Origin of the sequence: Arthrobacter sp. efr-133-TYG-120 (assembly GCF_030209785.1) — a bacterium.
Taxonomy (GTDB): Bacteria; Actinomycetota; Actinomycetes; order Actinomycetales; family Micrococcaceae; genus Arthrobacter.
Genome location: NZ_JARVRI010000016.1, coordinates 1 through 105,142 on the forward strand (window position 1 = coordinate 1; position 105,142 = coordinate 105,142).

99 protein-coding genes are annotated in these 105,142 nt (G+C 63.8%); 49 read left to right on the top strand and 50 right to left on the bottom strand.

What is annotated here, in order from left to right; genetic code table 11:
• Positions 1 to 100: 100 nt before the first annotated feature.
• The 5 genes from QRN51_RS10945 to QRN51_RS10965 all read right to left on the bottom strand — a co-directional run bounded on the left by QRN51_RS10945 (position 101) and on the right by QRN51_RS10965 (position 4,336).
• Positions 101 to 1,015: an ABC transporter substrate-binding protein gene (locus tag QRN51_RS10945; RefSeq protein ID WP_059389394.1), complete on the bottom strand. Its 915-nt coding sequence runs from the start codon at positions 1,013 to 1,015 to the stop codon at positions 101 to 103.
• A 114-nt stretch (positions 1,016 to 1,129) separates the two neighbouring features.
• Positions 1,130 to 1,858, bottom strand: a complete 729-nt coding sequence (locus QRN51_RS10950) for an ABC transporter permease (RefSeq protein WP_284989877.1) — start codon at positions 1,856 to 1,858, stop codon at positions 1,130 to 1,132.
• Positions 1,855 to 2,505 (bottom strand): ABC transporter permease, encoded by a 651-nt coding sequence (locus tag QRN51_RS10955; protein ID WP_059389395.1) that lies wholly within the window; start codon positions 2,503 to 2,505, stop codon positions 1,855 to 1,857. The genes QRN51_RS10950 and QRN51_RS10955 overlap by 4 nt, the downstream gene beginning before the upstream one ends.
• Complete coding sequence (locus QRN51_RS10960; RefSeq protein ID WP_284989879.1) at positions 2,502 to 3,608, bottom strand: ABC transporter ATP-binding protein; 1,107 nt, start codon at positions 3,606 to 3,608, stop codon at positions 2,502 to 2,504. The genes QRN51_RS10955 and QRN51_RS10960 overlap by 4 nt, the downstream gene beginning before the upstream one ends.
• A complete protein-coding gene (locus QRN51_RS10965; RefSeq protein ID WP_284989880.1) occupies positions 3,605 to 4,336 on the bottom strand; it encodes an IclR family transcriptional regulator in 732 nt (243 codons plus the stop codon). Before QRN51_RS10965 ends, QRN51_RS10960 begins: the two co-directional genes overlap by 4 nt.
• Before the next feature lie 202 nt (positions 4,337 to 4,538).
• Here QRN51_RS10965 and QRN51_RS10970 point away from each other — a divergent pair, with 202 nt between their 5' ends.
• Both QRN51_RS10970 and QRN51_RS10975 read left to right on the top strand, forming a co-directional pair.
• On the top strand, positions 4,539 to 5,738 hold the full coding sequence (locus tag QRN51_RS10970; protein ID WP_284989881.1) for an allantoate amidohydrolase: 1,200 nt from the start codon (positions 4,539 to 4,541) through the stop codon (positions 5,736 to 5,738).
• Positions 5,735 to 7,093, top strand: coding sequence for a formimidoylglutamate deiminase (locus tag QRN51_RS10975; protein ID WP_502870857.1), 1,359 nt, complete (start codon positions 5,735 to 5,737; stop codon positions 7,091 to 7,093). The genes QRN51_RS10970 and QRN51_RS10975 overlap by 4 nt, the downstream gene beginning before the upstream one ends.
• 225 nt (positions 7,094 to 7,318) lie before the next feature.
• Here QRN51_RS10975 and QRN51_RS10980 read toward each other — a convergent pair whose 3' ends face one another.
• The 3 genes from QRN51_RS10980 to QRN51_RS10990 all read right to left on the bottom strand — a co-directional run bounded on the left by QRN51_RS10980 (position 7,319) and on the right by QRN51_RS10990 (position 9,142).
• Positions 7,319 to 7,552 carry a phosphoheptose isomerase family protein gene (locus QRN51_RS10980; RefSeq protein WP_284989882.1) on the bottom strand — a complete coding sequence of 78 codons (234 nt, stop codon included), beginning with the start codon at positions 7,550 to 7,552 and terminating at the stop codon, positions 7,319 to 7,321.
• 139 nt (positions 7,553 to 7,691) lie between these two features.
• Positions 7,692 to 8,165, bottom strand: coding sequence for a sensor histidine kinase (locus QRN51_RS10985; RefSeq protein WP_059389398.1), 474 nt, complete (start codon positions 8,163 to 8,165; stop codon positions 7,692 to 7,694).
• Between the two features lie 140 nt (positions 8,166 to 8,305).
• A complete protein-coding gene (locus tag QRN51_RS10990) occupies positions 8,306 to 9,142 on the bottom strand; it encodes an alpha/beta fold hydrolase (protein WP_284989883.1) in 837 nt (278 codons plus the stop codon).
• A gap of 174 nt (positions 9,143 to 9,316) precedes the next feature.
• On the opposite strand from QRN51_RS10990, the gene QRN51_RS10995 reads away from it, so the two are divergent.
• The 6 genes from QRN51_RS10995 to QRN51_RS11020 all read left to right on the top strand — a co-directional run bounded on the left by QRN51_RS10995 (position 9,317) and on the right by QRN51_RS11020 (position 15,912).
• Entirely contained in the window at positions 9,317 to 10,357 is a 1,041-nt protein-coding gene (locus QRN51_RS10995; protein ID WP_284989884.1) for an LLM class flavin-dependent oxidoreductase, read from the top strand.
• Positions 10,358 to 10,544: 187 nt separating this feature from the next.
• Positions 10,545 to 12,278 (top strand): ABC transporter ATP-binding protein, encoded by a 1,734-nt coding sequence (locus QRN51_RS11000; protein WP_284989963.1) that lies wholly within the window; start codon positions 10,545 to 10,547, stop codon positions 12,276 to 12,278.
• Positions 12,275 to 14,245, top strand: coding sequence for an ABC transporter ATP-binding protein (locus tag QRN51_RS11005; protein WP_284989886.1), 1,971 nt, complete (start codon positions 12,275 to 12,277; stop codon positions 14,243 to 14,245). The genes QRN51_RS11000 and QRN51_RS11005 overlap by 4 nt, the downstream gene beginning before the upstream one ends.
• A gap of 5 nt (positions 14,246 to 14,250) precedes the next feature.
• Positions 14,251 to 15,012: a formylglycine-generating enzyme family protein gene (locus QRN51_RS11010; protein WP_284989964.1), complete on the top strand. Its 762-nt coding sequence runs from the start codon at positions 14,251 to 14,253 to the stop codon at positions 15,010 to 15,012.
• 56 nt (positions 15,013 to 15,068) lie between these two features.
• The gene (locus tag QRN51_RS11015) at positions 15,069 to 15,401 is read left to right on the top strand and encodes an ArsR/SmtB family transcription factor (RefSeq protein WP_059389400.1); all 333 of its coding nucleotides are present in this window, start codon (positions 15,069 to 15,071) and stop codon (positions 15,399 to 15,401) included.
• 13 nt (positions 15,402 to 15,414) lie between these two features.
• Positions 15,415 to 15,912 (top strand): SRPBCC family protein, encoded by a 498-nt coding sequence (locus QRN51_RS11020; protein WP_284989888.1) that lies wholly within the window; start codon positions 15,415 to 15,417, stop codon positions 15,910 to 15,912.
• 87 nt (positions 15,913 to 15,999) lie between these two features.
• On the opposite strand, the gene QRN51_RS11025 is transcribed toward QRN51_RS11020, so the two are convergent.
• From QRN51_RS11025 to QRN51_RS11090, 14 genes are all read right to left on the bottom strand, one after another.
• Complete coding sequence (locus tag QRN51_RS11025; RefSeq protein WP_284989890.1) at positions 16,000 to 16,212, bottom strand: hypothetical protein; 213 nt, start codon at positions 16,210 to 16,212, stop codon at positions 16,000 to 16,002.
• Between the two features lie 148 nt (positions 16,213 to 16,360).
• A complete protein-coding gene (locus QRN51_RS11030; protein ID WP_284989892.1) occupies positions 16,361 to 17,248 on the bottom strand; it encodes an N-acetylglucosamine kinase in 888 nt (295 codons plus the stop codon).
• A gap of 2 nt (positions 17,249 to 17,250) precedes the next feature.
• The gene (locus tag QRN51_RS11035; protein WP_284989894.1) at positions 17,251 to 18,330 is read right to left on the bottom strand and encodes a glycoside hydrolase family 130 protein; all 1,080 of its coding nucleotides are present in this window, start codon (positions 18,328 to 18,330) and stop codon (positions 17,251 to 17,253) included.
• Between the two features lie 24 nt (positions 18,331 to 18,354).
• Entirely contained in the window at positions 18,355 to 20,439 is a 2,085-nt protein-coding gene (locus tag QRN51_RS11040) for a hypothetical protein (protein ID WP_284989895.1), read from the bottom strand.
• Between the two features lie 55 nt (positions 20,440 to 20,494).
• Positions 20,495 to 21,577, bottom strand: a complete 1,083-nt coding sequence (locus QRN51_RS11045) for a glycoside hydrolase family 130 protein (protein ID WP_059389407.1) — start codon at positions 21,575 to 21,577, stop codon at positions 20,495 to 20,497.
• A 5-nt stretch (positions 21,578 to 21,582) separates the two neighbouring features.
• Positions 21,583 to 22,338 carry a carbohydrate ABC transporter permease gene (locus QRN51_RS11050; protein ID WP_253257461.1) on the bottom strand — a complete coding sequence of 252 codons (756 nt, stop codon included), beginning with the start codon at positions 22,336 to 22,338 and terminating at the stop codon, positions 21,583 to 21,585.
• 229 nt (positions 22,339 to 22,567) lie between these two features.
• Complete coding sequence (locus tag QRN51_RS11055) at positions 22,568 to 23,530, bottom strand: carbohydrate ABC transporter permease (RefSeq protein WP_059389408.1); 963 nt, start codon at positions 23,528 to 23,530, stop codon at positions 22,568 to 22,570.
• 13 nt (positions 23,531 to 23,543) lie between these two features.
• The gene (locus QRN51_RS11060; RefSeq protein WP_059389409.1) at positions 23,544 to 24,854 is read right to left on the bottom strand and encodes an extracellular solute-binding protein; all 1,311 of its coding nucleotides are present in this window, start codon (positions 24,852 to 24,854) and stop codon (positions 23,544 to 23,546) included.
• Positions 24,855 to 24,962: 108 nt separating this feature from the next.
• Positions 24,963 to 25,988: a LacI family DNA-binding transcriptional regulator gene (locus QRN51_RS11065; RefSeq protein WP_284989900.1), complete on the bottom strand. Its 1,026-nt coding sequence runs from the start codon at positions 25,986 to 25,988 to the stop codon at positions 24,963 to 24,965.
• Positions 25,989 to 26,201: 213 nt separating this feature from the next.
• Positions 26,202 to 26,981, bottom strand: coding sequence for a type 1 glutamine amidotransferase domain-containing protein (locus QRN51_RS11070; protein WP_284989902.1), 780 nt, complete (start codon positions 26,979 to 26,981; stop codon positions 26,202 to 26,204).
• Between the two features lie 151 nt (positions 26,982 to 27,132).
• Positions 27,133 to 27,612: an RpiB/LacA/LacB family sugar-phosphate isomerase gene (locus QRN51_RS11075; protein WP_284989904.1), complete on the bottom strand. Its 480-nt coding sequence runs from the start codon at positions 27,610 to 27,612 to the stop codon at positions 27,133 to 27,135.
• Entirely contained in the window at positions 27,609 to 29,339 is a 1,731-nt protein-coding gene (locus QRN51_RS11080; RefSeq protein ID WP_284989906.1) for a dihydroxyacetone kinase family protein, read from the bottom strand. The genes QRN51_RS11075 and QRN51_RS11080 overlap by 4 nt, the downstream gene beginning before the upstream one ends.
• A gap of 33 nt (positions 29,340 to 29,372) precedes the next feature.
• Complete coding sequence (locus tag QRN51_RS11085; RefSeq protein WP_284989908.1) at positions 29,373 to 30,149, bottom strand: SDR family NAD(P)-dependent oxidoreductase; 777 nt, start codon at positions 30,147 to 30,149, stop codon at positions 29,373 to 29,375.
• A gap of 29 nt (positions 30,150 to 30,178) precedes the next feature.
• The gene (locus QRN51_RS11090; RefSeq protein WP_284989909.1) at positions 30,179 to 31,003 is read right to left on the bottom strand and encodes a sugar phosphate isomerase/epimerase family protein; all 825 of its coding nucleotides are present in this window, start codon (positions 31,001 to 31,003) and stop codon (positions 30,179 to 30,181) included.
• A gap of 193 nt (positions 31,004 to 31,196) precedes the next feature.
• Between QRN51_RS11090 and QRN51_RS11095 the strand changes: the two genes are divergently transcribed.
• From QRN51_RS11095 to QRN51_RS11125, 7 genes are all read left to right on the top strand, one after another.
• Positions 31,197 to 32,534 (top strand): MFS transporter, encoded by a 1,338-nt coding sequence (locus tag QRN51_RS11095; RefSeq protein ID WP_284989910.1) that lies wholly within the window; start codon positions 31,197 to 31,199, stop codon positions 32,532 to 32,534.
• Positions 32,535 to 32,584: 50 nt separating this feature from the next.
• Positions 32,585 to 33,448 carry a transketolase gene (locus tag QRN51_RS11100; protein WP_284989911.1) on the top strand — a complete coding sequence of 288 codons (864 nt, stop codon included), beginning with the start codon at positions 32,585 to 32,587 and terminating at the stop codon, positions 33,446 to 33,448.
• The gene (locus QRN51_RS11105) at positions 33,445 to 34,467 is read left to right on the top strand and encodes a transketolase family protein (protein WP_284989912.1); all 1,023 of its coding nucleotides are present in this window, start codon (positions 33,445 to 33,447) and stop codon (positions 34,465 to 34,467) included. The genes QRN51_RS11100 and QRN51_RS11105 overlap by 4 nt, the downstream gene beginning before the upstream one ends.
• A gap of 124 nt (positions 34,468 to 34,591) precedes the next feature.
• Complete coding sequence (locus tag QRN51_RS11110; RefSeq protein ID WP_284989965.1) at positions 34,592 to 35,251, top strand: GntR family transcriptional regulator; 660 nt, start codon at positions 34,592 to 34,594, stop codon at positions 35,249 to 35,251.
• A 76-nt stretch (positions 35,252 to 35,327) separates the two neighbouring features.
• The gene (locus tag QRN51_RS11115; RefSeq protein ID WP_059389418.1) at positions 35,328 to 35,534 is read left to right on the top strand and encodes an antitoxin MazE family protein; all 207 of its coding nucleotides are present in this window, start codon (positions 35,328 to 35,330) and stop codon (positions 35,532 to 35,534) included.
• Positions 35,531 to 35,857: a type II toxin-antitoxin system PemK/MazF family toxin gene (locus tag QRN51_RS11120; protein WP_284989914.1), complete on the top strand. Its 327-nt coding sequence runs from the start codon at positions 35,531 to 35,533 to the stop codon at positions 35,855 to 35,857. Before QRN51_RS11115 ends, QRN51_RS11120 begins: the two co-directional genes overlap by 4 nt.
• A gap of 97 nt (positions 35,858 to 35,954) precedes the next feature.
• On the top strand, positions 35,955 to 37,355 hold the full coding sequence (locus QRN51_RS11125; RefSeq protein ID WP_284989916.1) for an MFS transporter: 1,401 nt from the start codon (positions 35,955 to 35,957) through the stop codon (positions 37,353 to 37,355).
• Positions 37,356 to 37,374: 19 nt separating this feature from the next.
• Here QRN51_RS11125 and QRN51_RS11130 read toward each other — a convergent pair whose 3' ends face one another.
• Both QRN51_RS11130 and QRN51_RS11135 read right to left on the bottom strand, forming a co-directional pair.
• On the bottom strand, positions 37,375 to 39,765 hold the full coding sequence (locus QRN51_RS11130; protein ID WP_284989917.1) for an ATP-binding cassette domain-containing protein: 2,391 nt from the start codon (positions 39,763 to 39,765) through the stop codon (positions 37,375 to 37,377).
• Positions 39,766 to 39,820: 55 nt separating this feature from the next.
• Complete coding sequence (locus tag QRN51_RS11135; protein ID WP_059389423.1) at positions 39,821 to 40,180, bottom strand: VOC family protein; 360 nt, start codon at positions 40,178 to 40,180, stop codon at positions 39,821 to 39,823.
• A 214-nt stretch (positions 40,181 to 40,394) separates the two neighbouring features.
• Here QRN51_RS11135 and QRN51_RS11140 point away from each other — a divergent pair, with 214 nt between their 5' ends.
• Entirely contained in the window at positions 40,395 to 40,826 is a 432-nt protein-coding gene (locus QRN51_RS11140; protein WP_284989918.1) for a YybH family protein, read from the top strand.
• Here the strand turns inward: QRN51_RS11140 and QRN51_RS11145 are convergent.
• Together QRN51_RS11145 and QRN51_RS11150 are read right to left on the bottom strand one after the other, a co-directional pair.
• Positions 40,823 to 41,293, bottom strand: a complete 471-nt coding sequence (locus QRN51_RS11145) for an NUDIX hydrolase (protein ID WP_059389425.1) — start codon at positions 41,291 to 41,293, stop codon at positions 40,823 to 40,825. The two genes, QRN51_RS11140 and QRN51_RS11145, sit on opposite strands and share 4 nt — an antisense overlap.
• Before the next feature lie 19 nt (positions 41,294 to 41,312).
• Complete coding sequence (locus QRN51_RS11150) at positions 41,313 to 41,945, bottom strand: TetR family transcriptional regulator (protein ID WP_284989919.1); 633 nt, start codon at positions 41,943 to 41,945, stop codon at positions 41,313 to 41,315.
• An 82-nt stretch (positions 41,946 to 42,027) separates the two neighbouring features.
• Between QRN51_RS11150 and QRN51_RS11155 the strand changes: the two genes are divergently transcribed.
• Positions 42,028 to 42,807 (top strand): SDR family NAD(P)-dependent oxidoreductase, encoded by a 780-nt coding sequence (locus QRN51_RS11155; RefSeq protein ID WP_284989920.1) that lies wholly within the window; start codon positions 42,028 to 42,030, stop codon positions 42,805 to 42,807.
• Between the two features lie 60 nt (positions 42,808 to 42,867).
• Here QRN51_RS11155 and QRN51_RS11160 read toward each other — a convergent pair whose 3' ends face one another.
• Both QRN51_RS11160 and QRN51_RS11165 read right to left on the bottom strand, forming a co-directional pair.
• Positions 42,868 to 43,179 carry a putative quinol monooxygenase gene (locus QRN51_RS11160; RefSeq protein ID WP_284989921.1) on the bottom strand — a complete coding sequence of 104 codons (312 nt, stop codon included), beginning with the start codon at positions 43,177 to 43,179 and terminating at the stop codon, positions 42,868 to 42,870.
• 9 nt (positions 43,180 to 43,188) lie between these two features.
• Positions 43,189 to 44,223: a LacI family DNA-binding transcriptional regulator gene (locus QRN51_RS11165; protein WP_284989922.1), complete on the bottom strand. Its 1,035-nt coding sequence runs from the start codon at positions 44,221 to 44,223 to the stop codon at positions 43,189 to 43,191.
• A gap of 239 nt (positions 44,224 to 44,462) precedes the next feature.
• Here QRN51_RS11165 and QRN51_RS11170 point away from each other — a divergent pair, with 239 nt between their 5' ends.
• The 4 genes from QRN51_RS11170 to QRN51_RS11185 all read left to right on the top strand — a co-directional run bounded on the left by QRN51_RS11170 (position 44,463) and on the right by QRN51_RS11185 (position 49,830).
• On the top strand, positions 44,463 to 45,818 hold the full coding sequence (locus QRN51_RS11170; RefSeq protein WP_284989923.1) for an NAD(P)H-dependent oxidoreductase: 1,356 nt from the start codon (positions 44,463 to 44,465) through the stop codon (positions 45,816 to 45,818).
• Positions 45,819 to 45,876: 58 nt separating this feature from the next.
• Positions 45,877 to 46,914, top strand: a complete 1,038-nt coding sequence (locus QRN51_RS11175; RefSeq protein ID WP_284989924.1) for a DctP family TRAP transporter solute-binding subunit — start codon at positions 45,877 to 45,879, stop codon at positions 46,912 to 46,914.
• A 93-nt stretch (positions 46,915 to 47,007) separates the two neighbouring features.
• A complete protein-coding gene (locus QRN51_RS11180; protein ID WP_284989925.1) occupies positions 47,008 to 48,927 on the top strand; it encodes a TRAP transporter large permease in 1,920 nt (639 codons plus the stop codon).
• Between the two features lie 3 nt (positions 48,928 to 48,930).
• Positions 48,931 to 49,830, top strand: coding sequence for an NAD(P)-dependent oxidoreductase (locus QRN51_RS11185; protein WP_284989926.1), 900 nt, complete (start codon positions 48,931 to 48,933; stop codon positions 49,828 to 49,830).
• Between the two features lie 53 nt (positions 49,831 to 49,883).
• Here the strand turns inward: QRN51_RS11185 and QRN51_RS11190 are convergent, their stop codons facing one another.
• Positions 49,884 to 50,135, bottom strand: coding sequence for a DUF2630 family protein (locus QRN51_RS11190; protein WP_059389430.1), 252 nt, complete (start codon positions 50,133 to 50,135; stop codon positions 49,884 to 49,886).
• 158 nt (positions 50,136 to 50,293) lie between these two features.
• Here QRN51_RS11190 and QRN51_RS11195 point away from each other — a divergent pair, with 158 nt between their 5' ends.
• The gene (locus tag QRN51_RS11195; protein ID WP_284989927.1) at positions 50,294 to 50,905 is read left to right on the top strand and encodes a DnaJ family domain-containing protein; all 612 of its coding nucleotides are present in this window, start codon (positions 50,294 to 50,296) and stop codon (positions 50,903 to 50,905) included.
• 9 nt (positions 50,906 to 50,914) lie between these two features.
• Here QRN51_RS11195 and QRN51_RS11200 read toward each other — a convergent pair whose 3' ends face one another.
• Both QRN51_RS11200 and QRN51_RS11205 read right to left on the bottom strand, forming a co-directional pair.
• Entirely contained in the window at positions 50,915 to 51,721 is an 807-nt protein-coding gene (locus QRN51_RS11200; protein ID WP_284989928.1) for an SDR family NAD(P)-dependent oxidoreductase, read from the bottom strand.
• Positions 51,718 to 52,464: a hypothetical protein gene (locus QRN51_RS11205; RefSeq protein ID WP_284989929.1), complete on the bottom strand. Its 747-nt coding sequence runs from the start codon at positions 52,462 to 52,464 to the stop codon at positions 51,718 to 51,720. The genes QRN51_RS11200 and QRN51_RS11205 overlap by 4 nt, the downstream gene beginning before the upstream one ends.
• Before the next feature lie 79 nt (positions 52,465 to 52,543).
• On the opposite strand from QRN51_RS11205, the gene QRN51_RS11210 reads away from it, so the two are divergent.
• Positions 52,544 to 53,053, top strand: a complete 510-nt coding sequence (locus QRN51_RS11210) for a MarR family winged helix-turn-helix transcriptional regulator (RefSeq protein ID WP_059389432.1) — start codon at positions 52,544 to 52,546, stop codon at positions 53,051 to 53,053.
• Between the two features lie 141 nt (positions 53,054 to 53,194).
• Positions 53,195 to 53,497, top strand: a complete 303-nt coding sequence (locus QRN51_RS11215; protein WP_059389433.1) for a DUF4193 domain-containing protein — start codon at positions 53,195 to 53,197, stop codon at positions 53,495 to 53,497.
• 54 nt (positions 53,498 to 53,551) lie between these two features.
• Here the strand turns inward: QRN51_RS11215 and QRN51_RS11220 are convergent, their stop codons facing one another.
• Positions 53,552 to 55,054 carry a CYTH and CHAD domain-containing protein gene (locus tag QRN51_RS11220; protein WP_284989930.1) on the bottom strand — a complete coding sequence of 501 codons (1,503 nt, stop codon included), beginning with the start codon at positions 55,052 to 55,054 and terminating at the stop codon, positions 53,552 to 53,554.
• A 189-nt stretch (positions 55,055 to 55,243) separates the two neighbouring features.
• Between QRN51_RS11220 and QRN51_RS11225 the strand changes: the two genes are divergently transcribed.
• The 3 genes from QRN51_RS11225 to QRN51_RS11235 all read left to right on the top strand — a co-directional run bounded on the left by QRN51_RS11225 (position 55,244) and on the right by QRN51_RS11235 (position 57,025).
• Positions 55,244 to 55,912, top strand: coding sequence for an alpha/beta fold hydrolase (locus QRN51_RS11225; protein WP_284989931.1), 669 nt, complete (start codon positions 55,244 to 55,246; stop codon positions 55,910 to 55,912).
• A gap of 205 nt (positions 55,913 to 56,117) precedes the next feature.
• Entirely contained in the window at positions 56,118 to 56,612 is a 495-nt protein-coding gene (locus tag QRN51_RS11230; RefSeq protein WP_284989932.1) for an ester cyclase, read from the top strand.
• Between the two features lie 113 nt (positions 56,613 to 56,725).
• Positions 56,726 to 57,025 (top strand): ribbon-helix-helix domain-containing protein, encoded by a 300-nt coding sequence (locus tag QRN51_RS11235; RefSeq protein ID WP_172465630.1) that lies wholly within the window; start codon positions 56,726 to 56,728, stop codon positions 57,023 to 57,025.
• Positions 57,026 to 57,172: 147 nt separating this feature from the next.
• Here QRN51_RS11235 and QRN51_RS11240 read toward each other — a convergent pair whose 3' ends face one another.
• Complete coding sequence (locus QRN51_RS11240; RefSeq protein ID WP_059389438.1) at positions 57,173 to 57,514, bottom strand: hypothetical protein; 342 nt, start codon at positions 57,512 to 57,514, stop codon at positions 57,173 to 57,175.
• Between the two features lie 173 nt (positions 57,515 to 57,687).
• On the bottom strand, positions 57,688 to 59,397 hold the full coding sequence (locus tag QRN51_RS11245; protein WP_284989933.1) for an alkaline phosphatase family protein: 1,710 nt from the start codon (positions 59,395 to 59,397) through the stop codon (positions 57,688 to 57,690).
• 631 nt (positions 59,398 to 60,028) lie between these two features.
• Here QRN51_RS11245 and QRN51_RS11250 point away from each other — a divergent pair.
• The 8 genes from QRN51_RS11250 to QRN51_RS11285 all read left to right on the top strand — a co-directional run bounded on the left by QRN51_RS11250 (position 60,029) and on the right by QRN51_RS11285 (position 68,547).
• A complete protein-coding gene (locus tag QRN51_RS11250; RefSeq protein ID WP_284989934.1) occupies positions 60,029 to 60,646 on the top strand; it encodes a type 2 periplasmic-binding domain-containing protein in 618 nt (205 codons plus the stop codon).
• 96 nt (positions 60,647 to 60,742) lie between these two features.
• Positions 60,743 to 61,360 carry a hypothetical protein gene (locus QRN51_RS11255; RefSeq protein WP_284989935.1) on the top strand — a complete coding sequence of 206 codons (618 nt, stop codon included), beginning with the start codon at positions 60,743 to 60,745 and terminating at the stop codon, positions 61,358 to 61,360.
• Positions 61,357 to 61,956 carry a hypothetical protein gene (locus QRN51_RS11260; RefSeq protein WP_148667644.1) on the top strand — a complete coding sequence of 200 codons (600 nt, stop codon included), beginning with the start codon at positions 61,357 to 61,359 and terminating at the stop codon, positions 61,954 to 61,956. Before QRN51_RS11255 ends, QRN51_RS11260 begins: the two co-directional genes overlap by 4 nt.
• Positions 61,953 to 62,576 (top strand): hypothetical protein, encoded by a 624-nt coding sequence (locus QRN51_RS11265; protein ID WP_284989936.1) that lies wholly within the window; start codon positions 61,953 to 61,955, stop codon positions 62,574 to 62,576. The genes QRN51_RS11260 and QRN51_RS11265 overlap by 4 nt, the downstream gene beginning before the upstream one ends.
• Entirely contained in the window at positions 62,569 to 63,861 is a 1,293-nt protein-coding gene (locus tag QRN51_RS11270) for an RCC1 domain-containing protein (protein WP_284989937.1), read from the top strand. The genes QRN51_RS11265 and QRN51_RS11270 overlap by 8 nt, the downstream gene beginning before the upstream one ends.
• An 11-nt stretch (positions 63,862 to 63,872) precedes the next feature.
• Positions 63,873 to 64,532, top strand: coding sequence for a hypothetical protein (locus QRN51_RS11275; RefSeq protein WP_284989938.1), 660 nt, complete (start codon positions 63,873 to 63,875; stop codon positions 64,530 to 64,532).
• On the top strand, positions 64,529 to 65,272 hold the full coding sequence (locus QRN51_RS11280) for a signal peptidase I (protein WP_284989939.1): 744 nt from the start codon (positions 64,529 to 64,531) through the stop codon (positions 65,270 to 65,272). Before QRN51_RS11275 ends, QRN51_RS11280 begins: the two co-directional genes overlap by 4 nt.
• A 761-nt stretch (positions 65,273 to 66,033) precedes the next feature.
• Positions 66,034 to 68,547 (top strand): LuxR C-terminal-related transcriptional regulator, encoded by a 2,514-nt coding sequence (locus tag QRN51_RS11285; protein ID WP_284989940.1) that lies wholly within the window; start codon positions 66,034 to 66,036, stop codon positions 68,545 to 68,547.
• A gap of 64 nt (positions 68,548 to 68,611) precedes the next feature.
• On the opposite strand, the gene QRN51_RS11290 is transcribed toward QRN51_RS11285, so the two are convergent.
• Complete coding sequence (locus QRN51_RS11290) at positions 68,612 to 70,786, bottom strand: transglycosylase domain-containing protein (protein WP_284989941.1); 2,175 nt, start codon at positions 70,784 to 70,786, stop codon at positions 68,612 to 68,614.
• 205 nt (positions 70,787 to 70,991) lie between these two features.
• On the opposite strand from QRN51_RS11290, the gene QRN51_RS11295 reads away from it, so the two are divergent.
• The 4 genes from QRN51_RS11295 to QRN51_RS11310 all read left to right on the top strand — a co-directional run bounded on the left by QRN51_RS11295 (position 70,992) and on the right by QRN51_RS11310 (position 74,824).
• Entirely contained in the window at positions 70,992 to 71,264 is a 273-nt protein-coding gene (locus QRN51_RS11295; protein WP_253257435.1) for a hypothetical protein, read from the top strand.
• A gap of 73 nt (positions 71,265 to 71,337) precedes the next feature.
• On the top strand, positions 71,338 to 72,270 hold the full coding sequence (locus QRN51_RS11300; protein ID WP_284989942.1) for a threonine/serine dehydratase: 933 nt from the start codon (positions 71,338 to 71,340) through the stop codon (positions 72,268 to 72,270).
• 95 nt (positions 72,271 to 72,365) lie between these two features.
• On the top strand, positions 72,366 to 72,950 hold the full coding sequence (locus QRN51_RS11305; protein WP_284989943.1) for an adenylate kinase: 585 nt from the start codon (positions 72,366 to 72,368) through the stop codon (positions 72,948 to 72,950).
• 41 nt (positions 72,951 to 72,991) lie between these two features.
• Entirely contained in the window at positions 72,992 to 74,824 is a 1,833-nt protein-coding gene (locus QRN51_RS11310) for a glycoside hydrolase family 15 protein (RefSeq protein ID WP_284989966.1), read from the top strand.
• On the opposite strand, the gene QRN51_RS11315 is transcribed toward QRN51_RS11310, so the two are convergent.
• Positions 74,804 to 77,413, bottom strand: a complete 2,610-nt coding sequence (locus QRN51_RS11315; protein WP_284989944.1) for a bifunctional lysylphosphatidylglycerol flippase/synthetase MprF — start codon at positions 77,411 to 77,413, stop codon at positions 74,804 to 74,806. The genes QRN51_RS11310 and QRN51_RS11315 overlap by 21 nt on opposite strands.
• A 439-nt stretch (positions 77,414 to 77,852) precedes the next feature.
• On the opposite strand from QRN51_RS11315, the gene QRN51_RS11320 reads away from it, so the two are divergent.
• The gene (locus QRN51_RS11320; protein WP_284989945.1) at positions 77,853 to 78,491 is read left to right on the top strand and encodes an SGNH/GDSL hydrolase family protein; all 639 of its coding nucleotides are present in this window, start codon (positions 77,853 to 77,855) and stop codon (positions 78,489 to 78,491) included.
• A gap of 98 nt (positions 78,492 to 78,589) precedes the next feature.
• Complete coding sequence (locus QRN51_RS11325; protein WP_059389455.1) at positions 78,590 to 78,835, top strand: hypothetical protein; 246 nt, start codon at positions 78,590 to 78,592, stop codon at positions 78,833 to 78,835.
• A gap of 61 nt (positions 78,836 to 78,896) precedes the next feature.
• Here the strand turns inward: QRN51_RS11325 and QRN51_RS11330 are convergent, their stop codons facing one another.
• From QRN51_RS11330 to QRN51_RS11355, 6 genes are all read right to left on the bottom strand, one after another.
• Positions 78,897 to 80,282 carry an AAA family ATPase gene (locus QRN51_RS11330; protein ID WP_284989946.1) on the bottom strand — a complete coding sequence of 462 codons (1,386 nt, stop codon included), beginning with the start codon at positions 80,280 to 80,282 and terminating at the stop codon, positions 78,897 to 78,899.
• 29 nt (positions 80,283 to 80,311) lie between these two features.
• Complete coding sequence (locus QRN51_RS11335) at positions 80,312 to 81,466, bottom strand: serine hydrolase domain-containing protein (protein ID WP_284989947.1); 1,155 nt, start codon at positions 81,464 to 81,466, stop codon at positions 80,312 to 80,314.
• A 255-nt stretch (positions 81,467 to 81,721) separates the two neighbouring features.
• The gene (locus QRN51_RS11340) at positions 81,722 to 82,534 is read right to left on the bottom strand and encodes a bifunctional allantoicase/(S)-ureidoglycine aminohydrolase (protein WP_284753733.1); all 813 of its coding nucleotides are present in this window, start codon (positions 82,532 to 82,534) and stop codon (positions 81,722 to 81,724) included.
• Positions 82,535 to 82,544: 10 nt separating this feature from the next.
• On the bottom strand, positions 82,545 to 83,813 hold the full coding sequence (locus QRN51_RS11345) for a DUF6986 family protein (protein WP_284989948.1): 1,269 nt from the start codon (positions 83,811 to 83,813) through the stop codon (positions 82,545 to 82,547).
• A gap of 2 nt (positions 83,814 to 83,815) precedes the next feature.
• Entirely contained in the window at positions 83,816 to 85,411 is a 1,596-nt protein-coding gene (gene aceB, locus QRN51_RS11350; RefSeq protein ID WP_284989949.1) for a malate synthase A, read from the bottom strand.
• A 14-nt stretch (positions 85,412 to 85,425) separates the two neighbouring features.
• Positions 85,426 to 86,850 (bottom strand): NAD-dependent malic enzyme, encoded by a 1,425-nt coding sequence (locus QRN51_RS11355; RefSeq protein WP_284989950.1) that lies wholly within the window; start codon positions 86,848 to 86,850, stop codon positions 85,426 to 85,428.
• A gap of 210 nt (positions 86,851 to 87,060) precedes the next feature.
• Here QRN51_RS11355 and QRN51_RS11360 point away from each other — a divergent pair, with 210 nt between their 5' ends.
• Positions 87,061 to 87,816, top strand: a complete 756-nt coding sequence (locus QRN51_RS11360) for an IclR family transcriptional regulator (RefSeq protein ID WP_059389461.1) — start codon at positions 87,061 to 87,063, stop codon at positions 87,814 to 87,816.
• Positions 87,817 to 87,979: 163 nt separating this feature from the next.
• Here QRN51_RS11360 and QRN51_RS11365 read toward each other — a convergent pair whose 3' ends face one another.
• From QRN51_RS11365 to pucL, 4 genes are all read right to left on the bottom strand, one after another.
• Positions 87,980 to 89,542 (bottom strand): NCS1 family nucleobase:cation symporter-1, encoded by a 1,563-nt coding sequence (locus tag QRN51_RS11365; protein ID WP_284989951.1) that lies wholly within the window; start codon positions 89,540 to 89,542, stop codon positions 87,980 to 87,982.
• Between the two features lie 154 nt (positions 89,543 to 89,696).
• Complete coding sequence (locus QRN51_RS11370) at positions 89,697 to 90,521, bottom strand: MurR/RpiR family transcriptional regulator (RefSeq protein ID WP_284989952.1); 825 nt, start codon at positions 90,519 to 90,521, stop codon at positions 89,697 to 89,699.
• A 119-nt stretch (positions 90,522 to 90,640) separates the two neighbouring features.
• Positions 90,641 to 92,131 carry a nucleobase:cation symporter-2 family protein gene (locus QRN51_RS11375; protein WP_284989953.1) on the bottom strand — a complete coding sequence of 497 codons (1,491 nt, stop codon included), beginning with the start codon at positions 92,129 to 92,131 and terminating at the stop codon, positions 90,641 to 90,643.
• 130 nt (positions 92,132 to 92,261) lie between these two features.
• A complete protein-coding gene (gene pucL, locus QRN51_RS11380; protein ID WP_172465633.1) occupies positions 92,262 to 93,176 on the bottom strand; it encodes a factor-independent urate hydroxylase in 915 nt (304 codons plus the stop codon).
• Positions 93,177 to 93,592: 416 nt separating this feature from the next.
• Here pucL and QRN51_RS11385 point away from each other — a divergent pair, with 416 nt between their 5' ends.
• Positions 93,593 to 93,769, top strand: a complete 177-nt coding sequence (locus QRN51_RS11385) for a hypothetical protein (protein WP_172465634.1) — start codon at positions 93,593 to 93,595, stop codon at positions 93,767 to 93,769.
• 130 nt (positions 93,770 to 93,899) lie between these two features.
• Here QRN51_RS11385 and QRN51_RS11390 read toward each other — a convergent pair whose 3' ends face one another.
• Both QRN51_RS11390 and QRN51_RS11395 read right to left on the bottom strand, forming a co-directional pair.
• Positions 93,900 to 94,622 carry a DUF2510 domain-containing protein gene (locus QRN51_RS11390; RefSeq protein WP_284989954.1) on the bottom strand — a complete coding sequence of 241 codons (723 nt, stop codon included), beginning with the start codon at positions 94,620 to 94,622 and terminating at the stop codon, positions 93,900 to 93,902.
• Positions 94,623 to 94,662: 40 nt separating this feature from the next.
• Complete coding sequence (locus QRN51_RS11395) at positions 94,663 to 96,225, bottom strand: 8-oxoguanine deaminase (RefSeq protein WP_284989967.1); 1,563 nt, start codon at positions 96,223 to 96,225, stop codon at positions 94,663 to 94,665.
• A gap of 220 nt (positions 96,226 to 96,445) precedes the next feature.
• On the opposite strand from QRN51_RS11395, the gene QRN51_RS11400 reads away from it, so the two are divergent.
• The 5 genes from QRN51_RS11400 to QRN51_RS11420 all read left to right on the top strand — a co-directional run bounded on the left by QRN51_RS11400 (position 96,446) and on the right by QRN51_RS11420 (position 103,774).
• A complete protein-coding gene (locus tag QRN51_RS11400; protein WP_284989955.1) occupies positions 96,446 to 96,940 on the top strand; it encodes a nucleoside deaminase in 495 nt (164 codons plus the stop codon).
• Positions 96,941 to 96,955: 15 nt separating this feature from the next.
• The gene (locus QRN51_RS11405) at positions 96,956 to 98,527 is read left to right on the top strand and encodes an NCS2 family permease (RefSeq protein ID WP_502870858.1); all 1,572 of its coding nucleotides are present in this window, start codon (positions 96,956 to 96,958) and stop codon (positions 98,525 to 98,527) included.
• A gap of 290 nt (positions 98,528 to 98,817) precedes the next feature.
• Positions 98,818 to 100,008, top strand: a complete 1,191-nt coding sequence (locus QRN51_RS11410; RefSeq protein ID WP_284989957.1) for an XdhC family protein — start codon at positions 98,818 to 98,820, stop codon at positions 100,006 to 100,008.
• On the top strand, positions 99,999 to 100,937 hold the full coding sequence (locus QRN51_RS11415) for an FAD binding domain-containing protein (RefSeq protein WP_284989958.1): 939 nt from the start codon (positions 99,999 to 100,001) through the stop codon (positions 100,935 to 100,937). The genes QRN51_RS11410 and QRN51_RS11415 overlap by 10 nt, the downstream gene beginning before the upstream one ends.
• 2 nt (positions 100,938 to 100,939) lie before the next feature.
• Positions 100,940 to 103,774 (top strand): molybdopterin-dependent oxidoreductase, encoded by a 2,835-nt coding sequence (locus tag QRN51_RS11420; RefSeq protein ID WP_284989959.1) that lies wholly within the window; start codon positions 100,940 to 100,942, stop codon positions 103,772 to 103,774.
• A gap of 66 nt (positions 103,775 to 103,840) precedes the next feature.
• On the opposite strand, the gene nboR is transcribed toward QRN51_RS11420, so the two are convergent.
• Positions 103,841 to 104,470 (bottom strand): nicotine blue oxidoreductase, encoded by a 630-nt coding sequence (gene nboR / locus QRN51_RS11425; protein WP_284989960.1) that lies wholly within the window; start codon positions 104,468 to 104,470, stop codon positions 103,841 to 103,843.
• A 202-nt stretch (positions 104,471 to 104,672) separates the two neighbouring features.
• On the opposite strand from nboR, the gene QRN51_RS11430 reads away from it, so the two are divergent.
• A complete protein-coding gene (locus tag QRN51_RS11430; protein ID WP_059389468.1) occupies positions 104,673 to 104,864 on the top strand; it encodes a YegP family protein in 192 nt (63 codons plus the stop codon).
• Positions 104,865 to 104,921: 57 nt separating this feature from the next.
• Here the strand turns inward: QRN51_RS11430 and QRN51_RS11435 are convergent.
• The coding region (locus QRN51_RS11435) for a hypothetical protein (protein ID WP_284989961.1) at positions 104,922 to 105,142 on the bottom strand (221 nt) is incomplete at its 5' end.

A 105,142-nucleotide genomic window follows, 5' to 3' on the forward strand; every position in this document is an offset into this window, starting at 1 on the left:
TGCCGCGCGCGGCCTTGACCGGACGGGCTCCGGTAGTGAAATCAGCGGGTGCCATTCTTCGTACTCCTTGGTGAGCGGGACTAGTTGCTTCGTGCTCGAACTAGGCCAAGTTCTTGGACTTGAGCCAGTCCTGGGCGATCTGTCCCATGTCCTCGAACTTGGCGGTCCTGCCGTTCATCTGGATCAGGTCATCGGTGGTCAACGCGGCAGATACCTTGTCCAGCACGCCCTTGACGGTGTCGCTGGCCTTCTTCTGGTTGATGACGGGAACGATGTTCTCGGACAAGAACAGATTTTTGTTGTCTTCCAGGGCAACCAGGTTGTTGGCGGCGATGGCGGGATCGGTGCTGAAGAGGTCGGCAACCTGTACCTGACCGGAAAGGAGGGCGTTCAGCGTGAGCGGACCGCCGGCGTCAAGCGCTGAGAACTCCTTGAAGTCGAGGTTGTAGACGGACTTCAGGCCGGCAACGCCGTTAATACGGGTCTTCCACTCCGGCGGGCCGCCCAGGACGAGGTCCTTGGCAGCAGGCTGAAGGTCGCTGATGGACTTGAGGTTGTACTTGTCGGCGGTTTCTTTCTTGACCGCCAAGACGTCCTTGTCCTGTGCCTTGGATGCCGTCAGCTGCGTGAGACCGGACGGAATCTTGGTGCTCAGCTCTTTGGTGACCTCATCCGAGGTTACCGCTTTGGTGGAGGCATCGAGGTACTGCAGCAGCGCGCCGCCATACTCCGGCATGAGGTCGATGGAACCGTCCTTCAGTGCCGGGATGGTGACTTCGCGGCTGCCGATGCTGGGCTTCTCCGTGACCTGGACGCCCTTCGACTTGAGGGCCTCGGCGTAGATCTTGGCAATGAGCTGGCTTTCCGGGAAATCCGCGGAGCCGACGATGATGCTGTCCGTCGATCCTGCGGCCTGGGAGTTGTTGTTGGTGGAGCTCATGGGATCCCCACCACAAGCGCTCAGGGCGATGGCGGTGGCAGCCGCCAGGGCGAAACCAGTCAGGTACTTTTTCATGTCAATTCTCTCTGGGAGGGCCGTTGCAGGGCATGCGGTGGCCAAGTGGGGGTGGTTTGAACGGTGTTGCCGCCGTAGGGCAGGGCGCCCGACGGCGATGAAGCGGGAAGCTGCTTAGACCGTGACGGGGGTTTTCACGGTGTCAGCCGCCGCGGCCGGGGCGGCCGCCTTGACGGTGCGCCGGGTCAGTCCGGGTGAGACGACCCTGCGGGTGATGAAGGCGAGCAATTGGTCGAAGAACAGGGCCAGCAGCGCAACCAGCACGGCTCCGGCCACCATCTGGCTGTAATCGTTCTGGGCCTTGCCGTCGATCAGCAGCCGTCCGAGGCCGCCGAGCGAAATGTACGCGGCGATGGTCGCCGTCGAGATGATCTGCAGCAACGCGCTGCGGACCCCGGAAAGCATGAGCGGGAGCGAGCAAGGGAGCTGGATGTCCGTGAGGATCTTCATGGTGCGGAAGCCCATGCCCTTGGCGGCGTCGACGGCGGCAGCGTCCACCGCGCGGACACCGGCGTATGTGTTGGTCAGGATGGGTGGGACCGCGAGGAGCACCAGGACGATGAGGCTCGGCAGGATGTAGCCCATTTTGGACGGGAACGCGGGCGAGATCAGCAGGACCAACAGAATCAGCAGGCCCACGCTGGGGAGGGCGCGGAGGGCGTTGGCCAGGCCCGCGATCATGAAGACGCCCTTGCCTGTGACTCCGATGTAGATACCGAGCGGAACGGCGATGATGGCCGCGACGACGAGGGCAATGAGGGAGTAGAGCAGGTGTTCGCCGATCAGGGTGGGGATGCCGTCGGCGCCGCTCCAGTGTGCGGGATTGAACAAGTAGTTGATCATGATGCCACCACCTTGGGGGTCCACGGTGTCAGCCACCGGTTGAGGAGGATGATCAGTCCGTCAAGGATCATGGCCAGGACCACGCAGAGGATGATGCCGGCGATGATCGGGGTGAAGAACCGCAACTGGAAGCCTTGGGTGAAGAGCGAGCCGAGCTGCGGGATGCCGAGCAATGCTGCCACGGAAACAAGGCTCACGTTGGAGACTGCCGCGACGCGGAGTCCGGCACTGATGACCGGGACGCCCACGGGTAGCTCCACTTTCACCAGGCTCTGGTATCCGCGGTAGCCCATCGCCTTGGCGGCTTGGACCGTGTCTTCCGGCACGGAATCCAGGGCGTCGGCTACGACGCGTACCAGCAGCGCCACGGTATAGATGGTCAGAGCTGCCACGATGTTGAGGGGATCCAGGATCTTGGTGCCAAGGACCAGCGGCAACAGGACGAACAGTGCGAGGGAAGGGACTGTGTAAAGCAGGCCCGCCACGCCTACCAGAAGGGGATAGATCCGGCGGCTGCGGTGTGCCCACCAGCCAAGGGGCAATGCGATCAGCAGGCCGAGGATAAGGGGAGTGACGGCGAGCAGCACGTGCCAACCGAGGAGGAAGACGATGTTGTCGGACTGACGGCCGAGCCATTCAAAGTTCATCGTGCCGTCTCCAAGTGCGGCTCGGCCTCGATCGCCTTGACGACGTCGGTGGCCGTCACTGTGCCGATAAGCTCGCCGTGTTCGTTGACGACGACGCCGCGCCGGCTGGGGGAGGAAAGTGCGGCGTCGAGCAACTGGCGCATGGTCCCGGACGACGACGCGGAGGTGCCGCTGAGGTTGAGGTGCTCCCTCGTGAGCTCGCCCTTGATGAGGTCCGCTTGTGCCCAGCCGAGCGGCTTCCGCAGCGGGTCGACCACCAGCACCCAGGCCCCCGTGGCCTTGCTCTGGGCCTCGGCGGCAGATGCGCCGAGGGTGACCACGGCTTCTTCGGAAACAGCAACCGTGCCGGCCGCGTTGGTGAAGCCGAGGGAACGGTAGCCACGGTCGCGTCCCACGAAGTCGGCCACGAATTCGTCAGCCGGGGACGTCAGCAGCTCTGACGGCGTGGCCATCTGGGCGAGTTTTCCGCCGACACGCATCACGGCAACCTGGTCGCCGAGCTTGAGGGCCTCATCGATGTCGTGGGTGACCATGATGATGGTCTTGCCGATCTCGCGCTGCAGCCGGAGGAACTCCTCCTGGAGCTGTGCGCGGACCACGGGGTCAACGGCACTGAAGGGTTCGTCCATGAGCATGAAGGCCGGATCCGAAGCCAAAGCCCGGGCCACGCCCACGCGCTGCTGCTGTCCACCGGACAGTTGCCACGGGTAGCGCTTGGCGAAGCTCGCGGGGAGTCCGACGCGCTCCATGAGCTCGAGGGCTTTCATACGGGCCTTTTGCCTGCTCTCGCCGAGCAGCACGGGCATCGTTGCCACGTTGTCGACGATAGTGCGGTGCGGAAAGAGGCCGGCGTGCTGGATGACGTAGCCGATCCGGCGGCGCAGCAACGCAGCGTCCATGCCCGACGTCGGCTGGTCATCGAGGTAGATGGTGCCGCTGGTGGGTTCGATGAGGCGGTTGATCATCCTGAGGGACGTGGTCTTGCCACAGCCGGACGGGCCAACCAAGATGGTCAGCTTGCCGGTGGGCGCCTCGAGGTTCAGGCCGTCGACGGCGACCGTCCCGTCCGGGTACGCCTTGGTGACATTTTCAAACTTGATCATTTCTTTTCCATGCTTTCCTGGGGCACTTCATGGTCTCCGGAGGGTTCCACGAGGATGTTGTTCGCCACCCTCGCCAGTTCCTCGCCAAATGTCTGGGCCTTCGCCTCGCCCAAGCGGTAGCTCGGTGCGACGATGCTGAGGGCTGCCACGGTGCGGCCGCCGATCACGATGGGTGCGGCGACGGCCGTAATGTCGTCTTCTACGCCGCTTCGCACGATGGCGAAGCCGCGGCCGTTCTGCCCGCCAGTGAGGACCTTCCCGGCGGCGGATCCTTCCAGCGGAATGCTCCTGCCGACCCAACTGGTGTGCCGGACAGAGTGCGTACCTTCGACAATGGCGATGTAGATTCCGGTTTCCCCAGGACCAGGAATGCTCAAATAGCAGGACTCGCCCGTGTCGGCCACCAGCCTCTTCATATGCGGTGTGCACAGAGACACGAGGGATTCCTGTCCGAGCGCGAGTGCTCCCAACTGGATGACACTGGCGCCGGGCCGGAAGTTTCCGCTCGGGTCCCGCTTCACGAATCCGCTGCCCTCCAGTGTGCGGAGGAGCCGGAGTGCGGTGCTGGCCGACAAGTCAACAACGCGTGCGGCGTCGCTCAAGCTGATGGCGCCATCGGTACAGACCGCGCTCAGGAGGGCCAACGCCCTTTCGACCGTCCGGGTGGAAGAGTCTGCTGCCACTGACTGACCTGCTTTCAAGTGGTCTGAATCACCATGTCTTGCCACTTAGTAAAAATCAACTTTCATCGAATGGCAATAGATTTCGTGAAATTACCTGAGATTCCGGGATTTGAGACGCTTGGTGGGAACAAGCCGTTTCGACGGTGTTTCAAGCCTGTTAATTGTCACGGTTCTGCGCTCAAGGTCTTGTCATGGGGTGACAAGTGGTTTTTACTTGGTGGCAGTCTTCATTCATCGGAGGAACAACGTGGAAACCGTCAATCAGCTCCTTGACTCAATCAAGGACGTGGGCCGAGATGCGGTTCGCGGAGGATACTCAAGGGCTGTCTACTCGACGCCCGAGCTCGACCTCAGGCACTGGTTCATCGAACAAGCCCAACAGCGCGGCCTCGACGTCGAGACCGACCGTAACGGCATTATCTGGGCCTGGTGGGGAAAGCCCCAGGACGGTGCCCTCGTCACCGGCAGCCACCTCGACTCCGTCCCGGGCGGGGGTGCCTTTGACGGGCCGCTCGGAGTCGCGTCCGCACTCGCCGCCGTCGACGTTCTTGCCTCTCGAGGCGTCAAGCCGAAGCGTTCGCTGGCCATCACGGTCTTCCCGGAAGAAGAAGGATCCCGCTTTGGCGTGGCCTGCTTGGGCTCGCGGCTCCTGACCGGCGCCATCGACGTCGACAAGGCGCTGAACCTGCGCGACGTCGACGGCGACACTTTCGCCGACGTCGCCCGGAGCAATGGCCTGGATCCCCGGCACGTGGGTCCCGACCCGAAAGCCATGGCGCGAATCGGCGACTTCGTCGAACTGCATGTGGAACAGGGGAAGGGACTGGGCCAAAGCGGGCCGGCCATCGCCGTCGGCAGCTCCATCCTGGGCCACGGCCGCTGGAAGCTGAGCGTCAGCGGCCAAGGCAACCACGCCGGGACCACCCTCATGGCCGACCGCGCCGACCCGATGGTAGCGGCCGCGCAGATCGTCGTTGCCGTCCGTGATGCGGCCGCGAAACAGGCTGATGCGCGGGCCACCGTGGGGCGCTTGACCCCGGTTCCCGGCGGCACCAACGTGATTGCCTCCCGCGTTGATCTGTGGCTTGACGCCCGCCATCCCGACGATGCCGTGACGGCACAACTGATCGAATCGATCTACCGTGCGGCCCGGGAAATCGCGGCAGGTGAGGGATGCACTGTCACCCTCACCGAGGAGTCCTACAGCGACACCGTCCATTTCGATCCCGAGCTGAGCCGACGCATCGGCGAGCTCCTGCCGGGCGCGCCGGTGCTGGCGACCGGCGCCGGGCACGACGCCGGAGTCTTGGCTGGACATGTCCCCTCGGCGATGTTGTTCGTCCGTAACCCGAGCGGAATCTCGCACTCCCCGGAAGAGTACGTGGCCGACGAGGACGCATCAGCTGGCGTCGTCGCCCTTGCCGACGTTCTGGAGGGGCTCCTGTGAGCGGGATCTGGTGCGAGGCTGCGCTTATAGACTCCGACGGCGGTTCTGTCGCGGGCGGCGCGGTAGTCGCCACCGGCGTTCGGCTGGAAGTGCAGGAGGGCCGGATCTCCGGGATCTTTACCGGCGTCGAGCCCGAGAGCGGTGACCGGATACTGAACGGCGTCGTCTTCCCGGCCGCGGCCAACGCCCATTCGCACGCTTTTCACCGGATCCTGCGTGGACGGACGCATGACGGGCGCGGTGACTTCTGGGTCTGGCGGGAGCAAATGTACCGGAGCGCTGCGGAATTGACACCGGAGAAGTACGAGAAGTTCGCCACGGCAGTGTTCGCCGAAATGGTGGTGTCCGGCTTCAGCAGCGTGGCGGAGTTCCACTATGTCCATCACCAAGCGGAAGGAACGCCGTACCCGGAGCCGCACGCGATGGAACTGGCGTTGGCCAGGGCAGCCGTGGCGGCCGGGATCCGGCTGACCTTGCTGGACACCCTGTACCTCGCGGGAGGCATAGGGACGCCGCTGAGCCCGGAACAGGCGCGGTTTGGCGACGCCGATGCGCAGGCCTGGTTGGATCGGCTCGCATCACTGCGGGCCGCGGTGGCACGGAGCTTTCCGCCGGAAATGGTCGGCGTGGGGGCCGCCCTGCATTCCATCCGAGGAGTGCCCGAGGAGGCGCTCAAGACTGTCGCCCGGCAGTTGCCCACCGATATTCCGCTGCACATCCACCTCAGTGAACAACCGGCTGAGAACGAGGCCTGCCTGCAGGCCTATGGCGTCACGCCTGCCGGGCTTCTTGCCCGCCACGGCCTGCTGTCCCGGCGGCTCTCCGCCGTCCACGCGACCCACCTGACGCCGGACGACATCCAACTCCTCGGAGATGCGGGATCCACGGTGGTGATGTGTCCCAGCACCGAGGCCGATCTAGCTGACGGGATCGGCCCGGCACGCGCCCTGTCCGACGCCGGCTCGACCATCGCGCTAGGTACCGACCAACACGCCGTGATCGATCCCTGGGTTGAAATGCGGACCTTGGAACACGGGGAACGCCTCGGCTCCGGCCAGCGGGGCAGGTTTTCACCGCAGGAACTGCTCCACGCGGCCACCATCGGCGCAACTGGATCCATGGCCACGCCCATTGCGTCGGCACTAGAGGTAGCTGCGGTGTGCGATCTCATGGCGGTCGCTCCGGACTCTGTGCGGACCGCCGGTTCCATGCCACAGCAGTTCGCGTTCAGCGCGACGGCGAGCGACGTCACCGCCGTCGTCATTGCCGGTGAACTGGTGGCTTCGAATGGCGTCCATGTCCGGCTGGGGTCTCCGGGAGGGCTGCTCACCGAGGCGTTGAAGGAGTTCTCCTAGGGGCTTTCCTTAAGGGCTTTCCTTGAGCGATATGACCGGGACTCCTTGGTTCAGCTCGCTCACCCCAGACGCTCGCTCACTTATGTGGTTGTTTTCCGGATCCCTCGCTCACATCTAGTGAGCAAGGGATCCCGGAATTGGCCCTATATGTGAGCCGGCGTCGGCCGAAACGGCGCTATATGTGAGCGGGCGTCGGCCGGAACGGCCCGCGTTTCGCGCTAAAAACTATTCGGGGTTTTCCACCATGTGGAGGACTTCTTCGAATACGGCGGACTGGGCGCGCTCAATCTCGGGGGAATCCGCGGTGCTCACGGCGATGCAGACGTCGCCCGCGGAGAGGAGCTTGGCGGTGATGTGCTGCGAAACAATGTCGGATGGCGCCTCCCATCCAACGCCCGCGGCCAGAAAACGCAGGGCAAGCGATTGGGCCGGAGCGAGTGAACCACCATTGGCCACCACCAGCAGGCGTCCGCCCTGGCGAATCGCGCGGATTTGTACGGGGTCATTCGCCTTTCATACCAGATTCACTTGAATAGCGAACCAGCAGCGCCGAAACCGACGACGGCGGGTGCCTGCCGCCGTCGGGCATCGACGCCTATCAGTCGAGCGGCAAAGTGACGGTGACGCAGGTACCCTTGCCTGGGCTGGAGACGACCGAGACGTCGCCGCCCACTTCGCTGACGGCGATGGACATGAGGCGGAGCCCGAATCCGTGGTGTGCGCCCGCGGGAGTCGCCTGGCTGTCGAAGCCCGCGCCGTTGTCCGTGACAGTCAGCCGGATCCCGTGGTACACGGCGGCCAAGCGGACGGTGACGTCGTGGGCATGCGCATACTTGAAGGCGTTGCTGAGCACTTCCTTGGCGGCGTGGTAGAGCAAGGAAGCGGAGCCGGACGAGATTTCGACACCGTGGTGCGGCGTCTCCCAATGGATTTCGGTCCCTTGGCGGCGGAGCGGTGAGGCCAAGCGGTCGATGCAGCCGGCGAGCCCCAAAGCGTGGAAGTCAACGGGTTGCTGATCGGTGATTACGCCATTGATGGCGGTGACCTCGTCCAGGGCTGTTGTTGTCTTCATGGCCGGTCCTGCTCCCCTTGCAGCTTTAGTGCTTTCGCCGGCGAATGGGTTCCGCCTGTGCTTGCATTAAGACTGGACCAGAGGCGTTAAGGTTTCCGCGATATTCAGTTAGTTTCGCCCTAATTTTTTGTCAGGAATCCCTACTTCGCGAGGAAGCCGAGCAAAGCCTGGTTGATCTCGGCGCCATGCGTCCACAGCAGGCCGTGCGGGGCGCCGTCGATTTCAACATATTCGGCACTGGGGAGCGCTTCGGCGAACCTCCGGCCGGTGACGTCGATGGGGAGGATGTTGTCCGCGGTGCCGTGCACGATCAGGGCGGGAACGTCGATCTTGGGGATGTCGGCCCTGAAATCCGTGAGCCACGTGGGCTGCGCCGCCACCGAAGCGTAGGCGCCTGACTGGGCTGCCAGGTTCCAGCTGGCGGCGACTGCCTCGTGGCTCAGGCGGTGCGTTCCGAGGAAAGTGGAGGCGTTGTAGAAGTTGTTGAAGAATTCGGTGAAGAAAGCATAGCGATCGGAAATGACGGCTTCCGTGAGACCGTCGAACACTGACTGCGGGACGCCTCCGGGGTTGTCCGCCGCCTGTAGGAGGAACGGCTCCAAGGATGCGAGGAACACTGCTTTCGCCACCCGGGCCGAGCCGTAGGTGCTGATGTAGCGTGCCACTTCGCCGGTACCCATCGAGAAGCCCACCAGGACGGCATCGTTCACATCGATGGTGTTCAGGAGGGTGTTGAGGTCCGCGGCGAAGGTGTCGTAGTCGTAGCCGACGGTCGGCTTGCTGGACTTGCCGAAGCCGCGGCGGTCGTAGGTGATGACGCGGTAGCCGGCGTCGAGCAGTGCGGCGGACTGCTTCTCCCAGGACGAACCGTCCAAGGGGTAGCCGTGGATAAGGACCACTGCCTGGCCGGTCCCGTGGTCCTCGTAGTAGATCTCGATCTCGGTGCTGTTTTCATTTCCGACGGTGATGTAAGCCATGACTACGGTCCTTTCGTAGCGGATCTTGCCGAGCGTCTCCAGCCTACTGTCCGGGTACGACGCCGGCACGCTCCGCGCTATCATGACGCTCGCTCACGTATGTGGGGGTTGCGGCGGACGCTCGCTCACTAACGGCTCGGGAATGAATCCAAATACTTGAATGTTCAATTAATTATGGATTTTGGAATCTTCACTTTCGGTGAGCTATCCCGCGACATCAAGACCGGAGCCTCCCTGTCACCGCACCAGCGGGTCAAGGACATCATTGAGCTGGCGAAGCTTGCCGAGCAGGCAGGACTATCGTTCCTGGGCCTGGGGGAGCATCATCGGCACGATTTCGCCCTCTCTGCCCCGGAAATGGTGCTCGCGGCCATCGCTCGGGAAACCACCAACCTTCGGCTGGGCACCGCCGTCACGGTTCTCTCCACCCAGGACCCTGTCCGGCTCTTCGAGCAGTTCTCCACGCTGGATCTAATTTCGGGCGGGCGGGCAGAGATCATTGCCGGCCGTGGCGCCTTTGTGGAGTCGTACTCCTTGTTTGGCCACAGATTGGAGGACTATGACGAGCTGTTCGAAGAGAAGCTGAACATGTTGCTCGCGCTGCGTGACAACGACAACCTTCGCTGGGAGGGAAGCCTGACCCAATCCGTCTCCGGGATGGACATAGCGCCGCGTCCGATCCAGGAAAAGTTGCCCATCTGGGTGGGCGTAGGCGGTACTCCGCAAAGTTTCGTCCGGGCGGGGCGGTTGGGCCTGCCGTTGTTTATCGCTCTGCTGTCCGGGCCGGCACGATTCCGCCGGCTCGTGGAACTGTACCGGGAGACCGCTGAAAACGCGGGACACGACGGTGCCGCCCTGCCAGTCGGCGCGGGTGGCCATTTCTATGTGGCGCCGACGTCGCAGCAGGCACGGGACACCTTCTACCCCTACTATCGCGCCTACTTCGAGCAGAACATGCCCCGGTCAGTTGACCATTTCCCGCGGAACACCTTCGATGAATGGACCGAACCGGGTGGCGGCCTGCTTGTGGGAAGCCCCCAACAGCTCGTCGAAAAGCTACTGGAAATTCATAGCGCCCTCGGTAACACGCGATATCTGGCTCAGGTCGGTCTCGGCGGGTTGCCTTTCGCCGAGACGGCGCGGTCCATCGAGCTCCTGGCCACCGAAATCATCCCCGCAGTGAATCGCGAGATCGGCGTTGCTCTTGCGCGGTAAGCCCCACGATCTGAGCGAGGGTTGGGGAAAGAGGCCCCATATCTGAGCGAGGGTTGGGGAAGGGGCCCCATATCTGAGCGAGGGTGCACCTGATCGCCGGCCACGCTTCGCCCTGAGGGAAAGCTCTAGTTGCCCCCAGCAACCAGTCGTAGACTGGCCTTCGAATCACTACGTGAGTTGGAGAACGATGCTCTGGAAACTTCTCGTTCAGTACCTGCGGCCACATCGGCGGCTACTGATCGCCGTCGTCATTTTCCAGTTGGCGCAGTCCATCGCGTCGCTGTATTTGCCCACACTGAATGCCGACATCATTGACGAAGGCGTGGCCAAGGGGGATACCGGGTACATCCTGGGCACCGGCAGCCTCATGTTGCTCATCACCCTCCTGCAGATCGCGTGTTCGATCACAGCCGTGTATTTCGGCGCCAAAGCCGCCATGGGCCTGGGACGGGACCTGCGCGGGGCCATTTTCACCAGGGTGGGGGAGTTCTCCGAGCAGGAGGTCACCCGTTTCGGCGCTCCCTCGCTGATCACCCGCTCCACCAACGACGTGCAGCAAGTCCAACAGCTCGTCCTGATGTCCTGCACCCTCATGGTGGCGGCGCCCATGCTCAGCATCGGCGGGGTCATCATGGCCGTCCGGCAGGATGCGCAGTTGTCCTGGCTGATTGCCGTGAGCGTCCCCGTGCTGCTCGTTGCGGTGGGCCTCATTGTCAGCCGGATGGTTCCGCTGTTCCGCAAGATGCAGGTCCGGATCGACACCGTGAACCGCGTGCTCCGCGAACAGCTCGCCGGCATCCGCGTGGTACGTGCGTTCGTGCGCGAGGAAATGGAGACGGAACGCTTCGCCTCCGCGAACCGGGACGTCACCGAGATGGCGCTGCGCGCGGGGCGGCTCATGGCCCTCATGTTCCCGGTGGTGATGCTGGTGCTCAACGTCTCCAGCGTGGCCGTGATCTGGTTCGGATCGTTCCGGATCGATGACGGATCCATGCAGGTGGGAACCTTGATCGCCTTCCTGAGCTACCTCATGCAGATTCTCATGTCCGTCATGATGGCTACGTTCATGGCCGTCATGATCCCGCGTGCGGCTGTGTCGGCGGACCGCATCGGGCAGGTGTTGGAGACCCAATCGAGCGTGCGGCCTCCCGCGAACCCGGTGACGGAGACCGCAGGCCGCGGCGAGCTGGAATTGCTCGACGTCGGATTCGCCTACCCGGGTGCCGAGCAGCCCGTCCTGAGCGGCATCAGCTTCCGGGCACGCGCTGGCCAGACGACGGCGATCATCGGCAGCACGGGCGCGGGCAAGACCACCTTGGTGAACTTGCTGCCACGGCTCTTCGACGCGAGCAGCGGCTCGGTGCGGATCGACGACGTCGACGTCCGCGAACTGCACCCGGACCTCTTGTGGGGGCACATCGGGCTGGTCCCGCAAAAGCCCTACCTGTTCTCCGGCACGGTGCGCAGCAACCTGCTCTATGGCAAGCCCGACGCCACCGAGGAAGAACTCTGGCGGGCCCTCTCCATTGCGCAGGCCCAGGACTTCGTCGAGGAGATGGAAGGCGGGCTTGACGCTCCGATCTCGCAAGGCGGCACCAACGTTTCCGGCGGTCAGCGGCAGCGCCTGGCAATCGCCCGGGCACTCGTGAAGCAGCCCGAGCTCTACATCTTCGACGACTCCTTCTCCTCGCTGGACACTGCCACCGATGCCAGGCTTCGCCAGGCACTCAAGCGCCACACTTCGGGCGCCACCATGGTCATCATTGCGCAGCGGGTGTCCAGCATCGCGGACGCCGAGCAGATTCTGGTGCTCGACGACGGGCGGCTGGTGGGGCGCGGAACCCACGAAGAGTTGCTTGAGACTTCCGAAACGTACCGCGAGATAGTTTCCTCGCAACTGGCAGCGGAGGAGGCGGCATGAGCAGCACAGCAGGCACCGCCAACCGCCCGCAGCGTCCCCCGATGGGACCAGGCCGTGGCGGACCGTTCGCGGGAATGAGCATCCCGGCCGAAAAGGCCATGAACTTCCTGCCCTCGGCCAAGCGGCTCCTGGGTACGCTGCGGCCCGAGCGCTTGTGGCTGACCCTGGTCCTCTTCCTCGCCGTGGCCAGCGTGACGCTGTCCGTGATCGGTCCCCGGCTTCTCGGCGAGGGCACCAACTTGATCTTCGCCGGCGTCGTCTCCAAGCAGCTTCCCGCCGGAGCAAGCAAGCAACAGGTCATCGACGGGCTGCGCGCTTCCGGCCAGGGCGCCAAAGCGGACATGTTGAAGGGCATGGACCTGACTCCCGGCGTCGGAATCGACTTCGGGGCGTTGTCCTCGATCCTGCTGTGGGTGCTGGTCTTGTATGTCCTGGCCTCAGCGTTCGGCTGGATCCAGGCGTACGTGCTCAACGGCGTCGTGCAGCGAACCGTGTACCGGCTCCGCGAGCAGATCGAAGCGAAAATCAACCGGCTCCCGCTGCGCTATTTCGATTCAGTGCAGCGTGGTGAACTGCTCAGCCGCGTGACCAACGACGTCGACAACATTTCGCAAAGCCTCCAACAGTCCATCAGCCAGGCAGTCACCTCCCTGCTGACAGTGGCCGGCGTCATCTTCATGATGTTCCTGCTCTCGCCGATCCTGGCGCTGATCACCCTGGTCACAGTGCCGTTGACGCTCGTGACCACCGTGCTGATTGCCAAGCGCTCGCAGAAGCTGTTCGTGGCCCAGTGGAAGAACACCGGCGAGCTGAACGGCCAGATCGAAGAAACCTACACCGGCCACGCGCTCGTGAAGGTGTTCGGCCGCCAGCGCGAAGTGGAGGAGCGCTTCCGCGAGAAGAACGCAGAACTGTTCTCGGCCAGCTTCGGCGCCCAGTTCATCAGCGGCTTGATCATGCCGGCACTGACATTCATCGGCAACCTCGTCTATGTGGGGATCGCCGTAGTGGGTGGCCTTCAGGTAGCTTCGGGCGCCATGCAGTTGGGCGATGTCCAGGCGTTCATCCAGTACTCACGGCAGTTCACGCAGCCCCTGGCCCAGCTTGGGTCGATGGCCAATCTGCTTCAGTCCGGCGTCGCGTCCGCCGAGCGAGTCTTCGCGCTGCTCGACACCGAGGAGCAAAGCGCTGATCCTGAGCCCTCCGCTGTTCCCGAGGTGACGCGCGGACGCTTGGTGTTCGAGAACATTTCCTTCTCCTACTCGCCGGACAAGCCGTTGATCCAGAATCTGAGCCTGGTGGCCGAGCCCGGCCAGTCTGTGGCGATCGTCGGGCCAACCGGGGCGGGCAAGACCACCCTGGTGAACCTGATGATGCGCTTCTACGAGCTCGACGCCGGGCGGATAACGCTCGACGGCGTCGACGTCGCCTCGATGTCCCGCTACGAGTTGCGCTCGCGGATGGGCATGGTACTCCAGGACACCTGGCTGTTCGGCGGTACCATCCGGGACAACATCGCCTATGGACGGCCAGACGCCACCGAAGCCGAGATTCTGGAGGCGGCACAAGCAACGTACGTAGATCGCTTCGTCCACTCCCTCCCGGAGGGCTACGACACAGTGCTCGACGACGAGGGCAGCAACGTTTCCGCCGGTGAGAAGCAGTTGCTCACCATCGCCCGGGCGTTCCTGGCCCGTCCGTCGGTCTTGATCCTGGACGAGGCCACGAGCTCCGTGGACACCCGGACCGAGGTCCTGGTCCAGAAGGCCATGAATGCCCTGCGGTCTGACCGGACCAGCTTTGTGATCGCGCACCGCCTGTCCACGATCCGCGACGCCAACCTCATCCTGGTGATGGAGGCCGGGCAGATTGTGGAACAGGGCACCCATGCGGAGCTGCTGGCCTCCGGTGGCGCGTACTCGCGGCTCTACGAAGCCCAGTTCGCGGCGCCGGTGGCGGAGGTCTGAGGCTCATCAAACCGCCAGACCTCCTCAGCCTGCCTGGTGGGCAGATTGGACTCCGGGACGCGCGCAGCGGCCGCACCAACTCGGTGGACCTTGTCGCCTTCGAGATTGGAAGGACAGCGGTCACTCGAGCCGAGTTTGCCGGGGTCAAGAATGACCCCAGCCGTGGTCACTCTCCAAACGCGCCGGCACACGGTGTCACCTGGCTTGAGGCCATCGACTGGTGCAATGCGGCATCTGAAGCGGAAGGCATCAGCCCGGCCTATGCCCGCACCGGACGAAACGTCGAATGGAACGTCGCGGCCAACGGCTACCGGCTGCCCACAGAGGCGGAATGGGAATACGCATGCCGTGCCGGATCGGTTGGCCCGCACTATGGTCCGCTCAATGAGATTGCCTGGACCGCGAAGGATGGGCTGTCCGCGCCCAGCGACGGGGCGCTTAAAGCTCCCAACGGGTTCGGCGCCTACGACACGCTCGGCAATGTCTGGGAATGGTGCTGGGACTATGCGGATCCCGCGAGATACGGCGACTACAGGGCATTCCGTGGCGGTGGCTGGGCTGACGACGCCTGGAATGTGCGTGCGTCGGTGCGGCGCGGCAGTGCTCCTGATGCCGTCTTGGAAGACGTGGGCTTCCGGGTGGCTCGGGGCGCCTGTGGTGCACCCATGGCAAAGTCCGGGCAGGGTTGGTCGGACGAAGCCGATAGAAGCCGGGCAAGAGTACGCGGCCCGATTCCGTTCGGCTGGACTCCGCTGAAGTTCGACTAGTGCAAAGTATCCATGCCCGTTGACACCCCTCCGCCATCGGAATATCCTACAACCAAATGGTTGTAGATCAGCTCAGCGAAACCGAACTTGACCGCCTGTTCCAGGCACTTGCCGATGCCACGCGCCGGGATATCGTCCGGCGGGTGACTGTCGGGGAGTATTCAGTGTCCGGCTTGGCTGCCCTCTACGCCATGAGCTTCGCCGCCGTCCAGAAACACGTGGCGGTTTTGGAGCGCGCCTCCCTTGTAACGAAGGAGAAGCGTGGAAGGGAGCAGATCGTGCGGGGTAACCATGATGGCTTGCAGAAAGCCCGCCAGCTGCTCGATGAGTACGAGGCGATCTGGCGGCAGCGCGTCGAGCGGATCGCAGACATCCTCGCCGAAAAATAGGAAGGGTTCCGCAATGACGGTTATCAGTTCCACCCAGAATCCCGAAGCGTTGACCTTGACCCTCGTCGCTGAGTTCGATGCCAGCCCCGAACAGGTCTGGCAAATCTGGGAAGACCCGCGCCAGCTTGAGCGCTGGTGGGGTCCGCCCACGTGGCCGGCCACGTTCGAGCAGTACGAGTTCGAGCCGGGCGGGAAGGCCAGCTATTACATGACGGGTCCCGACGGCGAGAAGCCCCGCGGCTGGTGGCGCATCACGTCCGTCCAAGCTCCGAACAGGCTGGAGTTCGACGACGGTTTTGCCGACGAAAATGGCGCACCCGTCGAGGAGATAGGTGCCGGCCACGCGATCGTGACCATCGAGGAGACAGGCGACCGCACCCGCATGACCATCCTGTCCATCTTCGAATCAGAAGAACAGATGAAGAAGATGATCGACATGGGTATGGAAGAGGGAATGAAGGAGGCCGCCGGCCAGATCGACGCGCTCCTTTCGGAGCACTCCCGCGCCTGACCCTTCACTTCGAACAGGCCCGGAAAAGCGAACGACGGCGGGAGGTGACTCCCGCCGTCGTCGTCGCTTCGTGCCTCGAAGGTGCCGTTACAGGGACTGCGCGTCGAAGGACGTGGCCTTGGCAGCGCTGCCGGTCAGGCTGACAGTGAAGGTGTTGGGCCCGCTGCAGGTGACCGCGATGCTGGCCTTGGAGGTGTTGTGGCGCACCGAGAAGTCGTGCACCAGTGCGTCCAGCGTGTAGTGGGTGGTTGAGCGGTCCCAAATCTTGAGGGTTACGGAGTCGGCAGTTTCAAACGTCATTGTTCAGTGCTTCCATTCATGAATCCGGATATCCGGCCATCGCGCCAGTGCGAAGGCCGCCGTACAGCTTTTCCATAGTGCACAGCGAGGCGCGGACTGCTCAAGCCAGAACGGCGTTTGTTGCTAGTGAGACTCATCACAGCGGTGCCTAGTGGGATGCAAGACGCAGAGCGCCGAAGACCGGATCCTGGGTCAGAACCTGCAGAGTGTGGAGACCCCGGGCAGCAAGGGCTATCCGCATGGCCGCCTGCAAAGTGGGCTGGTTCATCCCTAGGCCACCGCCAAGGACGATGGGCCCCTCGATGTTCAATTGCCCAGCGCATTTCGCCGCCAACGAGGCAAGATCGGCCCCAGCCTGGAGGATCATGTCCAAGGAAGCGGTATGCCCCGAGGCCGCGCACTCGAAGACAATCGATGATTTCGACGCCCAAAACTCGCGTCCCGCGTCGCCATGGAAAAGGGCGATCAAACCTTCCGGGCCGAGGAGTCCACAAGATTTCATAAGCGCCTTCGTCAGTTCGTCCGGGCGCAGCCCGCTGTTCACGCGTTCAAGGCTGTACCTCACCGCTTCTCGACCGAACCAGTATCCGCTGCCTTCGTCGCCAAGCAAGTAGCCCCAGCCGCCCGCGCGCGCCTCGTCCTCGCCGTTAGTGCCCCAGGCCGCGGATCCGGTGCCGGCGATCACGGCGATTCCCGTGCTGCAACCTGCGGCCGCCAGCAGCAGGCGCGTGTCATGGACAACGGAGACGACGGCGTCGGGAGCCAATGGTTGGATCAGTTCCGTCAGCGCGTTCGCATCTTCGGGGGTGTCGATCCCTCCGGAACCAACCACCACCCGCGCAACGGACCCTCCCTGTAGGGTGGCGAAGACGCCCTCCAGATTGCGGCGGGCCTCGGCACGGCTCACGTTCTGGACATTGGCGCTGCCGCCGGAAGTATCGGCGACGGCGGTGCCATTCAGCCATTTGATGCCGCGCGTCTTCGAACCGCCGATGTCCAAACCTACGACCGCGCCGATGGTGCTGGGGTGCGTCACTCTTAGCCCTGGTCTGCCCGGTAGAAATACATCTCCCGCGATCCGGACGGGGCATCCCAGCCTTGGGCGAACATCCAGGTTCCGCCGAACTTGAGCAGGCCGCCCCAAGCCAGCGAGCCTCCCCTGTGCATCGCCTTCTGGGTGAACGGTTCGTTCACGTCGTAGAGCGCCTGCGCTGCGGAAAATTGGCCGTCTGCGTCGCCGTAGAAGAAGTCCAGGACCAGCTTGCCACCGTCGGTCCCGGGGTTGCCGCCGTCGTCGACAATGGCGCAAGCCACTTCGTGCAGTGAGCCGCCCAGCGGCCCAAGGTCCAGGTACTCCTGCGGTTCAAACGTCCAGTTCACCATGTCCGTGGACCGTCCCACATGCGTGGTCCCCCCGCAGCCCTCGGACAGATACATCAGGTAGTGCCCACCGATCTTGACGGCGTCGCCCTGGGCGTTCCGGGGGATGACCGCCCCCTTCGCCCAGAACCGCGAAACCTCGTAAGGGACAGCCAGGCCGAGCTTTTCCCAGTGGATCAAGTCGTCGGACACCGCGACATTGATGTCGCAGCCGACGTTGCCCAGGGGATAGACGTCCGGGTCTTGGCCGGCCTGCTCCTCGCTGCGGTCGATCGTCCAGATCCCGTTGTAGAACATGTAGTAGCGGCCATTGGCGTGGTACACCTTGGGATCTTCGCAGCCAAGGATCTCATTGTCCTGGGTGGGGTAGATGACCGGATTGGAGGGGCTGTCCTGCCACCCGGTTTCGGGATGGTAGACGGCGACGCCGATACGGCTCGAGACCGATTCCTTGCGGGGGGATGCGCGGTAGAAGAGGTAGAGCTTGCCGTCCCGCTCCATGACGGAGGGATTGAAGATTGAATCCGCGGTCCAGCCGATGCCGGTCGGATCGGCCCAGTCCTGGACTTGCCGGAACGTCAGGGAATCGTCCTTGCGGAACGGGCCCACCGCCCATTCCGGGTGCTCGGGATACGCGGCGGAAAACTGGTCGGTAGAAATGGTGTCGGTCAGCGGATTGCTGAACGTGAGCGCTCCCTCGTAGCTGTGGAGCAAGGCTTCTTTGGTGATTTTCTGCATGGGTTCTTCCTGTGGTGATAACTGTCAGTTGCGGACCAGCGTTACCCAGGTGAATCCACCCGGGGCTACAGTGACGCGGCCGGAGTGGTCGGCGCCGTTCTGGTCTGGGCCCGGTGTGACGGGCTGGCCGGAAGCGTCAAAGGCCTCCTGGCTCAAATGGAACCCTTGGGGCATGTCCACTTTTCGATCGGTGCTTCCCGTCGCCGCGCTGATGTACAGGGTCGATTGGCCTCCGGAACCGGAGACGGAAACCGAGGAAATCTGCGGCTGCAGCAGCACGCCGTCGATCGACACGTCGCTTTCGGCCTTGGCGGTCAGGCTGTCCTGGCCCGCCGGGATTGCGTGGTCAAGGGAGAACGGGAAGAGCTTGCCCGGAGCTGCCGTGATGCCTTGCTCCCCGGCGCCACCGTTGGGCGTGCTGCCGAGGAATGTGGTCCCGGATGTCCACGACGTCGTGCCGGCGGCTTCCGGGCGCTGGTTCACGATCGGGTATGCGTTCCGTGCCTGGTCCGAGACCGGGACCGTGATCTTCAGGGTGCCGCCCGCGTTGAGGGCGACGTATGCGCCGCCGGACCAGTTCGCCTCACCGGTCCATGCGGAGGCGGGTTTGACGACTGCGCCGCCGCTGATGGTGCCGGTCTCGGCCTCGGCCACCTTGAGTCCGTCCGTCCCCACGGTGCTGCTGATCCCCAAGGCCTTGGCCTTGAGCTCCGGATTGGCGTCCAAGGCGAGCATGGACAACAACGTGTGGATGGTGGATTCCGCCCCGGAGTTGGGGTTGACGCGTCCGTCGGTTTCGATGCCGTCGATCGCGGTACCTGTTGCCGGGTTGTAGGCGGGCTTTCCACTGCGGTTGGCACCGAAGTACCAGCCGGCAGCAACTGCCGCGACGTCCAGCAGGCCGGGAGCATTAGCGGCTCTTGCGGTCGCCACGAGTCCTTCGACCCGCGAGTCCACGCCATAGGCTATCTGCGCCTCACCCGGGGTCGGGCTCCAGGCATTGTCCGGTCCACCGGCGGCGAGGAGCTGCGGAGTGAATTGGGCGGAGTCCTTCACGGCAGCCGTCAACAGATCGGGGCGATGCAGTACCGGGGACGCGTTCGCGACGGCGGCCGCGGCCATTCCGCCCCAAGCGTGCCAGAGTGTCCGGGACTGGTTCCACGGAAGAATTGCGCCGAAGGGCCACTGCTGAACTGATCCCGAGGACATCCCGGCGACACCTTCGGTGAGCTGGTTCAGCGCGGTGGCGGCAGCTCCGTCGTCGGGCGCGGCCTTTGAGTAGGCGGAGAGTCCGAGCACGGCTTCCGCCGAGGCGTCCGCCCCTCCGGTGATCAGCCAGGCAGGGACCTTGGCACCGTCGGCAACGTCGTACTTCCCGTACTTGGCGAGCGACTGCTTGTTCAGGGACCCGACGGCGAGATCAAGCCTGGACTGCAGGAAGGCGGCAAACTGGGGATCGGCAGACTTGAACGCCGCATACCCTTCGCCCAGCGCCCACACGGTCCGGGCAAGCCAGTAGGACTCGGCCGAGTCGCTGGGGTCGGGAAGTTCCACAGGCTTGGCGCTCGGCGTCAGTGTGCCATCGGCTTGCTGCCACAAGACCACGTTGCCGGCATTGGGGCCGGATGTTGTCTGCAAATACGTCAGCTCGCGCAACAGGTCGAAGGCGCGGGTGCGGCTCGAGGCATCGCCGGTCTGCTGCCAATGGCGCAAGTAGACCACGGCGGTGCGCGCAATGTCGTCCGCGTTGAAGGCTCCCTGGCTCCAGTTGCCCGTGGCCGGGTCCTTGGAACCTCCGCCTACCCGCGTGTAACTGCCGTCGGCATTCTTGTTGGCGTACGTCCACGGTGCTTGTGCCGCGGGATGTTCACCGATCTGGTACGTCGTGTGGCCCTCCACGGCATGCAGGGGAACGATGTCCAGCAGGAAATTCAGGTGGGACAGGTTGGTCAACGGCGCCTGCGGTGCCGCGGCCGGCGCCTGCGGCGCAGCGGCCGGAACCGGCTGCGTCGCCGAGGCCACGCCTGCCCCGGCCAGGAGCATCGACAGCGTTGCAACAACTGCCACCGGGGCGGATTTCAGCCGTGCATAAACAAGGGGAGGTGTCATGTCTAACTCCTAGGGGGCGTGGAAGAAGGGCTGGACTAGTGAAGCGGTACTGCTTTTACGCGCGGTCCAGGCGTGCCACGCCGATCTTCGAATCAGCCATGCCATAGAAGACGAACAGTTGCTCGCCGATCTTCTCTATCGCCGTGGGGAAAACGACGTTGGGGACGATTCCCGAGATCTCGTCTTCCGTTTCCGGTGCCAGGAGCGGCTTGTCGCTGCGGGCGATGACGATCGAGGGATCGTCACTGTCGAGGATCATCGCAGCGGCTGTGTAGTTGACGTTCTGCTGGTGGTCGAAGGCGGACTTTTCCATCGATCCGGAAACGCCGTGGTAGATCAGGAGCCAGCCCTCGTCGACCCGGATAGGTGCCGGTCCGCCGCCGATCTTGAGTTCTTCGAAAGGGAACTCACTCAGGGCCACGAGCTTGTGCTTGCGCATGTGGACGAGGTTGCGGATGTCCTTCTCGACGTCGGCAACTGCGACGTAGGAAATCCAGATACCCGGGCGGTTATCATCGAGGCCGGCCGGCAGGTGCTCGCCTTCGCCCTCGCGGATCCAGCCGAGGTCCCACATGGGGCGGTGCAGCAAAGCGTAGGAGGGAACGCCGTCGGGATCGTTGACCGGTTCCGGGAAGAACACGGCGTCCTTGTTCGCGAACAGGTTCAAGTCCATGGACAAGTCCGCCTGGTACTCGAAATGGCAGGGACCCAGGCGGTCCCAGGTGCGCAGGTCCTCGGAATGGGCGAAGGCCAGGCGGGGACCAAGCGGTCCGTAGGCAACATAGGTCATGAGGTGGCGGCCGAGGGACGGCACCCAAGTGATGCGGGGATCTTCCGTTCCCGCATTGTTGAGGCCCCGTTCCCACCCTTCGTCCGGTGCCAGGACAACGCCCTGGCGCTCGACGCCGGATGGCACGCCGTCGTCGCCGATGATCACTTTGGCGAGCCCGACGCGGGAGACGTTGCCCTTCGCCACGAGGCGCGGCAGGAGGTACAGCTCACCGTCGGGTCCGCGGCCGCTGGCCGGGTTGAGGACGCCTTCGGCTTCGAACTCGTTCCCGTCCTCCGGGGTCATGATGACGCCGGCGCGGGTGAGGGTGAACGGGACGGTGGGGAGTGCTGAAGTTGAGGAAGTCATAGAGCTTAGCCCTTTACGCTTGAACCGATATTGGTGGAAATGAATTGGCGCTGGAAGAAGATGAACAACGCGACGGCGGGCGCCGCGAGGACGCAGGCACCGGCAAGGATGGCGCCGAACGGGTTGGATGCCGTGGCGGCGATGTTCGAGATGTAGTTCGCCAGGGAGACGGCGAGGGGCTGGATGGCCTGGTCCTTGGTGACGAGGAACGGCCACAGGAACTCATTCCACGGACCGATGAAGGTCAGCAGGATTGCGGTGACAATGGCGGGCCGGACCAGGGGGATCGCGATCTGCCAAAGGATCCTCAGCTCGCTGGCTCCATCGATGCGGGCGGCCTCGAACAAGGTGGAGGGGAGTTGCATGAAGTACTGACGGAACACGAACACTGCGGTGGAATTGATCGCGAACGGCAGGATCATGCCCAGGTACGTGTCGGCGAGTCCGTAGTCCCGCACGATCATGACGTACAGCGGAATGAGCAGGAGCTGGAACGGGATCATCTGCACCAGCAGCATCATTCCGAAGACAACCCCCTTGCCGCGGAATTGCATCTGGGCGAGCGCGTAGCCCACGAGGAGCCCGAAGACCACCGTGAAGAAGATGACGCCACCGGTGAAGATACCCGAGTTGACCAGGCCTTTCAGCAGGTCGATTGAGTTGTTGATGTTGCTGTAGTTCTCGCCGGTGATGTTCGCCGGGCTAGGGAAAGCTCCGCCCACCGAAGTGTCCGGGGAAGTCTGCAGCGAGCCGATGAACATGTAGTAGAACGGGAACAGGAAGACGAAAGCTCCCAGGGCCAGCAGCAAGAAGCTGCCCACGCCGAGGTTCTTGCGCTTCGCCACAGAACTGCCTTTGCGGGAGGCCGTGGATACAGGTGCCTCAGCACTGGAACCGGCTTCGGACGTCGCTCCTTCGGAGGCGCCGGCACGTGGCCTGCGGGCGTCGTCGTCGTCGTTCCTGAGAGGCGCTTTATTGAAAATCGACACGTCAGTCCTCCTTCCCGCCAACGAGGCGTTTCTGGATCAAGGCGATCAGCAGCACGCCGATCACGAGCACCACACCGAGGGCTGCGGCCACATCGGGATTCCCCTGCAGGATTCCCTTCTGGTACATCAGGAACACGGGCGAGGTCGAGGCTCCGTCCGGTCCGCCTCCGCCGGTGAGCAGATAGGGCTCGGTAAACAGGTTGGCTCCGGTAATGGTGGCGAGCAGGGTCACCAGCACGCTGGCCGAGCGCACTCCCGGAACGGTGATGTTCCAGAACTGGACCCATTTGTTCCCGCCGTCCACCGAGGCGGATTCGTAGAGCTCGTCCGGGATGTTCTGTAGGGCCGCCAGGTAAAGCAGGATGAAGAATCCCAATTGCTTCCACGTCACGTACAGGGCCACTGTTGGCATTGCCAGCCAGGAGTTCGTCAACCACGAGGGGTTCGGGGCCAGCGGGCCCAGAATGGCGTTGACCAGCCCGTCCTGCTGGAACAGGAACAGCCAGACTCCGACGACGGCGACGCTCGCCGTGACGTACGGGACGTAGTAGCTGACGCGGAAGAAGGTCTTGAGCCGCGTCACGCGGTTCAAGGCGTTGGCCAGGACCAAGGATAGCCCCACGGTCAGCGGCACGTTGATGATCAGGAAGATGCCGATGTTGGCGAAGGAACGTTGCACTTCGGGGTCGGACAGGACAGTGATGTAGTTGTCCAACCCCACGAAGGGACGGTCAACCTGGACGCCCGGAGCGGTGAAGAAGAACTGGTGGAAGGAGATGTAGACGGCATACCCGAGCGGGTAGGCCAGCACCGCAAGGACGAAGATGACGTAGGGGGCGCTGAACAGCAGTCCCAGTGGCTGGCGGCCCAGGAAGTTCTTGCGTTTCCTGGGCGCCGGCCGCTGGTCCACAGCCCGCCCCGCAGAGTCTCCCGTAGCGGGAACCCCAGCTGAGCGAAGTGACATGGGGATTCGCCTGCTACTTCTGGGCTGCCAGTTGGTTGATCTTGTCGGATGCACCCTTGAAGGCGTCATCGATGCTCTGGTTGCCAAAGATCACGGACTTGCTCCAGGCATCCCGGAAGGTCTGCCAGATCTGCACCGAGTTGGTCACGTTGGGAACTTCCACCGTGCGTGCGGCTTCGTCGGCGAAGGTCTTGTAGGCCGGGTTCTGGCTGAAGTAGTCCGCGTACGTGGTGGCCAAGTCCTTGCGCATCGGCATCTGGCCCGTTCCGGAGAGGAGCTTGCCGTCCTGTTCCTTGCTGGTGGCGAACTTCATGACCTCCCAGGCGGTTCCTTGGTTTTTGCACGAGGAGTACATGGCGATGTTCTTGGCGTCGGAGAAGGTGGAGCCGTCGGTCTGGGCTTGCGCACCCGGGACCGGGACCGTGCCCCAATTCACCTTGCCCTTGTAAGCGGCGACGGCCCAGGGGCCTGCGAGGGACATGCCGGCCTTGCCGTCGGCGAAGGAGTCACCCTTGTACGCTTCCTTGGATGCCAAGTTCTCCTTGTAGAGGGTCTGGAACATGGTGGCGACCTGCTTGCCTTGATCGCTGTTGAAGGTGGACTTGCCATCCTTGAGCAGGGTCGTCCCACCCGAATTGGCTGCATAGAACGGGTAGAAATCGAACCAGGGCTGGTAGAAGTCGCTCGTGGGCGAAGGCCACACGGCATTGGCGACGGCGCCGGACTTCACGAGGGTGCGGGCAGTGTCCAGGAACTCGGACTGCGTGGCAAGCTTGGGCTTTTCCGGGTCCAGGCCGGCCTTCGCGAAGACGTCCTTGTTGTAGAAGAGGACCACCGGGTTGGACTTCCACGGAAGCTGGTACGTCTTGCCGTCGGAGGACTTGTACTGGTTGGCGAGATCGCCGGTGCGGTCCTTGATGTACTGTGCGCCGTCCGGGAAGGAATCCAGCGGGACCAAGCCACCCTGCTTCTGGAACTGCGGAACAGCTACCGGGGCCGTGTTGAAGACCAGGCAGGGGGCGTTGCCGGCGGTAATTGCCGCCCCGATGACCTCTTCGGAGCTCTTGCCTGCCGGGATTTCCTGGGCATCGACTTGCTGGTCGGGGTGGGCGGCGTTCCAGGAGGCCACCATGTCCTTGCCCCACTTCACCTCGAACTCGTTGTTTGAGTACCAGATCTTGATGGGACCCTTGGCCGTGGTGGCGGAGTTCGCTCCAGAAGCCGTGCTGCTGGAGGCGCCTCCACCGCATGCGGCCAGGCCGGCTCCGATAACGGCAATAGCGGTAAGGGAGAGGACTCTCGAACTAATTTTTCCGTGCTTCATTGCAACTCCTTTTGCGGGTAAAAACTGAAAATGCGGTGGCGACATTGCCGTCAAACGGGAATGGCAAATAACCCCACCCGATTGCGGGTAGATCGGTATTAGTAAGGATTATTTATTCGGCATGCTGGGGACCGGCCCAGTGGATGCGCGGACTACCAGTTTTGGAGATGGCAGATAGACGTCTTCCGCAGGGGCTCCGCCGAGGAGGCTAAGCAGCTGCTGGGCGGCAACCCGCCCCCAGAGCAGCGGATCGGCGGGGACAGTCGTCAACGGAGGATTGAGGTACCTGGCGAGCTCGGTGTCGTCGTAGCCGGTGATGGATAGATCATCGGGAACCGCCAGTCCGAGGGACTGGGCGTAGGACTGTCCGGCGGTGGCCATCAGGTCGTTCGCGTAGATGATCGCAGTTGGCCGTTGGGCCGAGCGAAGCAATTCCGCGGTAGCCGCCAATCCGCCCGCTGCGGTGAAGTCCGCCTCGATGAAGGAACCGGCCCCGAGCCCGGCTTTCGCCATGGCGTTTTGCCACGCCAAGCGCCGGCTTCGGCCGTGGATGTAACTCTGCGGTCCGCCCACGTGGCCGATTTTGGTGTGTCCCAGGGAAACGAGGTGCTCGACGGCGGCCGCAATGCCTTCGGTATCGTCCATGCAGACAGCAGGGAACGGCGAGGGGGTTTCGGGCCGGTTAAGGGTGACGGCCGGAATCTTGAGGCTCGTCAACAAAGCGATCCGGGAGTCGTCAACCCTCATGTCCGTGAGGATGACGCCGTCCACGCGGCTGTCGGCAGCCAGCTTCCGATAGCCCAGTTCCTCGGCGTCGGCGCTTGCGGCCACCGTCAGGACCAGGACGTATTCGTGCTCGACCAAGGTGGTCTCGATCCCGGCGATGAATGCGGGGAAGAAGGGATCAGTTCCCAGAAGCCGGGGGTCCCTTGCCACCACGAGTCCGACGGCGAAGGCTTTGGCAGAAGACAGGCTCTTGGCTCGAAGATTCGGCTTCCACCCTAGTTCCCGGGCTACCCTGAGAATGCGCTCCCGGGTGTCATCACTGACGCCGGGCTGCCCATTCAACGCGTACGAGACGGCACCCTTGCTCACGCCGGCTGCCTGCGCAACGTCGTTGATGGTCACTGTCATGTTTGCCTCATTGCCACTTGGTGATTGGGGTCACTGAACCGGTTTTGTTATCTCTACTGAACCGGTTCAGGGAACTCTTGTCAAGGGCAAACGGGAAATTGATCGGTATGTGCGGGTCGTTTCCAGGCCGTCGACGACACTGGGGATCGCTCCGACGACACCGGCGGCCGCCCCGTCGTCGGAGCGGCCGCCAGTGTCAAAACGCTGCGGGTGTTAGTGCTCTGTGCCTGCTGCGGCAGCTTTCTTGGCTTCTTTCTTGGCGTCCTTTTCTGCGCGCAAGGCTTCCGATTCCTGCTGTTCTTCGGCCTTTTCCTGATGGATGACCTCCGCGAGGAGTTTCTCCATCTCTTTCGCTACGCCCGCGGCGGAAGCAGGGTTCTGCCCGGTCACCAAGCGGTCGGAGACTACAACCTTCTCTGCGAAGACGTCGGCGAAGACGTGGATCGCACCCTGTTCCTTGAGCCGATCGGCCAAGAAGAACGGGATGACCTTGTCCATTCCTGCGGCAACTTCTTCGTCGTTGGTGAAGGCGGCCACCTCCCGGCCCCCGACGAGCCTGAAGCCGTCGGCCAGGTCCACGTTCACCAGGCCCGCGGGTCCGTGGCAGACCGCGCCCACCACACCGCCGGCGTCGTAGACGCTCGCGACAAGTTTCTGGAGTCCTTCGCTGTCCGGGAAGTCCCACATGGTGCCGTGGCCTCCCACGAGGAAGACTGCGTCGTACTGGCCCGGATCAACAACGTCCACGCGGGCAGTGTTGTAGAGGCCGGCCCGTGTGGCCTCGTCTTCCGTGAAGGCAACCTGGATGGGATCTTTCGAGTCCACCTCGTCGCGCGGGGGCTGACCGCCCTGGATGGATGCGAAGTCGACGAAGTGTCCGGAATCCTTGAAGACCTTCCAAGGATGTGCAGCCTCGGCCACGTTGTAGCCGGTCTTCTTTCCCGTATCGCCAAGCTCGGAAACGCTGGTTAGTACCATGAGGATTTTCTTCATGAAATGCTCCTATCGTCCACATTCCACCCTACGCCTAGCCCAAATTCAGGCCCACCCCGGCGCTGCAGGACCCAACTAGCTCGCAGTTGTTGTCGTTATGAGGGCTCAAAACGACAACAACTGTCAGTCAGTTGGGAGGGGGCAGGACGACTCAGCAGCCTTCGAAATCGGTGAGCACCTTGACCTTGTCCGCCGACGCCGACGTTGGGTCGAAGGCGTAGCCGAGCCATTCCCGTGCGAGCCTGCTGGCCAGTTCCACCCCGACGACGCGCTGGCCCATGGTGAGCACCTGGCAATCGTTGGACAGGATGGACCGCTCCACGGAGAAGGGATCGTGGGCCGTGGTGGCGCGGATGCCGTCCACTTTGTTCGCGGCGATGGCCACGCCGATTCCGGTACCACAGAACAGGATGGCACGGTCTGCATGGCCGTCTCGAATGAGTTCGCCGGCCTTGATCCCTACGTAGGGGTAGGGCGTGGTGAATTCTTCGGTGGAGTCGCTGCGGTTGACGCCGATGTCGATGATTTCGCTGACCCGCGGATCGTCCCGCAAGTCCGCCATAATCCGGTCTTTGTAGTCCACGCCTGCTTCGTCGGCGCCCAGGATGAGTCGGAAACGTTTCGTGGTCATGCCGTGACCTTCCCGGCACTCACAACATGCGGGCCCATGACGGTGAAGATCATCGCCAGTGACGTGGCTCCGGGGTCTGCTGTGCCCAGGCTCTTCTCGGCGAGCGGCCGGGCCCTTCCTTTGAGGGGACGGAGCGCGGCCGTAGCTTGCGCAGCCGAGGTGGCCGCCGAGGCAGCTTCAGCCCAGGCACGCTCCGGAGGGACACCCTCGGAGACGCGTTCACTGAAGGTTTCGGCGAAGGGGAGCAGGGCATCCACCATGGTCTTGTCGCCTATCTCGGCCTTGCCCAGTTCGGTGATCCGCGCGGCGAACGCTGTCACGGCTGCGGCGAGTCCAGCCGGTTCCGGCGCCTCGTCGTTGCCAAGGGATTCGCCGAAGGCGCGGAGGCCTGCGCCCCACAGAACGCCCGAGGTTCCCCCCGCTTTGTCCGCCCAGGCATCGCCTGCGGCACCCAACATATCGCCGGCTCCCGCGCCACCGGCCAACGCAGCAACCGCTGCCGCGGTTGCGGCGTCAATTCCGCGTACCATTCCGCGGCCGTGGTCGCCGTCGCCCGCTACCGCGTCCATGTCGCCGAGGCGCGATTCGGCGTCGTGCAGTGCTTTCCGCGCCGCCTCGAGCGCGTCCGCGCAGCTCGCGGCGTAGTTGCGCGAGTCCAGGGTGGCCGCGAAAGCGATAGCCTCAGCGCCGCCGTCGTACGCCTCCTCCGAAAGCAAACCGCCAGCAAGGGTGGCGTTGCCGCGCCGGTAAGCCGGTGTTTCAGCGGGTGCCGTCCACAGCGGTTCGAGTTCTTCGTCGAGCCAGGTGATGGTGAGGGAGACGCCGGACATGTCCAGGCTCGTGACCAGTTCGCCGACCTCCGGCATGACCAGGGTGTAGCCGGCTGAGCGCAGCAACGGGGCCACGGTCAGCCACAGGACGAAGAGTTCTTCGTGCTTCGTGGAGCCAAGTCCGTTGAGGATGACGGCGAGGCGGTTGCCCGCTCCGTGCGGGGTTTCCGCCAGCAGCCGAGCGACGAGTTCCTGGCCGAGTTCCTTGGCCGGCGGGAGCTCGGTGTCGAACAATCCGGGCTCGCCGTGGATGCCCAGGCCAAGTCCCATCTGCTTGTCGTTCAGCGTGAACAGGGGCGCTTCGGCGCCGGGGAAGGTGCAGCCATGGAAGGCGCTGCCGATGGTGCGGGTCAGGTCATTGGCTTTGCGGCCCAAGCGCACGACGTCGGCCAGTCCGGCTCCCGCTTCGGCGGCGGCGCCCATGATCTTGAAGACCGTGAAGTCGCCCGCGATGCCGCGGCGTTTCGCGGATTCCGACGGCGGTGCGCTCGCGATGTCGTCCGTCACCAGCACGTTTTCCACGGCAATGCCTTCTGCAGCCAAGCGCTCGCTGGCCATGCCGAAGTTCAGGACGTCCCCGGCATAGTTGCCGTACGTGAACACCACGCCGGCCCCGGAATCCGCAGCCTTGGCCACGGAATAGGCCTGTTGGGCGGAAGGCGAGGTGAAGATGTTGCCCACGACGGCGCCGTCGGCCAGTCCCGCGCCGATGAGTCCGGCGAATGCCGGGTAGTGCCCGGACCCGCCGCCGGCCAGGACGGCCACCTTGGGCTGCTCGGGACGACGGCGGCGCACTGCGCCGCCGGGAACCTGGCGCACCAGGCCGGAGTGGAGGTCGCAGAAGCCGGCGAGGGCTTCGTCTGCGAAATCGGCGGGATCATTGAAGATTTTGGTCATCGTGGGCTCTTTCGGCTACGGATGTGGGGACTGCTAGTGGATGTGGCTTCCACCGTTGATGTCGATGGTGGTGCCTGTGAGGTAGGCGGATTCCTCGGAAGAGAGGAACGTGATGACGGCCGCGATTTCCTCGGTGGTGGCGTTGCGGCCCAGGGGAATCCCGGCGTTGATGGCGGCTTCCTGCTCGTCGGTGCTGCCGACGCGGATGTTCGTGTCCACGGCGCCCGGAGTAATGGCGTTCACGGTCACGCCGGTGGCGCCGATTTCGCGTGCCAAGGCCTTGGTGAAGCCGAGGATAGCGGCTTTTGCGGCGGAGTACGGGACCTTGCCGAAGACGCCGCCCCCGCGCTGGGCGGAGACGGAGGACATGTTCACGATGCGGCCCCAGCCGTTGGCGATCATGTCCGGCAGGAAGGCCTTGGTCACCAGGTAGGTGCCGGTGGCGTTGACGTCCATGATCTTGTGCCACAGTTCCAGCGTGGTTTCGAGGAACGGCACTGGCGAGGTGATGCCCGCGATGTTCGCGAGGGCGCCGACGGCGGGGAGGTTGCCTGCGCTGATCTCGGCGGCGACTGCGTTGTACGCCGCGGTGACGGAAGCCTCGTTGGCGACGTCGATCTCGTAACCGAACGCGGGGACGTTGAACTGGTTGCCGATTTCCGCCGCGACCTTGGCGGACTTCTCGCCGTCGAGGTCCAGGATCACGACGGCCCAGCCATCATTGGCGTAGCGGCGTGCGGTGGTGATGCCGATTCCCCGGTCCGAGGTTGCCCCGGTGAGGACTGCGGTGCGCTGGATGGTGGTGGTCATGATGCTCCTTGAATTTGTTGGTGTGAAAGTCAGATGAGGTCTGTGATGTAGCTGGCGGCTTTGGCGGCCGCCGCCGGACGCTCGTCGTGGGTGACGTCGCGGGTTTCGAGCTCGAGCGAGAAATGGCCGCTGTAACCGGTGGCTGCGAGCGAGCTGAGTCCGGCGGCGAAGTCCGCCTGGCCGTTTCCGATGCTCAGGTTGATGTTGCCCGGAACGGCGTCCCGCAAGTGGACATGGGCTATCCGGCCCCGATGGCGTTCGATGTATTCCAGCGGATCTTCGCCCGCGGCGACAATGTGGCTGAAGTCCATGACAATCCCGACGCCGGAGCCCGCCAGCCGCGTGGCGAGCTGTTCTGCGCGGTCCAGGTTCCAGCAGAACCGGAGGAAGTGCAGCGATTCTGTCCAGAGTTCGACGCCGAACTCCGCCGCGCGCTGTCCGGCACCGACGAGTTGGGCTGCGATGGTGTCCAGGTCCTCGTCGAGGCCGCGGACGGGATCGTGGGACAACGCTCCGCACGGGAGGACCAAGGCCTTCGCCCCGGTGTTGGCCGTAAGGGTGAGGAGTGCGTCGAGGTGACTTTCGCGGGCGGCGCGCTGGCCGGCGTCGAGTACTGCGTTGAGGTCTCCTATATCGCCGTTGACCGAACGGACCCGCAACCCTGAGGCGACGACCTCCGCGGTCACGGCCGAGACGGCGTCGGAATCAAGCTCATAGGGAACGTGATCGCAGACGCCCGGCAGCGCGCCGAGGTCGATTTCCTCAAAGCCCAAACCGCCGATGGTGCGCAGGGCGGCGGGCAGATCCTGGTGCCGGAAGCTGATGGACGAGCAACCGAGTCGGGAGTTGAACATCTTCGTTTCCTCCAGTCGTGCCCGAAGGCAGTAGTGATGGGAACCACAGTAGCTAAGTTAACTGTTAACAGTCAACCCTTGAAGTTGACTGTTGACAGAAATGGATGATGCAGGTCACACTGGCGTATCATGTGTTAACAGTCGACAGTGCTGAAGCGCCTAGCCTCAGTCGCTCTTCGAAAGGGATTCACCAATGAGCAAAGAAGCTCTGACCATGCGCGGTCCGGTCCACGGCACCAAGGACGCCAGGCGCGTCGCCATCGGCTCCGGAGTGGGCGCGGTTATCGAAACCTATGACTTCATCGGATTCGGCACCGCGGCTGCCCTATACTTCGGAACGGCGTTCTTCCCCACGGGCGACCCCGTGACAGGTACCCTCGCCGCTTTCGCGACCCTCGGCGTCGGCTTCGCGGCCCGTCCCATCGGTGGCATCATCGGCGGCCATCTGGGCGACAAGCTGGGTCGCAAGCCGGTCCTCGTGGCTTCCCTCATCCTGATGGGGGTGGCCACCTTCCTGATCGGCCTGCTTCCCACCTACACCCAAGTGGGCCTGTTGGCTCCGGCACTGCTGGTGTTCGTCCGCATCGTCCAAGGCCTGGCCTTCGGAGCCGAATGGGGCGGAGCCATTCTGATGAGTTATGAGCACGCGCCCTGGAAGAAGAAGGGAAAGTACACCGGCATCGTCCAGGCCGGATTCCCGGTGGGCCTGCTGCTGGCCAACCTGGTCTTCCTTGTCAGCGTCCAGCTCGGCGGCGAACTCGCCTGGCGCATCCCGTTCCTCGCCAGCATCGTCTTGGTTGTCGTTGGCTTGATCATCCGCTCCAAGGTCCCGGAATCTCCCGTCTTCGACGAGGTCAAGGACAGCGGCGCAATCGTGAAGTCGCCCATCGTGGAGGTCCTGAAGACCGACTGGCGCAACATCGTCAAGGGCATCGGCCTCCGGATCGCCGAGACCGCAGGCTACGCCGTCTCCATCACGTACATGATTTCCTACCTGAACAGCCAGCATTTGGCCGATAAGACCCAGACGCTGGTGGCTCTCTGCATCGCTTCGGCCATCGGCATCTTCGCCACCCAGGCCTGGGCGCGGCTCACGGACAGGATCGGACGGCGCCCCGTCTACATCTGGTCCTGCGCCTTCGCCGTGCTGTTTGCCATCCCGATGTTCCTGCTGGTCAACACCGGTTTGTTCATCTTCATCATTGCCACGATCGCCGTCTCCTACGGTGTCTGCCAGAACTCGCTCGCCGGTGCCCAGGGCGCCTGGTTCCCCGAGCTTTTCCAGGCGAAGACCCGCGCTTCAGGAGCCTCGCTGGCCTACCAGATCTCAGCCACGATCTCCGGCTTCACCCCCTTCATCACCACGCTGCTCTTCGTCGCCATGGGCTGGATGGGCCCGGCATTGCTCTTCGGCCTGTACGCAGCCATCGGTCTCTGGGCGGCATTGGCTACCCGCGAAACCTGGGGCAAGAAGGAACGCCAGTTGGCCGATGAGGCCACCAAAAGCACTCCCCAGTCGGTGAATGTCTAATGACGGTGGCGCAGGAACAAAACACGGCAGGACGAATCGGAGAAACCGCGATGGAACGCATCGAACGCGTGCGCGCTGCCGCAACCCGGATCCGGCACCACGCCCTCAACATGGGCGAAGTCCAGGGGCAGGGCTACGTCGGACAGGCACTCGGTGCGGCGGACATGCTCGCCGCGGTCTACGCGGACCAGCTCCGCTACCGGGCCAATGATCCCGAGTGGGAGGGCCGGGACCGTTTCCTCCTTTCCACCGGCCATTACGCAATCGGCCACTATGCAGCCCTGGCGGAGGCCGGGATCATTCCCGTGGAGGAGCTCGAAAGCTACGGCTCGGACGATTCCCGCCTCCCCATGTCCGGGATGTCGACATACACGCCGGGCATGGAAATCTCGGGAGGGTCGCTTGGCCACGGGCTCTCCATCGCTGTCGGAATTGCCCTTGGCCTCCGGCACCGCGCTCAATCGGGAGAGGGCTCCAGCGCGAGGGTGTACAACTTCCTCTCCGACGGTGAGCTTGACGAAGGGTCCACGTGGGAAGCCGCCATGGGCGCGCACCACCACCAGTTGGGCAACCTGACCGCCATGGTGGACATCAACGCCCTGCAGGCGGATGGCAAGACGGACACCGTCCTCCGGACCGAACCCGTGACGGAGAAGTGGGAAGCCTTCGGTTGGTACACGCAGCGGGTGGACGGGAACGACGTCGGTGCGTTGCTGGCTGCGTTCGACAACGCGGCTAGCCAGGCCGCCGCCGTCGGGCGTCCTTCCGTCATCCTGTGTGACACGAAGGTGGGCCGCGGCGTGCCGCTGCTCGAAGAACGCGAAAAGGCGCACTTCATGCGCATCGAAGAACACGAATGGCAGCTCTGCCGCAAGCAATTGACCGCAGGATCCAACGGGAAGGCCGGCCGATGAGCACCGTCACCGCTTCGAAAGGCGCAGCTTTGAAAGGCGCAGCATCCAAGCTGAAAACGTCGGCCATGATCGCGTCCTTCGCCGACCCGGGCCAGAAGACTTCGTCGGCGCCTTTCGGCCACGCTTTGGTGAAGGCCGCCGAGGCCGACCCGCGAATCGTCGGACTCACCGCCGACCTCGGCAAATACACGGACATGCATATCTTTGCGAAGGCGTTCCCGGAGCGGTTTTTCCAGATGGGCATGGCCGAGCAGTTGCTCTTCGGTGCGGCGGCAGGCTTGGCGGAGACAGGTTTGATTCCGTTTGCCTCAACCTATTCTGTGTTCGCCGCGCGCCGGGCCTACGATTTCCTGTGCCTCGACATCGCCGAGCCGAACCTGAACGTGAACATCGTGGGCGGGCTCCCGGGCCTGACCACGGGCTACGGCCCCAGCCACCAGGCCACCGAGGACATGGCGATCTTCCGTGGCATGCCGAATCTGACCATCGTCGATCCGTGCGATTCCGTGGACATCGAACAGGCCGTGCCGCAGCTGGCAGCCAGCGACGGGCCTACGTACCTGCGCCTCCTCCGCGGCAACGTCCCCACCGTGCTGGACGAGTACGACTACACGTTCGAACTCGGCAAGGCGAAGGTGCTGCGCGGCGGAAACGACGTCGTGTTCGTCTCGAGCGGGCTCATGACCATGCGTGCGCTGCAGGCAGCGGAGGCGCTCGCCGCACACAAGGTGGATGTCGCCGTCGTGCACGCGCCCACCATCAAGCCGTTCGACGCCGCCACCGTCCTGGCGGAACTGAACACCGATCGCCTGGCGGTCACGCTGGAGAACCACAGCGTGGTGGGCGGCTTGTTCGAAACCGTGGCCTCGGCCGTGGTCACCGCCGGGCTGGGCAAGCGCGTGGTTCCCGTTGCACTTCCCGACGAGTTCCTCGACGCTGGCGCGCTGCCCACCCTGCACGAGCGCTACGGATTGTCCGTGCAACGGATCGTGGCAAAGGTCCTCGCGGAACTGGGCTGACCCGGTTCTTCAAAGGACGCAGGAGCGCGGAGCAGGCGTGGGCCGGTTCCGCGCTCCTGACGTAAGATCAACAGTTAACACACCGACTGTAAACAGTCGACCACTGACATTGAGGACGGACATGATGGCCGGAGCAACAGCACCCCTCCTGGGACTGGAAAAGAAGAGCCTCCGCGAGCAGGCGCTCTCTGCCCTGCGCACCGCCATCACGAGCGGCGAGCTGGCGCCCGGCCGGCACTTGGTGGAGACCGAGCTGTCGGACATGCTCCAGATCAGCCGCGGAACGCTCCGGGAAGCCCTGCGTCAACTCGAGCAGGAGGGTCTGCTGTCTGCAGGACCCCGCGGCCGGCTTTCCGTCCGGCACCTCGATGCCAAGGAAATCCGCGATATCTACTCCGTGCGGGCGGCCCTCGAGTCCCTTGCGGCGCGCACGCTCTGCGAGCTGCCGGACCGCCAACAGGTGATCACTTCGCTGCGTACCGCCATCGATGCCATGGCGGCCGCCGCCAAGGGAAGCCTCGAGGAACGGATCGAGTCCGATCTGGAATTCCACCGCACCATGTGCCGCCTCACGGGCAACGAGACCCTGCTCCATTCCTGGGAATCGCTGGAGGGATCCATCCGGATGTCCATCATGTTCGCCGGCCTTGAAAAGGGCGTCAAGAACATGAGCGTCGAGCGTCACCACGACATTGTGGCCGCCATCGAGACCGGCGACGTATCCCTGGCCCGCAAAACCATCCTTGAGCACATGGACAGCGCTGCCGCGGAGCTGGTGGCTTAGCGCTCGACGGCGGCACATCGAGTGAGGGCATCTCTGAACCTGTCGCCACAGCGGTGTTACATGTAACATGGATTCCATGGCAGTTCGAGATCGGGTCAGCGAGTACCGTAAGCGGATGCGCGAACACGGCTTCCGCCCAATCCAGGTGTGGGTACCGGACGTTCGGGCCGACGGTTTCGACGCCGAAGCACACCGGCAGGCCGCTGCCGCAGCAGCTGCTGATCGCCAGTCCGATGACCAGGAGTTTATCGAGGCTGTGTCAGCGCCTTGGGACGAAGAGTGAACCGTGGCGAACTCTGGACCGTGGCTGGCGGTGTCTACGCCTCCAAGCCGCGGCCAGCGCTTGTGATCCAGGATGACCGATTCGACGTCACCGATTCCGTCACGGTTCTTCCTCTGACAACAAACCTCATCGACGCACCCCTCCTTCGGGTCAGTGTCTCAGCCTCAGAGCTGTCCGGCTTGCGGCAGGAAAGCCACGTGATGATCGACAAGTTGACGACGGTCCGGCGTTCCAACGTGCAAAGCCGCGTCGGCCGTTTGACATCCGCACAGCTCGTAGAGATTGAAAGAGCTTTGCTGGTGTTCCTTGGACTTGCCGGTTAGCGCATCGCCGGGTGGCGGCACCTCCGTTGGGGGTCACTGCCAGTACCCCTCAAGACAGAGACTCCCTGATGTTCTCAACACGCTGTTTCCTTAAATCATGACTCGTCCCGAAACCACGTTGCCGGCTCCGGTTCCTCCCTCGTCCATGGCCGATGCGCCCCGCGCACGGCTCACGCTCATGATTGCGTCGCTGGGATTTTTCCTGATCACCCTCGACATCCTGATCGTCAACGTCGCGCTCACCAGCATCGGCAAGGAACTCGGGGGCGGAACAGCCAGCCTGCAATGGGTCATCGACGGCTACACGCTGATGTTCGCTTCGCTACTGCTGTTCGCGGGTAACCTGTCGGACCGGATCGGCGCGAAAAGAGCGCTGGGATGGGGCATCGCACTGTTCCTGGTGGCGTCGGTCGCGTGCGCCCTCGCGCCGACGTCGGGGATCCTCATCGCTGCCCGCTTCCTCCAAGGAGGTGCGGCATCGATCATGCTGCCGGCGTCGATGGCGCTGATTCGGCAGGCCTTTCCCGATCCCCGCCGTCGCGCACATGCGCTGGGGATCTGGGCAGTCGGCGGGGCCGTGGCTGGAGCAGTGGGACCCCTTGTCGGCGGGCTCCTCACCACCCTGGACTGGCGGCTCGTATTCGGCATCAACCTTCCCGTGTGCATCGCGATGCTGGTGCTCCTGGCTTCCGTTGCCACGTCGCCCCGACGGCCGACTCCGTTCGACTGGGCCGGGCAGGCTGCGGCGATCGTTGCCCTGACCACGTTGATGTATGGCCTCATCACGGGAGGGACCGAGGGGTTCGGCACGGTGCCCGTCATCGGGAGCCTGGTACTGGCAGCCGTAAGCCTCACGGCCTTCCTCTTGATTCAGGCGCGCGGCCGGCACCCGATGATGCCGCTTGAACTGTTTCGCTCCACCGGCATGAGAATCTCGCTCTCGGTGGGCTTCGCGTTCATGGTGGGCCACTTCGGCACGGTGTTTGTCGTCAGCCTTTTCCTCCAGCAGCACCTCGGGCTGACGCCACTTCAGGCCGGTTTCACGTTCCTTCCGTCCGCGGCGTTCAGCATCGTCGGCAACATCGTCAGCGGAACCCTCTCGAACCGGTTCGGGACGCGGGTGCCGGTGGTTGTCGGATTGACGTCCATGGTGGTGGGACTCACCGCGATGCTTCTCACCGCACCGTTGGGATCGCCGCTACTCGTCGGTGCCTTCCTGATTTTCACGGGTTCCGGCGGATCGATCGCGATGCCGCAGGTCACCGCCGTCGTGCTCGCGAGCGTGCCGAGCGAAAAGGCGGGCACGGCCAGCGCAGTCTTCAATACTTTCCGCCAAGTGGGCGGCGCCGTCGCCATCGCAGTCTTCGGCGCCCTCATCGCCGATCGCAGCAACTTCGTCCACGGGATGCAGACCAGCTTCATCATCGCGGCGTCGCTGCTCCTCCTTACCGCGTTCGCCAGCCTCTTCCTCCATTCACCGGGCGCCGCCAAAAGCTAGGGAGCGCCCTCCCGCGAGCTCACCGGCCGATGTAGGCCGCCAAATGCTCGCCGGTAAGGGTGGATCGCCCTGCGATGAGGTCGGCGGGGGTGCCCTCGAAAACGATCTGTCCGCCGTCGTGACCGGCGCCGGGGCCAAGGTCGATAATCCAGTCGGCATGCGCCATGACCGCCTGGTGGTGCTCGATGACGATGACCGACTTCCCGGAGTCGACAAGCCGGTCCAGCAAGCCGAGCAGCTGTTCGACGTCGGCCAGGTGCAGGCCCGAGGTGGGCTCGTCGAGAACCAGCACGCCGCCCTTTTCGCCCATGTGGGTGGCCAGCTTGATCCGCTGCCGCTCGCCGCCGGAAAGGGTGGTGAGCGGCTGGCCGAGGCTGAGGTATCCGAGTCCGACGTCGGCCAGCCGCTGCAGGATTGCGTGCGCTGCGGGGATCCTGGATTCGCCCGCGGAGAAGAACTCCTCGGCCTCTTTCACTGACATCGCCAACACCTCGGCGATGTTGCGGCCGCCGAGGCGGAATTCGAGCACCGACGCCTGGAACCTCTTGCCTTCGCATTCCTCGCACGGAGTGGAGACCGTGTCCATGAACCCGAGATCCGTGTAGATGACGCCCGCGCCGTTGCAGGTGGGGCATGCGCCCTCGGAGTTGGCACTGAACAGCGCAGGCTTCACGCCATTGGCCTTCGCGAACGCCTTCCGGATGGGCTCGAGCAGACCGGTGTACGTCGCGGGGTTGCTCCGCCGCGAACCCTTGATCGCCCCCTGGTCAATCGAAACGACGCCGTCCCGCTTGGACAACGAGCCGTGGATCAGCGAGCTCTTGCCGGATCCGGCGACGCCCGTGACGACAACCAGGACCCCGAGCGGAATGTCGATGTCGACGTCGCGCAGGTTGTTCTCGCTCGCGCCACGGATCTCCAGTGCGCCGGCGGATGCCCGCACCGTCTTCTTGAGGGTTGAGCGGTCCTCGAGGTGGCGCCCGGTCAGGGTGCCGCTGGAACGCAGCCCTTCGAGGGTGCCTTCAAAGACCACTTCGCCACCGGCGGTGCCCGCGCCGGGACCGAGGTCGACGACGTGGTCGGCGATCGCGATCGCCTCCGGTTTGTGCTCCACGACGAGTACGGTGTTGCCCTTGTCCCGCAGTTGCAGCAGCAGCTTGTTCATGCGCTGGATGTCGTGCGGGTGCAAGCCGATGGTGGGCTCGTCGAAGACGTAGGTGACATCGGTGAGCGAGGAGCCCAGGTGCCGGATCATCTTGGTGCGCTGTGCCTCACCGCCGGACAGCGTTCCGGCCGGCCGGTCGAGCGAGAGATAGCCGAGCCCGATCTCCGCGAAGGAGTCGAGGAGGTGCCGCAGTCCCTTGAGGAGTGGTGCCACGGAGGGTTCGTCGAGGCCGCGCACCCATTCGGCAAGGTCGCTGATCTGCATCGAGCAGGCGTCCGCAATGCTGATTCCCTTGATCTTGGACGAACGGGCCGCCTCGGTGAGCCGGGTTCCGTTGCAATCGGGACAGATCGTGAAGGTGATGGCCCGCTCCACGAAGGCGCGGATGTGTGGCTGCATTCCCTCCGGATCCTTGGAGAGCATGGACTTCTGGATCTTGGGAATCAGGCCCTCGTAGGTCAGGTTGATTCCCTCGACCTTGATCTTGGTGGGCTCCTTGTGGAGCAGATCGTGGAGTTCCTTCTTGGTGTACTTGCTGATCGGCTTGTCCATGTCGAAAAAACCGGAGCCGCTGAAGATGCGCCCGAACCAGCCATCCATGCTGTAGCCCGGGATGGTGAGCGCGCCCCCGCTAAGTGACTTGCCGGCGTCGTACAGTGCGGTGAGGTCGAAGTCGGTGACCGAGCCCCGTCCTTCGCAACGCGGGCACATGCCGCCGGTGATGCTGAAACTCCGCCGCTCCTTCGTGGTGGTACCGCCGCGCTCGACAGTGACCGCGCCCGCGCCCGAGATCGAAGCGACGTTGAACGAGAACGCCTGGGGCGATCCGATGTGCGGCTGGCCGAGCCGGCTGAAGAGCATGCGCAGCATGGTGTTCGCATCCGTGGCGGTACCCACGGTGGAGCGGGGGTTCGCGCCCATCCGCTCCTGGTCGACGATGATCGCCGTCGTGAGCCCCTCGAGCAGGTCCACATCCGGCCGCGCCATGGTCGGCATGAACCCTTGCACGAAGGTGCTGTACGTCTCGTTGATCATACGCTGCGACTCCGCGGCGATCGTGGCGAACACGAGGGAGCTCTTGCCCGAACCGGAGACGCCCGTGAACACCGTCAACCGACGCTTCGGCAGCTCGATGCTGATGTCCTTGAGGTTGTTTTCCCGTGCGCCCTGTACGCGAATCAGATCGTGGGTGTCGGCAGTATGAAGCTCAGGCGACTGGGTGTCCGTGCTCGTGGCCGTGCTCATCGTGTCTCCATCTTTTACGCGGGGTCGTCTTCGGTCTTCGTCGGCTATCGCTTGGCTAGTGAGGATCCTGAAGCAGCCCGAGGACATTGCCGTCCGGGTCGGTGACGGTGGCCACCAAACGGCCGCCCCCGACGTCGCGGGCTGCTTCCTTCAGCGTAGCGCCGGCGGCAGTCACCTCTGCCAGCTTTGCCTCGATGTCCGAAACGTGCCAGTAGGCGACGGGCGAGGTCATGGCTTGCGGTCCGCCTCCAGGGACGAGCCCGATGTGCTGGCCCGCGACGTCGAAGCCGACGTAATACGGTCCGTCGGCCTGCGGCGGCGTCCCGAGCAAAGCGGTGTACACCGCCTTCGCGGCGGCGAGGTCGGAAACGGGATGCAGCACGGTCTTGATTCCCTCGTTGGAAGAGTCGCTCATGATCACTCCTGAAGTCATTAGGGGACGAAGCTGGCGTGGACGGTGTTGTCCATGACCGCCATTCTAGGCGCGGCCCGGGAGCAGCGCTTCTCCATTCCTGACCGGTCTTGTTGCGGGATATTCGTTGTATGGACATCCCCGGTGAGTGGTGCCACCATGGCCGAATACGGGGCCTTGGCGCCGCGCCAGGGCAAGAGCGTGGCTGGAGGAAGCAATGCCGGAATCCGATCTCGACCTGATGGTGGAGAAGTACCACCGAGCGCTCGATGCATTCATCAGGGGAGACCCGGAACACCAGAAGAAACTGTTCTCGAAGCGCGACGACGTCACGCTCGCTAATCCTCTCGGCCCGCCTGCGCGGGGCCCGAGTGCAGTCGAGGCGACCATGGATCGGGCGTCTTCCGGGCTCAGGGAGGGCGAGCCGATCAGGTTCGAGCGAATCTCCGGCGATGCCGGGACGGAGCTTGCGTACATCGTCGAAATTGAATGGGCGCGGGCCAAAGTTGGCGGATCTGATGAGGTGTCCCCGATTCCCCTTCGGGTGACGACGATTTTCCGCCGGGAAGACGGTGAGTGGAAGGTCGTCCACCGGCACGCGGATCCCATTCTTTCCCCGCGGCCAATCGAGTCGCTCGTCCAGAGCTAGTGTGGCCCAAGGTGCCGGATCAACGCGTCGAGGATCGGCACCTGCCCGCTCACCAATTTGGTGCGGGCGACGGCTTCCGTGGCCCACATGGCGTCGTCAATCTCCGGATAGCTCCGGATGACACCTGATCCGCGCGGCCACTCAAGCTCGAACGTGTTGCTCACGATGTTCTCCGGTTCAAAATCCGACTCCGCCGTGAAAGCCGCCACGAGTTTGCCCGACGGTTGCCGGAAGATGCCTAGCTGGTGATACTCGACGGCCGGCGGGGGAGTGCCTATCTCCTCGGCGAATTCGCGCTTCGCGGCCATCAGGGGGTCCTCATCCTCGAGGTATTCGCCTTTGGGAATTGACCAGGCGCGTGCATCCTTGTGGGCCCAGAAGGGTCCGCCCATGTGGGCTATCCATACTTCCAATTCCGTAGTGGAGCTCCGGCGGAACAACAGAATGCCCGCGCTTCGAACTGTCATTTGCCCTCCCAGGCACAGGTTATCCGCCGGGCCGGGAAGCCGGAACCCGCAGTACGCCAACGGCCTCCGCCAGGTAAGGCCCCGGATCCGGATCCGTGCCGGCGGCCCATTGCATCCAGGCCTCGAACGTCGCCCCGAGATAGGCGGCGCACAGATAGCGTGCCGCGCTTTCGCGGACGCCCTGCGCAACGAGGTAAAGCCGTGCCCGGTCCCGTTGTGGAGCCAAGGCATCGTAGCTCCTGCTCGCCAGCTCCGGGTGCTCTGCGATCAGGCGCAGGCGCCCTCGCGTTACGGAAAGGTCGGGGATCGCCGAAATCCCGGCGATGGCGGCCGCCCGCAGTCCTGCGAGGATACCGCCGTCGGACGCTCCGCCGTCGGACGGCTCCGCTGTGCGGGCGGCCTCCAGCACACGGCCCGAAGCTTCCACTACCGGTTCCATGCCGCCCCAGACGAGATCAGCCTTGCTGGGGAAGTAGCGGTACAGGCTCTTCCGCCCGATTCCCGCCTCGCGCGCGATGTCCTCCATTGACGTCCGCTCGTAGCCGTTCTCGGCAAAAAGCCGGAGCGCGACGCCGGCCACGGCGTCGGGATCAATCGTCGCCGGGCGTCCGGTGGAGCGCCCGATGACGGGCTTCGTATGGTCTGAGGGCATCTCTCCAGTATCCACTCTTACATAATGACACGGAGTGTCATAAAGTGGACGGAAAGCCACCAGCACCTTCAGGAGGAACAACATGGGCAACGAAACTCCATGGCAGGAAGCCGCCATCAATGGCCGTTTTGCCGGGAAGACAGTCATCGTCACCGGAGCTGGCTCGGGCATCGGCCAAGCTACGGCCCTGCGCATCGCGAAGGAAGGCGGCAGGGTCATCGCCGCCGACATCAGCAAGGAGCGCCTTGACGCCTTGGTGGAGGAAAACAGCGGCCTGGACCTGCTGCCCGTGGCCGGCGACATCTCAACCGAGGAGACCGTTGCCGCCGTCGTCGTCGCTGCCGGCGGCCGTGTGGATGCCCTCGCCAACATCGCCGGGATCATGGATAACTTCACCCCGATCCACGAGGTGGACGACGCCATGTGGGAGCGCGTTTTCCGGATCAACGTCACAGCCCTCATGCGCCTGACCCGCGCCGTGGTGCCCTTGATGTTGGAGGCCGGCACCGGCTCCGTGGTCAACGTCGCCTCCGAGGCCGGGCTGCGCGGCTCCGCCGCCGGCGCGAGCTACACGGCGTCGAAGCACGCCGTCGTCGGACTGACCAAGAACTCGGCCGTGATGTACGGGCCGAAGGGGCTTCGCTTCAACGCCGTTGCCCCCGGGCCAACCATCACCAATATCGAGGCAACGTGGGGGTCCCAGCTGGCCGCCGAACGCCTCGGTCCGCTCATGCAGGCCACTGTCCCCAACCCTGCGACGGCCGCGCAGCTGGCGGCATCCATCACCTTCCTGCTCAGCGACGACGGCACCAACGTCAACGGCGCCATCCTCGCGTCCGACGGCGGCTGGTCGGCGCTGTAGAGCGCATCTTCAAGCAGGATGACGACGGCGGGAGCGTCCCGCCGTCGTCGTCTCGTGATGCTAGAGCGTACCCTGAACCGGATTTCCCGCAGGGATCGGCTCGTGGCGCATCACGTCGACCGGGCGTTCAAGGAGACCGTGGAGGGCTGCGTTTAGCCTTTTGACCGGTTCGCCGTCGCCGTGGGCGTCGAGCAGTTCGGCGGACTCCCACTTCTCGATCATGAGGATCTGGCCGTTCGGTGAGTCGTGGATGGCGTACAGCAGGCAGCCGGGCTCCTGGTGGACTTCTGCGATGGCAGGGGACAGGGCGGCGACGACCTGGGCGAACGATCCTTCCTTGGGCGTGAACGTGGCGGTGACGATGACGGGCATGGGTTCTCCTTAGTGAATAGCGGTTTGGGCGAGAGGCGCGCAGCTGCTGCGGGCCAGGAAATCTGCTTTGACTTCGATGAGGCGGGGGCCGTCTGGCAGTTTGCCCTGCATCCTGCCCAGTACCAGTTCGAGGGAGTGTACTGCGAGCATGTCCAGGGGCTGCCTGATCACGCTAAGCGGCGGTGACATGAGTTCGGTCCAAGGGTTGTCATCGAAGACGATCACGGAGAGTTCCTCCGGGATTCGGGTACCGACTTGGACCAGTCGCCGGATCGAGCTTTGGACCTGGGCGGTGTTGGCCACGATGAGGCCAGTTGGTGGCTGGGGCATGGCGAGGAGGGAGCCGACGGCGTCCCCGCCCGAGTCGCCACGGAACGGCACATCTCGGATCAGGAGCGGATCGACGGCGAGGGACGCGTCCTCGTGTGCGGCCCGGTAGCCATTGATTCTTGCCCGTCCCGTCGACGTGCTGCGCGGACCTGTCACCAGGGCTATCCGTGTATGGCCGAGGCCAATGAGGTATTCCGTGGAGCGCTTGGCGGAGTCAAAGTTCTCGATACTGACGACGTCCACATCGGTGAGTTCGTCGATGGTGCGGTCAACGAACACCACATTCACGCCCAGGTCCTGCAGGCGCGCCCACTTTTCGATGTTTCCTCCAGTGGGAGTTGCTATGACCCCGCTGACGGAACGGTCGAGGAGTGTGTCCAGGGAATCGGCTTCCAGGTGCGGATCTTCCTGGGTCGTCATCAACACCACTTGGATCCCGTGGCTGCGGGCCTCCCAGACGATGCGGTCAGCGAGGCGTGCAAAGAACGGGTTGGACAGGTCAGTGACCACCAAGCCAATGGTGAGCGCGTGTCCTGCGCTCAGTTCGCGGGCCGCGGCCCGGGGACGGTAACCCAGTTCGTCGATCACCCTGAGGACGTCCTGCCGCTTGGCCGGTGCCACTGGTCCTGAGTCCGGGTTCAATACCCGGGACACCACGGAGACGGAAACGCCCGCGGTCGCCGCCACATCGCGAATGGTCGGGGCCTTCTTCACCGCTCCTCCTTGAGGGAATCGATTGGGCATAAGTCTTATGCTGCGGCTCCTCGCGGCCCACCGTCATCGTCATGAAGGCGCTTGGCTTGGAGTCGTTGACACAGCTTAGCACCGGGTGGTACAAAAGTGGAACCGGTTCCACTCCGGATAGTTTTCACGCAAAACGCGACAAAGAAGTTGTCCCTCCGCTCAGGCGGCCAGGTTTCCTTCGCATCGCACTCCTATGAAGAGAGACTCCAGTGAACCTTCACAAACTCCTTGTCGACCGCGAGCAGGAAGGCCGTCCCATCAGGGTTGGCCTCATTGGTGCCGGGCGTTACGGCACGATGTATCTTGCCCAGTCCAACAACATTCCCGGGATCCACGTGGTGGCCATCGCCGACATCAACGTGAAGCGCGCGGAAGGCGCTTTCGCCCTTGTCGAATGGCCGGCCGAGCAGATCGCCCCGGACATTGCGACGGCACTCAAGGACCGCACCACGGCAATTGTGGCCAACGCCGACGAACTGTTCGACGTAGACATTGACGTGATCGTTGAAGCCACCGGCAACCCGATCGTGGGAATCAAGCACGCCCTGCGGGCCATCGAGACCAAGAAGCACATCATCATGGTGACGGTTGAGGCGGACGCATTGGCGGGCCCGGCTCTGGCTAAGCGTGCAGAAGCTGCCGGGGTCGTCTATTCGATGGCCTATGGCGACCAGCCGGCCCTCATCATGGAACTGGTTGACTGGGCGCGTACCAGCGGATTCGACGTGGTCTGCGCGGGCAAGGGTGCCAAGTACCTTGAGCACTACCACGAGATGAATCCGGGCAACGTCTGGGAGAACTGGGAATTCTCGAAGGAACTCACGGACTCCGGACAGCTCAACCCGTACATGCACACCTCGTTCCGCGACGGCACGAAGGCGGCAATTGAGATGGCCGCTGTCGCTAACGGTGCGGGACTGGCGCCATCGGACTCCGGTCTCAGCTTTACACCGGGCAACGTTGAGGAGATTGCCACGATTTGCCGGCCAAGCGACGTCGGGGGCTCGCTCGCCCATGAAGGCAGCGTCGACGTCATGTCCAGCGTGAACCGCGACGGCAGCTGGATCAGCCACAACACGCAAGAAGGCGTCTTCGTCGTTGTCAAGGCAACGAACAACTACGTTTCCGGCTGCTTCAACGAATATCCGTGGCACCCGGACCCGACCGGCCAGTATGCAGCCCTGTACCGCCCTTACCACTACGTCGGCCTCGAACTGAACGTGTCGATCGCAAATGCGGCGCTCCGGGGAATTGCGACAGGCGCACCCGTCGGTTTCTTCGGCGACGTGGTCGCCACCGCGAAAAAGGACCTCAAAGCCGGCGAGTTCCTCGACGGCGAGGGCGGATTCACGGTGTGGGGCAAGCTGGTGTCGGCCAAGCACTCGGTGGCCACCGGCGCACTTCCAGTCGCCCTGGCGCACCACGTGGAACTGCGCAACGACGTCGCGAAGGGCGCGATCGTCGGCTGGGACGACGTCATCATTGATGACTCACTGTCCCAGGCACTTGAGCTGCGCCGCGAAACCGAAGCTTTCATTGCCCAGGCCGCCTCAGTGGGCGCCTGACCCAACCCGATTGCTTCCGTCATCCGGATCGCATCCTTCCAATGAAGAAAGGCATCGCATGAATACCAAGACCCGCGCCATCACCGGAGTACTAGCCTGCAGCTTGGCTGCAACTGCCCTTGCCGGATGTGCCGCAGCCGGTGCGTCCGGCGGCGGCCAGGCCGCACCTGTAGCAAAGATCCAATTGTCGATACCTGATCCGCTCACCTCCTCAGTAGGCGTGTCTGCCCAGCACTTCGCGGACCAGGTGAAGAAAACCTCCAACGGATCGGTGGTTGTCACCGTCGTCCCCAACGGCACGAGCTTCAGTGGTGACCAGAACGCCGCCGTCACCCGCCTCCAGGGTGGTTCGTTGGATGCCCTGATCCTTTCAACCTCGGTATACGCCTCGGTGGTGCCCGAAATGAACGCGATCAGCATTCCCTACCTCTTCAAGGACACTACCGAAGAGGCAGCGTTCCTGGCGGGCAAGCCCGGCCAGGACCTGAAGGACAAGCTCGCCAAGAAGGACACTATCGCGCTGGGCTTCCTCACCAGGACAGGCCGTGAAATCACCAACTCCGTCCGTCCCATTACGCAGCCTTCCGATCTCAAAGGACTGAAGATCCGCGTACCGGGCAATACCTTGTGGACGGACTTCTTCGGCAAGCTAGGCGCCAGCCCCACCACCATGGCCTTCTCCGAAGTCTTTACAGGCCTGCAGACGGGCACCATCGACGGCCAGGAGAATCCCATCGAGGTGCCGTGGACCAACAAGTTCTCGGAAGTACAGAAGTACGTGTCGCTGACCAACCACATCAACGACGCCTGGGTGCTCGCCCTGTCGTCGAAGAAGTGGGGAACACTCAGCGCGGACCAGCAAAAAGCGCTCACGGACGCGTCGACGGAAACCGCCTCGTTCAAAACCACCTACGACACAGATCAGGCGAAGAAGCAGTTGGACGAGCTGACCGCCAAGGGCATGAAAGCGAACGAGCTGAGCGCTTCCAGCATCGAAGAATTCAAGGCCGTCTCCAAGAGCTTGTACCCGGATTTCTCGAAGCTCATTGGAAAGGACTTCTTCGACCAAGCGGTCGCCTTCACTCCCGCTAAGTAATCCATCAACGGGTGGGAGCCCTCCCGGGCTCCCACCACAGCCCCACTCCGCCCGCACACCAATTCCGCTCTCAATGTCGAAAGTCTGGACACAATGGAACACACCCTCGCCCCCCGGGACCTGGAAGAGGCCCTCCCGCCCGATGCCGAAGAGATCCTGCACGCGGGCCACGTCGCTTCGGGCTGGAGCGGCGCGAAATGGCTGGACCGGACCTTGGAGTGGATCGTGGGCGCCGCGATCCTCGCCGAGCTCGTCGTCATCCTTCTGAACATCACCGTCCGCGTCATCACAGGTGATTCGGTTCTATGGACCCAGGAAGTCTCGGAGATAGCACTCCTGACTATCGCGTTCATGGGCGGGGCAATCGCGTATCCCAAGGGCGCCCACATGTCCGTCCAGGCCCTCATCATGCGCCTCCCCGCCGCATGGAAGCCCTATCTGGCCGCGCTCGTGGACTGGCTCGTCTTCGTGATGAGCGCCGGCGCCTTCGTGCTTTTCGTTCCCACGCTCGTCCAGCAAATCGAGGAAAAGACCCCTATCCTCCAGCTCCCCGTGTTCTGGGTCTCCATGCCGTTTTCACTGGGCATGGTCCTCATCGCCTGGTTCGCGCTCGTCAAGCTTTGGCGGCAGCAAAAGCGGGCCGTCCTGGTAGCCGCGGGCATCGCGGCAGCCCTTGTCGTCGTCGTGCTTTTGGCCCCGCCGCTCTTCTACTATGCCTCGCCGAACGTCCTGCTTGGTACCGTGCTCGCAGTTCTGTTCATCCTGCTGTTCCTCGGACTTCCGATCGCGTTCGTCCTCGCCCTGGCCTCCGGGATCTACCTTTACCTCGGAGGGATTTCCGAGGTCAGCGCTATCCCGATCGGCATGGCCTCGGGCGCCAAGGGATTCGTGCTGTTGGCGATCCCCTTCTTCATCCTCGCCGGCACAGTCATGAACTCCGCAGGGCTCACCCTGCCCTTGGCCAAGCTCGTCGACGCCCTTATCGGGCACCTGCGCGGGGGGCTGCTCCAGGTGGTCGTCGTGACCATGTACATTTTCTCCGGCATTTCGGGCTCGAAGGTCGCCGACGTCGCGGCCGTCGGCACCACGATGCGCGGCATGCTCGAAGAGCGCAAATATCCGCGCGGCGAGGTTGTCGCCGTACTTTCGGCGTCTGCCATCATGGGTGAAACCATCCCGCCAAGCATCGTGCTTCTCGTCCTTGGCTCCATCACCACGATTTCGACCACCACACTCTTCCTTGCCGGTTTTGTGCCCGCCGCATTCCTGGCGCTCGTGGTCATGGCGCTCGTGTTCCTGCGGGCACGCAAACAAGGTGGAGTCGCCAGTCCCAAGGCAAGCTGGCGGGCACGCGGTTCGGCCACCTTCTTCGCCCTCCCCACTCTCCTCCTGCCCGTCGGCATGGTGGCCGGGATCCTGAGCGGATTCGCGACGCCGACGGAAGTTTCCTCCGTTGCCGTGGCCTACGCGTTCGTCCTGGCCGCCGCCTACCGCCGGGGCAGCAAGCGGCTGCTCGGGGACACGCTGCGGGAAACTACGACGACGGCGGGCATGGTGCTCTTCATCATCGCTGCCGCCTCTCCGCTCGCCCAGACCCTTGCCCTCGCCGGTGTCTCGCAGCAAATCCACGACCTCATGTCTAGCCTCGGGGATTCCCCGGTCCTCTTCATGTTGTTCACCGTGATCCTGCTCGTCATCATGGGCCAGCTCCTCGAGGGACTTCCCGCCGTGCTGATCTTCGCCCCGTTGCTGCTGCCGATCGCCACTGACTTCGGCGTCAACCCCGTGCAGTACGCCATGGTGCTCATCATCTCCATGGGCATAGGCTCGTTCGCCCCACCGGCCGGTGTCGGCTTCTACGTCGCGTGCGCCACCGCCCGGGAAACCGTGGAAAACAGCCTCAAACACTTCTGGCCGTACCTGCTTGCCCTCTTCGTCGGACTTCTGGTGCTCGCGGCGGTGCCGTGGTTCAGCACCTTCCTGCCGGCCCTCGCCGGACTGATCCCGTTCTAAACCATGACGCAGATAACCAAGGCTGAGACACCCGTTCCCTCATCGGTAGCCCTGCTGGGTACCGGACCGATGGGCGCCCCCATCGCCCGGAACCTCATAGCTGCGGGCGTGCCGCTGAAACTCTGGAACCGGACGGCCCACAAGGCCAACGCGATCCACGGAGGACAGCCCACCGATTCCCCGGCGGAAGCATCCAGCGCGGTGGTGCTGACCGTCCTGCCCGACCTTCCCCAAGTCGAGCAGCTACTACACGGACCCGACGGGCTGCTTGCCGGGTGGAAGGTCAACCGGATAGACAACCCGGTCCTTGTGGTCCACGGCACAGTGTCGCCCGTCGCTGTCGCGGCCTTCGCCGCCGAATGCCTGGAGACATTTGGAATAACCGTCATTGACGCCCCGCTCAGCGGCGGCACCATCGGCGCCGAAGAGGGCCGGCTCAGCATCATGGTTGGCGGCCCCAGTGAGGTCGTGGAGCGCCTCAAACCGCTTTTCGAGCTCTACGGTGCCACCGTTCTGCGGTTCGGGAATACGGGCGCCGGCTCCATCGCCAAAGCCTGCAACCAAATCGTGGTGGCCGCAACAGTAACGGCACTCTCGGAGGCCATGGCACTAGCCGAGGCCTCCGGGCTCGATCTGGGGCATGTCCAAGAAATACTTGCCGGTGGCCTGGCGAACTCCGAAGTCCTTCGACAAAAGGGCCAACGCTGGATCGAGGCGGATTTTGATGGCGGAGGATCGGCAAAGAACCAGCTGAAGGACTTGACCTTCATCGCGGAAATCGCAGAAGAGGCCGGGCTGGATCTACCGGTTTCCAGCAGCGTCCGCAGTGCATTCCAAACGATGGTCTCCCAGGGACTTGGCGAGCTAGACCATACGGGCATCTATCTCAGCATCCGTGCCTAGCCAGGACGACGGCGGGAGCGTCCCGCCGTCGTCGTCCTGGGTTTCCTGCGACTTCAGCCCGTGTAGCCCTCCACCTGCTTTGGGGGCCGTGGCTTGGCCTCGTTCGGGTTCTCGCCGTATTGCCTCTTGGCCCGCCGCTGGCGCAGCAGGTCCCAGCTCTGATCCAGGTCCTGTTCGATGCGCTCCAGCCTTGCCCGGTCGGGGGCATGCGCAGGACCCGGCGGGGCCGCCTCTGCCTTCTCCCGGAGTTCCCGCTCCTCCTCCACAAGTGACTGGATGTGGTGCAGAATGCCCTGTTCGTCCATGGTTACCTCTTCCTGAACTAGCCGTTACCAGTCAGGTTAGTGAGCTGCGCTAGGCGTGAACAGAGGCGGTGTTTGCAAGTGCCATCCCGCCAATGTCCCATTTGCGGAATACTTGGACGCAGATCCAGGATTTCCGCAAGCGAAGGCGGTGATTAGCCGTGAACGGCGAAAACGGTGCGTTCAAGCGCCGGCTGGAGCGAGCCATGGAGCTGCGGAATGTCCGCGCCACCGGCATGACGGCCGGGGAAGAAGCGGAACTCGAGGCCGCCGACGACGAAGAGCGGCGGAAGCGCAAGAAGGTGGACGACGCCGCTCGGGTGGAATACCTGATCCGCGACGCCATGGCGCAAGGGAAGTTCGACAATCTGAAGTACGCAGGCAAGCCGATCCCAGGGCTGGGGGAGCGCTACGATCCCGATTGGTGGGTCAAAGGCCTCATCCAGCGCGAACATCTCAGCGGCCTCGGCCCAAAAGCCATTCTGCTCCGCACCGAGGATGCCGAATTGGATGCGAAGCTTGACGCCCTGTATTCGGAAAAGCAGGTGCGCGATCTGGTGGAGGACTTCAACGCCCGGGTCATTGACGCGCGGCGCCAGCTCCAGGGCGGTCCTCCAGTGATCACGAAAACCCGCGATATCGGCGTCGAGCTGGAACGCTGGCGCGAGCGCCGTGCTGCGGCTGCCGAGGCAACCGCGGCCCAGGAAGCCGTGAACCAGGAGCTTGTGGACACGCGGCCGTGGTGGCGCCGCATTTGGAGCGGATCCGGTTAGGCCGGGACCTTATGCGGCAGGAGGTTTGGTGTTGAACGCAGGCGTTCCGGCCAGCCGGCCGCCGTCGACTGCGAGCACGGTTCCGGTGACGAACGAGGACTGCTCCGAGCAGAGCCAGACGGCGGCAGCGGCAACCTCGGCCGTGGAGCCGATCCGCCCGAGCGGCACGGCGGCGGCCACCCGATCCTGGGCGGATTGGCCGGCCCCGGCCAGCCGCTCGGTGAGGATAGGGCCGGGAGCGATCGCGTTGACCCGGATCCCGTGCGAAGCGTAGTCGAGCGCGGCCACCCGGGTCAGGCCGCCGACGCCGAACTTGCTCGCCACATAGCCGCTCATGCCGGCGACTCCTTGTTCGCCGGCCGTGGAGGACATGTTGACGATCGCTCCCCCGTTCCCGCTCGCCAGCATGAGCTCGATTTCGTATTTCAGGCAGAGGAACACTCCGCGCAAGTTGACTGAGATGGCGCTGTCGAACTCCGCGCTCGCCCATTCGGCCAGGGGCGCCGGCGTCCGGCCGCCGCCTGCGGCATTATTGACGGCGACGTCGAGCCGGCCGAAGCGGTCCAGGATCTGGGCCAGCAGCGTCTTCACCGAATCTTCATCGCCCACATCCACGGACATCGCTACCGCTTTCCCGCCACCCGAGCTAATGGCGGCGAGCTGCCGAGACAGTCGAACGCTGTCACGGGAGGCAAGGACGACGTCGGCACCGGCACCGGCCAGTGCAGCCGCGATCTCCGCACCGATTCCCCGGCTCGCTCCGGTCACAAGCGCGACCTTGCCTGACATCGACCGGGTGGAATCCGCCGTCGTCATGGCGCTGTCCGGCTTGTCCGCGGCGTATGCGGCCGGGGCTCTTGGTTCGCGGCCGCCCGGTTGCGGGGGAGCAGGAAGCCTGCGGCAACCAGCCAGAGCAGCCCGCCGAAGCGTCCGAGCGGCAGAAGGAACTGAAGAGGCTCGATCGCCATCGACAGGAAGCTCAACTCTGACAGTGCGGCGACGACCAGGCCGGTCCAAGCCAACCAACGGGGCATGAAGCCAAGGATCAGGGCCGGGACGGCGATTCCCGCCATGAGGAGGCCGGTTCCGACGACGAAGCCGACCCCGCCGGTTACGAATGCGAGGAACGCGAGTGCGTGCGTCAGCGTCCCATCCGTGGTGATTTCCGGCCGGCTCAGCAACCAGGTCAGGGAGCCCGACACCATGAGGAAGATGGCCGCGCTGACTCCGCCAAAGAAGCTGATGGCCGGTCCGGGAACGCGTACGCCGAGCCGGAGCTGCCGGGCGTAGACGGTGGCCGCGTAGATCCCCAAGGGCACGGCAGAACCGAATTGGAGCATGCCGCCGACCCGCACCGCGGCGACGTTTTGCTGGAAGAAAGCGGCCACCTGTCCGGTTGAAGCAAAGGGCGAGACGAACGTTTGGCCGCCTGTCAGGATTGCGGACGTGATGAGGCTGGCGAGGAAGATGCCCAAGCTGACCAGGGCGAGAACGCCGGGGTGCGGGCCGCCTGACCTGGCTGGACGGCCGCCCTCGTCGGGAATCGAACGACTACTCATGGCTGAACCTTTCCTAATTGCATCACTACTGAAATAGTTCACCTCTAGAATTATTCTGTCAAGCCTGTATTCTGAATCCATGGACTTAGCCACACCGGGCCGGCCGAACCGGACCGCTTTTCTCTTGTCGCAGTTAGGCGCGGTCGCGTCGTCGCGCTTTGCCGACCGCACACGGGAGATCGGCCTCACGCCAAGCGACGCCGGCGTCATCCGCCTGCTCGGACGCGCCCCCGGGTTGAGCCAGCGCTCCCTCGCGGACAGGCTCGGCGCCGTCCCCAGTCGGGTGGTTTCACTCATCGACTCGCTGCAGGAGCGCGGCCTTGTTGAGAGGATCCGCAGCAGTACGGACCGGCGGAACTATGAACTGCACCTCACGGACGCCGGCAAACGCGTGTTGCGTGAACTGCGAGGTATCGCGGAACAGCATGAAGCGGAGCTTCTGGCCCCCCTGACAACGGAGCAGATTGGCCAGCTTGACGTGCTTCTCGCGCAACTCGCCAGTGGCCACGGGCTGGACAAGGACCTCCACCGCGATGTCGGCCGCCAGGCCGGAAGCGATGCCGGATCTGACGGCGTACGCAAGGCCTGATCGGGCGCCCGGGTCCCGTGCCGCCGTCGGGAGCTCTCATGACGATCGGGCCACGATTTTTGCCACTATGTGGGGAATAGCAGCTGCATGGTGTATGTTGCACATTCGCCAGCAAATATACAAGAGAAGAGATAACCCCAGGTGGCAACCGATTACGACGAACTCCGCTCCGACGTCGCGGAATCCCAAAGCACGTCACTCCAGGCCCTGCAGTCTGCCAATGCTCCGGACGCCCGCAGCGTTGTTCGGGAGCTGGACGAGGCCGATGCTTTTGAAGGCAATGAGGTGCCAGGCGGCGAATTCGTAGCCGAGGAACTCATCATTGCAGTCGTTCCCCAGAAGGAAGACGAGTTCACCTGCTACTCGTGTTTCCTCGTCCGTCACCGCTCCCAGATTGCCCGTGAAAAGAACGGCCACGCGTACTGCGTGGAGTGCGAAGGCTGAGCCTCTGAGGCCCAGCCCCGTGCCGCTTAGCCGCCTTTCCCGCAGTTGCGTTCATCACAGGGAATTCAGGCGCTTCTTGGCGAGCTTTTCATAGCGGGCCCCGGAGTCCGCTGCTCGCTGCTCTTCGGCAGCGAGCAAGGGAGCGAATGGCGAGTTGTCCTCCACCGATCCGTCGGTATCGCTTGCGAGCCGGAGCAGTATTGAGCGGCTGACAACGCTGTCCTGGTGCTCTCCCAGGACCTTCTGGATCTTCTGGGCATTCCGTGCCAGCTTCACGGCGGGTTTCTTGTGGACGTCCGCCAGTGCTTCGGCCGCATGGCGCAGCCGTTTCGCGTCTTTGCGGACCTGATGCAATGCCCTGTCGCCTTCGACGCCGGTTTGCCCTGCGGCTGCCTTCTGGGACCGGCGCAGCCGCTTGATCGCTCTACCGGCAAGCTTGGCCGTGACGGGACGGGCCTTCTTCCCGGCGCGAGGCTTCGCGGGAGGCTCGTCGCGGAATTCCTCAAGTGACTCCAGGAGCCGGAAATAGCGTTTCGTTCCTAGAGAGCGGAGCATGTTGCGATACCCGGAGTTGAAGGCTGTCTCAAGTTCGTCATTGATCCTGCTGGCAGCTGAAGCGGGCACTAGGCCGTCGGGTTGCTCATTCATCAGTTCCCCGATCCGGTCGCGCAGCACCTCGGCATCCCGGGCCTTGCCCAGGACCTTGCCCAGCCATTTCAGTTCGGTCTTGAGCTGATCCGCGGCGTCGGCGTCGAAGAGCTTGCCGTAGGCGGACAAAGTTGAGCGGAGCCTCCGCGTAGCCGAGCGCATGCCGTGAACGGCGTCGTCGGCGCCTTGCCGGACTCCGGAGTCCAGTTGGGTGATTTCAGCTATCTGCGCGGCGATGTAGGCAACTATTGCATCCCCGGCAGAGCCCTTCGGACGGGCTTTGGGCGGCGCCGGTACCGCAGCTGGCCAGGACGTTCCGAATGCGCGGGCCAGCTTGGACGCGTGCCCTGATGGGGTTGCGCCGGCGCCGGACAAGACGCGGTCCGCGCTCTCAAACAGGGCTTCATCGCCGTGCACCAGCTCGATTTCCCATTCGCGCCATTGCCTCTCCAATTGAGTTGGGTGCAAGGTCTCGGCGGTCACGTGGTCATCCACGAAATCGGCCAGGGTGACGTCCTCGCTTCCGTGTAGCCGGTGAAGAGTGCGGCGGGTGTGGATCCGGGCCACAGGCCTGAGCTCATCGCCGCGGGTGAACACAAGGAGCCTCTCCGCGAGTTCCTCGGGGACGATCTCGGGCTGACCCAGCGGCGCATGGATCTCCACGCGATTGTCCCGCTCTGCCGGCAGTTTCAGGTGCCAGCCTGAATCGGTGCCGCCGGTGCGGCGCCGCAAGGTGATGCGGTGCTTGGCAAGGATGAGGCCTTCGGTGTCGAAGTAGACGGCTTCGAGCTGATGATCTGCAGGGTCTGCGACCTGTTCGACGCCGGCAATGTCCTCGAACGCGGGAAGAGGCGTTTCCAGCTCAGCGTCGTACTTGCGTTCTGTTTCCACGGATTCCTGGGTCGACATTCCGTTTCCCGTCCTTCTCGTAGTTGCCCGCGCCTATAGGCATCCTCCCACCAGGCCTTCTGCAGGGAAAGACCGGGCGAAGGGATCTCATCGGTTCCCTTGCGGGCGCGTCGATCTGGGGAAGAATGTGGGCATGACTTCGACGCTGAGCCTTGGTCCGTTCGTCCATGATTTCTTCGGGGACGCCTCGTGAGCGCGTTCGTGCTGGTGCCCGGAGCAGGCGGCTCAGCCTGGTATTGGAGCCGCGTCGTCCCCCTCTTGCAAGAAGCAGGCCACGATGCTGTTGCGGTTGATCTGCCGGGAGACGACGAAAATGCGGGTTTGCCTGAGTACGCGCGCTTGGTTGAGGCGGCAATCGGTGGCCGGCCCGACGTCGTGCTCGTTGCGCAATCGCTTGGCGGTTTCACCGCGCCCATGGTGGGTGCCCGGACCGGCGTCGCAGAGATCGTCTTAGTGAACGCAATGATTCCCAACCCGGGTGAAACCCCTGGAACATGGTGGGACAACACCGGCTGGGAAGACGCACGCAAGCGTGCCGCCGCGGCCGGCGGTTACGGCGAAGAGTTCGATGTGAACGAGTACTTCCTCCATGACGTTTCACCGGAGGTCGCGGCCGAGGGAGAACCGCACCAGCGGCCCGAGGCAAACGCAGTCTTCGCGTCGAGCTGCGACTTCGTGGAGTGGCCGGCCGTGCCCATCAGGGTGCTCAGCGGCGCGGGGGACCGGTTCTTCCCGCTCGAGTTCCAGCAGAGGGTCGCGCGGGATCGCCTCGGGCTCGAGCCGGATGTGCTGCCCGGCGGGCATCTCCTTGGGCTGTCGAATCCGGTTGGGGTGGCCGACTACCTCTTGCACCTCTGAGCTTTTATCACTCCGGGCGTCCGATTCCCTAGACCGGAATCGACGCAAGCCCTAAGATCACTCTGACGGCACCAGCCTTGGCTGATCGATGTCCGTCGCGGTCTCACCCTCAAGCGTGAGCGCCGGGTCCGTTCCGCGACTCCTGGGTCTTCGAACGGGCCCGGTCGACCTCCGCTGGGACCATCTATCCAGAGGAGGCCTTCCTATGAGTGAAGCCAACAAGGAACTGGTACGGCGCCACTTCCGGGAAATCTGGAACCAGAGACAACTGGACGTTTGTGAGCAAATCATGGCCGATTCATACGTCGAGCACGCCCAGGCTCCTTTCGGGACTACCGAGCCGGGCGCCGTCGTCGGACCCCAAGCGATGCGCGCGACCGTACAGTGGCTACTTGCCCAGTTTCCCGACATGACCATGACGATCGAGGCGATTGCCGCTGACGGCGATACGGTAGCTGTCCGCGTCTTATCGGAAGGCACCAACCTCGGGCGCCTCAATGGACGGGGTCCTGCCACTGGCAAACGCATGTCCGCGCGTCAATCGCACTGGTTCAGGATCGAGGACGGCAAGCTGGCTGAGCATTGGGCCACTCGCGATGACCTCACCGCAATGCTCCAACTTGGCGTCGTCAGGCAGCCTGGTCCGCCTAAAATCGTGACGATCATCCAGCGAATAGCAGGGCGCAGAAGCGGGACATGACCCAACGCCCTCGCTGCGTTCGACGCAACCTCGCGATAGTTAGAGAGTAATTACTCGTAGAGGGTGACTGCGGCCTTCCAACGGAGGATGCTTGATTGTTGGGAGGGAAAATCATGACACGAGATGTGACTCATTTCGAGCGACTTTCGGCGTGGACCGAAAACGACATGAAGCCAGCCGTCGGCAAGTTGTTGCGCGGTGAGGGTTTGCCTGCCGAAGCCCGGGAAAGCAACCATCCCTCGCCCCTGGATTTCCAGATCCCTGAGGAACTGGACCGTGCCTTGGAGTCGGCTTCGCAAACGCTCAGCCTCACGCCCAGCGAGATCCTGCGCGAGGCCCTGTCCGAATGGCTGGGGAGCCACGGACAGCCAGCCACGGGCCACCATCCGTTCGGGAAGCACACCGCGCTTTAACGTGCGCTGGGCTGCGGGTTGCGGAGCTGCAGCTGTTACTGGTGGCTGCCCTGAACGGCGTCTCCGTGCCGCGCAGAGCGGAAGGGCGAGGCCGCCCGAGGACTGGGCGGCCATGGCCAGTCCTCGGGGAGGTAATGCAAACTGCCTTTAGCCGCCGCAATACTTGCTGTAATTGGTACCCGCGTTCTGGTAATCGTTCTTCATGGCATTGAGCTTCGCGGTATCCGGGTTGTCCTTCGAGGACTCGTCCAGGTAGTCCACAAGCGTCTTCAGAGTGGGCTTCAGCTCATCCGAGGACACGGCTTCGATCGGGCGGAGCTGGTTGGCTACCCGGATGGTTCCCGTTTTGTCCGTGGTGTTCGTGGGGTTCGAGATGACGGTCTTGACCCTGCTGCAGGTGTCCGCGGTGCTCAGCTGCTGCGATGCCGAGCAGGCTGAAGCGGAGAGGAGGAGCCCGGCCGCGAGCAGGGTTGTGGTGATTTTCTTCATGGTTCCCTCAGTAGTTGCTGACGTTTGATTGTAAGCAGACGGGGCGTCGCGCCCAATGCAGGCTTAGCCAGCGGACCGGTCCATTTCGTCCAGCCCAGGGTCGGATGAGTACAAGGGAGGAGCCCCTCGGCCTTCCGGCCGTGGAACCCCTCCAATGATTTGAGCGCGCTGGATCAGCGCTGGGGGAGGGTTTTGGTCCCCTCGATCTGCACTGCCTGCAGCTTGTTCGGGTCCAAGCCAAGCGTCTTCAGGATGGTCGGCGCAATCTGCGTCGTCTCGACCGCGGTGGTCACGGTCCGGGCGTGTTCGTCGTTGGCGCCGGAGACCACGAGCGGCACATCGCGGTCGTCCGCACTGGCTCCGCCGTGTTCGGCGATCTTGGCCTTGCCGCCGGTGTAAACCACCCCGGTCTGCGCGATGCCGAGGATGTCCGGGTAGCGTGCATCGCTGGTTTGGGTGCCGAAGTAGTTTGCAACTTCGCTGCCCGCATAGACCTTGCTCAAGCCTGAGGTTGTCACGGTCTTGGCGGCGCCGTTGATGTCGTTACCGGCGGCAGGGTGCGCTGCCAGGTAGTCCTTGGCGAACTGCGCTGCGGCCTGCGAGTGGTCCGAAAGCCAGAGCTGCATGATGTCGTCGTCGGTGGAGAACGCCACGAGGTCTGCGGAGCCGGGGTGGGCCGACTTCCACGTTGCGTTCAGGCCGTCGATGATTGCGCTGTCAGGTACCCTCGTCAGCGTCGAAGCGTCCATCGGCGACTGCCCGTGCTTGGCAGAAAGGATCACCGTGGTGTCCTTTGCGTGGCCGGAGGCGGCAAGCGCGGACTCGAGCTTACCGACAGAAGCGTTGACGAAGTCAAGGGCTTTGCTCAAGAGCGGCCCGGGAACGGTGCCGCCCTGGAGGTAACCGCCGGTGAGGCCGTCCGACGTCGGGAGCTTCTGGGCCGTCGACACGGCCTGGAAGTTCATCCCGAAGATTCCAGGTACTGCGGCCGTCTTGGTGCCGGAGTGGTCCTTGCCGTCGATTTCGTTCAGCACGGCCTGGACCTTGTAGCCGTCGTACTGCTGGGTTGCGGCGTTGTCCTTGGTCCAGTCGCCATTGAAGGGAGCGGGGGCGATGCTGTTGATCTCAGGGGTGAACAGGTCATCCAGGCCCTTGCCTGAAGGGCCGTTCAGGATCTCGTAGGCCGGGTGCTTGTCCGACCACGCCGTGGTGAGGCCGGCGCTCTTCGCCACCTCGAAGACCGTGTTCACCTTCAAGTACTGGTGCGGATAGACCGGCTTGCACGTCGCCGGGTCAACCGGGAGGGTGGCCGGGTCGAGGAGTGCGCCGGGCTGCCCCGTCATGTTCAGGATGCTGGCCGGAAGCCCGGCCAGGTCTTGGCCGGCGTCGAGGGCGTTCTGGTTCCTGTCCGCGGCTTCGGTGAAGGCCACTTCGGCGCCGGGCGCCGTGTTCTTGCAGTCCGTCGTGCCGGCCGGCAGGAGCGCCCTGTTGAACGTGTCGTCATAGTAGACGCCGGTGGTCCCGGGATTTCCGCCGGTCAGCTGGCCCACCATACCGGGGAAGGAGTCCGAAGGCACGGGTGTCTGGGCGTGCGTGTAGCTGGTGCCGTGGTTGACCAGCGACGCCAGTGCCGACGTCGGGTGGTTCTGCACGTACAAATCCAGGTCCTTCTGGTGGAGGCCGTCCACCGAAAGCAGCAGGACGTGCTTCGATGTTTCGCCCTGGCCGCCCTGGGCCTTGCTGTCGGATCCTTGCTGGCCCTGGACATCCTCGCCGCCGCGTGAAGCGTCGTCGGCCATCGCCGGCGCCACCGCGGATCCGGCCATCAGTATGGCGCCCAGGACCGCTGCTGTGGCAAGCCCGTTTTTCTTGGCTGTCTTCATCAAAATAAGACCCTTCGCTATTGCGTTCTTATCGATCGAGAATGCGTCCCCGGATGATTCTTGTTGCGGGGAAGGGATCTGTCCCGCCGATTGGGCCTCACTGTGGAAACGTTCATGACAGGTTCAATTGCGGGTAGCCGAACTCTTCCGAAACTCACAGGAAATCTGCGTACCCCGGGGATGCGGATGGGGGTACGCCGGCTTCTGTCATCGGTACGGCCCCGAGAAAGACGTCGTTAGCGGCGGCCACCCAGCCAGTGGGCGGCAAAGTACCTCTGGACCCGTTACCGTGGCGATCGCCGTGCATCAGTGGGCCTGGCTTCGTCCGCAGCGAGCAATTCTGCCAGCGCGAAGGCGAGAACTTCGGCGCTGAACCGGCTCCGCTCTTCGGAGGAGTTTTCAACGGAGTTTGAGACCGTCGACACTCAATGATCCCTCTCGGCACCACCTAATTTGCCCCTTTTTGCCACTCAATTGCGGGGAAACACCACTCAGTGGCCCAATTGCGACCTTAGTTTCTTGTTGGTTGCACACCGCGCGCCGGTGTTCAAGGGAATGTACCTGTCCCTTGCCGATGCAGTCACTCGCACTGTCGGCGAACCCGCCGACAACCTCGTGAAAGGAACTCCTCTTGACTACCAAACTTCGCTCCGGTCGTAAGCGTGCCCTGCTAACCGGCGGTTCGCTGCTGGGCGTCACCGCGCTGCTGACGGCTGCTGCGTTCACCGACTTCGCCAACCTGAACATTGGCAACGGATCCGCTGATTCCGGCGTTGGCGGCAACAACCGCTTCAACATCCAGGTGGTTGGAACGGACACCGCCGGCCTGCCTGTTCCGGGCACATGGCAGGAAGCAAACACTGCCGCAGGTGTGAACGTCAAGGTTCCCGGCGCGGACCTGATCACCCCGGGCGACACCGTGTCCGTGTCGATCCCCTTCCGCAATGAGAGCCCCGCCCTCGGCGCAGCCATTACCTTCGGGTTGCAGGACCGCGCCGGCTACACCTCCAGCCCCGCATTGGTTAGCGCCCTCCGCTACAGCGTCACCTTGGACGGCAAGGCAATCGCTACCAACGTCAAGCAGGCCGACGTGACCGCCCTCGACCTGGGCACCTACACCGCCGGGAAGGAAGGCGTCCTCGGCGTCAGCATCAACCTCCCCGACCAGGGTAGTGCAGCTGCCAACAACGCACTGCAGGGCCAGGTCTCCTACGTCCAGGCCCACTTCGACGCCTCCTCCGTCAAGTAGTCGGAACGACAACAGGTGGGGGCCTTCGGGTCCCCACCTGCACTTGGCCTACGGGGCCTCAATGAACGGAGCGCTCGGACCCATGAAGGACACAGTATGAGGACTCAACGCCGCGGGCGGTTGCGGCTGTTACTCGCAACCGGATCCCTGGTTGCGGCGGGTACGCTGATCACCGCCGCCTCATTTACGGACAGCGCTGACGTTGACGTCGCGCTGGACGGATCCCGCAATACTTTTGACATTGTGGCCGCAGGGAAAGCTGATCCCTCATGGCTGCCGACGCCCGCAGATTGGGACCAAGCCAACCCGCGAGGATTGCGCATCATCCTGACCGGAGATAACAGCGGGTACACCATGGCCCCAGGCAGTGTCCTGGATTTGAGGATCGCGGCGAAGAACAACAGCCCTCGCCTGTCCAGCCTCATTGGCCTGCGCATCCTCGACCCGCTTCCACGCGGCGCTGAGAAAAATCCGCAGACCGGCACTTACCTGGAACTCTTCGACCAGCTGGTTTTCACAGTTTCGGATGGTGGCAAGGTTCTCCTTGACCACGTCCCTGCAGGGCACTTGACGGCAATCACCTGGCCTGATCCATTGCGTGCCGGCGAATACAAGCTTCTCGATGTTCGGGTCGAGCTTCCCGACACGGTGGACAACCGATGGCAGATGGCCGCAACAGATATCCAGTTCAACTTTGAGGCGGTGAACCCATGACCAGGAGGACGGTGAAGCGCGACGGATGGAAGCGGCTGACCCTTGGGCTCGTGGCAGGCGTGCTGGTTCTCGGCGCCGGCACCACTGCGGCCGCCTTTACGGACTTCGCCCGCGTGAACCTGGGGACGGGCATCGCTGGTTCAGGCCTCGGCAATCCGAATCGCTTCGACATTGCGGTACGGGACAGCACGGGAGTGCTTCGCGATGCTGATACGCCGGAGACGGCCGTTGTCCTGCCGCTGTCAGCGGGAACGGTCTTCTCTGAAAGCAAACCTGTTGAGTTCGATGTATCGGTAACGAACCGGAAACCAGGGGTGAACGGCAATTTGACGGTCTCCCTGTACGATCCAGACCCACAAAGCGGTGATCTGTTCGGCACGCTGCTTTTCACGGTCTACCTCGACGGCGCAGCAACGCCCGCGATCGCAAACGCCACCGCACAGCAGGTCAACCAGGCTGGCCTCACGTTCCAGGACGTCGCTCCGGGTGAACAGCGTGCTGTCCGCGTATCAGCGGTCCTGGCGCCCAACAGTGGGGCACAGGCGAGCGGAAAATCCACCCAACTTGGCGTACTGACCAACGGAGAAAGCAAATGACCGCGCCCCGTAGCATCCGCGCGCTGATCGCGGTGATTGCCGCGGTCTTCCTTGGACTTGTGCAGTCTGCCGGCGCCTCGGCTGTGGCCTCGGATCTCATCGATACGGCACCGACGTCGCTAGTTATTGACGCTCCGGCTCCTGGGGAATCTCAGAAATGGGACATGTCCGTCAAGAATCTAGTCGACTCACCGGTGCCGCTTGCATTGGAGATTTCGGGACGTTCCGATGTCCTCTTCTCCGGAGCCGCGCCGATGGAACTGACGATGAATACTCCAGATGGCACTGCGGTCGTCGAGCGGATCCGTGTTGGAGAAGTGCTCGGGCGCACGATCAGACTGCCCGAACTTCAAGCCGGCGCCTCATACAACTTGGTGGGGACTGTGACGCTTCCACGCGACGCTGACAATTCCTACCAAGGCGCTGGCGGGAACCTGAAATTCCACTTCGTCACAAGCATTGATCGACCCAATGTCACGCCACAACAACCCGCGTCTGGATCCGATCTTGCGCATACAGGCCTCAGGAACTTGATTCCAGTCGGTGTCGCGGCCGCGCTCCTGCTGGCCGTCGGCTTTGGCCTCATCCTCGTTCGTCGAAAGAAGCCCGCTCATGAGTAAGCCTTCAAACATTTCTCGTCGGCAATGCCTCGCGGCGACGGGCCTGTTTGGGCTCGCCACGTTTGTCGGTGCTGCTCAAATTCCCGTAGCCACAAGTGCCGCGTACAAGGATAAGACGCACGCCCGTTCGGAGGCTATCCCAGCGAATGCCGGGCCTCCGTTTGCCGTCGGCGTCTCCAAGAACTCCCGCATGGTAGATACAGGGATGGGAGTCGGAAACGACGGAAACGTCTACGTGTGGGGCCTTACGTTCTACGAGATCAACGGCGATATTCCCACCTCCGGGTGGCAGAAGCCGCCGCAGAAGGTCGCCGGCATTCCCGACGGAATTGTTCGGCAAGCGACCGGCCAGATATACAACGCCAACGCACTGGACAAGGACGGCACGGTCTGGGGATGGGGCTCTTACAACTTCCGTGACGGCACAGACGCGCCGAAGCCCAATGGCAACGCGAAGCAAGTCCGGATAAACACGGCGTGGAATGGTTCCGGGGCAATCCTGGACAAAATCATCGCGATCTCCTCCACTGAATATGCCGGTGCCGGAATCCGAAGTGATGGCACCATCTGGCATTGGGGATATCCCCTTGGCTACGGCGGAAACGCTGCCCCCGGTGCAAGCCAGCTTGCCGGACTGCCGGACCCCTCGGTCGCTGGTAACCGGCCTATTTACCTCAAAGGCGCCTACACCAACTTCTTCCTCATTCTGGAGCGCGGCGACGTCTACTATTGGGGAGGCATAGGCGGAAACAGCCTGCCCTCGGGCCTACTCGACACAGGTGCGACGCCCAGGCTCGTAAGTCCGCTTGCGCCTTGGTTCAAGCGAAACGTGGCGCCTGGCGCTCCATATATTGTTGCGGTCGACGGCGGCATCAACATGGGTGGTGCCCTGCTCTCCAACGGACAGGTACTGAGCTGGGGAACTGACGCTAGCCGTACCGGGCGAGGTCCAACCACCACACCGACGGTGCCCACTGTGGTTCCCTCGCTGTCCCAGATTAGATCCATGCAGTTCGGGTTCACCGGTGTTGCATTGCTCAACGGCGACGGAGAGCTCTGGGGCTATGGCGCCAGCGACGATTACGGTCAATTCCCGCAAAACCCGACCCGAATCGATACTGGCGTTGTGCAGTACGGATCGGGCCAAGGGTTCTACCTCTGGCAAAAATCTGATGGTTCCTTCTGGGGCAGGGGATACAACCCCCAAGGAGCGATTGGGCTCCCCATCGGAACTCAAATCGCCAACCGCAAGGTCTCGTGGGATCTCGGAATGGTGACGAAATGAGGAAGCTGACTATGAAACGACCGGTACGGCAAGGGGTGGGGCAACGGAGCGGGAAACTCCGGCTCGCAGTCACGGCAGGCGCACTTGTCGCGGCGACCGTTACGGCCACGAGCGCTGCGGCATACGACTTCGCTAATCTAAACATCGTCGGCGAGGCCCTCATCGAGACTCCGCGCTTTGATATTGGCGTTGTGCGGGACAACGGAACCGTGGAACAAGCCGATACGGAAGCCGGATTTGATTGGGCCGTCGCGGGAGCGGCTGACCTGATACCTGGCAGGTCGGTCGTCACCATGATCCCGGTGTTCAACAACACTTCTGTCTTCAAGGCGGATACGAGTTTCAAAATCATCCTTCGAAACGGCGATGGGACGGTTGCTGCAGGGGTACCGAATATTCTTCCGTTCCTGACGTTTACCGCAGCGGACGAAACGGGCAAGGTGCTGTTCACCAATGTCAGGTGGGACCAAGCAAAGGGATCGCTGGGTGTCCTTGAACCTCGCTGGGGTGCGGTATTGAACCAGGGAGATGCTTACACTCCTGCCGCGGACGGTTCTGCGAAGAAATTGAAACTCACTATCACCTATGTAGACGGCCCGGACGTAGAGAAGTACAACGGTGGACAGACGGCGCTCGCCGTGCGCTTCGACGCGGTTTCAGTTGCCCCGTGAACACTCGTGGTGGAAATCCGGAAACGCACCGGTTGACGGGAAGCCAAGAGGACCAGGTAGGCGCCCGGATGGGCAGCCCGGCGGACCTTGAGGAAGAGCACGGCGGGATTGATGAACTGCGGAGCGAGGCAGGGGGTGAGCCGGCAAAGGGAGAATTCCGGCAGGAGGAGGTCCCTGAGGAGACGTCGGAGCAAGTGCGCCAGCATCCTGCGTTCCGGGCTTACGGTGCTTTCCGCTCGATCCTCTTGTCCCTCGGTGCGCTCCTGGGTGCCGCTTGTATTCTTGTGTTCGCTGTCTCGCTTCTCTTCGGAATTCGGCCCCTTGTTGTGGTTTCGGGATCAATGGAACCGACAATACCGGTGGGGTCGGTCGTCTTGTCGCAACAAGTACCTGCCGGCGAAATCGAGGACGGCAGCATTGTCACGGTGGAGCGTCCACGCGGCTTGGGTTTGGTTACGCACCGGCTAGTCAAGTCCGTTCAACCAACACCAGACGTCTACGAGTACACGCTCAAGGGGGATGCAAACACCCAGAACGACCCCGAGCCCTACAAGGTGACTACTGCCGGAAAATACATCTGGCACATCGTTGGGCTTGGTTATCTGGCAGCCGTCCTGCAGTCCTCATACGGCATCTTCATCGCCGGTGCGGCCGGGCTTGCGTTGCTGGCCCTGTTCATTCTGGACCCGGCGCGATTGGCACAAGGTTCTGCTGCCAGAGCACGCAGGCGGAAGTGCTGATTAAATTGCAGGATCAGCTACTCCCCGGGGCCCGAATGAGTCATGTTCATGACTGGCTTGTCCGCTCCCGTCTTTCGGGACGGAGCGGACGCCACAGGTCCCCCACGGCTTCTGGTTTGCCAGCCCTTTCCTTGCTGCATTTCGCTGACAAGTACTCTGCCCGGGCTGGCGAAACCGTATCCTTCACTGCATTGATCCATAACGCTTCACAGGGGCCTGTCGCAGCAGTGGAGCTTATTTCGCGTTCATTGACCAACGCCAACGTTGAACAGTTGGCGTTCGATTCCCAGCCCGGCCCTGAGCGAATGACCATTCCATATCTCGGATCTGGCGAAAGCGTGAGCTTGGACTTTGGCTATATCGTCCGCCAATCCGATGTTCTCCATGGCGGCGAGATCGTCAGCGCCATGGAAATACGATTCGCAACGGATTGCGGATGGGCCTGGGACACATGCGAGGCCGTGGTCAACATGCGCGGTTCCCATCGCGGTAGTTGGCTGCAAGGCCCGGAGCAGACAGCCTCCAGTGATCTGTGAGTGATCGTCATAATTTTGTCCTGGTTGCCTGATTCCGCATGGAAGCGCCGCAATCTTCAGTCCGCGCCTCCTTAGCGTGTTTGAATGTTCGGGCCGGACTCGTCTCGATATCCGTGGTGAAGTACTTGCCGCGGGTTCAAATGGTAGTGGGCGGAGAGTTAGGAGTCTTCAGTGTTCCAGGAAGAAATACGCCGGGCACTAGGCTTTGCTAAACGTGGGGTTAGCGTGCGAATTGTTGGTCCCGCTGGAAGCGGGCGGTCGACTGCAATCCGCGAAATCATCACGGAGCTGGAAAAGACCGGCGCCGAGGTTTACAGCCTGTTTGGAGCCCGCCTTCTCCAACAGACGCCGCTCGCCGGAATCGCTTCCCTTGGCCTGGATATGCGAGGGCGCCATACGGGCCCTTTGGGCATGGCTGACGTTCTCGCCGAACAACTTTCGCAACGCGGATCAAGGATCATTGTGGTCGACGATATCGACCTGCTTGATAATGAGTCCCTCGCTGTCCTGGACATCGCGCAAAGACGGTCCCAGAGGCCGCTGATCATGTCGATGGACGATTCGCCCATTTATCCGAGGACCTCCGTGCTCGTCCCGGAACGATGGCCGGAAGCACAAGTCCGGCTCCCATCACTCCGCTACGACCAAGTCAATCAGCTTATCGCCGAAACACTTTCTGCCCCCGCGGACGTCGATGTCACCGCCCACATCCTGATGAAGTCCGCGGGCAACCCCAGGTTGGTGGTAAGGATCGCCCAAAGCGGCGTCCTCAACAAGCTGCTAACGCTCTGCGAGGGAGAGTGGCGAATGACCGGCCACACCCTTTGGAACGAGGATCTCCGCGGAACGGCCGAAGCACTCCTCCAAGGCCTCGAACCCGACGAGCTTCTCGCGCTGGACGCATTGTCGATGCTAGGCACCCGGTCGGTGGCTTCCTTACATTCGATCGTTGCCACAACAATGCTCGACAGGCTCGAAGGGCGTGGTCTGGTCGCTGTGTCCGAAAACATCGACGGAGAGCTCTGCGTGGCCTCAAATCCGCCCCTCCTGGTTGATTACTTTCGTGATAATCACGTTTTGTACTCTCGTCGGGTACTGGTCAAACGGATCGAAAACGTTGCCGAGGCGCTCGCGCCCGCCCCCGGGAATGGGCGATTCATGACGCCCTCCGTTGCTGCCGCCGTCGGGCAGCTGAGGGAAGAATCAGGAGCGGGGGGCACGCTGGCTGCCCGTCACTTCCAAGAACAGCTGCGCGTGCGGGAGGAAGCCCATTACGAACAGTGGGAGGCGGACCCAAGCATGGCCAACTCGGCCGCGTTCCTCAAGTTCTACTGGGGCGGACCCATAGACCCGGAGCGGATCGAACACGTCTTTGCCCACACCGTCATGGTCAACGGCAAAGCGGAGGACTCCCTTTTCTTCACTATGACGCGGGCGCTCTGGGCAATCACTCGCGGTGATGACGTAGCAGCAGCTCAAGGTATGCTCTCCGAACTTGCTGCACTCAGTCCCCAGCAGGAGGCCGAGGCCGAGGGTTTCGGCCTGTTCCTCGCCGCCTCGTATGACCGAATGCCGGCAAACCTGGGCGAGATCCTGGACAGCTACGGAAACGCGTATCCGCAGAGTGGGGTCCTGACCGTGGTGCGGGCCATATTGGAGGTCTACCGCTTCGATGGACTGGCAGCACTCAAGGCACTGGAGTCAACTGATGATTTCGGTTTGGCGTCGGGCATCGAGCCATTCGTCCGGGGACTGGCCCTGCTTGTCGCGGGGCGCTTAGACGAGGCTTTGGTGTTCTCCCTGAACAGACGCATCGAGGCCCGCCGCGGCCTTGACCGGTTCGGCTTCGTCGCGAACAGCTACGTGGCCGCGCTGGCGCTTACACAATCGGGGTTCGGCCAGCATGCCGATCTGATGATGAGCAGCGTGTTCGCGCTCGGCCGCCCAGGATTCCTCGCGAGTGCCCTGCATGACGCCATGCTTCGACTTGTGGGACTCCGGGCTTTGATGGACGAAGAGAAAGAGCCCGCCTCGGTGGGTGCCCAAGCCAGGACGCATGTAGCCGATATCGGCCCTCTTCCGGGGACTGGCAAGGGCGTTTTTGACCTCTTTGCCCAGCGGTACGACGATCCGCAGTCGTTTGACGCGAGTGCCATTACCCTCATCGACGCCCAATTGGATCGCGGCTTCCTCACGGAAGCCGCCTACACTTCGGTTTTCATCATGTGCCTGCTTCCGAGCCGTGAGGTCCTTGAGAGGGCGGAACACGTCTTTCGGAACTCGAAGGTCACATCTCACAACCAGTTTTTGGCCATAGCCGAAGCAGTGGTAGACGATGACCACGGGCTGCTCAAGGTCCTCTTGGACAAATACCGGCCGGATGCTGATCTGCACGCTGTCCGGTTGCTGCTCAAAGGCGCATCCAAGCGTCGTCTTTTGGAACGGGTCAGGACGGCGGCTGCTGCTATGCAGCAGGCAGAACGGCTTTTCGACGGCAGGTTTCCGATGGCAGGCGAACACCTCAGCCTCAATATTGGTCATGAACTGTCGCCGACCTTGTCAGTCCGGGAGACCGAAGTCGCAATACTTGCCGGCAGTCAAACAAACATCGAGATTTCTGCCCGGCTCGCGATTAGCCTGCGCACGGTCGAGAACCACATCTCGAGGGCGCTGAAGAAGACAGGCATGACCACCCGTCAAGCCTTGTACCGCTACGTGCAAGGCTCGATTCGTGAGTGACCAGCCACCCGGCGTCGACGTCTCCGAAGTGACGGTCCGTGCTACTGGACAGGAATTCTGAAACTCAGGGTGAAGGACTCGGCGTGGGCGTCCCGACCATGGACGCAGGTGGCACCGGGAAGGCTGTTGCCGGATACAGCCCGGCGACCTGCGTCATGTAGTTGGCCCATTGCGGCCCTGCCAGCATGTAGCCGTCGATGGCGGTGTAGAACTTGCCGTTGATGGTGACGTTCTGTCCGGCCCGGCTCTGTCCTGCCATCGTGTCGCCGAAGAAGGACGCCGTCGCGAGCCCGGTGGTGTATCCGACCACCCAAGTAGAGCCATTGCTGTTGTTCGTTCCCGTTTTTGCCGCGGTAGGGAACAAGGCCTGGACTTTCGGTTGAATGTAGATACCGGATCCCCGTTTCAGGACGTCTTGGAGAACCGAGTTGACGCCCCGGGCAACGTCGGGCTTGATGGCCGGGCGGCAGGAACTGGCTTGGGCCGGCAGCTTCCCGCCGGATGGATCCGTGATGCCCACAATCGCGATCGGCCCGCAGTACGTGCCGTCATTGGCGAAAGTGGCAAAGGCATCGGCCATCACGAGTGGGGACACTTCGGTGCCGCCGAGGAGATTGCCCAATTGGTGCATGTTCACGGGTGCAGTGTCCACGCCGCTGTGGAGACCCACCGCATCCACCACTTTCTGGATGCCGCAGAAGTCCAGTTGGCTCGCCTCGGCAAAAGTTGCGGTGTTGATGGAGTTGTAGAGCCCGTAGTTGACGGGCATCGGGCGGTAGTAGCCCTCGTCGTTGTTGCGGAGATCGTCAGCCGTGCCAAGGCCCGCGATTTTCTGGGCCGTGCTGTAGCCGCCGAGTACCTTCCCGCAGCTGTCCCTCCAAGGGAATCCGAGCGGATAGACCCTCCGCGACGCGTCCACCACCGTGGTCAAGGACTTGCCCTCATTGAGCCACTCCGTGAAAGTGAATGGCTTCATTGCGGAACCTGGCTGGAAGCCCCCGGCTCCGTTGAGGTCATTGCCGTTGGCGTCGACGGAATCAACGTTGAAGTTGAGTTGGGTATCGAATTTGCCGGGCTCGGCCAGGAACACCGTGTTCTGTGCCATGGCCAGGATCTTGCCCGTGCCGGGCTGCACCGAGACCAGGGAGGCGCCCCATTTGTCCGGGTTCGCTCCTGCCGTGGCATCGACCTGCTGCTGGGCCACCGCCTGCAAGCGGCTGTCCAAGGTGGTGCTGATCGTCAGGCCGCCGCGATACAGGAGCTCTTCCCGGTCAGCCACGGTGGCACCGTATGCAGGGTCGTTGAGGATCAGGTGGGAGATATAGTCGCAGAAGTACACTGCCATGTCCGCAGCCGCGCAGCCCTGCTTCCCCGGCGTGATGTTGAGCTTGAGGGGAGTGGCCACCGCGGCCGCGTAGGCTGCCTGCTGGATCTTGTGCTGGGCGAGCATATCGGCCAGCACCAGGTTGCGCCGTTTGATGGAGTTGTCCGGATGGACGGACGGGTCGTAGTAGCTGGGGCTGTTGACCAGGCCAGCGAGCAGGGCCGCCTGCGGAAGGCTCAGGTCCTTCGCGGAAACGCTGAAGAAATGCTCCGCCGCGGCTTCGATGCCGTACGCGTCCCGGTTGAAGAACACGATATTGAGGTAGCCCTCCAGGATCTGGTCCTTCGTGAACTTCTTCTCGAGTTCGACGGCGAGTTTCATCTCCCGCACCTTGTCACCCAGGGTTTTCTGGCCGCTCAGCACCACTTGCCCGGTCTGGCCTGCCGCCCAACGGGACTCGTTGAGTACGTTGGTCACGTACTGCTGGGTCAGGGTCGACGCACCCTCGTTGGTACCCTTGGTGAAATTCGAGGCCAATGCCCTGAGGATCCCCTGGGGATCGATGCCGCCGTGCTCGTAGAAGCGGTTGTCCTCGACGGCTACAATCGCTTCCTTGATGTACGGCGACATCTGGTCCAGGCTGACCCGGACACGGTTCTCCGCATAAAAGGTGGCGATCGTCTTTCCGTCTGCGCTGAGCACTTTGGTGGACTGCGACGGCGAATTGACCACCAGATCACCCGGGAGGTTGTCGAAGTACTGGATCGAACCACTGACAGCCATCCCGGCCGACGCCACGCCGGGGACTACTAGCCCGGCGGCCAAGACGCCACAAACAGCACTCACCAGGAAGAATCCGAAGATCCTTCGCAGGACCCTGGCCAAACCATTTTTCGGGTTGTTTTTCCGAGCCATTTTTCCAGCTATCAACCGTGCGTCTTTTCAGATTACGCCGCCATTCCACCCGTCACATAGGCTCCCGAATCCGTGGCGACACGCCCCCCTTGGTTATGTTCGTCACTTCGCCCGCGCGCTGGCCGTGTCCGGCGTTTTTCCGGATGCATACTGAAGTTATTCGGGCGCGGTGATGGAAGGCAGGTGGCAGCCGGTGGAGACGCTGATGGCTGTTGTGAGGAGCGAGTATTTTCCGGCGGGAGCAGTGCTCGTGGGAGTGGTTTTGTTCTGGACAATCGGCTTGCTCGGCGGCCTCTCCTGGTTGAGCGGAGCGCAGCAGCCCTTGGCCATCCTGACGTGGATGATCTTCATCTACGGCGTGGTCGTGCTGTCTCCCCTCGCCGGAATCTGGGCCGCAGTGGACCTTGCCCGCCGTTGGCTGCGGAACCGCCAGGCCCGCCGGCAACAGCTCGGAACGGCCGACGTCGAGTCCCTCTAAGCGTAGGCCCGGTAAGCGATAGCCTGAGGCTAGCGCCTGCCCAGGATCTGACTGCACGGAACGAGGACCTACCATGATCACACGCGTCGACGTCGATGAAGCTGCCGCCCGGATTGCGGGGAGGGTCCGCCGCACGCCCGTTTTCGAGGCGGATGCCGGGACGGTGCCAGGGCAATTGTGGTTCAAATGCGAGTTCATGCAGCACACCGGGACGTTCAAGGCGAGGGGTGCCTTCAACCGCGTGCTTGCCGCCCGGGAGCGCGGCGAGCTGAAGGACAATGTTGGAATCGTCGTCGCCTCGGGAGGCAACGCAGGGCTTGCGAATGCCTACGCCGCGGCGCAACTCGGAGTGCCCGCAACCGTTTTTGTCCCCGAAACCGCACCTGCCGTGAAGGTCAAGAAGCTCAAGGCCAGCGGAGCCTCGGTGGTCCAGCGCGGCAGCGAATACGCCGAAGCGTTTGAGGCCGCCCTCGACTACGCCGCGGAAACCGGCGCCGTCTACTGCCATGCCTACGACCAAGCCGAAATCGCCGCCGGCGCCGGCACTGTCGGCTCGGAGCTGCTGGAACAGCTGGGAGAGGTGGACACCGTTGTAGTGGCCGTTGGAGGCGGCGGGCTCATGGCAGGAATCGCGGCCGCCGTCGAAGGTCACGCCAGGGTTGTCGGAGTCGAGCCGGACAACGCTCCCACCCTCTATTCGGCCCTCGCTGCAGGGGAGCCTGTTGATGTGGCCGTCTCCGGGATCGCCGCGGATTCCCTGGGTGCCCGACAGATCGGCAGGATCGGTTTCGAGGTGGCCGTCCGCACAGGCGTCCGGACGGTCCTGGTGTCCGACGACGACATCGCCGCGGCGCGCTCACTGCTCTGGGAGCAGTACCGGATTGTCGTGGAACATGGCGCAGCCGCCGCTTTCGCGGCCGTGAACTCCGGGGCGTATGTTCCGGCAGCAGGGGAACGGGTGGCCGTGATCCTGTGCGGTGCCAACACCGACCCCGCGACGGTCTGAAGCAGGCTGCCTTGGCCCTGCCGCGGGCGCTCCACAGTTGCTAAGCTCGAGCCACAATGCCGGGCACGCAAACCGCTTCACGAACGGACAGCATCATGACGCGATTGATCATCATGGGCCCTCCTGGCTCGGGCAAAGGTACCCAGGCTGAGCACATCGCCGGTCATTTCGGCATACCTGCCATTTCCACGGGAGACATCTTCCGCGCGCACGTCGGCGGCAAGACGGAACTCGGAGCCGAGGCCAGCAAGTACATGGACAGCGGCGAATTCGTGCCGGATCACGTCACCAACGCCATGATCCGCCAGAGGCTTGGCAACACCGACGTCCTGGCAGGATTTCTCCTTGACGGATATCCCCGCACCACGGCGCAGATCGAGGCTTTGGACGGCATTCTGGCCGGCAACCGGCAGCAGCTGGATGCCGTCGTCGAACTGGCGGTCGACGACGACGAGCTCGTCGCGCGGATGCTCCGCAGGGCACAGGAGCAGGGCCGAAGCGATGACACAGCACCGGTGATCCGGCGTCGCCTGGAGCTCTACCGCAACGAGACACAGGCGGTGGTCGAGCGGTACTCCGAGCGTGGGATAGTCCTCGCCGTCGATGGCTCCGGCCGGCGGGAAGAGATCACGGCCAAGGCCATAGCCGCCATTGAATCAGCACTAGGAAAGGGACAGTGAACGGTCAACCGCCTACCGGCCAAAGAATCGAAGACTATGCGATGATCGGGGACCTGCACACCGCAGCCCTGGTCAGCACGGCGGGCTCCATAGACTGGCTGTGCCTCCCGCGCTTCGATTCGCCGGCGTGCTTCGCCGCGCTCCTGGATTCCCCCCAAGCGGGGCGTTGGCTCTTGGCACCTGAAGCCGGGGGAATTTGCACGCGCCGCCAGTACCGGGACGGGACCCTCATCCTGGAAACAGAGTGGGAAACCAAAGAAGGGCACGTCCGGGTCATCGACTTCATGCCGCCGCGCGACGCCGTCGCGGACATCGTGCGCGTGGTGGAAGGGATCCGCGGGACGGTCAAGATGCGCGGGGAACTGATCCTGAGGTTCGACTATGGGCACGTGGTGCCCTGGGTCCGCCGCGACAGGCACGGCCTCCGCGCGGTTGCCGGTCCGGACTCCGTCTACCTCAAGACCCCTGCGCCGTTGGTAGGCAAGGACTTCACCACTGTCAGCGAGTTCACCGTGAACGCGGGTGACCACGTGCCCTTCGTCCTGACGTGGGCGCCCAGCCACGAACGGCGGCCCCGCACCGTCGAGGCGGATATCGCCCTCGACGACACCTCGGCATTCTGGACGGATTGGTCCAGGCGTTGCAACGTCCGGGGGCCTTACCGGAAAGCCGTCCAGCGTTCCTTGATCACGCTGAAGGCCCTCACCTATGCGCCAACCGGGGGCATCGTTGCCGCCGCCACTACTTCGCTCCCCGAACAGATCGGCGGACCGCGGAACTGGGACTACCGTTATTGCTGGCTGCGTGATGCCACGCTAACGCTTCAAGCCTTCCTGGCCGCGGGCTACACCGAGGAGGCCAGCGCGTGGCGGGATTGGCTACTCCGCGCAGTGGCAGGCGACCCGGCCGACCTCCAGATCATGTACAGCCTGCACGGTCGCCGGCGCTTGCCCGAGACGGAGCTGACGTGGCTTTCCGGATACCAGGGTTCGAAACCGGTGCGCATCGGGAATGCGGCAGCGGAGCAGCTCCAGCTGGACGTCTGGGGAGAAGTCCTGGACTGTCTGTCCCTGACCCGGGCATCGCTGATGACCGTCGGCGATGAGTCCTGGGCCATCCAGACCGCCCTCATGCGCCACCTTGAGAGCACGTGGGACAAGCCGGACAACGGGCTCTGGGAAGTACGCGGCCCGCGGCGCCACTTCGTGCATTCAAAGGTGATGGCCTGGGTTGCGGCGGACCGCATGGTCCGCGGAATCCGTGAATCCGGGATGCCCGGTCCGCTGGATCGCTGGGAGGCTTTGCGGGACACCATCCACGACGAAGTCATGACCCACGGATTCGACGCGGAGCGCAACACGTTCGTCCAGTCCTACGGGAGCAAGGAGCTGGACGCGAGCCTTCTCCTCATCCCCAAGGTGGGCTTCCTGCCGCACGACGATCCGCGCGTGATCGGCACCATTGACGCCATCCAGCGTGAGCTGACCGAAGACGGCTTTGTGCTGCGCTACCGCCCGCAAGACAGTAACGACGGACTGCCGGGCGGGGAGGGCGTCTTCCTTGCGTGTTCCTTCTGGATGGTGGACGCACTCTTGGGCGCCGGGCGCCGGGCAGAGGCGACAGCCCTCTTCGAGAGGCTCCTGGCCCTGCGCAATGACGTGGGCCTGTTGAGCGAAGAATGGGACGCACACGCGGGCCGGCAACTTGGCAATACTCCCCAGGCCTTCAGCCATTTCGGTTTGGTGCTCAGCGCCTTGCAACTTCACCACGGCAAAGCGCACCACAGCAATGTCCCGATCGGCGGGGTCCCGGCGTCGGGCTCTCCTGCAGAGGCACCAGAACCGTCGTCGGCCTCAGGAGCGGTTTCGCCCTGACGTTCCGGAGCGCTTGGGCCATCGGAAGATCCGGCCTGCCAAGGCCAGGCCCGCTCCGAGATTGAGCGTTGGCAGGTAGGCCCGTGCCACTGCGGTCCCAACGGCAGGCAGGGAAGCGGCGTCGGGGTAGAGCATGTAGAGCGGCTCGTATCGCGGCCGGAATTTTGCTTTGAATGCCAAGAGGGACCGGAATCCGTAGACCGGTTCCAAAGTCGCCCCCAACCAGTCGAGCAGGCGGTCGAGGTTGCCGGGAGGGCGGGATCGCGGCTTCGGGCGAGGCATCTCGGAAGGGTCCTCTTCGGCCCGAGCCAGGGGCGCACCGGAGAGGCTCACGAATTCGCATCCTTCATCCTTGAGGCTGAGGGCCGCGGACGCGATGAGGAATTCGATGCTGGCCCGGAAGCCGCCGCTACGGCGACGCATGAAATCGAGGGTCCAGCCGACGATGTGACCGTTGCGGTATACAGGCAGCCAAGAGGTGACTGCGTGGACCGTGTGGCGTTTGTCGATTGCAAGGAGGCAGCGCACCTCCGGATCGTCGAGTTCGTCGAGGCTGCCCAAGGTAAAACCCATTTCGGGCATGTTCCTGTCTGCCACCCATTCTTCGGAGATTTCCTCGATCTGGACCTGGACCGAGAAGGGAGCCGAGGCGTAGCTCGTCCATTCGTAGCGGATGCCCGCCTTCGATGCGTTGTTCAACGCCGTACGGATGTCCTGGAACTTCTTTCCCTTGAAGGAGACCGAATGCAATGGCAGGACCGTTTCCTGGGCTACCTGCGCAGAGCTCCATCCGGCGGAATCCGCATGGTCGCGCAACTCTTGGGGCACCGAGTAGAAACACGGCGTCCACCCATTGCCCCTGCAATAACGGGCAAACTCTTCGAAGACGGCGGTTTTCTCGGATGTGGGTCCCACCGGGCCGCCGAGCGTGAGGGCGACCCCCGTGCTCACGCGGTAGGCAACAAAGGACTGCCCGGAAGGGGAGAACCAGTACATGTTTCCCGGCCACGTGGTCATCCAGGACAGCGAGCTTCCCTCCCACGTCTTGATGACTTTCCGGGCACGCTCCGTACTGGCGTCGTGCCGGGTGTGGGCCTGGTGGAGGAAGGTCCTGAAGATCAGGACACCGGCGACCGCCCAAAAGACGACGCCGACGCCCTCGTACACGAGAACGGCGGCCGTGCCTTGGGGGAAGATCGCCGGGGGAACATCCAGGACGAAGCCCAGCGGAAGGAAGCGGTCCGGGACATCCGCCAGTAGTTCCGGTAGTCCCGGAACGGGGGAGAAGTCCTGGGCGAGCAAGAGGCCGGCGCCGACATAGACGGCACTGAGCACGGCAGCCATCGCAAGTACACGGACCGTGAGGCGCCGGTAGGTCCCTTTAGGGGCCTGGACATGAAACAAGCGCCGGGTCGCGAGCAGAATGATGGTCAGCGCAAGGGGCAGGAGCAGCGGCAGGGCAAAAGTGAACGGCTGCGAGGAAGCCGATCCTTCGATTGCGACAATCCCCTCGCTGGCGCCGGTGTCTGAAGTAGTCTGCTGCAAGACTCCGGCGAGTGCGATTCCGGCGAGAACGGAAAGCCCCACCTGGAGCAAAAGGGTCCCCACCCAGGCAAAGCGCCGTCCGCGGCGCAGGCCCTCCGCAAGCAGCAGCAAGAGGAAAGACGGAAGGATGGCCATGAAGATCCCACCGGCCCCGGCACGTAATTGCAACTGCGCGACCGCACAGTCCTTCGCTTGCGCCGGATCGGAGCAGAGATTCTGGAGTGCTTGGGGATCGACTGGCTGGATGTTGGTGAACAGGAAACGCAGGATGGACAACGGCCCCACCGCATGCGGGATGAGGCCGGCGACTACCGGACCGATCGCCGATGCGGCAAGGAGAAGCGAAAGGAGCACCCGGCCTTCGTGCCGGGAACTGACCGGGCGTGCAAACCGCGGCCGGCGGCCCATGAGCAGGGGCCCGAGAACCGTGCCCGCGGTTGCGGCGCCGAGCCTGACCAAGTCCGCAAACCCTCCGCTGTAGAGGGCCAGGAGGAGCAACAAGGCGAAGACGACAAGCCGGATCCGGCGCCTCCACAGGGTTGCCATGGACGCAGTACCCGCCATGGCGGTACCGATGATGAACGCACTCGGACCCACGAAGAGGTGGCTGCCTATCTCGGCTGTCCAGTTACCGAGCAAGCCTTGGGCCAAGGCAAGGAATCCCAGGGCAATGCCAACGCCCAGAATCTGGCTGGAGACCGCAGCGATTGCGTACGCCCGCTGTCCCATCCGGCGTTCCAGCGGGAGGCCTAGCAGCAGCACCAAAGCAGTTTCCAGCACATAGCCCGTCAGGTCCCTGGCCCAGAAGGCGGACGTCGCCGCGGCCCACCAGTGATCAGGTACGGAGCGAGGCGTCAGTGCGAAATTGAGCCGCAATTGAGCGTCCGGCCCCGTGGCGAGGCTGGAGGTCAGCGCTCCCAATCCCCAGAAAACGATGACAAATCCCAACGTGAGCTGCGCTGAGCGCAGTCTTTCCGTCCATGATCGCCGCGAACGGACATCGGGGACGGAGCGGGTTTCCGGCTCGGGCGCCGGTGCGTGCACGTGGTTCCTATCTGTGCGTCGGAATGATGGGGGTGCGAAATGAAATTCTTCCACACCGGCCATCCGGCGAGGATAATTCCCACCTCGCCGTGACCTTCCCCGTCCCGATCCAATAGACTCCGACGTAGGCAGGCTGTCGGCTCGTTCCGCCACCGGTCTATGAGCAATGGAAAGTTGCTTTTACAGCGCTAAAACGAACAGAAAGCAAGCCCGGGACAGGCCGATGCACAAATCTCGCATATTCCGCTCCGCCGCAGCCGTGATCGCAGCCGGAGTACTTTTGGCAGGCTGTTCGCAGGCGCCTGCTGAACCGGGCGACTCATCCAGCGGCAGGCAGACAGCGGCACCCCTTGCACCCTCGGGTAGTCCAGCCGCAGCGGGCCAGAGTCCCAAGAAACCTGAGTCCGGACAAGATCCGTCAAAGCTTCCCGTGGGGTCCTTGTACAAGAACCCCAGCAACAACCGGAACGAAATCATCCTCTCGGACGTCCGGCACACCGCCGTCCTCATCGGGGACTCCCAGTCTGAGCCCTTGGGCTCATGGCCGCGGGGGGCTTTGGGCTCGCTTGGTTACAAGGTGTACTCCGTGGCCAGGGGCGGTACAGGATACGTCGCCGCGACGAGCAGCAGCGGAAACTATATCGACGCGCTGCAGCGCGGAGACTGGGTCCTGCCCTACGGGACGCCGCCGCTGATCGTTGTCGAAGGTGGAGGCAACGATGCCTCCCACAACGCCAGCGACGAGCAGATCACGGCCAACGCCAACAGGCTCCTCGCCGCCCTCAAAAAGAGGTACCCGCAGGCGAAGCTCGTGATGATCGGAACCCTTGCCAGGGGTGCCAACGCGGGCGGGGGGCGCCGCACCGAGGTTGACGCGTTGCTGGGCAATATTGCGGCCAAGGCCGGTGCTCCGTTCTTTAGCGTCGGGGACTGGATCAGCAAATACCAGGTTGCCGGGGACTTGGTGGACGGCGTCCACCTGAACGCTGCCGGGCACGCCAAACTTACCGGTGTACTCGCGGCGGACATGGCCGCAGCGGGACTTAGCCTGCAGCCGGGCCCGAGGAGTGCATCATAAGAGTTGCGGCCACCGGAGGAAGCCGGAAACTGCTTCGGCTGGTGTCCGGACCGGACCGAGGTCTGGCAGAACGTCGCGAGCCGGAGAACAATTGATCTATGGTCAGCTATTCAGCCCTTGAAGACGCGTCCAGCAAGAATCCGCATGACTGGGGCCGGGCGATGGCAACGGCGATGACAAAGCTCCTGGATGCGGCGCGCATTGACGGACGGCATTTTGAACACGAGTTCCTCTATGGCGAGGAACTGCGCTTGAGGATCGACGAGAACAACGACGGAGCCACGGTCAAGCTCACGTGGACGCCCGCCGACCAGGAACCCGAACAGGAGAAGTCTCCGGCCTGAGTGATTCCTGTCGCCGGATTGACCCTGGCGCCAAGGACAGTGCTCACGATCGACAACGTGGTTACTCCGCGCTCCCGTTGCTTCCGAGCAGGCTACGAGTCAGGGCCTCGCCGTCGGCCATGAGCTGTCCCACCGCGGTGCCCAGGTGCGGGTCTCCGGGAGTCTCGTCTGCCAGCGCGGCGGCGACCACCGAGCGTCGGATCAGCTCCTTCGCGAACGACGCCGTGGTGCCGGCGGTCCGGCCTGCCGCGGCTTCGATCGCCGAGGCGGAGAACGCGATTCCGTTGGAATACAGCCGCAGAAGTTCCACCCGCTCGTGCTTGGACGGAAGCGGGATTTCCACTGCCAGGTCCACGCGTCCTGGCCGCTGGGCGAGGGCCCGTTCCAAAAGTTCCACCCGGTTGGTGGTCAGAACGAACGCGACGTCGGCGTCGTTGTCCAGCCCGTCCATGGCGTCGAGTACCTCGAAGAGCAACGGTTTGGGCCCGTGGCCGAAGCTGCGGTCCTCGGCGATCAGATCGCAATCCTCCAACACCACGATGGACGGCGCCAAGGCCCGCGCGATCTTGGCCGCCTCGGAAATTCTGGCGAGTGAGCCGCCCGAGAGGAGCACCGCCGTCGTACCTTCGCTTTGGCTCAGCAGGTACCGGACCGTGTGCGTCTTGCCCGTCCCGGGCGCTCCATAGAGTAGGAGGCCGCGTTTGAGATGCTGACCGTGTGCCGCAAGGATGTCCGCTTGCCGTGCGATGCCAAGGGTGTGGCTCTCCACCTTGCTGAGGAGCCCGTCCGGAAGGACCACGTCACTGCTGGCGAGCTGCGGCCGCCGGATGAAGGTCACTCCGCTGATGCCCGGCCCGTAGTCGCTGGCGGAGAGCGAGATGACTTGGCCTCTGAAAACGCTCTTGTGCTCCATTTCGCGCCGTACCTCGGCCAGGAACCTCGACGCGACGGCAGGGTGGGTGGCCAGGACTTCGAGCGACGCAGTCTGCCGGCCACGCTCGATCTTGGCACCACGTTGGAGGACCGCTATGGGAGATCCGGCGTAGCTGAAGAGCCAGAGCCCCAGCGCAACGGCCTGGCGCTGTTGGTCCGGACCGGTGGCCAGGTTGCTGTAGTCCGGCTGGCTGAGGGGAAACCTCGGGTAGCTGCGGGATTGCTGCAACATGTCGCTGAAGGACATGTGGTGGCGCTGATCGCCGCCGCCGATTCCTACCAGCCGCCGCTCGGGGTCGCGGCCGGCCATCCCTTCCATCACGATGTCCACATCCACCAGACGGTGCTGCGGGATCTCCTCCGTCACGACGGACAGTTCATGGGCGGGAACCGCGAGGTGCCCGGTCAGTGCCTGTAGAAGTTGTTCGCCGTCGTCGCCATGGTCAAAGCCAAGCTGGGAGAGCCTTGTCAGTGTTCCGAAGTCCTCGATGAATTTCCCCAATTTTTCATCCATGCACAGACCCTAGCAGGATGCGTCGTGACTCAGCACAGCCCGTTCATGGTGGCGATGGCCACCTGCCGGAGCTGCTCGAACTCCGCTTGGCCGCTGCCATCCGTCGATTCAATGTGTTTGTCCGTGTCGGATGGATAGGCGAAGCTCATGGCTATCTGGCGGCTCCCGTCGCTCGTGGACAACGCGATGCTCGCAAACCAGGTGCTCCCGCCGTAGCCGTAGTAGAAGCCGTTCGTGCATTCGTCATTCCACCGCTGCAGCCCGAGTCCGTGGTTCTCCTGCCATAGGGTTTGCATGTCGTGGAGGGTGCTCGCCGTGAGTAGCCTGCCCTGCATGAGCGCTGCGTAGAACGTGTTGATATCGCCCACCGTGGAGATGACGCCCTCTGCGGGGGAACCGACGAGATACTCCGGCTGCGAGGCGTTGACGCGCTCGCCGTCGATGAATTCATAGCTCTGAATCATGTCGCGCGCATCCCGGTCAGGTTCGGATGCCAGCGAGGTGTGGCTCATTCCCAGCGGCACGAAGATATCTGACTTCAGGACATCGCCGATCGGCCGGCCGCGGAGCTTCTGCACTATCGCGGCCAGGGCGAAGTAGTTCGCATCCGAGAAGCGGAACAGCTGGAAGTTCGCGTGCGTCCACGGCACGGTCCCGGCCATGCGGAGGTAGTCCTCGATGCTGAACCTCGTGTCGATGGCCCGCTTGGTCGGCATGGCCCTCAGGATGGCAACAGGCGCGTCGGGCAGGCCGGAGCTGTGGTTCAACAGGGAGCGGACTGTGACGGGGCCCGGCGGATGGACGAGCTGCCCGAATTCCGGGAAGTACTGAGTGACAGGGTCCTCGAGGCCCAGCTTTCCTTCCTGGACCAGCTTGAGCACCGAGACCGCCACCATGGACTGGGTGATGCCGCCAGCCTGGATCCGGTCGGTCACGGCCACCGGTTCGCCGGTCTCGACGTCTTGGCTGCCGTAGGCCTGGGACCATTCCCGGCCCCGGACTTTGATCTGGACGACGACGGCCGGCGCGCCCCGGTTGAGCATTTCATGCGCGAAGAAATCCGCAACGGGGGATTCGGGTACTGCCCCTTGGGAATCGGACGACGAGGTACTCGCCGGGGGTTCAGCCGTCAGAGGGTAGGTGCACGAACCGGACGCCAGGATCAGAGCCAGGACGACGGCCATCCGCGCTCGCCGCGAAGTCCGGGATACGCGGGAAGTCTGAGAGGCCCGCGCCGCCTCCATGGCTGCCTCCTGAAGCTACGCTGCGGGGCAACGGGCCAGGCGCCCTTGCCCCCGTAGTTTCGATCGTCCTCTTCGGAAGCGAGGGGGTCAACGCCGAAAACGCGGGCGCGGCCCCAAACCCAACTGACTCGCAGTAGGTGTCGTTATGAGCGCTCATAACGACATTAACTGCGAGTCAGTTGGGAAAGGAGTGCCTTAGGTCAGCTTGACCTGACGGTTGACGTCCTTGTACAGCAGGTAGCGGAACGGACCCGGGCCGCCGGCGTAGCAGGCCTGCGGGCAGAAGGCGCGCAGCCACATGAAGTCTCCCGCCTCCACTTCGACCCAGTCATTGTTGAGCAGGTACATGCCCTTGCCCTCCAGGACGTACAGGCCGTGTTCCATGACGTGGGTTTCCGGGAACGGGATGACCCCGCCGGGCTGGAACGTCACGATGTTCACGTGCATGTCGTGGGCCAGGTCGTTGGGGTCCGCGAAGCGTGTGGTTGCCCAGACGCCGTTGACGTCCGGCATTTCCCCGGCCTCAACTTCGTCGTCGCTCGTGACGAAGGACTTGGCTTCATAGCCCTCAAGGCGCTCGTAGGCCTTGCGGATCCAGTGGAAGGAGACGATGTCGTCCGAGACGTTCTCAAGGCCCCAGTTGGAACCGGCAGCGAGGTAGGCGTAGCCGCCCTCCTCGAGCTGGTGCAGTTCGCCGTCGAGGGTCAGGTTGACCTTGCCCTTGGTGACGAAGACGACGCCTTCGACGCCGGCCTCGAACTCTGCCTTGGGAGCGCCGCCACCCGGGCCGATCTCAACGATCAGCTGGGAAAACGTGGTGGCGAATCCGGAGATCGGGCGGGCAATGATCCAGGAACGCGTGTTCGAGAAGCCCGGCAGGTTGCTGGTTACGATGTCGGTCAGCACGCCCTTGGGGATGACCGTGTAGGCCTCCGTGACGATTGCGCGTTCGGTGGTGAGGTGGGTCTGCGGCGGCAGGCCGCCCTGGGGATAGTAGTACTTGCCCATCATTGGATCCTTACTTGGAGGTGGTGTGTGCGAGCCGCGGATGCGCCAGTGCAGTCAGCCGGGGGAGTTCGACGCCGGCAAGCGCCAGCACTTCTTCGGCACCTACCGCTCCACACTGGACGCCGCGCAGGACGAAAGCGGCCAAGGCCCGGGCGGTGGCGGGTTCGTCCATGACGCCGCCTTCGGTGCGCTCCACGTAGTTGCGCAGGCGGGCCGCGGCGGCCGGCAGGCCCTCGCGGTAGAAGGCATACGTCGCAGCGAAACGGCTCGGCAACTGGGCAGCGTGCAGGTCCCAGCCCTGGTAGTAGCCGCGTTCAAGGGAGCGGCGGACCAAGCGGCCGTGCAGCTTCCACGCGTTTTCCACGTTGTCGCCCACCGGGATGATGTTGGTGGAGCCGTCGGAGAGCCGGATGCCCGTTCCCGCAACGGCCAGCTGCATGACTTCCTTCGCGAAATCCGCCACCGGGTGCTCCATGGACTGGTACTCCGCGGAGATCTGCAACGAAGCCGAGTAGTCGTAGGTGCCGTAATGCAATGCGCTGATGCGGCCCGGAACTGCGTGCGGAAGCCGGGCCACGGGGGAGGTCCCCTCCGGGCCGAGAATCAGTTGCGGCGTCTCCACCTGGACTTCGAAACGGAGCCGGCCCGCCGGGAGCGTGTGGATCTCCTCCAGTCGGGAGACCGCGAAGTCCATGGCCTGCACCTGGGCCACCGTGGTGACCTTCGGCAGGGTCAGGATGAGTCCCTCGGGCAGTTCTCCGGCCGAGGCCAAAGTCGAGACGAACAGGTCCAGGGTCTTCAGGCCACGTGCCCGGGTGGGGGCCTCGAAACACTTGAACCGGATGCCGATGAACGGCGGCGCGGACCCCGCGGCAACGGCTTCGCTGACAGCCTGGGCAGCCGCTACGGCCGCGACGTCTTCTGCTTCGTCGCCCGGGTCGCCGTAGCCGTCCTCGAAGTCGAGGCGCAAGTCCTCGATCGGTTCACTGCGCAACTTGGCAGCCACACGGGTGGCGACGGCGGCAGCCAGTTCGGGCTCTTGGCCCAGCAACGTACCGAGCCTTTCGAGACCGCCGTGGGCCTCCGCCGTCGTGATCGCCTGGGCGCCCCATTCCGCGGAGAGCGACGGCGTGAAACGGTCCGCCGGGACGTACACCGTGTGCACGGGCTGGCGGGTGCCGTCGTCGCCGGGGTAATTGCGCTCCAGCAACTGGTCAGTGGCGGCCAGTTGGGAGTCGATCGCGGCAAGATCTGCCGCCGAGAAGGAGGATGCGGCCATTCCTACACCAGCTCGTAGGCGGGAGTGGTGAGGAAGTCCGTGTAGTCCTCGGAGAGACAGATGTCCGCGATCAGGCGGCTCGCCGGCTCGTAGAACTTCTCGAAGGACTCGGCGTCGACCTCGCTGCGCAGGCGGTCGGTCTCTTCGCCGAGGATCCGGGTGACCAGCTCGCGGGTGACCGTGTTGCCGGTGTCAGCCAGGACCGACTTGTTGCGGATCTGCTGCCACACCTGGGAACGGGAGATTTCCGCAGTGGCGGCGTCTTCCATGAGGTTGTGGATGGCAACGGCGCCGCTGCCCGAAAGCCACACCGCGGTGTACGCGACGGCGACGTAGAGGTTCAAGCGAAGCCCGGCCTCGGTCACGTGGCCACCGGCGGAGGAGATGTCCAGCAGCTGATCGGCGGTCACGGAGACCTCCGGGCGCTGCTTGTCCAGCTGGTTCGGCTTGTCGCCGAGCACGGAGTCGAACACTTCGCGGCACGTGGAGACGAGGTCCGGGTGGGCCACCCAGGAACCATCGAAACCGTCGTTCGCCTCGCGGGTCTTGTCCGCGCGGACCTTCTCGAAGGCCTGGGCTGTGACTTCGGGTTCGCGGCGGTTCGGGATGACGGCAGCCATGCCGCCCATGGCGAAGGCGCCGCGCTTGTGGCAGGTCTTGACCAGCAGTTCCGTATAGGCGCGCATGAACGGGGCCGTCATGACCACGGACGCGCGGTCCGGCAGGATGAAGGACTCGCCGGCGTCGCGGAAGTACTTCACGATGCTGAACAGGTAGTCCCAACGGCCGGCGTTCAGGCCCGACGCGTGGTCGCGCAGTTCGTAGAGGAACTCGTCCATTTCGAACGCGGCCGGAATGGTTTCGATCAGCATGGTGGCGCGTACGCTGCCCTGCGGGATGCCGAGGTAGTCCTGGGCGAAGACGAAGATGTCGTTCCACAGCCGGGCCTCGAGGTGGCTTTCCATCTTGGGCAGGTAGTAGTACGGGCCGTGGCCGTTGAGCAGGAGCTGCTTGGCGACGTGGAAGAAGTGCAGGCCGAAGTCCACCAGCGCGCCCACGGTGGGTTCGCCGTCGAGCAGCAGGTGCCGTTCGTCCATGTGCCAGCCGCGGGGGCGGGCGACGACGACGGCGAGCGGCGCGTCCGTGCGGAGCCGGTATTCCTTGCCCTCCGGGGAGGTGTAGCTCAGGGTGCCCTGGGCTGCGTCGCGGAGGTTCAGGATGGCGTCGATGACGTTCGCCCACGTCGGGGTGCTGGCGTCCTCGAGGTCGGCGAGCCACACCTTGGCGCCGGAGTTCAGGGCATTGATGGCCATCTTGGCCGGGGAGGCCGGGCCGGTCATCTCGACCCGGCGGTCCTGCAGGGCCACGGGTGCTTCGGCGACCTTCCAGTCGCCGTCGCGGATGTCCTGGGTTTCCCGCAGGAAGTCGAGGCGGCCGGTGCGGGCCACTTCTTCGCGCTTGGCGACGCGGGCCGCGAGGAGCTCGGTGCGGGTGCCCGCGAAACGGCGGTGCAGTTCCTCCACGAAGGCCAACGCCTTGGGAGTCAGGATCTCCTCGGCTCGTTCGATCGGCCGGGGGTCTGTGACTGTGAGAGCCATGGGGTGGTCCTTTCCTAGAAAGCGCGAGCGGCCTGCGTTTGCTGCTTCCGCGCGTTTGCTGCGTTTGCTGCATTTGCTACGGCTGCGGCGACGTCGGCTGCAACGTGGGGGTCGAAGACGCTCGGGATAATGTAGCTCGCATTCAGTTCATCATCTGCAACCCGGTTGGCGATAGCCTCTGCCGCGGCCACGAGCATTTCCGGGATGATGTCCGATGCTCCGGCGTCGAGCAGTCCGCGGAAGAAGCCCGGGAAGGCCAGCACGTTGTTGATCTGGTTGGGGAAGTCGCTCCGGCCGGTGGCCACCACCGCTGCGTGCTTGGACGCGATCACCGGGTCGATTTCGGGGGTGGGGTTGGCCATGGCGAACACGATCGCGTCCTCGGCCATCGAGGCGACCTGCTCTTCGCCGATCACGTGCGGAGCGCTGACGCCGATGAAAACGTCAGCACCCTTGAGGGCTTCGTGCAGCGTGCCGGAGAATCCGGCCTCGTTGGTGTTCGCGGCGATCCAGGAACGGTGCTCGTCGTCGTACTTTTCGCCCGAGTGGATGGCGCCGGAGCGGCCGGCGGCGACAATGTGCTGCGCGCCCTGCGCCTTGAGGAGCTGGATGATCGCAGAGCCGGCAGCGCCGACGCCGGAGACAACGATCTTGACCTCGGACAGCTTCTTGTCCACTACGCGCAACGCGTTGACGAGGGCCGCGAGGGTGACAATTGCCGTTCCGTGCTGGTCGTCGTGGAAGACGGGGATGTCCAGCTCGTCGCGCAGCCGCTTCTCGATTTCGAAGCAGCGCGGGGCTGCGATGTCTTCAAGGTTGATGCCGCCGTAGACCGGAGCCATGGCCTTGGCGATCATGATGATTTCTTCAGTGTCCTGGGTGTCCAGGCAGACCGGCCAGGCGTCGACGTTGGCGAACTGCTTGAACAGCGCGGCCTTGCCTTCCATGACAGGCAGTGCCGCGGCCGGGCCGATGTTGCCCAGGCCAAGGACGGCCGAACCGTCGGTGAGGACGGCGATGGTGTTCCGCTTGACCGTCAGGTTGCGGGCAGCTGCCGGGTCCTCGGCGATGGCGAGGCAAACGCGAGCGACGCCGGGAGTGTAGGCGCGCGAAAGGTCGTCGCGGTTGCGCAGGGCCACCTTCGGGACGACCTCGAGCTTGCCGCCCAGGTGCATGAGGAAGGTGCGGTCCGAGACGTGCTGGACCGTGACGCCGTCGAGCGCGTTGAGGGCGTCCTTGACGCGGTTGGCGTGGTCTTCGTCGGTGGTGTTGCAGGTGACGTCAACAACCAGGGTGTCGTGGTGCGACTCGGTCACATCCAGCGCGGTGACGGCCGCACCGGCAGCGGCGACCGCAGCGGCCAGCTCGCTCGTGGCAGTGAAGCTCGACGGCGCGGCGACGCGCAGGGTGATCGAATTTCCGGGGCTCGGGTTCGCCATTGAATTTCCTCCTCGTACAGGCCCATAGCGGGCCTCCGCTCAAACCGAATGTTTTCGTATTATGGATATTATTATCTACAAAGTGGAAACACAAGCCCTGATCGGCAGGCAAGCATTCCGGCGTCGCGTGCTGTATCTTGAGTGTTCTAAGCAATTCTTTTCACGATGCGGATAAGAGTTGTCGGATTCCGAGCCATAGGAGACAACGGAATGGCTGAAAAGCCCTCGGGAGGCGTGCAGTCCGTCGAGCGCGTCTTCGAACTGCTGGAACTCATCACCGACGCCGGCGGAGACGTCACGTTGAGCGAACTATCGTCGTCGACAGACCTGCCGCTCCCCACCATCCACCGCCTGCTGCGCACTTTGGTGTCCCTCGGCTACATCCGGCAACTGCCCAATCGTCGCTACGCGCTGGGCCCCCGGCTCATCCGGCTTGGCGAAGGCGCCAACAAGCAACTCGGAGCACTGGCCCGCCCCCAGCTGAAGTCCCTCGTGGACCGGCTCGGCGAAACGTCCAACATGGCCGTGCTGGATTCCGACATGGTCATCTACGTTGCCCAGGTTCCGTCCCTGCACTCCATGCGCATGTTCACCGAGGTGGGCCGCCGCGCCCATACGCACGACACCGGCGTCGGCAAGGCCATCCTGGCCCAGCTGGACGACGAAGTGGTCCGCGGCATCGTGGCCCGCACGGGCATGCCGACTCCCACGGCCAAGAGCATCGGGGACATCGATTCCCTGCTCGCCGATTTGAACCGGATCCGCGAACGCGGCTACTCGATCGACGAGGAAGAGCAGGAGATCGGCGTCCGTTGCTTCGCGATGGCTGTGCCCAATGCTCCGACGCCCACGGCTATTTCGGTTTCCGGACCGGTGTCCCGCGTGGACCAGCACTTCGCCGACCGCGCCGTGCCGCTCCTGCGCGAAGCCGCGCTCGCGATCTCGGCCGAGCTGAACCAGAACTGACTGCCCCGGACGCTCGCTCACCTATGTGGGGTTTTTGGCGGACGCTCGCTCACCTATGTGGGGTTTCGGGCGGACGCTCGCTCACGGGGTGAGCGAGCGTCCTGGAATTTGGCCCCATAAGTGAGGGAGCGTCCGGCGGTTTCTGTTTGATGACGGCGGGCGCTCAGGCGAGGGCGCCGTCGTTCACTTCGACGCCGTTAGGCTCCAGGTTGATCATGGGGGATCGCTTTTCGAAGTACCAGAAGGTCAGCAGGCCCAAGGCACAACCGAGGAACCAGCTGTAGTTGCCGATCCAAGTTGCGTTGACTGTGGTGGCTCCGGAGTCAAGGAGCGCTTTGGGAATCAGGACCGAGGCGATCGACACTACGCCGCTGATGGCCACTGACTTGACCGCGTTGGGGTTGTAGCCGTTGCGGAACCAGTACTTGCCGCTCGGCTTCATCGTGTACATGTCCTCAACCCACACCTTCTGCTTTCCCACGAGGTAGTAGCCGGCGATGAGGATGCCGAAGAGCGGGCCGATGAGCGCCCCCAGAACGCCGAGCGTGTAGTGGATGGCGTCGTCGTTCGAGTACCAGTTCCACGGGGTCAGGATGACGGATCCGACGGCGGCGATCATGCCGCCCATGCGCCAACTGATTTTCTGCGGGCTCACGTTGGAGAAGTCGAACGCCGGCGAGATGAAGTTGGCCACGATATTGATGCCCACGGTCGCGATGACAAAGGTCAATCCGCCGAGCAGCACGGCGAACACCGAATCGATTTCCTGCACGGTCTTGACCGGGTCCGTGATGAGGTGCCCAAAGACCGGGGTGGTGGCCGACGCCGTGATGACCGTGAGTAGCGAGAAGAACAGGAAGTTGACGGGCAAGCCCAGGAGATTGCCCTTCTTGACGGCCTTGAAGCTCTTGCCGTAACGCGCGAAGTCGCCGAAGTTGAGCATGGGGCCGGAGAAATACGACACCACCAAGGCGATCGCGGAGATCATGACCGGGATGGACGCAGCGAAGTCGAGCGGTTCGCCGGCGGAGAGGTTGAGGCTGATGTTGCTGACGCCGGCCTTGGATACCAAGTAGATCGCAAGAACCAACATGACAACGTAGACGGCCGGTCCGGCGAAGTCGATGAATTTGCGGATGCTTTCCATTCCGTTCCAGAACAACGCGGCCTGGGCTACCCAGAGGATTCCGTAGCAAATCCAACCCAGGGCAGAAAGGCCAAGGAAGCCGTACTGATGGACGTCGTACAACGGCTTCATGGCCGGGAAGAACTTCAGGAACACGATCACCAGGGCTTCGGAGGCCAGGAAAGTCTGCACTCCGTACCAGGCGACAGCGATGAGACCGCGGATGATGGCCGGGATGTTGGCACCTTTGACGCCGAAGACGGCCCGGTTGATCACGGGGTAGGGGACGCCGGTCTTCTGACTGGGCTTCGCCACGAGGTTGCAAAACACCTGGACAATCACGATGCCCACCAGCAGGGCCACCAACACTTGCCAGCTCGCCAGGCCGAGGGCAAAAAGGCTGCCCGCCGTCACATAGCCGCCGATGCTATGGACGTCCGACATCCAGAACGCGAACAGGTTGTAGCTGCTCCAGCGCTGGTTGTTCAGGGGCACCAGGTCTTCGTTGCTGAGCCGCGGGTCACGGCGTGCGGCGGCTTCATCAATCGGGTGGCCAAGAAGGGTGCCGGTCTTCTCTGGGGCGAGTTGTGCTTCGGCCATCGGTTCCTCGAATCAGGGTTTTCCACGACCGGGGCAGTCGTTTCACTGGTTCAATTCAATGGAACAGATGTTTCAGTTCAGTTTCCGGACCGCTAACTCTTCTTTACGCTTGGCGCCGGGCCCGGCGAGCGAGCCGAGCACGGCCGCCTTCGGACTACCGTCGCTCGATCTCTTCCAGTGAGTCGAACAGCCCGGTGATTTCCCGGACGCGATCCCTTCCTGAACGGCCCTTCGCCGCCAACACGCCGTTCGCGAGGACGCTCACGAGGCTCATGGCCGACGCATAGCTGTCAAAGGCGGCGCTGCCCTCCACAGGGCATTCGATCCAGACGGAGGCGTCGGCCGCCAGCCAGCGCGCGCTCGGGTCTCCGATCAAGATGGTGCTCGCGCCGGTGGCGGTAGCGGCCTTCAGGACACGGTCGAAGCGGTCGGGCCTGCGCCGGAATCCAAGCAGAACCACGACGTCGTTCCCGTCCAGTCCGGCGAGCTCCTCGCCCACGCTTTGGCCCGGCTGAGGGGCCAGAGCCACCGACGAACGGCACTGGAGAAGCTGCTGCCGGAAATGGAGGGCGACAGGGAAACTGTTGCGGAAACCGATCAGAAGGACATTCCGGGCCTCAGCCAGTTGTTGTACCACCTTGAGGAGGCGATCGTCGTCGAGCGTATCGAAAAGGCGGTCCAGGTTCTGCTGCTCCTGTGCCAAATGCAGGGGGATCCCGCCGTCGGCCTCCTGCCTGGCGAGCGGCACTCCGCTGGACCTCAGGCTCCGGGTGTGTTCCTTGACCTCGTTGAAATCGGCGAATCCCAGGCGGCGGAATAGCCTGCTCATGGTGGCCTTGGAAACGCCGCTAAGCTGGGCGAGCTCGGCCGCGTTGTAGACCGCAAGGTCGCCCAAGCGGTCCAACAGGGTATCCGCGGCCTTTTGCTCCTGCGGCCCAAGCTCCGAGTAGTGTTGTTCGATTCGCTCATCGATCCTCATGAAACAACCGTCTCACGCGGACCCGTAACTAGCGCGAAATGGCAGGTGCTGCCCCATTCCTTGGCTGAGGAATAGGGGCAACACCTGCCAGTTCGGCGCAGAAAGGCGCTTTAGAACCGTCAGTGCTCGACGGCGGTGGACGACGTGAGTGGCACTTCCTTGCCCTCGGCGTCGATCAGTTTGCCGTTCTCGAACCGGTCGCCGTTCGCAAGGCACGCAATGTCCGATTCGGTGACCACGCGTCCCGTGCCTGCGACGAACACGGACTGGTTGTCCGAGTTGCCGGCCTTGAAGTGGTTGAAGAGCACGTTCAGCAGGATGGCCATGATGGCGGCCGAGCTGATGCCCGAGTGGAAGATCGTGGAGAACCATGACGGGAACTGGTCGTAGAACTTCGGGGCGGCGATCGGGATCATGCCGAAGCCGATGGATGCCGCCACGATGATCAGGTTCATGTTGTTGCGATACTCCACCTTGGAGAGCGTCCGGATGCCGCTGGCGGCCACGGTTCCAAAGAGTACGACGCCGGCGCCGCCCAGGACGGGCGTCGGAACCGCTGCGACTACTCGCCCGAGGACTGGCAGCACGCCGAGAACCACCAGGATGAGTCCGCCGGCGCTGACCACGAAGCGGCTCTTGATGCCGGTGATGGCCACGAGGCCGACGTTCTGGGCGAAGGCGCTCTGGGTGAAGGAGTTGAAGAGGGGTGAGACGGCGCTTGAGAGCATGTCCGCGCGTAGTCCGTTTCCAATGCGCTTGGAGTCGACCTTGGTGCCCACGATTTCGCCAACTGCGATGATGTCCGCCGAAGTCTCGGTCAGGGTGACCAGGATGACGATCAGCATCGAAACGATGGACGCGATTTCGAAGGTGGGAGCACCGAAGGCGAACGGAGTGGGGAAGGCAACGATCGGACCCTGGCCGACCTTGGAGAAATCTGCCATGCCCGTGGCGAGGGCGATGACGGTCCCGATAGCCATGGCAAGGAGGATGGACAGGCGGGAGATGGCCGCGTTGCCGATCTTGCTCAGGAGCAGGACGATTCCCATCGTGGCCGCGGCGAGTCCGATGTTCGCCATGCTGCCGTAGTTGGGTGCCGCGCTGTTGCCGCCCATGGCCCAGTTCGCTGCGACGGGCATGAGGGTCAGTCCGATTGTCGTGATGACGGTACCCGTGACCACAGGCGGGAAGAATTTGATGATCTTGGAGAAGAGGGGAGTGATCGCCAGGCCGATCAAGGACGCCACAATGACTGAGCCGAACACCGCCTGGATCCCGCCGCCCCCGTGGACGATCGCCACCATGGTGGAAACGCCGGCGAAGGACACGCCCTGGACCAGCGGCAGCTGCGATCCGAAGAACGGGATGCCGATGGTCTGAAGAATGGTGGCGAGGCCGCCGACAAACAAGCAGGCCGCGATCAGGAGGCCGATGTCCTGCGAGGACATGCCCGCGGCGGCTCCGATGATGAGCGGCGGGGCGATGATGCCGCCGTACATGGTCAAGACGTGCTGGAAGCCGTAGGCGAACGTGCTCCCGATCGACAGGCACTGGTCCTCGGGGCGGGCTGGCCCGGACCCTGCGGGGCGGGTTTTCTTCTTGGTGTTCATGGCAGACTTTCTTGGTTCATGGCAGACGTCTTTGTCTGGCTAACGTTGTCTGGCTAACAAGGTGGTTTTGGGTACGGCCTCCCAACTGACTCGCATTTGATGCGAGTCAGTTGGGCGGGTGTTTAGAGGCTTAGCAGAAGCCGGCGATGCCGTTCCACGCAGCCGGGGCCGGTGTGGTGTTATCGCGCTGGACCGTGGCTTCGATCAAGCCGTACGGGCGGTCGGCGGCGAAGAAGACCTCGTTGGGGTTGTCGAGGCCGAACGGGCTGAGGTCCACCAGGAAGTGGTGCTTGTTGGGCATCGAGAACTTGATCTCGTCCACTTCGCTATGGGCCTCGAGGACCTTCTTGCCCATGTCGAACAGGGTCTGCTGCAGGGCGTGGGAGTAGTTCTCCGTGAAGCCTTCCAAGAGCAGGGCCTTGATGTCCTCGTAGCTCTTGTTGAAGTCGGTCCCGGCAGCGTCGAGCCCGGTGTTGTAGCGCCAGCGTGCCGAGACGTCGGTGGCGAGGATGCGGTCCGTGGTCTCGGGCAGCGTGGTGTACCGGTCGCGGGGGTAGCCGACGAAGCCGGACTGCGTGGTCTTGAGGACGGTCAGGTCCTTGAGGCCCGAGATGACGTGCGTTGTGTTGCCTTCGCGGACCACGACGGCGGTGCGGACTTCCTGCCCCTTGCGGACAAAGCTGTGGTCGTGTTCGGAGCCGTGTGCCTGGATGCGGTCCCAGGTGTAGGCCTCGGCTTCCCAACGGCCGCCCGTGACCCACTCAAAGCCCGAGGTGAAGTGTTCGCTCAAGCGCAGGAGGAAGGCTTCGGGGGAGCCGATGCCGTCGCGGGCAAAGGCGTAGATGGTGTTCTTCTGGGTGTCCGTGGCGACGACGTGTGCGTTGTCGCCTTGGAGGTGCGCAGCCTGGAAGTCGCCACGCAATTGCGAGGTGACGTTCAGGTCTTCGATCTGGTGGCGGTCGGTGTCGCGGGTGACTTTGACGACGCGGACTTCAGCCTTGCCGTACTGGTTGTCGCCGAGGACGATCTTGTTGCTCATGGTCATATCCCAACTTCTATGAGGTGGAACCCCTAAGGTCCACCAATGAAATTAAGCGCGTGTTTCGTACGCGTTTCTGGTGGAGCCGACCCAACAAAAAAGAGCCGGCATCCGTTGATGCCAGCTCATTACGACCCTGCCTGCTGCTCCCAGGTTACGTGACCTGCGCCACGAATTGAAGAAAGCGTAGCCCACCTTTGCCAGTGGTGTACATCACTTCCGGAGAATCGTTATCTACTTTCCGAATGTGACCGACGGCGGTTGGCGGCGGGGGCGCGGTCCCGCGGGCACCCCTTGACGCGGTTCGGGAATCCCCTCTACCATTTCCATATAACAAAAAATGTTTTCCAAGATGTGGAAAGTAACGAAGAGCTTCAACCGCATCGCCATGGAGAACTTGAGCGCATGAAATAGGAGGACAGATGGACTCGCAGGATAAGAACAACGTCGTGGAATTCCCGGCGCCCGGCCAGGAACTGTACCTGCCGTTCGGCGCCACGGATCCCGACTTCTACATTCCGGCCGACTGTGACCGCACGCCCGGGACTTTCTCCCGTTGGTTGCGTGCCCTTCCGGTGTTCGGCCGGCAGCGTTCCTAGGGCTCCTGCCCCTGGGGATGAGGGACTCTGCGCAACAGAGCCAAAAAGGCGGGCGGCACCTGGGGAGGTGCCGCCCGCCGCTTCGGGTTGACCGACAAGTAGCGTCGCGGACAAAGTCTGCCCGGCGAAGCTACATTGGCAAAGCCTTGGCGATCGTCGAAATGATCATGCTCGCTTTGACGGACACCAGGATCAGGCTCAGGGCAGTTAGGCCAATCAGTGCCCAAACCGGCGCGAGTCCGCGCTGCGGGGCGACCTTGTGGACGATCACTGAACGGCCCACGACGTAGACTCCGGCGCCGAGGAAGGCCCATGCCCAATGGAAGGGGCGGACCACCCCGTCCCTTTGCAACTTTTGCCAGTCGAGGTAGGACAAGAGGACGCTGACCCCGTAGATGAGCCAGCCTGAAATGACCAGCAGGAAATAGGGAACGCTGAACGCGCTGGGATCGAGGGTGGGTACGCGCCGAGCGCCGACATACCGCAGGTGGAAGACCGGGTTCCAGAGCAACAGGATGATCAGGGTGATCACTGGCAGCAGGGTGACGAGCCAGATGAACGGATTGTAGACCGGCGTCCCCCTGCTGATTTCCGGGCGCGGCGCGGGCTGGACCGATCCCGCGTATTGCGGAGGCCCCCCGTATTGCCCGGGCCTTGCGGCCGCGGGCCACGCCGCGCCGGGCTGACCTGGGCCGGCCTGACCCCCGCCAGCCTGACCCGCGCCGGCCTGGGCCGGCGGGTTCCACGCGTTCCCTGTCCAGGCGGTACCGTCCCACCACCGTAGTTGCCCGGAGCCCGAGGGGTCCGGGTACCAACCTGGAGGAGTCGGCGTGTTGTGCTGGGGGACGGTCATGATGTGCCTCCTGATCTACGACCTAATCGAGAGGCTACTCCTAACCCCTGATGATTTTCTGTGCGGCGGCTGAATGTTTGGCAATAAGTTCCGGGATGTCCAGGCCGGGAATTTGCCCGTCCACAACGCGCCATTTACCGGCGACCATGACGCGGTCGGCGCGGTCCGCCGCGCAGAGCAACAAGGCCGCGACGGGATCGTGGCTGCCGGAGAAGCGCAGCCCGTCGAGCGTGAACAAGGCCAGGTCGGCCTGCATGCCGGGAGCGATCTGCCCGATGTCCGTGCGGCCCAGCGCTGCAGCGGAGCCCCGCGTGGCCCAACCGAGGGCGCGCTCCACCGGGACGTCCGCGCCGTAGCGCAGCCGCTGCAGGTACAACGCCTGCCTCGCTTCGAGGATCATGTTGGAGGCATCGTTCGACGCCGAACCGTCCACTCCCAGCCCCACGGGAACCCCGGCGGCCTCAAGTTCCAGCACCCGTGCGGTGCCCGACGCGAGCCGCATGTTCGACGTCGGGCAATGCGCGACGGCGGTGCCCGCGGCACCCAGCCGGGCGATCTCGTCGTCGTCGAAATGGATGCCGTGGCCAAGCCAGGTGCGTTTTCCAAGCCAGCCGACGCTGTCCAAATAGTCCACGGTGCGCAGCCCGAACATCTCACGGCAGAAATCTTCCTCGTCGATGGTTTCCGCGAGGTGGGTGTGGAGCCGGACATCCAACCGTTCGGCCATGGCGGCGCTCTCGGCCATGATTTCCCTGGTCACGGAGAACGGCGAGCAAGGGGCCAAGGCGATCTGGATAACCGCTCCGTCTCCGCGCTCGTGATACTTCCCGATCAGCCGTTCGCTGTCCGCGAGGATCACCTCCGGACGCTGCACGGTGGAACGCGGCGGCAGGCCGCCGTCGTCCTCGCCGAGCGTCATGGACCCGCGGGTGAGAGTCGCGCGCATGCCGAGTTCACGCACGACGCCGACCTCGACGTCGATCGCGTCCTCAAGTCCCGCGGGGAAGAGGTAGTGGTGGTCGGCTGCCGTGGTGCAGCCGGAAAGCAGGAGTTCCGCGAGCGCTACCTTCACGGCAAGCTCGAGGCTGTCCGGCGTCAACCGCGCCCATACGGGATACAGGTTCTGCAGCCAGGGGAACAGGGGAGCGTTGGCTACTGGGCCCCAGGCTCGCGTGAGGGTTTGGTAGAAGTGGTGGTGCGTGTTGATGAGCCCGGGAAGCAGGACGTGGCTGCCGGCGTCGAACGTTTCATGGCAGGGCGCGGATGGACGCTTTCCTGCGGGGACGAGCTCGGCGATTTTCCCATCGCTGACCACGATGCCGCCGCGGGCGTCGAGGCCGTTGGCGGTGAACACTGCGAGGGGATTCTTGATCCAGAGCCGGGAAGAGCTTGGATCCGTTGCCGGGGCTGCTGGCTGGAAATCGGATGTCTGGGACACGGGGATCCTTGTCTGGTCGGCGTAGTTGCGTTCCAGCTCAGTGGTTCCTGTCTGCTGATCCAGGTTCCGGAGGTCAACCCTGCCGGTGGCACCCAGCGTAGGTGGCTCCCCGAAGTGCGTCAATGTGACCGGCGGCGAAACGCTCCCCTGCCGGGCGCCAAGCATGAATTTCACATGTTGAAACTTTTTTTCCAGAAACTATGGCGCGGCTCACACCACCGGTGCTAATCTCAATTTGCCAAAGGCGGGCACCCGGACTCCGGGAAGCTATCTACCAGGCGAAACCTTCAAAAGCACATGCTGAAGCCTGGTAATCGCAGCACTGGTCTGTCATGTTCAGATGCCTCCCTGGTTACAGGCTTCCTCAGCACTAAGGAAGTCGCACATGAGTACCACCGTCACGGCCGAACATTTCTTGGCCACTTCCATTGAGCTGGCAACAGCCAATGTCCTCAACAGCGGCGGGCCGTTCGGCGCCGTCATTGTCACCGCGGATGGCCGCGCCTTCGAAGGCGTCAACCGGGTCACCGCTACCAACGACCCCACGGCCCACGCCGAGGTCACCGCCATCCGCAATGCGTGCCGCGAACTCGGCACCTTCGATCTCAGCGGGGCAACCCTCTACACGAGCTGCGAGCCATGCCCCATGTGCCTGGCCTCGGCGCTCTGGGCCCGCATCGGAAACGTGGTCTTCGCAGCAGACCGGCACGACGCCGCTTCCGTCGGCTTCGACGACGCCGTCTTCTACGAATACTTCGAGAACGAGGACCGGGACACGCTCATGCCGGTCACCAAGCTGGAACTGGGCGACCCCCAGGCCCCGGCCATCCTGGAACCCTTCAACACCTGGAACACGCTTGACTCCAGGATTGACTACTAGGGCCCGGTGGCTGAAATGACAATCCTGGACCCCGCAGAAATGCGAACGGCAACTGAAAAGCAGGCTGCGCCTTCCGGCGCAGGGCAGACAGAGGCACGCGAAAAGCACACGGCAACCGGACTGGCACAGCGGGGCAGCAGCCCCAGGCCCCCCGCGTCGCACTCCTTCCTGGATCGTTTCTTCCAGATCACCAAGCGTGGCTCCACGCTGGCCCGCGAATTCCGCGGCGGCATCGTCACGTTCTTCACGATGGCCTACATCGTTATCCTCAACCCACTGATCCTCGGCGGATTCTCAGCCCAGAACGCACCCACGGATGTGGCCGGCGGATGGTTATCCGCGGCGCAAGTGGGGGCAGTCACCGGCCTGACCGCCGGTGTCATGACGGTCCTCTTCGGCCTGATCGCGAACCTGCCGTTCGGGCTCGCCGCGGGCCTGGGAATCAACTCGTTCCTGGCAGTAGCCGTGATCCATGAGGTCACTTGGCCGGAAGCCATGGGCCTGGTGGTCATCAACGGCATCCTGATTGTCCTGTTCGGCGTCACAGGCGCCCGGACCGCGATCTTCAAGGCCGTCCCCAAGGAACTCAAGGCCGCCATCACCGTTGGCATCGGCCTGTTCATCGCCTTCATCGGCTTCGTCGATTCCGGCTTCGTCCGCGCCACCAAAGGCGGACCGCCGGTTCAGCTCGGCAACGATGGTTCCATCACCTCAATACCAACCCTTGTTTTCATCGTCGGTCTGCTGGTCATGGGAATCCTTGTGGCCCGTAAGATCCAGGGCGGCCTCCTGATCGGAATCGTCGCCACCACGGTCCTCGCCGCCGTCGTCGAGGCCGTCATGCACATCGGGCCTGGCAGCGCAGCCAATCCCGGTGGCTGGCACCTCAACACTCCGGTGCTGTCCGGCCAGTTGGTTTCGGCCCCGGACTTCAGCTTGGTGGGCCACTTCGACCTCTTCGGTTCGTTCTCGCGGATCGGCGGCCTGGCCGCCACGATGCTGGTGTTCACCCTGGTGTTCACCAACTTCTTCGATGCCATGGGCACCATGACCGGCCTCGCCAAGAGCGCCGGCGTGGCCTACAAGGACGGGACGTTCCCCAAGCTCAAGTCGGCCTTCATCGTCGAAGGCCTGGGCGCGGTAGCCGGCGGCGCGACGTCGGGCTCGTCCAACACCGTGTACATCGACTCCGCTGCCGGCATTGGCGAAGGCGCCCGCACCGGCCTGGCGTCGGTAGTCACCGGGCTGTTGTTCCTGGGTTCGATGTTCCTGACCCCGCTCACCAGCGTGGTTCCGCTCGAGGTCGCAGCCGCGGCCCTGGTGGTGGTGGGCGCCATGATGATGGCGCAGATCCGCGAGATCAAGTTCTCCAAATTCTCCGTGGCCCTGCCCGCTTTCCTCACCATCGTCACCATGCCGCTGACCTACTCCATCGCCAACGGCATCGGCGTCGGATTCATCTCCTGGGCCGTGATCCACGCTGCTTCCGGGAAGGGCAAGAAGGTCCATCCGCTCATGTGGGTGGTGACCGTCGGCTTCTTGGTCTACTTCGCCCGCGGGCCGATCAGCGCGCTGATGGGAGCGTAGCCGGCCGTTGAGACGGCGGTCCGGCCGCAAATCACCGCAATGAATAGGCGTCCGCCGATCGTCACCAACCGCATCAAGCGGACGACGACGGCGGGCGGCGGTGAGGTGCGGCCGCTCCGCTAAGGACTGGGGTGGGAAATGAGAGGCCCGCCCCGGTCCTCTTCACGCAACGGGTCGCCTGTTTACCCGAAGCTCTCCTGTACAGACGCAAGGAATGAGAATATGAGGCAAGATCGCACACTGCCCCGGGCGGGTTTCCGGTCCGGGACCTCGGTAAAGGAGGTGTTGCCATGCTGGAATTGATGCCCTCGCTGGGCATGTGGCGGCCCGCGGTCTCCGGGCAGCGATGCGCCGTTGCCACCATCGTGGCCGCGGGAGGCTCGGTCCCCCGGCCCCTCGGCACGTCCATGCTGGTTTCCGAACACGGGGACGTCCTTGGCAGCCTCTCCGGAGGCTGCGTGGAAGGCGCCGTGGTGGAAGCCGCCCTTCAAGCAATGCACGACGGCGGCAGCCGCCTTGAGTCGTTCGGCTACAGCGCCGAGGACGCGTTTGCCGTCGGGCTCACGTGTGGCGGCGAGCTGGAAGTCCACATCCAGCCGAGCGGGCCCGCCGGCCTGGATTTGGCCTTGTTGAATGCCGCTTCAGGAGGCTCTTCCCTGGCACTCATCCGCCGGCTCGACGCCGCGGGAGGCGCCGTCGTCGTGCCTGATCCGGCGCGATTTTCCGCCGCCGGTTCGCGGGAACTTTCAGACCTTCTTGGCGGGGATGACGCCGTGATCCGCGCGGCCGCGGCCCAGCTTGAACCGCTTCTGCATGGAGGCCGTGCTGGCCTGGTGCGGCTCGCCCCGGCCGAGGGCTGCGGGGGCTCCGTGTCGGAAGCCGAACCCATCACCCTCTTCGTGGAAAGCCGATTGCCCGCGGCCCGCATGCTGATCTTTGGCGCCAACGACTTCGGCGCGGCCTTGCTCCCCGCCGGGAAACTCCTGGGCTACGAGGTCACTCTGTGCGATGCGCGGTCCGCTTTTTCGAGCCAGGGCCGTTTCCTCGCCGCCGACCACCTCGTCACGGCCTGGCCGCACCGCTACCTTGCCGCGGAAGCAGCCGCCGGCCGGATCGATTCCCGCACTGTCGTGTGCGTGCTGACCCACGATCCGAAATTCGATATCCCCCTGCTGGAAACAGCCCTCGATCTGGATCTCGCCTATGTGGGAGCCATGGGTTCCAGGCGCAGCCACCGGCAGCGGATCGTTGGACTGCTTGCCTGCGGCATCCCGACAGATGCCCTCGAACGCCTGCATTCGCCGATCGGATTGGATCTCGGCGCAGTGACTCCCGCGGAAGTGGCCGTGTCCATTACCGCCGAAATCCTCGCGTCCCGCGCGCCGCGCCCGGCCTCCGCCGTGGGTTCGCTCAAGGACGGCGCAGGACCGATCCATCAGACCAACACCCCCGAACAAAGCAAGGTGACCCCATGGACATGAACACCATCGAGTCCGTGGTTGCCACCACGGATCCAGGCCAGTGGCGCGAGGGCGACGCCTGGCTTGCCGGCGGCACGGTCCTGTTCTCCTACGGCAGCCCGGTAGGCAGCGAAGAGCCCCTCAAACGGTTGCTCGATCTGGGGCACGCGGGCTGGCCGGCCGTCACCGTGGGCGACGCAGGCATTGAACTGGCCGCCACCTGCACCGTCGCCGAGCTTTACGCCCTGCCCGTGTCGGACGCCGTGGCTGGCCGGAACTGGCCGGGACTGGATCTTTTCCGTCCGTGCTGCGACTCTTTCGTAGCCTCGTTCAAGGTGTGGAACATGTCCACCGTTGGCGGCAATGTGTGCACATCACTCCCTGCCGGGCCCATGATTTCGCTGTGCGCCGGCCTGGATGCGAGGGCCGCCATCCTCGGACGCCACGGCAGCAGCCGTACCGTTCCAGTGGCCGAATTCGTCACCGGGGACGGGAAAAACTGCCTGGCTCCAGGCGAGCTCCTGCGCAGCATCCAGCTCCCGGCGGCGGCCTTGGCCGCGAAGGTCGCCTTCCGCCGGCTCTCCCTCAGCAACCTCGGGCGATCCGGGGTGCTGCTGATCGGAAGGCTCGACGCCGATGGCAGCTTCGTCCTCACCGTTACCGCCGCGACCAAACGGCCCGTGCAGCTGCGGTTCGCCGCCGCGGAGGCTCCCGACGCCGGGCGGCTGGCCGCCGCCGTCGGGCATTCAATCCCTGCGGAGCTGTACCACGACGACATCCACGGGCTCCCGGAATGGCGCCGCGACATGACGTTCCGCCTTGCGGAGGAGATCCGGACGGAGTTGCTTGATCCGGTTCCGGCCGGACCGCCCACCGTCTCGGGCGATTTCTGGCCGCCGCACGCCACCTCGCCGCAACCATCCACCCAAGCCGCACAGAAGGAGGCCTGAGCATGGCAATCGAGATCAACGGAACAGCCACCGAGGCCGCTCCACGCCCGGGCCAGTGCCTTCGGACGTTCCTGCGCGAACAGGGCAACTTCGGCGTCAAGAAGGGGTGCGACGGCGGCGACTGCGGCGCTTGTACCGTCCACGTGGACGGCATACCCGTGCACAGTTGCATCTACCCGGCCGTCCGCGCCGAAGGGCACTCGGTCACCACCGTCGAGGGGCTCTCGAACGGGGAAGAGCTTCATCCCGTGCAGGAGCAGTTCCTCGATAACCAGGGTTTCCAGTGCGGTTTCTGCACGGCCGGCATGATGATGACGGCCGCCACCTTCGACGAGGAACAGAAAGCCAACCTCCCCCGAAACCTCAAGGGTAACCTGTGCCGCTGCACGGGTTACCGCTCCATCGCGGACGCAGTGTGCGGTGACGCCGGCGACGGGCAAAACACCTCCGACGGCGGCGCCGCGTCGCAGTCCGGCGCGGGATCAAAGGGTTCAGGTCAGCTCGGCGACAACGTTCCCGCCCCGGCGGGGCGCGCCGTCGTCACCGGCACCGCCCGCTACACCCTCGACGTCCCGGCAGAACAGCTCCCGGGCCTGCTGCACCTGAAGCTGCTGCGCTCGCCACATGCGCATGCCCGGATTGTTTCCATCGATACCACGGCGGCCCTCCAAGTACCCGGCGTCGTCGCGGTTTTCACGCATGAGGACGCGCCGGGCCGGTTGTTCTCCACCGCCCAGCACGAGCTTTACACCGATGATCCCGACGATACCCGCGTCCTCGACAACGTAGTGCGCTTCATCGGCCAGCGGGTGGCCGCCGTCGTCGCCGAATCGGTGGGCGCAGCGGAAGCCGGGGCCCGGGCCATCAGGGTGGAATATGAACTCCTTGACGCTGTCTTCTCGCCACAGGACGCGTTGCTGCCGGGTGCGCCCGCGATCCATGGGGAGAAAGACGGGGAAACGGCACGGATTTCCCGCCCGCAGAACAACGTCGTGGCGGAGGTCCATTCCGAGCTGGGGGATGTCGAAGCCGGATTCGCGGCGGCCGACTTCATCCACGAGAACACCTACCAGACCCAGAGGGTCCAGCACGTCGCAATGGAAACGCACTGTTCCATCGCGTGGGTGGAGCCCTCCGACAATCCGGGGGAGGACCGGCTCATGGTGCGTTCCTCCAGCCAGGTCCCGTTCCTGGTCCGGCGAACACTTGCCCGCGTGTTCGACCTTCCCGAAGACCGCATCCGCGTGGTGGCAGGCCGCGTGGGAGGCGGGTTCGGCGGCAAGCAGGAAGTGCTCACCGAGGACCTCGTAGCCATGGCGGCACTCAAGCTGCGCCGGCCGGTGCAGGTGGAATTCACCCGCACCGAGCAATTCACCTCCACCACCACGCGCCACCCCTTCACTATCAAGGTCAAAGCAGGGGCGAGCAATGACGGCCAGCTGACGGCGATGCAGCTGGACGTGGTCACCAACACCGGCGCGTACGGAAACCACGCGCCCGGAGTGATGTTCCACGGTTGCGGCGAGTCCCTGGCCGTCTACAAATGTGCCAACAAGAAAGTGGATGCGCAGGCCGTCTACACCAACACAGTCCCGGCCGGCGCCTTCCGTGGCTACGGACTGAGCCAAATGATCTTCGCGATCGAATCCGCCATCGACGAGCTCGCCGTCGGAATCGGCATGGACCCCTTGGACTTCCGGCTCAAGAACATGGTCCGGCCGGGGGACCACATGCTCTCCACGAACCCGGAACCGGAAGAGGACGTTTACTACGGGAGCTACGGGCTGGACCAGTGTGTGGCTCTGGTCCGGGATGCCCTCGAGCGGGGCGAGAAACGCTACCGGGATGCCGGCCTCGACAACTTCGGCCCGGGGTGGGTCACGGGCGTCGGGTCCGCGCTGTCCATGATCGACACGGTTCCGCCCCGCGGCCACTTCGCCCACACGCGCCTCAGGCTCCTGCCGGACGGTACGTTCGACGCCGCCGTCGGGACCGCCGAGTTCGGCAACGGCACCACCACGGTCCACGCCCAACTGGCGGCGACCGCCCTGGCCACGACGGCGTCGAACGTGGCCGTGCGCCAGTCCGACACGGACCTCGTGGAGCACGATACCGGCGCATTCGGCTCCGCTGGAACCGTGGTGGCCGGGCAGGCAACCTTGCTCGCGGCGCAGGAGCTCGCGCTCCGGATCCGGGCTGTGGCGGCCGCGTTCGCCGGTGTGCCGGAGGCGGACTGCGTGCTCGAGGACGGTGCGGTGCGTTGGGGTGAGCGGGTGGTTCCCTTTACCGAGGTGTACGACGCCGCACAGCAGCAGGGCATGCAACTCGCCACCGAAGGGCGTTGGGGCGGAACTCCGCGTTCGGTCGCCTTCAACGTCCACGGATTCCGGGTGGCCGTGAACACCGGCACGGGGGAACTGAGGATCCTGCAGAGCGTCCAGGCGGCCGATGCCGGCGTCGTGGTCAATCCACGGCAATGCCGCGGCCAGGTGGAAGGCGGAATCGCCCAGGCGCTGGGAGTCGCGCTGTATGAGGAAGTCCGGGTGAACGACGCAGGCAAGGTCACCACCGACATCCTGCGGCAATATCACATCCCCTCTTTCGCGGACGTGCCACGCAGCGAGGTCTATTTCGCGAAAACGAACGACCAGATGGGGCCGCTCGGTGCGAAGTCCATGAGCGAGAGCCCGTTCAATCCCGTGGCACCCGCGCTGGCCAACGCCATCCGGAACGCCACCGGGGTGAGGTTCGTGGCGCTCCCCATCGCCCGGGACAAGATCTACCTGGCGCTGAAGGACGCCGCCGCCTCCACCCCTACCCAACTGACTCGCATTTAATGTCGTTATCGAGCCTCATAACGGCATCTACTGCGAGTTAGTTGGGTGGCCGGGCCGCGATGGGGGCTAGTCGCGGAGGAGGTGCAGTTTGTCCTTCGTGTCCACGTCGGCTCCATCGGAGAGGTCGCTGCAGTCGACGACGTCCACCAGCCCGGGGTGCGCCTTGAGGAAACGGCGTGCCCCGGCGTCGCCGACGGCGGACTCAGCGACCTCGGCGCGGAGGCCGACGTCGATGATCAACGGGTGGCCGCGCCTTAGCTTTGTTGTGTGGCCACCGTCGAAGGCGGCTTCCGGGTATCCCGCCGCGGTCACCCGGCCGGCTTGGTGCGCTGCTAACAGCCTGGCGACGACGGCGGGGGTCACCCCAGGTTGGTCCACCAAAGTCACCATGACATTGTGGCCGTGTGTAGCTGCCGCAATACCGGTGCGGAACGAGCTGGCCATGCCGGCTGCCCACTCCGGGTTGTCGACGACGAGGTACTGGTCCAGCTCCGTAGCGCGACGGACCCGCTCGGCTCCGGCACCGAGCACTACGACTACCTTGAGGCATCCGCCGTCGAGCAATGTCTTGGCGAGCACTTCCACCAAGGTCCGGCCGCGGAAGGGCAGCAGCGCCTTGGGGCCGAGTCCCAGGCGAGTCCCTGCGCCGCCGGCCAACAATACACCGGTGGTGGCTACGGGGCTGGAATCGTTCATGGGGTTCACCTTATCCATGTGCCTTCGCGGGGTCTCTAGGTTCACCTTGCACTCCAATATAGGTCTACCGAAAAAGGTTGAATATTACCCATGGGTAGGCCTTCTGGCAGACTCGTATGGCCGATATTCTCTTAGGGACTTCACGAGAGTCAGTGGTCATCGAAGGGGATGCAATGACGCATCCGCGGTGGAAAGAGGGTTTATGTCTGGCATTTTCGAAATTCTGGCAGCTGGGGAGCAATCGTTCCGTTTCCGGTTGAAGGCCGATGATGGAACGGTAGTGGCGGTGTCGCCCAAGTTCCCGGATATTGCGGCCCTTGTGGCCGGTATCAACGCAGTCAGGGAGAATGCCGCCACAGGATTCGTGGTGGATCGGCGCTCGCTCGGAGCGTAACAACGAATCGGCGGTAGTGCTCACGGAGCACTACCGCCGATTCTTATTTAAAGCTGTTTAGGAGTCGCCCCCCGAACCGCCGGTGGTGCCGGCGGTCACGTCGAGGAGCTTGTACCGGTCAATGGCGTACGACGGCGCACTCGGGTCAACCTCGCCCCTCGCCGCGAGGAGCTGCAGGGTTTTGACGACGATGGAGTGGGTGTCGTTTTTGAAGAAGCGGCGAGCGGCTTGGCGGGTGTCGGAGAATCCGAATCCGTCGGCGCCGAGGGAGGCGAATT

Bases quoted from the DNA above. Each gene is read 5' to 3' on its own strand.
- QRN51_RS10945 (WP_059389394.1), bottom strand. From the start codon at position 1,015: ATGAAAAAGTACCTGACTGGTTTCGCCCTGGCGGCTGCCACCGCCATC.
- QRN51_RS10950 (WP_284989877.1), bottom strand. From the start codon at position 1,858: ATGATCAACTACTTGTTCAATCCCGCACACTGGAGCGGCGCCGACGGC.
- QRN51_RS10955 (WP_059389395.1), bottom strand. From the start codon at position 2,505: ATGAACTTTGAATGGCTCGGCCGTCAGTCCGACAACATCGTCTTCCTC.
- QRN51_RS10960 (WP_284989879.1), bottom strand. From the start codon at position 3,608: ATGATCAAGTTTGAAAATGTCACCAAGGCGTACCCGGACGGGACGGTC.
- QRN51_RS10985 (WP_059389398.1), bottom strand. From the start codon at position 8,165: ATGAAGACAACAACAGCCCTGGACGAGGTCACCGCCATCAATGGCGTA.
- QRN51_RS10990 (WP_284989883.1), bottom strand. From the start codon at position 9,142: ATGGCTTACATCACCGTCGGAAATGAAAACAGCACCGAGATCGAGATC.
- QRN51_RS10995 (WP_284989884.1), top strand. From the start codon at position 9,317: ATGGATTTTGGAATCTTCACTTTCGGTGAGCTATCCCGCGACATCAAG.
- QRN51_RS11000 (WP_284989963.1), top strand. From the start codon at position 10,545: ATGCTCTGGAAACTTCTCGTTCAGTACCTGCGGCCACATCGGCGGCTA.
- QRN51_RS11005 (WP_284989886.1), top strand. From the start codon at position 12,275: ATGAGCAGCACAGCAGGCACCGCCAACCGCCCGCAGCGTCCCCCGATG.
- QRN51_RS11015 (WP_059389400.1), top strand. From the start codon at position 15,069: ATGGTTGTAGATCAGCTCAGCGAAACCGAACTTGACCGCCTGTTCCAG.
- QRN51_RS11020 (WP_284989888.1), top strand. From the start codon at position 15,415: ATGACGGTTATCAGTTCCACCCAGAATCCCGAAGCGTTGACCTTGACC.
- QRN51_RS11025 (WP_284989890.1), bottom strand. From the start codon at position 16,212: ATGACGTTTGAAACTGCCGACTCCGTAACCCTCAAGATTTGGGACCGC.
- QRN51_RS11035 (WP_284989894.1), bottom strand. From the start codon at position 18,330: ATGCAGAAAATCACCAAAGAAGCCTTGCTCCACAGCTACGAGGGAGCG.
- QRN51_RS11040 (WP_284989895.1), bottom strand. From the start codon at position 20,439: ATGACACCTCCCCTTGTTTATGCACGGCTGAAATCCGCCCCGGTGGCA.
- QRN51_RS11045 (WP_059389407.1), bottom strand. From the start codon at position 21,577: ATGACTTCCTCAACTTCAGCACTCCCCACCGTCCCGTTCACCCTCACC.
- QRN51_RS11050 (WP_253257461.1), bottom strand. From the start codon at position 22,338: ATGTTCATCGGCTCGCTGCAGACTTCCCCGGACACTTCGGTGGGCGGA.
- QRN51_RS11055 (WP_059389408.1), bottom strand. From the start codon at position 23,530: ATGTCACTTCGCTCAGCTGGGGTTCCCGCTACGGGAGACTCTGCGGGG.
- QRN51_RS11060 (WP_059389409.1), bottom strand. From the start codon at position 24,854: ATGAAGCACGGAAAAATTAGTTCGAGAGTCCTCTCCCTTACCGCTATT.
- QRN51_RS11065 (WP_284989900.1), bottom strand. From the start codon at position 25,988: ATGACAGTGACCATCAACGACGTTGCGCAGGCAGCCGGCGTGAGCAAG.
- QRN51_RS11070 (WP_284989902.1), bottom strand. From the start codon at position 26,981: ATGAAGAAAATCCTCATGGTACTAACCAGCGTTTCCGAGCTTGGCGAT.
- QRN51_RS11075 (WP_284989904.1), bottom strand. From the start codon at position 27,612: ATGACCACGAAACGTTTCCGACTCATCCTGGGCGCCGACGAAGCAGGC.
- QRN51_RS11080 (WP_284989906.1), bottom strand. From the start codon at position 29,339: ATGACCAAAATCTTCAATGATCCCGCCGATTTCGCAGACGAAGCCCTC.
- QRN51_RS11085 (WP_284989908.1), bottom strand. From the start codon at position 30,149: ATGACCACCACCATCCAGCGCACCGCAGTCCTCACCGGGGCAACCTCG.
- QRN51_RS11090 (WP_284989909.1), bottom strand. From the start codon at position 31,003: ATGTTCAACTCCCGACTCGGTTGCTCGTCCATCAGCTTCCGGCACCAG.
- QRN51_RS11095 (WP_284989910.1), top strand. From the start codon at position 31,197: ATGAGCAAAGAAGCTCTGACCATGCGCGGTCCGGTCCACGGCACCAAG.
- QRN51_RS11100 (WP_284989911.1), top strand. From the start codon at position 32,585: ATGGAACGCATCGAACGCGTGCGCGCTGCCGCAACCCGGATCCGGCAC.
- QRN51_RS11105 (WP_284989912.1), top strand. From the start codon at position 33,445: ATGAGCACCGTCACCGCTTCGAAAGGCGCAGCTTTGAAAGGCGCAGCA.
- QRN51_RS11110 (WP_284989965.1), top strand. From the start codon at position 34,592: ATGGCCGGAGCAACAGCACCCCTCCTGGGACTGGAAAAGAAGAGCCTC.
- QRN51_RS11115 (WP_059389418.1), top strand. From the start codon at position 35,328: ATGGCAGTTCGAGATCGGGTCAGCGAGTACCGTAAGCGGATGCGCGAA.
- QRN51_RS11125 (WP_284989916.1), top strand. From the start codon at position 35,955: ATGACTCGTCCCGAAACCACGTTGCCGGCTCCGGTTCCTCCCTCGTCC.
- QRN51_RS11130 (WP_284989917.1), bottom strand. From the start codon at position 39,765: ATGAGCACGGCCACGAGCACGGACACCCAGTCGCCTGAGCTTCATACT.
- QRN51_RS11135 (WP_059389423.1), bottom strand. From the start codon at position 40,180: ATGAGCGACTCTTCCAACGAGGGAATCAAGACCGTGCTGCATCCCGTT.
- QRN51_RS11140 (WP_284989918.1), top strand. From the start codon at position 40,395: ATGCCGGAATCCGATCTCGACCTGATGGTGGAGAAGTACCACCGAGCG.
- QRN51_RS11145 (WP_059389425.1), bottom strand. From the start codon at position 41,293: ATGACAGTTCGAAGCGCGGGCATTCTGTTGTTCCGCCGGAGCTCCACT.
- QRN51_RS11150 (WP_284989919.1), bottom strand. From the start codon at position 41,945: ATGCCCTCAGACCATACGAAGCCCGTCATCGGGCGCTCCACCGGACGC.
- QRN51_RS11155 (WP_284989920.1), top strand. From the start codon at position 42,028: ATGGGCAACGAAACTCCATGGCAGGAAGCCGCCATCAATGGCCGTTTT.
- QRN51_RS11160 (WP_284989921.1), bottom strand. From the start codon at position 43,179: ATGCCCGTCATCGTCACCGCCACGTTCACGCCCAAGGAAGGATCGTTC.
- QRN51_RS11175 (WP_284989924.1), top strand. From the start codon at position 45,877: ATGAATACCAAGACCCGCGCCATCACCGGAGTACTAGCCTGCAGCTTG.
- QRN51_RS11180 (WP_284989925.1), top strand. From the start codon at position 47,008: ATGGAACACACCCTCGCCCCCCGGGACCTGGAAGAGGCCCTCCCGCCC.
- QRN51_RS11185 (WP_284989926.1), top strand. From the start codon at position 48,931: ATGACGCAGATAACCAAGGCTGAGACACCCGTTCCCTCATCGGTAGCC.
- QRN51_RS11190 (WP_059389430.1), bottom strand. From the start codon at position 50,135: ATGGACGAACAGGGCATTCTGCACCACATCCAGTCACTTGTGGAGGAG.
- QRN51_RS11200 (WP_284989928.1), bottom strand. From the start codon at position 51,721: ATGACGACGGCGGATTCCACCCGGTCGATGTCAGGCAAGGTCGCGCTT.
- QRN51_RS11205 (WP_284989929.1), bottom strand. From the start codon at position 52,464: ATGAGTAGTCGTTCGATTCCCGACGAGGGCGGCCGTCCAGCCAGGTCA.
- QRN51_RS11210 (WP_059389432.1), top strand. From the start codon at position 52,544: ATGGACTTAGCCACACCGGGCCGGCCGAACCGGACCGCTTTTCTCTTG.
- QRN51_RS11220 (WP_284989930.1), bottom strand. From the start codon at position 55,054: ATGTCGACCCAGGAATCCGTGGAAACAGAACGCAAGTACGACGCTGAG.
- QRN51_RS11230 (WP_284989932.1), top strand. From the start codon at position 56,118: ATGAGTGAAGCCAACAAGGAACTGGTACGGCGCCACTTCCGGGAAATC.
- QRN51_RS11235 (WP_172465630.1), top strand. From the start codon at position 56,726: ATGACACGAGATGTGACTCATTTCGAGCGACTTTCGGCGTGGACCGAA.
- QRN51_RS11240 (WP_059389438.1), bottom strand. From the start codon at position 57,514: ATGAAGAAAATCACCACAACCCTGCTCGCGGCCGGGCTCCTCCTCTCC.
- QRN51_RS11245 (WP_284989933.1), bottom strand. From the start codon at position 59,397: ATGAAGACAGCCAAGAAAAACGGGCTTGCCACAGCAGCGGTCCTGGGC.
- QRN51_RS11255 (WP_284989935.1), top strand. From the start codon at position 60,743: ATGAGGACTCAACGCCGCGGGCGGTTGCGGCTGTTACTCGCAACCGGA.
- QRN51_RS11260 (WP_148667644.1), top strand. From the start codon at position 61,357: ATGACCAGGAGGACGGTGAAGCGCGACGGATGGAAGCGGCTGACCCTT.
- QRN51_RS11265 (WP_284989936.1), top strand. From the start codon at position 61,953: ATGACCGCGCCCCGTAGCATCCGCGCGCTGATCGCGGTGATTGCCGCG.
- QRN51_RS11270 (WP_284989937.1), top strand. From the start codon at position 62,569: ATGAGTAAGCCTTCAAACATTTCTCGTCGGCAATGCCTCGCGGCGACG.
- QRN51_RS11275 (WP_284989938.1), top strand. From the start codon at position 63,873: ATGAAACGACCGGTACGGCAAGGGGTGGGGCAACGGAGCGGGAAACTC.
- QRN51_RS11290 (WP_284989941.1), bottom strand. From the start codon at position 70,786: ATGGCTCGGAAAAACAACCCGAAAAATGGTTTGGCCAGGGTCCTGCGA.
- QRN51_RS11295 (WP_253257435.1), top strand. From the start codon at position 70,992: ATGGCTGTTGTGAGGAGCGAGTATTTTCCGGCGGGAGCAGTGCTCGTG.
- QRN51_RS11300 (WP_284989942.1), top strand. From the start codon at position 71,338: ATGATCACACGCGTCGACGTCGATGAAGCTGCCGCCCGGATTGCGGGG.
- QRN51_RS11305 (WP_284989943.1), top strand. From the start codon at position 72,366: ATGACGCGATTGATCATCATGGGCCCTCCTGGCTCGGGCAAAGGTACC.
- QRN51_RS11310 (WP_284989966.1), top strand. From the start codon at position 72,992: ATGATCGGGGACCTGCACACCGCAGCCCTGGTCAGCACGGCGGGCTCC.
- QRN51_RS11325 (WP_059389455.1), top strand. From the start codon at position 78,590: ATGGTCAGCTATTCAGCCCTTGAAGACGCGTCCAGCAAGAATCCGCAT.
- QRN51_RS11330 (WP_284989946.1), bottom strand. From the start codon at position 80,282: ATGGATGAAAAATTGGGGAAATTCATCGAGGACTTCGGAACACTGACA.
- QRN51_RS11335 (WP_284989947.1), bottom strand. From the start codon at position 81,466: ATGGCCGTCGTCCTGGCTCTGATCCTGGCGTCCGGTTCGTGCACCTAC.
- QRN51_RS11340 (WP_284753733.1), bottom strand. From the start codon at position 82,534: ATGGGCAAGTACTACTATCCCCAGGGCGGCCTGCCGCCGCAGACCCAC.
- QRN51_RS11345 (WP_284989948.1), bottom strand. From the start codon at position 83,813: ATGGCCGCATCCTCCTTCTCGGCGGCAGATCTTGCCGCGATCGACTCC.
- aceB (WP_284989949.1), bottom strand. From the start codon at position 85,411: ATGGCTCTCACAGTCACAGACCCCCGGCCGATCGAACGAGCCGAGGAG.
- QRN51_RS11355 (WP_284989950.1), bottom strand. From the start codon at position 86,850: ATGGCGAACCCGAGCCCCGGAAATTCGATCACCCTGCGCGTCGCCGCG.
- QRN51_RS11360 (WP_059389461.1), top strand. From the start codon at position 87,061: ATGGCTGAAAAGCCCTCGGGAGGCGTGCAGTCCGTCGAGCGCGTCTTC.
- QRN51_RS11365 (WP_284989951.1), bottom strand. From the start codon at position 89,542: ATGGCCGAAGCACAACTCGCCCCAGAGAAGACCGGCACCCTTCTTGGC.
- QRN51_RS11370 (WP_284989952.1), bottom strand. From the start codon at position 90,521: ATGAGGATCGATGAGCGAATCGAACAACACTACTCGGAGCTTGGGCCG.
- QRN51_RS11375 (WP_284989953.1), bottom strand. From the start codon at position 92,131: ATGAACACCAAGAAGAAAACCCGCCCCGCAGGGTCCGGGCCAGCCCGC.
- pucL (WP_172465633.1), bottom strand. From the start codon at position 93,176: ATGACCATGAGCAACAAGATCGTCCTCGGCGACAACCAGTACGGCAAG.
- QRN51_RS11385 (WP_172465634.1), top strand. From the start codon at position 93,593: ATGGACTCGCAGGATAAGAACAACGTCGTGGAATTCCCGGCGCCCGGC.
- QRN51_RS11390 (WP_284989954.1), bottom strand. From the start codon at position 94,622: ATGACCGTCCCCCAGCACAACACGCCGACTCCTCCAGGTTGGTACCCG.
- QRN51_RS11395 (WP_284989967.1), bottom strand. From the start codon at position 96,225: ATGCTTGGCGCCCGGCAGGGGAGCGTTTCGCCGCCGGTCACATTGACG.
- QRN51_RS11400 (WP_284989955.1), top strand. From the start codon at position 96,446: ATGAGTACCACCGTCACGGCCGAACATTTCTTGGCCACTTCCATTGAG.
- QRN51_RS11405 (WP_502870858.1), top strand. From the start codon at position 96,956: ATGACAATCCTGGACCCCGCAGAAATGCGAACGGCAACTGAAAAGCAG.
- QRN51_RS11410 (WP_284989957.1), top strand. From the start codon at position 98,818: ATGCTGGAATTGATGCCCTCGCTGGGCATGTGGCGGCCCGCGGTCTCC.
- QRN51_RS11415 (WP_284989958.1), top strand. From the start codon at position 99,999: ATGGACATGAACACCATCGAGTCCGTGGTTGCCACCACGGATCCAGGC.
- QRN51_RS11420 (WP_284989959.1), top strand. From the start codon at position 100,940: ATGGCAATCGAGATCAACGGAACAGCCACCGAGGCCGCTCCACGCCCG.
- nboR (WP_284989960.1), bottom strand. From the start codon at position 104,470: ATGAACGATTCCAGCCCCGTAGCCACCACCGGTGTATTGTTGGCCGGC.
- QRN51_RS11430 (WP_059389468.1), top strand. From the start codon at position 104,673: ATGTCTGGCATTTTCGAAATTCTGGCAGCTGGGGAGCAATCGTTCCGT.